This window comes from Roseovarius amoyensis (assembly GCF_003260265.1).
Classification (GTDB): Bacteria; Pseudomonadota; Alphaproteobacteria; order Rhodobacterales; family Rhodobacteraceae; genus Roseovarius; species Roseovarius amoyensis.
Window position 1 is genome coordinate 55,546 of the sequence record NZ_QITQ01000004.1, and the last position, 113,638, is coordinate 169,183.

Below are 113,638 nucleotides of genomic sequence, written 5' to 3' on the forward strand. Positions count from 1 at the left end.
TGAACAGCTTGATGTAGATGCGTTCGTTCTCGGGGCGCGGCTCGATCCCGTCGGCGCTCTGCTTGAGGTCGACGGCGTTCAGGAAATAGCCCGAAGTCAGATCGGGGCTGTAGATCTGGATCGTGCGCCACGTCTCGGGGTCTGACCAGCCCTTGTCGCTGGCGGTGAATGCCTGCCGGAAATCCAAGGCCGGCAGTTCAGCCGCCAGTTCCTGCGCCGCGCGCAGCTCTGCCGCGCCGGGGCCGTCATAACCGGCAACATCCGCACCCGCCTGCAAGTCGCGGATGAGGGCCACCTTGACCGCCTCCCACGGCTTTTCCTCGGCGACGACATCCTCGTCCTCGACGGCGGTAAAGAGGGCAAACGCGGTATAGGCCTGCGCCGTTTCGGGCAGCAACGCAGCGATGGCGCGGCCCGGAACGAAACCGATGTCGCCGTCATAGTCGTCACCGGTCACGGTGGCCATCCGCACGCGCTGGGCATTCAGCAGGGCGGTATGGCCCTCGGCGCCCTCGCCCCCGGTCATCAGGGCGTACCAGAAGGCGGCATCTTTCCACGAATTGTCCAGCTTTTCGAGCGCCTTGATCTGGTCCTTGCCGAAATCGTCTATCTGGCGGCCGCTGCCGCGGAACATCGAGGACAGGCCGACCTGTTCATAGTTCAGCCGGGTACCGAGGCGCGTGTGCCGCTTGGTTTCGGCGGCAATGAACATGTCCTTGTAAAGCGCGGCAAAAACCGCATCTCCCGGCGCCTCGCCGGTTTCGGGGTCCCAGTCGGCCAGTTGCTCGACCGTATAGGGCAGGGTGTTGGAAACGATCTGGTTTTCGACCGACCGGAAAAGCATGTCCAGAATCGGCGCGATAAAGGTGACGAGAACAAAGATCAGAAGCGGCGCGATCAGCATAAGCGCCCGCATTTTCTGGGCACGCAGCGCACGGTTCAGGCTGCGCTTCAGCGGCGTTCCGTCTGCCGCAAGAACCGGGCCGGTATCGGTAGTGTCGCTCATCTCGCCCTCGCCGGAATTCTTCTTTCGGAGGCGGGGGGCCGGGCGAACCGCCCCCCCGTATCGTCAAATGTCAGGCCTGGCGATTATTGCGCCAGCCACGCCTGGAACTTGGCGTCGATGTCGTCGCGGTAATCAGCCCAGAACTCGTAGTTATAGAGGAACGTGTTCTTGGCGTTTTCCGGATCGGTCGGCATGTGCGGGCCCATTTCGATGCCCAGTTCGGCATGCTTGCCCACCAGCGGAGCCGACGATTTGCGCGCCGGGCCGTACGAGATGTACGCGGCCTGGTCTGCCAGACGCTGGGTGTCGGTGGCGAACATGATGAAGTCGAGCGCACGGGCCAGGCGGTCTTCGGGCAGGCCGGCCGGGATGATCCAGCCGTCGAGGTCGAACACCTGGGCGTCCCACATCATGGCGACGGGCTGTTTCTGCTCTTCGATCACGCTGAAGAGACGGCCGTTATAGGTCGACCCGATGAAAACCTCGCCATCGGCCAGCAGCTGCGGCGTGTCGGCACCGGCCGACCACCAGACGACGCTGTCCTTGATGGTGGCCAGCTTGTCCAGCGCCTGCTGCTGCCCTTCCGGGGTCGCCAGCACGTCATAGACGTCTTCCTTGGCCACGCCGTCACACAGCAGCGCCCATTCCATGTTGTTGATCGGCCGCTTTTCGAGGCTGCGCTTGCCCGGATAGGTTTCCAGGTCGAACACGTCGCAGATGTCGTTCGGCGGCTCGACGCCATCGGGCACCATGTCGGTGCGATAGCCGAAGGTGGTCGAATAGACGATCTGCGGGATGTAGCAATCGCCGACCAGCAGGTCGCCGAAGTCATCCGCGGCCGAGGTGCCGTCGGGCGCCGCTGCAAGGTGCACATCGGGGTCGATTTCCATCGCCAGCCCCTCGTCGCACAGCCGCAGTGCGTCCGCGGCCACCACGTCGACCACGTCCCAGGTGACGTTGCCGGCCTCGTCCATGGCGCGCAGCTTGGCCACCGCCTCGTTCGAGCTTTCGTCCCAGACCACTTCCAGGTCCGGATGCATGGCCTTGTAGGGCTCGGAATAGGCGTTGACCTGACTTTTCTGATAGGCGCCGCCCCACGAGACCAACGTCATCGAGTTGGCCATGTCCGCGGCCGCAACTGCCCCGGCCGATACGGCCAGCGCAGAAGAAGCAAGAAGTATCTTCGTCAATCTCATGTCATTTTCCCTTTCGTTGTCCCGTTGCTTTCAAGCCGGCTTTGCGTCACGGGTAGGAACGGCAAAGCCTCGGAAAAACGCGCCCATGCGGGCACATTCCCTTGTACTCTTAGACCGCTTCCAGTGCCCGGCAATCCTCGGGCTGCCAGCCGATCTTGATCTGGGTGCCCGGCTTTAGCCGCTGCTGATCGGCGGAATTGCGTGTCTTGACGATGAAATCGTCGCGCCCCGCCACCTTGAGCCGGGTGCGGAACACGTCGCCCATATAGATGAACTCGGCCACCTCGGCATTTAGCGTGTGCGCGTTCTCGCTCAGCCGGGAAAGATCGACCTCGACCCGTTCAGGCCGGATCGAGATGGTGGTGCGTTCGCCCGGCTGGCTGACGTTCACCGGCTTGGCGTCGATCACCTCGCCATCGTCCAGCTCGACCAGCGCGACGCCGTTGCGGATTTCCTTGACCGTACCTTCGAGCGTGTTGTTCTCGCCGATGAACTGGGCGACGAAACTGTTCTGCGGGCTTTCATACAGCTCGTCGGGCGGCGCGAGTTGCTGGATGCGGCCATCGTTGAAAACCGCCACCCGGTCGGACATGGTCAGCGCCTCGGTCTGGTCGTGCGTGACATAGACCGTGGTGATACCCAAGTCATGCGCCAGCTTGGTGATTTCGAACTGCATGTGCTCGCGCAGCTGCTTGTCCAGCGCGCCCAGCGGCTCGTCCATCAGGACCAGCTCTGGTTCGAACACCAGCGCGCGGGCCAGCGCGATACGCTGCTGCTGACCACCCGACAGTTGCGCCGGACGGCGGCCGCCGAATTCGCCCATCTGCACCATGTCCAGCGCGCGGCGAACCTTTTCCTCGCGCTGGGATTTGCCGATCTTGCGCACCTCCAGCGGAAAGCTCAGGTTCTCGGCCACGGTCATGTGCGGGAACAGGGCGTAGTTCTGGAACACCATGCCGATGCCACGCTTATGCGGCGGGATGTTGTTGATCGACACCCCGTCCAGCAGGATTTTTCCGTGCGTGGCGGTCTCGAAACCGGCCAGCATCATCAGACAGGTGGTCTTGCCCGATCCCGACGGCCCCAGCATTGTCAGGAATTCGCCCTTGGGCATCGACAGGTTCAGATCCTTGACGACCAGATTTTCGCCATCATAGCTCTTTTGCACGCGCTCGAACGCTACAAACGCATCGCCACTCTGCGATTCGGACAAACAGTCTCTCCCCATTTTGGTCATGCGCGATTGGCGCGCTTTTTCCCCACACTAAACCCGTTCTAACGCCCCGATGCAACCGATTTGCGGCTCTCTTATAACAAAATGCGGCACTGCAGCACGATCGGGGCCAGCCGGCCTACCCCAGAACCGAGCCAACCGCATCGGCGGTTTTTGCCACGACTTCGTCCGCCTCCTCGCGGGTCAGGCAGAAGGGGGGCGCAAAGCCCAGGATGTCGCCCTGAGGCATCGCCCGGCCGATCACGCCGCGTTCCAGCAGCGCCGCCGCGATCCGCGGCCCCACCTTGTCGCCGGCGTCAAAATAGACCCGGTCGTCGCGGTCCTTGACGAACTCGACCGCGCACAGCATCCCCTCGCCGCGCACCTCGCCGACATTGGCATGTCCGCCCAGCGCCTGCGTCATCTGCTGGTTCAGGTAGTCGCCCACCGCCCCGGCATTGGTGATCAGATCCAGATCGTCCAGCAGGCGCAGGTTAGCCACACCGGCGGCGGCACCGATGGGGTGGGCCGAATAGGTCCAGCCGTGTCCGATGGGGCCGTTTTCGTCGGTGCCGTCTTCCAAGACCTTCCACATCCGGTCGCCTACGATAGAGCCCGACAGCGGCGCATAGGCGCTGGTCAACCCCTTGGCGATGGTGATCAGGTCGGGCCGCATCCCGTAATGATCCGACCCGAACATGGTGCCCAGCCGCCCGAAACCGGTCACCACCTCATCGGCGACCAGCAGGATGTCATGGCGATCCAGCACTTCCTGAATTGCCTGCCAATACCCTGCCGGCGGGGGCACGATGCCGCCGGTGCCAAGCACCGGCTCGCCGATGAAGGCGGCGATGGTGTCGGCACCCTCGCGCTCGATCAATTCCTCCAGCGATGCGACGCAATGGGCGACGAAATCCGCCTCGCTCTGGCTGGTGTCTTCGCGGCGATAGTAATAGGGCGCCTCGGTATGTACGACCTGCGTCAGCGGCAGGTCGAACTTGCGGTGAAACAGCTCCAGCCCGGTCAACGAGCCGGTCATCAGGCCCGAGCCGTGATAACCCCGCCAGCGGCTGATGATCTTTTTCTTTTCCGGCCGGCCAAGGATGTTGTTGTAGTACCAGATCAGCTTGATGTTGGTCTCATTCGCGTCCGAGCCACCCAGCCCGAAATAGACCTTGCTCATCCCCTTGGGCGCCCGGTCGAGGATCATCTTGGCCAGGGTGATGCTGGCCTCGGTGCCGTGACCGACATAGGCGTGGTAATAGGCCAGCTCGCGCGCTTGGGCGGCAATCGCCTCGGCGATCTCGGTGCGGCCATAGCCGGCATTCACGCAATAAAGCCCGGCGAACGCATCCAGCAGGCGGTTGCCGTCACGATCCTCGATATGGCAGCCCGACCCGCCGGTCACGATCCGGTTGGGCGTCTCGCCGCGCGCGAACTGCGCCAGATGCGTCGAGGGGTGAAAAAAGGTGTCGCGGTCCCACTGGTCCAGTTGGTCGTTTCGAAGCATTGTCTTCCCTTTCGCTCGGTCCGGAACACGGAGGTTGAAAGCTCCGCATCTATCTCATTTCCAGGTTTTCGGCCGCTCACGCCCAATCGCGGCAGACGTACTTGATCTCCATGAATTCCTCCATGCCCTTGCGGGCACCCTCGCGGCCCAGGCCCGACTGCTTGACGCCGCCAAAGGGGATCGGCGCGCCGGTAACCTTGGTGCGGTTCACCGCCACCATGCCGAACTGCAGCGCGCGGGCGACACGGTAGATGCGGCGCGGATCGTGGCTGTGCACATAGGCGACCAGCCCGTATTCGGTGGCGTTGGCGCGGTTTATCACCTCTTCTTCGGTATCAAAGGGCGTGATCGGCGCCACCGGGCCAAAGGTTTCCTCGTGCATGATCGCCGCCTCGTCGGGCACGTCCGTCAGCACCGTCGGGCGATAGAACAGCGGGCCAAGTTCAGCCGCGCGTTCACCGCCGCAGGCCAGCATCGCCCCCTTTTCCAGCGCGTCGGCGACATGGCTTTCCTGTTTTTGCACCGCCGCCTCGTTCATCAGCGGGCCGATATCGGGGTCGTCCATGCCCGGCCCCATCGTCAGCGCCTGCGTGGCGGCAACAAAGCGGTGGCAGAATTCGTCATAGATCGGGCGTTCGACATAGATGCGGTTGGCGCCCAGGCAATCCTGCCCCGAGGTCGCCCATTTCGCCGCCATCGTCTCGGCCACGGCGGTATCCAGGTCGGCCCCCTTGAACACGATCACCGGCGCGTGGCCGCCCAGCTCCATCACCAGCTTTTTCACCGTGTCCGCCGACTGGCGATAGAGCAGCCGCCCCACCTCGGTAGAGCCGGTAAAGGACAAGACCCGCACCCGGGCATCCGCCGTCCACGGCGGCACCACGGTCGAGGCGCGGCCCGTCACCACGTTGAAGACCCCCGCCGGCACCCCGGCGCGTTCGGCCAGTTCGGCCAGCGCCAGTGCCGAAAACGGGGTTTCGTGGCTGGGATGGGCCACCACCGTGCAGCCCGCCGCCATCGCGGCCGCCGCCTTGCGCGTCAGCATCGCGGCGGGAAAGTTCCAGGGCGTGATCAGCGCCGCCACGCCGACAGGTTCCAGCCACAGCTCGACCTCGGCATCAGGCAGGTGGCTTGTCACGCCTTCGATATTGGGGCGCTTGGCCTCTTCGGCGTAATATTCGACGAACCCGGCGGCGTAGTCGATCTCGCCGCGCGCCTCTGACAGGGGCTTGCCCTGTTCCAGCACCATGATGCGCGCCAGGTCGTCGCGGTGTTCCATCATCAGCTCGAACCAGCGGCGCAGGATCACTGAGCGTTCTTGCGGCAGGGTCATCGACCAGCCGGCAAAGGCCGCCTGCGCCACATCGACGGCAGCGGCAGATTCTTCTGCCGACAGGCTGGCCACATCGCCCAACCGATCACCCGTAGCGGGATCGTGCACCGCCAAGGTTTCGCCCGAGCCGGCAGCGCACCATTTGCCGCCGATATGGGAAAAACTGCGTACCAGCGCCTTGTCGGCGATTTCCTCGCACAGGGTGATGGCCTTGTCCAAGCTGCGTCTCCTCGTTTGCCCACAGGCAGACGATACTTCCGACTGCGCAGTCAGCGAGGCTTAAATATCGCGCTCGTGCAGAAGATTCTTCTGCAGGCGGCCACTGATGCCGAGTCTCCGCCCGGCCCTCTCACCCAGTTGCCGCCTCACCCGCCCAGCAGCACATCCAGCGGCGGGGCGCCGCCGCCCTTGACCGGCTTGGTCACAACATAGGTGAAATAGCGCGCCAGTCCGACCCGCGCCTCCAGCAGGGTATCGACCAGGCGCTGATAGCTGTCGATGTCACGGGTCACGATCTGCAGCAGGTAATCGAACCCCCCGCCCAGCGCCCAGCAGGCGACGATCTCATCATGGTGCTGCACGCTCGCTTCGAACAGGCGAAATGCCGCCGCAGTGTGGTCGTGCAACTCGGCGGCGACAAAGACGGTGACATGCGGCCCCAGCTTTCGCAGGGCGATGCGCGCGCCGTAGCCCTCGATGATGCCGGCCTCTTCCAGCTTGCGCAGCCGCTCCCAGCAGGGGCTGGCCGACAGGCCGACGCGTTCGGCCAGCGCGGCTTTGGTGATCCGTCCGTGGGTCGAAAGCACCCGCAGGATCTCGATGTCGCGCGCGTCAAGCTTCATGCGCTGATCACCGTCCCGGTATCACGGCCTTGCAGCAGGGCATGAACATGGCTTGCAATCGCGGTGTCCTGCGCCCCGGTTCCGGTCAGGTCGACGATGGTGATGTCCTCGGGGCTGCGCCGTCCCGGCGCGGTTCCGGTGATGACCTGCCCCAGTTCGGCCGGGATGCCGCCCTGCCAGAACCCGGCATCGATGGCGCTGCGCAGCTCGCCCATGCTCTGCACCTGGGTCGCGCGGTCGGCAACATACAGGTCCGCCCGCGCCAGCGCCTCTGGCTCCAATTCGTTCTTGCCGGGCTGGTCCGACCCCATCGCGGTGATGTGCAGCCCCAGATGCAGCCACTCGGCCCTGAGCACCGGCGCCCGCGCCGGCGTCGTCGTCACCACCAGCTGGCTTTCCGCCACCAGTTGCGCCGGGTCCGAGACGGTCTCGGCCTCCACCGGCAGCACGTTGGCCAGGTCGCGCGCGCATTCCGCCGCCCGCTGCCCGTCGCGCCCCCAGACGATCAGCCGCTTGAACGGGCGCACCAGATGCGCCGCCTGCATCTGCAGCCGCGCCTGCACCCCGGTGCCGATGACACCGGCGGTTGCGACCCTTGCAGGCGCCAGGTGCCGCGCCGCTACCGCCCCGGCGGCCGCGGTGCGGATATCGGTCAGATAGCCATTGTCCAAGAACAGAGCCATGACCTGCCCGGTTTGCGCCGAGAACAGCACCATCAGCCCGTTCAGGCTGGGCAGGCCCAGCTTGGCGTTGTCAAAAAAGCCGGGGCTGACCTTGATCGCGAACCCGTCCAGCCCGGGGATATAGGCGGTCTTGACGTCGACCTCGCCGTTGACCATCGGCAACTCCATCGACAGCACCGGCGGCATCACCACGTCGCCTTTGGCCAGCGCGACAAAGGCACCCTCGATCACGTCGATCAGCCCGATGTCGAGCGCGACCAGCCCGCGCAATTCCGCCTCGGTCAGTACCCGGATGTCATGGGCCATCGACGCATCCTCCCTGATATACACTCCCCCTGACGGTCAGATCGCCCAGCACCACGTCCTGCCCGGTTACCACGCGGGTGAACATCTCCATGTCCGGGTTGCGCCCGGTGATAATGGTCGCCGCCGGCCCGGCGGGCCGCACCCGCCCGGTCAGAACTGCCGCCAACCCCACCGCGCTGCCGCCCTCGGCCACGATCCGGTCTTCGTGATACAGCACCTGCATGGCGCGATAGATGTCTTGCTCGCCCACCAGCACGACCTCGTCCAGCAGGTCGCGGCACATGGCAAGGGTCAGCCGGTTATCCGCCCCGATGCCGCCGCCCAGGCTGTCGGCAAGGCTGGGCACCTCATCGACCGGCGCCGGGCGGCCCGCGCGCAGGCTGTCATGCATCGCCGCGCCCCGATCCATCGAAACGCCGACAACGCGGATGCCCGGCTTGATCGTCTTTGCCGCCAGCGCCACGCCCGCAGCCAGGCCCCCGCCCGAAAGCGGCACCAGCAGCATGTCCAGGTCGGGGCGGCGGGCCATGATCTCCAACCCGATGGTGCCTTGCCCCGCGATCACGCGGGCATCGTCGAAGGGGGGGATTTCCACCAGCCCCTCCTCGGCAACCAGCCGCGCTGCCTCGGCCTGCGCGTCGTCCTGGCTGCGCCCCGTGATCCGCACTTCGGCGCCCAGCGCGCGGATGCCTTCGACCTTGGCCCGGGGCACCAGCTCGGACATGCAGATCACCGCGCGCAGCCCGCGTTCGCGTGCCGCCCAGGCCACCCCGCGCCCATGATTGCCGGTCGAACAGCAGGTGACGCCGGCGACATTGCCCAGCCCCGCCACCGCGTTCAGCGCGCCCCGCAGCTTGAACGCGCCAATCGGCTGCGCGATCTCGAGCTTGAGCAGAAAGTCATGGCCCGCAACCCCGCTCATATGGGGCGACGGCACCAGCGGGGTGCCATCCGCCACCCCGCAGATCACCCGCGCAGCTGCCATGATATCGGCCAGTGTCGGCGTCACGCGTCTCTCCCTGTCACCTGCCGCGCACTCTTGCCGCGTCAGGGCCCGGCGTCAACTCTGCCGCCCTCGATCACCGAAAACGACATGGAAACAGCCGGTTTCCACCCATCAGGTCGCTGCCTTTGCCGGTAAGACTGAAAGCAACACGACGAAAGGAGCAACCAGAAATGAGCGACAAGGACCTGCCCTTTTCCCAGGCCGAATATGACCGCCGCCTTGCCCTGACCCGCGCGGCGATGGAACGTGCCGGTATCGAATTGCTGTTCGTCACCGACCCGTCGAACCAGGCCTGGCTGACCGCCTATGACGGCTGGTCCTTCTACGTTCATCAGGGGGTGCTGGTCCCGTTGGAGGGCACACCGATCTGGTGGGGCCGGCACATGGATATGATGGGCGGACGGCGCACCTGCTGGATGCCGGACGACCGCATTCTCGGCTACGCCGACAGCTACGTTCAGTCCACCACCCGCCACCCGATGCAGGACCTGGCCGCGCATATCCGCGACCTCGGGTTCGAGACCGCACGCATCGGGGTCGAGATGGAAAACTACTACTACTCGGCCAAGGCCCATGCGGTGCTGACGGCGGAACTGCCGCAGGCGCGGTTTTCCGACGCCACCGCGCTGGTCAACTGGCAGCGGCTGGTGAAATCGGACGAAGAGATCGGCTTTATCCGCAAGGCGGCGCGCCTCTCGGAAAAGGTGGTGCAGACGGCCATCGACCGCGCCGCGCCGGGCGTGCGCAAGAACGAGCTGGTCGCCGACCTCTTTCACGCCGGGCTGACCGGGGTTGACGATATCTGGGGTGACTACCCCGCCATCGTGCCGCTGACGCCCTCGGGGCTGGACGCCACCGCCGCGCACCTGACATGGAACGACCATCCGATGCGCGCGGGCGAGGCCACGTTCTTTGAACTTTCGGGATGCTATCGCCGCTATCATGCGCCGCTGTGCCGGACGGTGTTCCTGGGCACTCCGCCGGCCGAGATGCGCGAGGCTGAAAAGGCCCAGATCGAGGGGATCGAGGCCGGGCTGGAGGCCGCCCGCGCCGGCAACCGCACCTGCGACATCGCCAATGCCTTTATGGGTGTGCTGGCGAAATACGGCATCCACCGCGAGGGGCGCATGGGTTACCCCGTGGGCCTGTCCTACCCCCCCGACTGGGGCGAGCGCACCGCCTCGATCCGTGGCGAGGACGAAACCGAGCTGACGCCGGGAATGGTGTTCCACTTCATGCCGGCCCTGTGGATGGATAGCTGGGGACTGGAAACCACAGAAACCATCCTCATCCGCGAGGACGGTCCGGCCCAGCCCCTGTGCAACATGCCCCGCAAGCTGTTCGTCAAGGACTAGGTCCGCCTCCGGCGGGGGTATTTCGAACCAGAAAGAAGCCGGAAACGCGCCCCTGCTTCTTTCTGGTCTCAAATACCCGTTGCCACGCCGCCACGCGGCGTGACGATGGGGTGTTTTACCCTGCAGCCTTCATCATGCCGTCCTGTTTCAGCCGCGCGTGCGTCAGGTCCAACGCCCTGGTGGCCCGCTCGATCAGCCGGTCGATATCGTCGCGCGACATCACCAGCGGCGGCGAGATCACCATGCGGTCGCCCACCGCCCGCATCACCAGCCCAGACGCGAAACAGTGCTCGCGGCAGATCAGCCCGACGGTGCCCGCGTCAAAGGCAAAGGTGGCGCGGCTTGCCTTGTCCGGGGTCAGCACCAGCGACCCCATCATCCCGACCATCCTGGTCTCTCCCACCAGCGGGTGATCGGCCAGCGTTTCCCATTTTTGCTGCAGATAGGGGCCGGTTTCGGCCGCGACGCGGTCAACGATGCCCTCTTCATCCATGATGCGCAGGTTTTCCAGCGCTACGGCGCAGGCCACCGGGTGGCCGGAATAGGTATAGCCATGGGCGAACTCGCAGCCGGCGATCACCTCGGCCACCTCGTCGCAGACGATAGAGCCGCCGATCGGCGCATAGCCCGAGCTGAGGCCCTTGGCGATGGTCATGATATGCGGGCGGATGCCGAAGGTCTGCGAGCCGAACCAGTTGCCGGTGCGCCCAAAGCCGCATATCACCTCGTCGGCGATCAGCAGGATACCGTGCTTGTCGCAGATGCGCTGGATCTCGGGCCAATAGGTCGAGGGCGGCACGATCACGCCGCCGGCGCCCTGGATCGGCTCGCCGATGAAGGCGGCGACCCGGTGCGCGCCCAGTTCCTCGATAGCCTGTTCCAGCTCACGCGCCCGCATCAGCCCGAATTCATCGGGGCTCATGGCGCCGCCCTCAGACCACCAGTCGGGCTGGCCGATATGGTGGATGCCGGCGATGGGCATGCCGCCCTGCGCGTGCATCGCCGACATGCCGCCCAGGCTGCCGCTGCCCATGGATGAGCCATGATAGGCGTTTCGGCGCGAAATGATGATGTCGCGTTCCGGCTGGCCCTTTTGGGCCCAGTAGGTGCGCACCATGCGGATGTTGGTATCGTTGGCCTCCGATCCGGAGCTGGCAAAGAAGACGTGGTTCAGATCGTACGGCGCCAGATCGGCCAGCTTTTCGGCCAGGGCGATGGCCGGCACATGGGTCGTCTGGAAAAACGTGTTGTAATAGGGCAGTTCGGTCATCTGCCGCGCTGCCGCCTCGGCCAGTTCGTTGCGGCCATAGCCGATATTGACGCACCACAGCCCTGCCATGGCGTCGAGAAATTCGTTGCCGTCACTGTCGGTCAGGGTCACGCCGTTGGCGCGGGTGATCACGCGCGCGCCCTTCTTCGCCAGGTCCTTGTCCTCGGTAAAGGGATGCATGTGGTGTGCCGCGTCAATCGCCTGCAGTTCGGCGGTGGGCATGTGGTTTGTGATCAGCGTCATTGTGATGCATCTCCTGCTAGCGGGAATCGGTTCCGCCGGCGCCTGGCCGGGCCGCGTCTATAATATGATCAAATTATTTAACGTCAATCGAATCAGCGCAAGCTGCGCCCCCCGGTCAGGGCCATGCGCACCAGCTCCATCCCCTGCGCCACATCCTTGCGCATGGCCGCTGCGGCGCCATCGCCATCGCCGCCGGCCATCGCCGCCAGCATCGCCTTGTGATTGTCCGGCAGATTCTGCGTGCCCAGCCGCCCGAACACCACCCTCAGCGACGGCCCGAAACGCAGCCACAAACCATCTGCCAGCTCGGCCAGAATCGGCGCGTCGGCAATGTCATAGACCACCTTGTGAAAGCGATAGTTGCTTTCAAGGTAGGCGCGCAGGTCGCCGCGATCGATGGCCGCGTCCAGTTCGTCGTCGAGCGCGGTAAGTTGCTTGAGGTCCTCTGCCGTTGCATGGGCTGTCGCGCAGTGCGCCAGATGCGGCTCAACCCATTGCCTTACAAGGATCAATTCACCGATATTGTCGGCACTGAGATGCGGAACGCACACCCGGCGGTTGCCTTGAAACTCCAGCGCGCCCTCGGCGATCAGCCGGCGAATCGCCTCTCTTACCGGGGTCATTCCGGCGCCCAGCAGATCGGTCAGGCCCTGAATGGTCACCGGCTGGCCGGGCGCGAGATCGCCGAATAGTACCAGCGCACGTAACTGCCGGTAGATCAGTTCATGCGCCGGCAGCCGCACGTGCCCCTGGGGCATCGACCTGGGTTTGTCTGCAATTTTCGTCATCACCACCTACCCCATTCCCGGCGTTTCATTTGCGTTCTTGCGAGTTTAACGCCGGCGTGAGTACATTTCTACATTGCCTTGTTGCCAGGTAGAGAATTTTTTGATCAAATCCTCACCCAGTGCAAAAGAACACGATCCAACAGGAGTGTGACATGAAGCGACTGATCCTGACGACCACTGCCGCTCTGGCCCTTGGCACCGCCACCTGGGCCGACGAGGTGCGTGTCTACAACTGGTCCGACTACATCGACGAAGAGCTGCTGACCAAGTTCGAAGAGGAAACCGGCATCGACCTGATCTATGACGTCTTCGACAGCAACGAGGTGCTCGAGACCAAGATGCTGGCCGGCGGGTCGGGCTATGACGTGGTTGTGCCCTCGGGCACCTTCCTGCAGCGCCAGATCTCGGCCGGCGCGTTCCAGCGACTCGACAAGTCCAAGCTGCCGAACCTTGAAAACATGTGGGACGTGATCGAAGCCCGCACCGACCAGTACGATCCCGGCAACGAATACTCGATCAACTACATGTGGGGCACCACCGGCATCGGCGTCAACGTCGGCAAGGTAACCGAGATCCTGGGCGAGGACGCGCCGATCAACAGCCTCGAACTGGTGCTCAACCCCGAGAACATGGAAAAGCTTGCCGAATGCGGCGTGCATTTCCTCGACGCCCCGGCCGAGATGATCCCGATGGCGCTGAAATACATCGGTGAAGACCCCGACAGCCACGACCCCGACGTGATCGCCAAGACCGAAGAGGTGCTGATGGCGGTGCGCCCCTACATCCAGAAATTCCACAGTTCGGAATACATCAACGCGCTGGCCAACGGCGATATCTGCGTCGCGGTGGGCTGGTCGGGCGACATCCTGCAGGCGCGCGACCGCGCGGCCGAAGCCGACAACGGCGTCGAGATCGCCTATCACGCCGCCAAGGAAGGCGCGCAGATGTGGTTCGACCAGATGGCGATTCCTGTCGACGCGCCCAACCCCGAGGGTGCGCATGTGTTCCTGAACTTCATCATGGATGCTGAAAACGCCGCCGCCGCGTCGAACTATGTCTATTACGCCAACGGCAACGAGGCCAGCCAGCAATACCTGCTGGAGGACGTGATTGGCGATCCGGCCATCTATCCCGACTCTGAAACGCTGGAGAACCTGTTTACCACCCGGCCCTACCCGGCCAAGATTCAGCGGGTGGTCACGCGCCTCTGGACCAAGATCAAGTCAGGCACCTGACAAGCGCGACAACGGCCCGCACGCCCGGCGCGCGGGCCGTTTGAATTTCAAAGTGGGGCGTATGCGCCCGGTCCGCATGCCGCCCCGACAACAGGGGGACAGGCATGGGCCAAACCGAATTCGAGCCCTGGAACGATCCGCAGGCAAAGCCGCTCATCCAGTTTCGCGGCGTGACCAAGCGGTTCGGCGATTTCACCGCCATCGACAACCAGTCCTTCGATATCTTTGAGCAGGAGTTCTTTGCCCTGCTGGGCCCTTCGGGCTGTGGCAAGACCACGATGATGCGCATGTTGGCGGGGTTCGAGACCCCGACCGAGGGCACCATCCTGCTGGGCGGCCAGGACATCGCGCCGATCCCGCCCAACCGGCGCGCGGTGAACATGATGTTCCAGTCCTACGCGCTGTTTCCGCATCTCACCGTCTGGGAAAACATCGCCTTCGGGCTGAAACGCGACCGGCTGGACAAGGAAAGCATCAAGGCCCGCGTCGCCGAGATGCTGAAACTCACCCGGCTTGAACAGTTCGCCAGCCGCAAGCCGCACCAGATATCCGGCGGCCAGCGGCAGCGGGTGGCGCTGGCGCGCAGCCTGGCCAAGGCACCCAAGCTGCTGCTGCTGGACGAACCGCTGGGCGCGCTGGATGCCAAGCTGCGTCAGGATACGCAGTTCGAACTGATGGACATCCAGGAAAAGACCGGCACCACCTTTGTCATTGTCACCCACGACCAGGAAGAGGCGATGACCGTGGCCAGCCGCGTGGCGGTGATGGATCACGGCCGTATCGTGCAGGCCGACACACCCGCACGCATCTACGAACAGCCCAATTCGGTCTATGTGGCCGACTTCATCGGCGAGGTCACGATCATCGACGGCACCGCCACGCCTGAGGGCGACGGATACGAGATCACCCACGCCGAGGGCCTGCCACCGCTCTTTGTCAAGACCGACAAGAGCTTTGCCAGGGGACAGGCCTGCCACCTGGCAATCCGCCCCGAAAAGGTGGCAATCTCGGCGGAAAAACCCGATGGGCGGCGCAACATGCTGCGCGGGCGCATTCTGGATATCGCCTATCTCGGCAACATCTCGACCTACCTGGTCGAACTGCCGAACGGCAAGATCGTCAAGGCCCAGACCGCCAACACCCGCCGCCTGGCCAACCGTCCCTTTACGTGGGAGGACGAGGTCTGGCTCAGTTGGTCGGACACCGCCGCCGTCCTGCTGGAGGGCTGAGCGATGCGCCGCGCGATTCTCATCCTCGTTCCATATCTCTGGCTGCTGGCGCTTTTCCTGGTGCCGTTCCTGATCGTTCTCAAGATCAGCCTCAGCGACGCAGAGCTGTCCATTCCACCCTATACGCCAAAGCTCGACCTCACGGCCGGGTGGGCGGGGATCAAGGAATTCCTCGCCGGGCTCGATTTCGAGAATTTCGAGTTCCTGACCACCGATGATCTGTACTGGAAGGCATATCTGTCATCGCTGCAGATCGCCGTCATATCCACCGTGATGTCCCTGCTGGTCGGCTATCCCATCGCCTATGGCATGGCCAACGCGCCCGACCACTGGCGGCCGACCCTGATGATGCTGGTGATCCTGCCGTTCTGGACCAGTTTCCTGATCCGGGTCTATTCGTGGATGGGGATTCTGTCGACCGAGGGGTATCTTAACCAGTTGCTCATCGGTATGGGGCTGATCTCCGAGCCGCTGACGATCCTCAACACCAATACCGCTGTCTATATCGGCATCGTCTACACCTACCTGCCGTTCATGATCCTGCCGGTCTACTCGGCGCTTGAACGCATGGATGCGTCGCTGTTGGAGGCCGCCGAGGATCTGGGTTGTTCGCGCATCACGGCCTTTTGGCTGGTGACGGTGCCGCTGTCCAGGAACGGCATCATCGCCGGATGTTTCCTGGTCTTCATCCCCGCCATCGGCGAATTCGTCATTCCCTCGCTGCTGGGCGGGTCGCGCACGCTTATGATCGGCAAGGTCTTGTGGGAGGAATTCTTCAACAACCGCGACTGGCCGGTCGCCTCGACCGTGGCGGTGATCCTGCTGCTGATCCTGATCATTCCGATCATCCTGTTCCAGCGAAACGAGCAGAAACAGAGGGAGGCAGAGGGATGATCCACCTTGCACAACACGCCGCAGGCGCCGTGCCGGAACGCATGAAAGCATCTCGCGCTCAATCGGCTTTGAACCGTCCGGCCCGCTTGCGGGCCGAGCATGCGCCCACCCGGGCGGCCACATGCTCCCCAGATGCAGAGCTTCAAGTGCGGAGGCCACGCGCATGAGACGCATGACCTGGTTCAACGCCACGTCCCTGACGCTGGGCTTTGCCTTTCTCTACCTGCCGATGGTCATCCTGATCGTCTACAGCTTCAACGCGTCCAAGCTGGTCACTGTCTGGGCGGGGTTCTCGACCCGCTGGTACGCCACGCTGTTGCAGAACGAGGCGTTTCTGGATGCCGCCTGGGTCACGCTGCGGGTGGCGGTGATCAGTTCCACCATCGCCACCATCCTCGGCACGATGGCGGCCTATGTGCTGGTGCGCGCCGGCCGCTTTGCCGGGCGCACACTGTTCTCGGGCATGATCTATGCGCCGCTGGTGATGCCAGAGGTGATCACCGGCCTGTCGCTGCTTCTGCTCTTCATCGGCATCGGGCTTGACCGGGGCGTGCTGACGATCGTGCTGGCGCATACGACGTTCTCGATGTGCTATGTCTCGGTCGTGGTCTCGTCGCGGCTGGTCAGCTTTGACCGCTCGCTGGAAGAGGCCGCGCTCGATCTCGGTTGCAGCCCGGCCGAGGCGTTCCGTCTTGTCACCCTGCCGATCATCGCGCCGGCGGTGATTTCGGGCTGGCTTTTGGCGTTTACCCTGTCGCTCGACGACCTGGTGATTGCGTCGTTCACTGCAGGGCCATCCTCGACCACGCTGCCGATCAAGATCTGGTCGTCGATCCGCCTGGGGGTCAGCCCCGAGATCAACGCGCTTTCGACCATCCTGATCGGCATCGTGTCGGCCGGGGTTATCACCGCCTCGCTGATCACCAAGCGGGCATCGCTGCGCCAGCAGGCCGACGAACAGGCCGCACAGCGCACATGACCGACCTCTCCCGTATATGGGAGCCGGCGACCTATGGCCCCGGCCCCATCCGCGATTGCTGGTGGGGCCAGGACGTACCCCCCGGCGACTGGCCTGCGCTGACCGGCGAGGCACGCACCCAGGTGGCGGTGATCGGCGCGGGCTATACCGGCCTCTCTGCCGCGCTGCATCTGGCTGAGGCGGGCGCCGAGGTCACCGTGCTTGAAGCCGAGCATCCCTTTTGGGGCGCATCGGGGCGCAATGGCGGCTTTTGCTGCCTGGGTGGGGCCAAGGCCGACCACGCCACCATCGCCCGCAAGTTCGGCGAGGCCGAGGCGCGCGCCCTCGCCCGGGCCGAGCGCGCGGCGGTCGAGCTGGTCGATGCGACCATCGCCCGCCTCGGCCTCGACGTGGACCGCCATTCCGAGGGGGAAACCCGGCTTGCCCACCGCCCCCGCGACGCCGAGGCGATGCGCGCCGGCATTTCCCATATCCGCGACCTTTACGGCGTCACGCCCACATTCCTTTCCCGTGCCGACCTGCCCGGGGCCGGCATGACCGGCCCGTTTCACGGTGCGCTGACAATACCATTGGGCTTTGCTCTCAACCCGCGCAAATACGCCGCCGGGCTGGCGCGGGCCGCCAGCGATGCCGGTGCCGTCATCCACGGGCACAGCGCGGTGATACGGGTCGAGCCCGCCACCGGCGGCGGCCACGTCCTGCACACCGCGCAGGGTAAGCTGCGCGCCGATCGCCTGATCGTGGCGACCAACGGCTATAGCTCGGAAAACCTGCCGCCGTGGTTGGCCGGGCGATATCTGCCCACGCAATCCAGCGTTCTGGTCACCCGCCCGTTGAGCGATGACGAACTGGCCGCGCAGGGCTGGACCACGCACCAGATGTGCTATGATACCCGCCACCTGCTGCATTATTTCCGCCTGATGCCCGATAACCGGATGCTGTTCGGCATGCGCGGCGGGCTGGCGCACACACCCCGCGCCGAGACCGCGATCCGTGCCAAAATCCGTGCCGATTTCGACGCGATGTTCCCCGCCTGGAGTGAGGTGGCAACGCCACATTACTGGTCTGGCCTAGTTTGCCTGTCGCGTGACCTGCTGCCCTATGCCGGCCCGATCCCGGGGCTCAAGGGCGCATTCGCGGGCTTTGCCTGGCATGGCAATGGGGTGGCGATGGGCACCCATGCCGGTGCGATCCTGGCCGACCTGGCGCTGGACCGCACGCCCCAACGCCCCTGGCCCGCGCCGATGCGCCACACGCCGCGCCGCTTTCCGCTGGGACGCTTCCGGCGGTTGCTGATGCGCCCCGCCTATCTGCGCTATTGGCTGTCCGACTTCTGAGTCGATCAGCCGTGCGGCGTCTTGACCCGCCGTGTCCGACCGCGCTGCAATCCCAGCCGGTGTTCGCGCAGGATGATGACAATGCCGGCAACGATGATCACCGCCGCCCCCAACAGCATGTTCGACGTTGGCACTTCGTCAAAAACCACGTAGCCAATCACCAGCGCGAACAGCATCGAGGCGTAGTCGAACGGCGCGATCACGCTGGCATCTGCGAACCGGTAGGAAGAGGTCATCAATATCTGCCCCAACCCCCCCAGCAGCCCGGCCATGATCAGCATCACCGCCTCGCGCGGCGCCGGCACCACCCAGCCGAATGGCACCGTCAGCAACGACAACAGCGTCGCGGTCAATGAAAAATAGAACACGATGGCGCTGGTCTGTTCGGTGCGCACCATCTTGCGGATATAAATCTGCGCCAGCGCCGCACAGGTCGCCCCACCCAGCACCACCACCGCGCCCACTGCCTCGGCCGTCTGCACCGTGGGGCCATCCAGCATCGTCAGGCGCGGCAACAGCACGATCACCACCCCCACCATGCCAAGTGCCACCGCGCCCAGGCGAAAGACACCCACCTTTTCGTCCAGGAACATTGCCGCAAAGACCACCACCAGCAACGGCGCGGCATAGCCCAGCGCCGTAACCTCGGGCAGCGGCAGCAGGCCAAGCCCGGCAAAGCTCAGCCCCATCGCCGAGGTGCCGACAAAACCGCGCCAGAAGTGTCCCATGGGCGAGGTTACCTTCAACCCGGTGCGCAGGTCGCGCCGCACTGCCAGCCAGATCAGGATCACCGGAATGGCAAAGAACGAGCGAAAGAACACCGCCTCGCCGGGCGGAACGTGATCGGCCGACGCCTTGATCAGCGACGCCATCACCACGAACAACAGCACCGCGCCCAGTTTCAGCGCGATCCCCTTGAGCGGCCTGACGGCGCCGGGTTCGTCGTCTGCGTTGCCGGCTGTCAGTCCCAATCCATCACAACCTTGCCTGAATCGCCCGAAATCATCGCGGCAAAGCCCTCTTCAAAATCATCGATTGAAATCCTGTGGGTAATCACCCCGGAAATATCCAGCCCCGATTGGACCAATGCAATCATCTTGTACCAGGTTTCGTACATTTCCCGGCCATAGATGCCCTTGATATGCAGCATCTTGAAGATGACGCTGTTCCAGTCGACCGGGAATTCGGTCGGCGCGATACCCAGCAGCGCGACCTTGCCGCCATTGTTCATCCGCGCGATCATCTGCTGCATGGCGGCGCTTGCACCAGACATTTCCAGCCCAACGTCGAAACCCTCGGTCATGCCGATTTCATCCATGACGTCGCGCAGCTGCTGCTTGCTGACATCGACGACGTAGGGCACGCCCATCTTGCGCGCCAGGTCCAGCCGGTAGGGGTTGATATCGGTGATCACCACCTTGCGCGCGCCGGCCTTGGCGGCCACCAGCGCCCCCATGATGCCGATCGGCCCCGCCCCGGTAACCAGCACGTCCTCGCCCACCAGGTCAAAGCTCAGCGCGGTATGCACGGCGTTGCCGAACGGGTCGAAGATGGCGGCGACCTCGTCGGGAATGTCCTCGGGGATCGGCACGACATTGCTTTCGGGAATGCACAGGTATTCGGCAAAACTGCCGGGGCGCTGAACCCCCACGCCGCGGGTGTTACGGCACAGGTGCCCGCGCCCGGCGCGACAGTTGCGACAGGTGCCACAGACGATGTGCCCCTCGCCCGAAACCCGCTGGCCGATGCGGTACTTGGTGGCCGCCGCGCCCATGTCGGCGATCTCGCCCACGAATTCGTGCCCCACGACCATTGGCACCGGCACGGTCTTGGCGCTGAATTCGTCCCATTTCCAGATATGCACGTCGGTGCCGCAGATGGCTGACTTGCGGACCCGGATCAGAACGTCACTCGGCCCCGGTTCGGGCACTGGCACGCGCTCCATCCACAGCCCCGGCTCGGGGCGTGACTTGACCAGTGCCTTCATGTCGTTCCGCATGATGTCTACTCCCACAAATCCGTGCTGAGATATTTGAGCCCGCTGTCGCAAACCAGAAAGGCCACGACGCCGCCCTTTTCCGCACCCTGCAACAGCCGCACCGCCGCCGCCAGATTGGCGCCGGCCGAATAGCCGCCGAATATGCCCTCGGTCTTGGCCAGCAGGCGCGCATTCTCGGTCGCCTCGGCACCGGAAACAGTCACTGTTCCTGCCAGATCGGCCCCGTCGAGTTGGGGCAGGTGCGCCATCGCATAGCCCCCGCCCTGGATCGGATGCGCCGGGTTGTCGGGCTCGACCGCGTAGACCCGCACCCCGCGCGGCAGCAGGTACCGGGCCGCCCCGCCCAGCGTGCCGCCCGACCCGACAAAATCGCAAAACGCCGTCACCTGGCCGTCGCTCTGTTCCCAGATCTCGGGCGCGGTGCCGGCGGCGTGGGCATCGGCATTGCCCGGCAGCGCGAACTGGTCGGCGCGAAAGGCGCCGCGCTCGGTCGTGATCCGCTGCGCCGCCTCTTCGACCAGCGCCAGATCCTCGCCCGACACCTCGCCCCGGCGCGACCCTTTGGCCTGCGGCACCAGCACCACCTCGGCGCCCAGCGCCCGCATCATCCGCGCGCGCTCCTCGGAATTGCCCGTGCTCATCACCGCGACAAAGGGATGCCCCATCACCGCACAGACAATAGCCAGACCCGTGCCCATGTTGCCCGAGGTCAGCTCCACCACCGTCTGCCCCTCGGCCAGCGCGCCGCTGGCACGTGCCTGCTCGATGATGCTGCGCGCGGCGCGGTCCTTTTTCGAGAACCCGGGGTTGAGGTAGTCGAGCTTGGCCAAAAGCCGGCCCTCGAGTTCCAATTCGTCACTGATCCGGCCCAATTCGACCAGTGGCGTGCCGCCGATGGCCGCCACGACCGATGGCAGAACAGTCACGAAATCACGCCGAGTTCGCGCCCGACCCCCTCAAACGCGTCAATCGCACGGTCCAGCATCTCGCGCGTCAGGCCTGCGCTCATCTGCGTGCGAATGCGGTCCTGCCCCTTGGGCACCACCGGAAAGCTGAAGGCGGTGACATAGACGCCCCGTTCGCCCAGCCTCGCGGCCATTTCCTGCGCCAGTTTGGGGTCGCGCAGCATCACCGGCACGATGGCGTGTTCGCCCGGCAGCAGCTCGAACCCAAGCGCGCCCATGCGCGCCCGGAAATGCGCCGCGTTATCCCACAGCCGCGCACGCAGATCGTCGCCGCGTTCGTCGAGCAGGTCGAACACCTTCAGCGAGGCCCCGGCGATCACCGGCGCCAGCGTGTTGGAAAAGAGATAGGGCCGCGACCGCTGGCGCAACCAGTCGACCACCCGCGCCGAGGCCGCCGTATACCCGCCCGAGGCCCCGCCCAGCGCCTTGCCCAGCGTCCCGGTCAGGATGTCGACCCGCCCCATGACGCCGCAATGTTCAGGGCTGCCTCGCCCGCTGGCGCCGACAAAGCCGGTGGCGTGGCAGTCATCGACCATCACCATCGCGTCATAGCGTTCGGCCAGGTCGCAGATCTCGTCCAGCCTGGCGTAATAACCGTCCATCGAGAACACGCCGTCGGTGGCGATCAGCCGGTGCCGCGCACCGCTGGCCTCTTTCAGACAGCGTTCCAGGTCGGCCATGTCGGAATTGGCGTAACGGTACCGCTGCGCCTTGCACAGACGCACCCCGTCGATGATGCTGGCATGGTTGAGCGCATCCGAGATCACCGCGTCCTCTGGGCCAAGAATCGTCTCGAACAAGCCCGCATTGGCGTCGAACGCGGCAGCATAAAGGATAGCATCCTCCATCCCCAGGAACCCGGCGATGCGCGCCTCCAGCGCCTTGTGCTCTTCCTGCGTGCCGCAGATGAACCGCACCGACGCCATACCGAACCCGTAACGATCAAGCGCCGCATGACCCGCGGCGATCAGTTCAGGGTCGTCGGCCAGCCCGAGATAGTTGTTGGCACACAGGTTGATCATCTCGCGCCCGTCGGCAAGCGTCACCTCGCCCGCCTGCGGACTGGTGATCACCCGCTCGGACTTATACAGCCCGCTCTCTTTCAGCTCTTCCAGCCGCCCGTCGATATCGGCATCGAATCTCTGTCCTGCGCGCATACCAATGTCCCTTTGGTTCTCGTGTCCCAGTCCGAATAGCCCGTCTGTACGGGGGATGAAATCCGCAATGCGGGGCGTGCCCCTACGCGGCGATCCTCGGCCGCCCGCTGGCTTCGACGGTGATGGTGGCCTCCAGAAACACCTCGCGCGCCTCTGCCTGCGCCGTCTTGAGGTCGCGCTCGGCCCGCATGTTGATGTCCGCCGCACCCGCGCGTTCGGCATCGGCGCGCGCCTCTGCCTCCAGCGCGGCCTCAAGCGCGGTCATCGCCTCCTGCGGATCGGCAAAGTCCAGCGGCCCGGTTTCCAGATGCACACGATAACGCCCCTCGGCCGGCACGGTCACGGTGCCGCTCTTGCGGATCGTGACCCGCCCCACCACCGCGCCGATGGCATTGGCGACCCCGGCATGTTCGGGCAGGATCATTTCACATCCCAGCCGCTCGCCCACTGCCGGGTAATAGCTGGGCGCCGAGGCACCTAGCCCTACTACCGCCACGTCCAGCCCGGCATCCAGCCGCACCAGCCCGCGATACCGCCCCAGCCCCTGCTGCATCAGCGCGTGCCGCGCCAGCGCATCGGGCGACAGGCCGAAATCGGTCTCTTCCTCGGCAAAAGCAGTCTCTAACAAGGCTAACACAGTCTGATGCATCAGCTGGTCAACGATCATCCGCGCCAGCGCCTCGGGGCTCTCTGCCAGCCGCGTGCCCGCGCCGGTGCGCCGCCGGGCCATCAGCGCCAGCGCCATTTGCGCCGCCTCGCCATCCCAAGCTGTCAGCCCGCCCAGAACATGGCTGGCATCCGACGGCGTGACGCCGGCCACCTGCACCAGCCCCCGCGCCACCAGCCGTTTCAACGCGCCCGTCTCGGCCCGCGTCCTCAGCGCCCCGAACAGCGGACGCACACCGCCTTCCAGCCGTTCCAGCAGCGCGGCATCGCGCGGCTGCAACCCGCCAGTATCGCCGCCCGTATCGTCACCCGGCACCGCGCGCAGGAAACGCCCGTCGGTTTCGTGCGGGGTATCGCGGCGCAACTGTTCCTCCAGCACCCGGCGCACGCCCTCGGGGTCCTCCAGCGCGATCAGGCTGACCGGCACCACCCGGCGCGGGCCCAGCGTGACACCACCCGAAAGCCCCTCTTCGATAACCTGCACCTCGCTGTCGCCGCCCAGGCCAGAGGTGCGCATCGCCACCGCCTCGACCATGGTCCGCCAGGGGCCGACCTTGGCGCCCTCCGGGTCGATCGCGGGGCGTCCACCGCGCAAGAGCGCCACGTCGGTGGTGGTACCACCGATATCCGACACCAGCGCATCCTCGGCCCCGGTCAGCCACCGCGCCCCCACGATGCTGGCCGCCGGACCGCTAAGAATGGTCTCTATCGGCCGCTCCATCGCCTGCCCGGACGAAATCAGCGCCCCGTCGCCACGCACCACCATCAGCGGCGCCTTGACGCCCAGCGCCGTCAGCTTGCCCTCGGCCTTGGCGATCAGCCGCGCGATCATCCCGATCAGCCGCGCGTTCAGCACCGCCGTCAGCGCCCGCCGCGGCGCCCCCAGCCGCGCCGACAGGTGATGTGAACAGGACACCGGCCGCCCGGTGATGGTGCTAATCATCTCGGCCGCGGCGTTTTCATGCGCGGGGTTTCGGGTGGCAAAGCGCCCTGCCACCGCATAGGCCGAAACCCCGTGATCGGTGCGCAGCCATTGCTCCAGCGCCGCGCAGTCGAACGGCGCAGCCTCGGCCCCGGCATGGTTGTGCCCGCCCGCCAGCACCAGTTCGGGGTCGCCCGCCAGCGCCTCGCGCAGGCCGTGGCGGTCAAGCTCATCCTCGGCGAACCCGATGGCAATCAGCCCTACGCGCCCGCCCTGCCCCTCGACCAGCGCGTTGGTGGCCAGTGTCGTCGACAGCGCCGCGATCCCGATATCGCCCGGCGCCACCGCGCCCTGGGCAATCACCGCTTCGACCGCCGCGCCGATCCCCTGCGCCAGGTCGTGCCGGGTGGTCAGCGCCTTTGCGCTCGCCACCACCTCGCGCTCGTCGCGGATCAGCACCGCGTCGGTATAGGTTCCGCCAGTGTCGACGCCCAGCATCAGTGCCATTTCCGCGCTCTCCTTGTCCTGCCCCGGCCGGGATACGCCCGCTGTCAGCCCCCTGCCTGCCTGTTTGCGTCATCCTGCAGTCGATTCAGTGCCCAGGCCGCGGCATCGGCCACGGTCGGGTCGGGATCGTCCAACAGCGCCCGCGCTGCCGCCACCAGCGCCTGATCGCCGGAATTGCCGATCGCATACAGAACGTTGCGCACGAACCGGTCGCGCCCGATCCGCTTGATCGGCGAGCCGGAAAAGAACGCCCGGAACCCGGCGTCGTCGAACGCCGCCAATTCGGCCAGCCGCGGCGCCAGCAGGTCGTCGCGGGCGTGATACTTTACCTCCCGCGCGGCCTGGGCGAACTTGTTCCAGGGGCAGGCGGCCAGGCAATCGTCGCAGCCATATATACGGTTGCCCAGCAATGGGCGCAGTGCCTCATCCACCGGGCCCTTGTGCTCGATCGTCAGGTAAGAGATGCAGCGCCGCGCATCCAGTTGCCCCGGCGCCGGAAAGGCCCCAGTGGGGCAGGCATCCAGGCAGGCGCGACAAGCACCGCAATGGTCACTCTCGGGCGTGTCGGTTTCCATCTCCAGCGTGGTAAAAATCGACCCCAGAAAGAACCAGCTTCCCAGCCTTCGGCTCAGCAGGTTGGTGTGCTTGCCCTGCCAGCCCAGCCCCGCCGCCTGCCCCAGCGGTTTTTCCGGCACCGGGGCGGTATCGACAAACACCTTCACCTGCGCCGCCGGGTCGCCCCCCGCCTCGGCGATCAGCCAGCGCGCCAGCCGTTTGAGCCGCTTCTTCATCACGTCGTGATAGTCGCGACCCCTCGCATAGACCGAAATCGTCCCCCGGTCGCGCCGCGCGTGGGTCTCTGTCGGGTCATGCTCCGGCGTATAACTCTCGGCCAGCATGATCACCGAACGCGCCTCGGGCCACAGCGCCGCCGGGTTTCCGCGCCAATGCGTGCGTTCGGCCAACCATCCCATCTGCCCGTGCCGCCCCAGCGCCAGGAATTCCTCCAGCCGCTCGGGAACGTGCCCCACGTCCCGGGGCCGGCAAATGCGCGCCTCGTCAAAGCCCTCTTCGATGGCACGCGCCACCAAGCGTTGTTTCAGCTCATCCATGCTTCATCTGGCCGAAAATACCTCGGGGGAGGCGCCGCGCCAGCGGCGGCGGGGGCAGCGCCCCGGGCCGGCAGCCGAGTTCAGAAATCCAGGTCGGCATAATGCGCCGGCGGCGGAAAGCCCGACACCTGGTCGGCCAGAATGCTGCGAAAGGCCGGGCGCGACTTGATCTTGGCGTACCAGTCCTTGACCGTCTCCGACCGGTTCCAGTCCACGTCGCTGATGTAATCCAGCGAACTGAGATGCGCGGCGGCGGCGAAATCTGCCAGCGTCATCACATCACCCGCCAGCCAGCGCCGCCGGTCCAACAGCCAGGCCATGTAATCGAGGTGGAACTTGATCGCCCGCGCCCCAGCCTTGATCTTGCCGCTATCGGGAAAGCCCTGCTTCATCATCTTCTTGTTCACCCGCTCATACAGCAGGTTCGCCGTCACCTCGGAATGGAACTTGTCGTCGAACCACGCCACCAGGCGGCGCACCTCATACCGCGCATCTGCCGCGCGGGGCATCAACGGCGGTTCGGGGAACTTTTCCTCGATATATTCGCAGATCGGCGTGCTTTCGGTCAGAAACTTGTCCTCGAGCTTGAGCACGGGAACCTTGCCGGCGGGATTGCGGCGCAGGAAATCCGGCGCCTTTTCCCAATAGCGTTCCTCGACCAGTTCGCATTCGATGCGCTTTTCGGCCAGGCACAGCCGGACCTTGCGGCAGTAGGGCGAAAGCGGGACGTGATAGAGCTTGGCCATGACCCAATTCTTTCAGATGTTCCGGGGGCCACCCCTCATTGCCTTGAAAGGCGCGACAGTTCAATCCTCGAAACAGGCAGCGCGCCCGTCGCGGCGGATGGTGGCTGCCCCGTCGCGGATCATCGCCGCCCGCCGGGCCAGTCTCGGCCCGGGGCGCGCGGCCGAGCGTTCCTTGGGGTTGGGCAGCACCGCCGCCAGCCGCGCCGCCTGTTCGGCGGTCAGCGCATCGGGGGTCACGCGAAAATAGTGCCAGGCCGCCGCCTCGACCCCGAAGACACCTTCGTCAAACTCGGCCACGTTCAGATAGACCTCAAGGATGCGCCGCTTGGGCCAGACGGTTTCGACCAGCGGCGTGATCAACGCCTCCAGCGCCTTTCTGATCCAGCTGCGGCCATGCCAGAGATAGACGTTCTTGACCGTCTGCTGGGTGATGGTCGAGGCCCCGCGCCCCGCGCCCTCGGCAATCGCAGTGCGGATCGCGGCCATATCAAACCCCCAATGGGCACAGAAATTGGCATCTTCCGCCGCCACGACCGACCGCGCCATCACCGGGGCGATGCCGCTCATCGGTACCCAGACATGTTCGATACTGCCCAGACGCGATGTCTCCTGCCGCATGTAGAATGTCCGGGGCGGATTCACCACGCGATGCGCGATGATCGCAAGAACTGCCACCACGACCAGCGCCAGCACCGCCCTGCTGGACCAGCGCCAGATCCAGCGCAGCGGGTGCAACCGGCGCGGTTTGCGCGACCTGCGCCCCTTTCTTGCGGTTTTTCGCTTTGCCATGTTCTCCGCTACCGCGCGCGCGGTCCCGTTTCAATAGCGGCGGGTCCGCGCCACGGGGCGGGCTGAGAACGGTGGCTGGCGCATTTGAGCTGGTCTGGTGTCGATTCCGGCGGCTGGCCTCGCCCCGACGCCAGCAATCAGGATACCAGTCATGACCGCCGGTTACCCTGCGCTTCTTTCACCCTTACGATCTGCGCAATACGGCATAGACAATTGAACCGCCGAACGAAATGAACACAGCACCGAACACCAATGATATCAAGCTTCTAAATCGTTCAAACAGGTTGATCGCCATCCGCGTCGAAAAGAGCGTTGCGGTTATCGAGTGAAATGCCACGGCCAACAGGCCGCACAAGACCACGATGAGGCCCAAATACCAACCAGGCGCCGTAGCGGGAATGAACGCCGTCATCACCGAACCAAAGAACAGGGCTGCTTTCGGGTTAGTCATGCTTACAGTGAGCCCGGTAAAAAATGACTTCCTAAGTCGATGTACCTGCGTCGGCTTGAAGTTCAGGCCACCGCTTTGATCAATACCACCTTTCAGGGATTTCAACCCGAGCCAGATCAGGTACCCCGCACCTGCCAGCTTTAGCGTCAGGACGGCTCTTGGAAACAACTGGAAAAGGATAGCCACCCCCAGTATCGCAAATGTGGCCCAGACAAATGCGCCACAGGCCAATCCCAGACCTGTCGATATTCCATGCCTTCGCCCGTATTGCAGCGATACCGCGATAACGGCGAACATGTTCGGTCCCGGAGTAATCCATGCCAGGACGTTGACCAACACTATGTTGACGAACGAAACGACCAGATCCATCAGTTAGCCTCCGTGCTGTCGGGAGGCTACAGACAAACCGCTCCGTTTGCCAATGGCGGCGGTCATGCGCTGCCCGGCGCCGCGCAAGGCCATCTATCCGGGCGCTCCTTCTCATTGCCCGCGCGGGCTCAAGGCCGAAGGCCGCCGCGCATCGCCGACGCGCCCCCACGCGGCGGCGATGCGCGGCTTTTCCCGGTTCCAAACAGGCTCTATTCCGCCGGAATCGCCTCATCCTCGATGCCCAGCGGGTGCTCCAGCTTGTTCAGCATCTCGCGCGGGCAGATCTGCAGGAAGTTGCGCTTTTCCTGGTCCCAGTATTGCAGGATCTCCTGCGCCCGGCGGCTGCCTGTTTCGGCGGCATGACGTTCGATCAGAGATCGCAACTCTTTCAGCCAGTGGTCTTCTTGCACGGTGAAGACGACCACCGATTCCGGGTTGATCAGAGCCTGTGACACGCCCTCCGGGTCATAGAGATAGGCCATGCCCCCGGTCATGCCGGCAGCGAAGTTTGCGCCGATGGACCCCAGGATCACGGCGACACCGCCGGTCATGTATTCGCAGCCGTTCGAGCCGCACCCCTCGATCACCACCTTCGCGCCGGAATTGCGCACGGCAAAACGTTCGCCCGCGCGGCCAGCCGCGAACAGGTATCCATCGGTCGCGCCATACAGCACAGTATTACCGATGATGGTATTCTCGGCCGCCACCAGCGGGCTCATCTGCGGCGGGCGCACCACGATGGTGCCGCCGCTAAGCCCCTTGCCGACATAATCGTTGGCGTCGCCCGATACTTCGATCTTCAGCCCCGGCGCGGCAAAGGCGCCCAGGGACTGACCGGCGCTGCCGTTCAGCTTGATCGTCAGGTGATCGGGTTGCAGCGTGTTACGCATGCCGAAGTTGCGCACGATATGGCTGGAAAGCCGCGTGCCGACGGTGCGGTCGGTGTTCTGCACGGTATAGTGCAGCTGCATCTTTTCACCGTCCTGCAGGAACCGCTGCGCATCGCGCACGATCTCGGCATCCAGCGTGTCGGGCACCTCGTTGCGCGGCTTGGTCCTGTCATAGCGGATCTGCTGCGCCCCGTTCACCGTGATCAGCAGCGGGTTAAGGTCGAGATCGTCCAGATGCGCCGACCCGCGGCTGACCTGGGTCAGCAGGTCGGCCCGCCCGATCACCTCGTCCAGCGATCGCGCCCCGATAGAGGCCAGCAATTCGCGCACCTCCTTGGCGTAGAAGGTGATCAGGTTCACCACCTTGTCAGCGGTGCCGGTGAACTTGGCGCGCAGGTCCTCGTCCTGGGTACACACACCGACGGGGCAGGTGTTCGACTGGCACTGGCGCACCATGATGCAGCCCATGGAAATCAGCGCAGCGGTGCCGATGCCGTATTCCTCGGCCCCCATCATCGCCGCCATGACGATGTCGCGCCCGGTACGCAGGCCGCCATCGGTCCTGAGCGTCACGCGCTCGCGCAGCTTGTTCATCGCCAGAACCTGGTGGGCCTCGGTCAGCCCCATTTCCCACGGCAGGCCGGCATACTTGATCGAAGTTGCGGGCGAGGCCCCGGTGCCGCCATTGTGCCCCGAAATCAGGATCACGTCGGCCTTTGCCTTGGCCACACCGGCGGCGATGGTGCCAACACCCGACTGTGCCACCAGCTTGACGCAGACCTTGACGGTCGGGTTGATCTGCTTGAGGTCGTAGATCAGCTGCGCCAGGTCCTCGATCGAATAGATGTCGTGGTGCGGCGGCGGTGAAATCAGCGTCACCCCCGGCGTCGAATGCCGCAGGCGCGCGATCAGGCCGGTGACCTTCATCCCCGGCAACTGCCCGCCTTCGCCGGGCTTGGCGCCCTGGGCCACCTTGATTTCCAGCTCCTCGCACTGGTTAAGGTATTCCGCCGTCACGCCGAACCGGCCGCTCGCCACCTGCTTGATCTTGGCAGAGGGGTTGTCGCCGTTGGGTTCGGGCACGAAATGCGCCGGGTCTTCGCCGCCCTCGCCGGAATCAGAGCGCGCGCCGATCCGGTTCATCGCTACGTTCAGCGTCTTGTGCGCCTCGGGCGACAGCGCGCCCAGGCTCATGCCCGGAGTGACAAAGCGCTTGCGGATCGCGGTGACGCTTTCGACCTCTTCCAGCGGCACCGCCGTGCCCAGCGGCTTGATCGCCAGCAGGTCGCGCAGGTGGATGGGCGGGTTGGCCTGCATCGCCTGGCTGTAACGCTTCCACAGCTCGTAACTGGCCCTGTCGCAGGCGGTCTGCAGCATGTGCATGCCTTGCGCGCCCCAGGCGTGGGTTTCGCCCGACTTGCGCGCCTTGTAGAATCCTCCGATGGGCAGGATGTCCCGCCCGCCGCGAAACGCCTGGGTGTGGACCTCTTCCAGCTTGGCCTGGATGCCGCTGACACCAATGCCGGAAATCCGGCTGGTCAGACCGGGGAAATATTCGGCGCACATGGCGCGCGACAGGCCGACCGCCTCGAAATTCAGGCCGCCGCGATAGGACGAGATGACCGAGATGCCCATCTTGGACATGATCTTCAGCAGGCCCTGGTCGATTGCCTGACGGTAACGCGCGACGTTCTCTGTCTGGGTGCCGGGCAACAGGCCCCGCTCGATCCGGTCGGCGATGCTGTCCTGGGCCAGGTAGGGGTTGACCACGGTCGCACCGGCGCCGATCAGCACCGCGAAATAATGCGGGTCGATACATTCGGCCGAGCGCACGTTGAGGCTGCAGAAGGTGCGCAGCCCCATACGGGTCAGGTGCGAATGCACTGCCGAGGTGGCCAGGATCATCGGCATGCCGATACGCTCTTCGCCCAGCGCGGTGTCGCTCAGCACGATATGGCCCGAACCGGACCGCACGGCATCCTCGGCCTCGGCCCGGATACGGGCCAGTCCCTCGCGCAACGCGCCCGGACCGGGGGCAAAGGTGCAGTCGATCTCGGTCACTTCGCCTTCGAGCTCGGCCATCAGCACATCCCACTCGGCATTGGCGACGAACGGGCTTTCCAGCACGACGATTTCGGTCTGGGCGCTGGATTCGTCGAGCACGTTCTTGAGGTTGCCAAACCGGGTCTTGAGGCTCATCACCCGGTATTCGCGCAGGCTGTCGATGGGTGGGTTGGTAACCTGGCTGAAGTTCTGGCGGAAGAAGTGCGACAGCGGGCGATAGTGCTTGGACAACACCGCGCTGGGCGTGTCGTCACCCATCGAGGCGATGGTTTCCTTGCCGTCCTCGGCCATCGGCGCGAGGATCTGCTCCAGTTCTTCGATGGTATAGCCGGCAGCGGCCTGGCGGCGGCGCAGCTCGCTGCCCGAAAACAGCGCATGTTCGGGCGTGCCGGTCAGCATTTCATCCAGATCGTGAATCTTGCTGACCCATTCGCCGAATGGCTGCGCCTCGGCCAGACGGTTCTTGATCTCGGTATCGTGATAAAGCCGCCCCTCGCCTATATCGACGGCCAGCATCTGGCCCGGGCCCAGCGCGCCCTTTTCGCGCAAGTTGGATTCGTCGACGGGCACCATCCCGCTTTCCGACCCAGCGATCACCAGCCCGTCGCCGGTGACCACATAGCGCATCGGCCGCAGCCCATTCCGATCCAGCCCCGCACAGACCCAGCGGCCATCGGTCATTGCCAGCGCGGCGGGGCCGTCCCACGGCTCCATCACCGAGTTGCAATAGGAATACATGTCGCGCCAGGCCTGCGGCATTTCCTGGGCCTGCTTGGACCAGCTTTCGGGCACCAGCATTGTCTTGGCCATCGGTGCGGTCCGGCCGGCGCGCACCAATACCTCGAACACCGCGTCAAGCGCGGCGCTGTCCGACGACCCGCCCGCGATGATCGGCTTGATATCTTCGGCATGGTCGCCAAAGGACGCGCTGGCCATGCGAATCTCGTGGCTTTTCATCCAGTTGATGTTGCCCTTGAGCGTGTTGATCTCGCCATTATGAGCCAACATGCGGAACGGCTGCGCCAGCCACCACTGAGGGAAAGTGTTGGTGGAATAGCGCTGATGATAGATCGCAAAGGCCGACTTGAAACGCTCGTCCTTGAGATCGGGATAGAATTCCGCCACCTGCTCGGCCAGCATCATGCCCTTGTAGATGATGCTGCGGCAGCTCAGGCTGGCGATGTAAAGGCCGTTGATCCCGGCCGCCTGCACCGCCTTTTCGATCCGGCGGCGCACGACGTAAAGCTGACGTTCGAATTCTTCCTCGGGGATGCCGCGGGCGTTGGAAATCAGGATCTGTTCGATCTCGGGACGGGTGGCGTTGGCCTTTTCCCCCAGCACCGAGACATCCACCGGAACATGCCGCCAGCCATAGATGTAATGGCCCATGCGCAGCACCTCGGACTCGACGATGGTGCGGCAGGTTTCCTGGGCGCCGAAATCGGTGCGCGGCAGGAACACCTGCCCCACCGCCATCAGCTCGTTGGCGCGCGGCTCGTGGCCGGTGCGGCGAACCTGGTCATAAAAGAACGGCACCGGAATCTGGATGTGGATACCGGCGCCATCGCCGGTCTTGCCATCGGCATCGACGGCGCCGCGATGCCAGATCGCCTTGAGCGCGGTGATACCGGCCTCGACCACGCGGCGCGACGGTTCGCCGTCGATGGAAACCACCAGCCCCACGCCACAGGACGAATGCTCGTCCTCTTCGCGGTACATGCCGTTTTCGGCCAGCCATTTGCGGCGCGCTTCTTCGGCAACCGCCCAGTCTTGTTCCAGTTTCGTCATCGCGCCTTGCCCTTCCTGAATCCGGTGGGTCGGGGATATGCCCAATCAGTATCTGTTGTGCCCGCCACAGGCGGTGTTGTTACTCCGCCGCCACTGCCTGGCGTGCGTTGAAATCTTCCAGGATCGCCGCCGCGGTGTCGCGGCCGTCGCGGATTGCCCAGACGACCAGAGACGCGCCGCGCACGATGTCGCCCACGGCGTAGACGCCGTCCATCGCGGTGCGCCCGGTGGTGTATTCGGCCCGGATCGTGCCCCAGCGGGTGACCGCCAGATCATCCTGACCCCACAGTGTGGGCAGGTCTTCGGGCTCGAACCCCAGCGCCTTGATCACCAGCTCGGCGGGTTCATCGCGCTCGGCTCCCTCGATCGGTTCGGGGCTGCGCCGCCCGGTGGCATCCGGCGGGCCAAGGCGCATCTGCTGCACCTTGACCAAGCGCACCGGATCACCGACAAAGCCCTTGGGCGCGCTCAGCCATTCGAAAACCACGCCTTCCTCTTCGGCGTTGGTGACCTCGCGCTGGCTGCCCGGCATGTTGTCACGGTCGCGGCGGTAGAGGCACTTGACCGATACCGCCCCTTGCCGGATGGCGGTACGCACACAGTCCATCGCCGTGTCGCCGCCGCCGATCACCACAACGCGCTTACCCTCGGCGTTCAGCTCGCCGCTGTCATAGGCGGGCACATCGTCGCCAAAGCACTTGCGGTTCGACGCGGTAAGATAGTCGATGGCGCGTACCACACCGGCCGCCCCGGCGCCGGGGGCCTGCAATTCGCGGCTTTTGTAGACGCCGGTGGCAATCAGCACCGCGTCGTGGCGCGCGCACATCTCGTCAAACCCGATGTCGCGGCCGACATCGCAGTTCAGCAGAAATTCGACGCCGGCCTCTTCCAACTGGCGGTTACGACGCAGCACCACGTCCTTTTCCAGCTTGAAGCCGGGAATGCCGTAGGTCATCAGCCCGCCGGCGCGGTCGTGGCGATCATAGACCGTCACCTTTACCCCGGCACGGCGCAGCATGTCCGCCGCCGCCAGCCCGCCGGGCCCGGCACCGATGATGCCCACCGATTCCGCCCGTTCGGCCGCCGGCACGATGGGTTCGACCCAGCCTTCGTCCCAAGCGGTGTCGGTCAGGTACTTTTCGACCGCGCCGATGGTGACGGTGCCGTGGCCGGCCTGTTCGATCACGCAGTTACCCTCGCACAGGCGGTCCTGGGGGCAGATGCGGCCGCATATTTCGGGAAAGGTGTTGGTCTGCTGGCTGAGCTCATAGGCTTCGCGCACCCGCCCCTCGGCCGTCAGGCGCAGCCAGTCGGGGATGTTGTTGTGCAGGGGACAGTGGCTTTGGCAATAGGGCACGCCGCACTGGCTGCAACGCGATGCCTGCTCACGCGCCTTGTCCCGGGCGAATTCGGCATAGATTTCGTGAAAATCATGGTTGCGGGCATCGGCTGCCCGTTTTTCAGGCATGTCCCGCCCGATGGTAACGAATTTCAGCATCGGCTGCCTGGCCACGGCGAACCCTCCCGACTCTGCTAAGGCACCGGCGCTCAATACAGCAGGTCAGGATCAATGAAAAGTCATATTTACTGACCTAATATATTGTTTTCGCCCTCGACCGCTATGCCGATAGCAAAATGTTCCCTAAATTTATGTCCGGTTCGGTCCTTTTATTCGCGTTTGCCCTGAAATGGCATTGCTTTATAGCTGCCCGGGAATACAGGCAGGGCGACTTTGATGGCGTATTTCGAGATACTTGTTCTGGCTATCGTGCAGGGGATTACCGAGTTCCTGCCGATCTCCTCTTCGGCTCACCTGGCGCTGCTGCACAAGTTCAACGGGGCTGCTGCGAACGATATCGCGCTCGATGTGGCGGTGCATCTCGGCTCGATCCTGGCGGTGATTCTCTATTTTCGTGCCGACGCACAGCGTGCCTGCGCCGGGCTTGTGGCGCTGGCGCGGGGCAACCGTTCACACCCCTCCGCCGGCCTGGCCTTGCACCTGGTCATCGCGACCCTGCCCATAATCCTGGCCGGAATCGTGATCATCGCGCTGGGGGTCGAAGACGCGTTGCGCGACATACGGATCATCGGCTGGATGATGATCCTGTTCGGCATCCTGCTGTGGGTTGTCGACCGGCGCGCGGCACAGACCCTGACCGCGCCGCAATGGACCGCGCGGCAGGCGCTGGTGATGGGCCTGTGGCAGGCGGTGGCGCTGATACCGGGGGTGTCACGTTCCGGCGCCTCGATCACCGGTGCGCGCGCCTTGGGATATGAGCGGCACGACGCGACGCGGCTGTCGATGCTGATGTCGATCCCGACCACGCTGTGCACCGGCGCGGTGCTGGCGGTCGACATGACCCGGGTCGAGGCGCTGGGCCCGTTTCTGGCCGAGGCTGCCATCGCCTCGGTCTTTGCGTTTGCCGCCGCCTATCTGGCGCTGTCGCTGATGATGCGCTTTATCTCGCGCGTCAGCTTTACGCCCTATGTGATCTATCGCGTGATCCTGGGCGTGGTGCTGCTGGCGATTGCCTATGGATAGGGGCACCCGTTGCTGACAAGGGAAAGCCGGGCTGAAGCCCGGCCTACCGAAAACCTTAGCCGTGGCGCAGGTTTTCTGCCGATGCCTTGATCGCCGCGTATTGCCCGTCAGGACGGAACCGCCACAGGTAATCCGGCAGCACCGATTCGAGCGATACCGGCGTGATGCCGAGATCGGCAAAGCCCTTGGCGCCCTCGGAAACCACGTTGTCCGTGCGCAGGGTTCTGGCCTGGTCGCGGGTGATCGCCGCCGGGATCAGGCCCAGGCTGACGGTCTGCACGACCTCCATCACCCAGCCCAGGATGCCGGCGATCCAGAACGGGATGTTCATGATCAGGCGGCGGCGCTGGATCACCTGCAGCATCTGCTGCATCAGCTCGCGCAGGGTGTTCACGTCCGGCCCGCCCAGCTCATATATGCCGGGCTCGGCACTGCCATCGGCGCCCATCTGCGCGGCCGCCGCCACGTCATCGACATAGACCGGCTGAAAACGGGTCGAGGCGCCCACCAACGGCAGGATCGGCCCAAACCGCGTCATCCCGGCGAAGCGGTTGAAAAATCCGTCCTCGGGCCCGAAGATCACTGACGGGCGCAGGATCACCGCATTCGGATAGGCGGCCAGCACGGCGGCTTCGCCCTCTCCCTTGCTGCGGGCATAAAGCGACCGCGCCTGCGCATCAGCGCCGATCGCCGAGATATGCACCAGCCGTGCAACGCCTTCGTCAGCGGCGATGCGGGCGATGCGGCCCGCGCCCTCGTTCTGAATGGCGTCGAAATTGTTCTTGCCGCGCCGCGCGAAGGTGCCGACGCAGTTGATCACCGCATCCGCGCCCGTCATCACCGCGCGCACGCTGTCATCGTCGCGGATGTTGCAAAAGACCGGTTCGACCTGGCCGACGGCGCCATAGGGCCTGACGTGCATCGCCTCGTTCGGGCGGCGCACGGCCACACGCACGCGCCAGCCGGCCTTGGCCATGCGGCGGGCGATATAACGTCCGACGAACCCGGAGCCCCCGTAAATGGTGACGAGTTTCCTTGCCGGCATGTTCGTGCCTCCGTCCTCTTTCGCGTTTGTGCATCTTCCTAGCTTGCCGGGCGGGTTTCGACAAGCCGTGACCGCCTTTGTGACGGCGCGGCAAAATCGACGTTGACAGCCCCGTGGACCGCCGCTAAACGGCTGGCTCACGACACCGGCCCAGGTGGCGGAATTGGTAGACGCGCTAGCTTCAGGTGCTAGTGTCCGTACGGACGTGGAGGTTCGAGTCCTCTCCTGGGCACCATTCCCTCCACATATAGGGAATGAGAATGACGAACCACCTTTATCAGAACGATCTGCCCGACGGGCTTGACCTTGGCCCGGTCGTGGCCATCGACTGCGAAACGATGGGGCTGAACCCGCACCGCGACCGGCTGTGCGTGGTGCAACTGTCGGGCGGCGACGGCAACGCGCATATCGTCCAGATCGCCCGCGGCCAGACCCAGGCGCCCAACCTTGCCGCACTGCTGGAAAACCCCAACGTGCTGAAGCTGTTTCACTTTGGCCGTTTCGACATCGCGGCGATGTATAACGCCTTTGGCGCGCTGGCGGCGCCGGTCTATTGCACCAAGATCGCCAGCAAGATGGTGCGCACCTATACCGACCGGCACGGGCTGAAATTCCTGCTGCAGGAACTGCTGGGCGTCGACATCTCGAAACAGCAGCAATCGTCAGACTGGGGCGCGCCGGACCTGAGCATCGCACAGCTCGACTATGCCGCCTCGGACGTGCTTTACCTTCACCGGCTGCGCGAGGTGCTGAACGAGCGCCTTGCGCGCGAGGGCCGCACCGAACTGGCGCAGGCCTGTTTCGATTTCCTGCCCACGCGCGCCCGGCTCGACCTCGAAGGCTGGCCCGAAATCGACATCTTCGCCCACTGATCATGGCCTGGCGTGACAACCTTCATTCCCGGTTCGTGGCCTGGATGAAGATCCTGCTGCCGCTGGCAGCGCTGGGAATCCTGTCGACGCTCTTCATGATATCGGACAGGTTCGACCCGACAGACACCCTGCCGGTGGCCGGCATCGACCTGCAGGAACGGGCGCAGTCACTGGGCGCGACCAGGGCGACCTTTGCCGGCGTCAGCGCCGAGGGTCATGAGATATCGCTGCACACCGAACGCGCCCGCCCATCGGCTGAGAACCCCAGGCTGATCCTGGCGCGCGACGTGACGTCGCAGCTGTTGCTGAGCACCGGCGTCGAGATCGACCTTTCCTCGCTTACGGGCGAGATCGACCAGAGCGACAACAGCACCACCCTGACCGGGGATGTCAGAATCATGACCAGTTCCGGCTATGTGCTTACGTCAGAGCACCTGATCGCGCGGTTCGACAGGCTTTATGCCGAATCCCCCGGCCCGGTCGCCGGCCAGGCCCCGGCGGGCGATCTGACCGCCGGGCGGATGGTACTGGCCAACCCACCCGACAGCGATGGGCCACATTTGGTTTTCAGCAATGGCGTCAAGCTGATATACCGCCCCCAAGAGCCCGGAGAGTAAACCGACGTGTTTGACAGATTGACAGTATTCGCGGCCCTGGTCGCTCTGACCATCTCGGGTCCCGCCCTGGCGCAGGGATCGCAGATCGCCTTTGGCAACATGCAGCAGGACGGCAGCCTGCCGGTCGAGGTGACAGCCGACAACCTGGACGTCGACCAGACCGACGGCACCGCCGTCTTTACCGGCAACGTGCGCATCGGCCAGGGCGAGATGCGGCTTTCCGCACCGCGCGTCGTGGTGGTCTACAAGGATGACAAGAGCGGTATCGCCCGGCTGCGCGCCAGCGGCGGGGTGACGCTGGTCAGCGGCCCCGACGCGGCCGAGGCCGCGCGCGCCGACTACAACATCGACACCGGCATGATCGAGATGCAGGGCGACGTGCTGTTGTTGCAGGGCGCCAACGCGCTGTCGGCGGAAAGGATGACGGTCGATACCCGCGCAGGCACCGCGCGCATGTCGGGCCGGGTCAAGACCGTGATCCAGCAGGGCGAGGAGCAATGAGCGCCGCTGAATCCCGCCTGCACCTGGCACATCACAACCCTGGGCTCAGCGTGCAGTCGCTGCGCAAGAGCTACAAGAAGCGGGTGGTGATCCGCGATGTCTCGCTGGAGATGGAGCAGGGCGAGGTGGTGGCGCTGCTCGGGCCCAACGGGTCGGGCAAGACGACCACGTTCTATGCCATCGCCGGGCTGATCTATCCAGAGGGCGGACATGTTCTGATCGAGGGGCGTGACGTGACGCTGCTTCCGATGTACCGGCGCGCGCGGCTCGGCATCGGTTATCTGCCGCAGGAAATGTCGATCTTTCGCGGCCTGTCGGTCGAGGACAACATCATGGCCATCCTCGACATTTCCGAACGCGACCGCCACAAGCGCCGCGAACGGCTGGAGGAGCTGCTGTCGGAATTCTCGATCGAGCATCTGCGCCGCGTGCATGCTCTGGCCCTGTCGGGTGGCGAACGCCGGCGGGTCGAGATCGCCCGCTGCCTGGCCGCCAACCCCAAATACCTGCTGCTCGACGAACCCTTTGCCGGGGTCGACCCGATTTCGGTCGGCGATATCCGCCGCCTTGTCGCAGACCTGAGGACCCGCGGCATCGGGGTGCTGATCACCGATCACAACGTCCGCGAGACGCTGGAAATCGTCGACCGCGCCTATATCCTGCACGACGGCCAGGTGCTGATGTCGGGCAGTCCCGACGAGGTGGTCGAAAACGAAAATGTCCGCCGCGTCTACCTGGGCGACAGCTTTCGCATTTCCTGATCGAACCCCCGCGCATCCGGGCGGACAAGCACCATAGCGGATTGACAAGTGCCCGCGAAACGGCCGAGATTGAGATATGAGCTTTTGGGTTCCGACCTTTCGCTTCCGTGGCTTCGCATCATCCGTCTGGGGTGCATTATCCCTTAACATTTCAATGAGATAACAGGCCGGGCCATGTGCCGGGCCATGTCGCTCCGGAACACACGCCCCCCAACAACAACAAGGAGGCAAAATGCACTACAAAATCAGTGGAAAGCAGATCGACGTGGGTGACGCCCTGAAAACCCATGTGGAACAGGAGCTTGCCAGTGTCATTGAGAAATACGCCGATCGCCCGACGGATGCGCATGTGGTGTTTTCCAAGGAAGGGCCGGTTTTCGTGTGCGAGGCAATCGTCCACCTGTCGACCGGACTGACGGCCCAGGCCAGCGGCAGGGCGCATGAAATTTATGCCGCTTTCGACGCCTGCGGCGAGAAAATGGAAAAGCAGCTGCGCCGCTACAAGCGCCGGCTGAAGGACCATCACCGCGCTCGCGCCATACCGGTTGAACTATCAGAGGCATCCGCCTATATCCTCGCATCCGAAACGGAAGGTGAGGATTCGGAACCCGAAAGCCTGCAGCCGATTATCGTCGCCGAGATGGAAACCAGGATTCCGTCGCTTTCGGTTGGCGAGGCGGTCATGCAGATGGAGCTTGCCGGCGTTCCTGTCCTGGTCTTCAGAAATGAGGGGAAAGACGGGTTGAACGTGGTGTACCGCCGCGACGATGGCAATATCGGCTGGATCGACCCGTAACCAGTAATGTCGGAAGGTGCCGTGCAGGCACGTCCGCGGAGCAAAAATAGATGGACATTTCCATGATCCTCAAACCTGAGGCCGTCAGAGTATTGTCTGCGGTATCGAGCAAGAAGAGATTGTTCCAGGAACTGGGCACGATTGCCGAGGCCGCCTATGACGTCAGCCATACCGACGCCATCGACGCTCTGCAGGAACGCGAGAGCCTTGGCCCGACGGGCGTCGGCCATGGGGTCGCGCTGCCCCACGCCCGCCTTGACGGGCTGGACAAGGTGGTCGGCGCGATGGTGCTGCTGGAAAAACCGGTCGATTTCGACGCCGTCGACCGCCAGCCGGTCGACCTGATCTTTGCGCTGTTCGCGCCCGCCGATGCCGGGGTCGAACATCTCAAGGCGCTGGCACGGGTGTCCCGCACGCTGCGCGATACATCGCTGTGCGCCAAGCTGCGTTCCAACAGCGACCCCATGACGCTTTACACCATCCTGACAGAGGCGCAGGCGGTACAGGCGGCCTGACGCGCGTTCAGCCCCAGGGGCCGAACCCGAACAGCACGTAATCCTTGTGATAGACGCGCGCGGCGAGTTTTTCGACCTCGGCGTCATAGATGTCGGCCAGCGCAAAGGGGCTGTCGGCGGGCGCCGCCATTACGGCGGGCGCCTGCGCATACCCCGCGCCACGGGCCGGCCCCGGCAACGCGGCGGGCATCTCGTCCTCTCGTATCACCATGTCGGGCGCGGCGAACTGCGCCATACCCTGCAGCATCACGGCCTGGCTGGCCCAGTGCGGATCAACGCGGATGCCGGTTTGCCCGGCCAGGTTGGCGCGAAGGAATTCCAAAAACGCCACGAACGCCGCGCGGTGCGCATCGCGGTCGTATTCGTCACCCGGCGCACCAGCGGGAATCGGCAACTTGTGAACCTTGCGCAGCGTGTTGCGGATACGCGCAAACGCCCCCGGCCCGTCATGCAGGATACGGGCACAGAACACCGAATGGGCGCGCGCAAGCGGGTGGCGCAGCACGGTAAAGCTGCGATGCCCGACCCGCGCCTGCATCCACTGGCGCAGTTCCTTCTGGCTCATCTGGGTGGGCAGGGTGTCAGGCGCCACACCGTCGAGCGCCGCAAGCCAGGCCATGACCTCGGCCTCTGGTCCGCCGCGCACCGGCATGAACAAGAGCGGCGCATGCACCCCGGTCACAAAGCCGGGCACCGCCGCGCCGCGCCGGGGCTCGAAATTCGGGGTCCGCGACAGGTTGAAGCGGTCGAAACCAGCAAGCGCGCGCTCCATCTCGCGGAAATTGATCACCTTTTCCGACAGCGGCGACGGGTTCTGTTTCTTCAGCGATCCGTCCAGCTTTTCCAGCCGCTCGTCAGACCCCAGGAATGCCGCCAGCCCGTTCATCACCGCCACGTCCTGCAGATGCTCATAGGCCAAGTAGAACGCTGTCTGCCCCGTCATCTGCAACCGGTGCAGGATGCGTTCCTGAAACCCCTGCAGAGCGGCGACATGGGTTTCGAACTCGGCCGCGTCAAAGCGAATGCGGCTGTCTCTGCGGCGCTTGACGTTGGTCAGCTTCCATTGCCCCGTGGCCTGCGCGATCTTCCACGACACATAGCTTTCGGCGGGGTTGCGTGTCAGCACGATCTTGGCACAGCGCGGATCGTCCAGACAGACCGCCAGCGCCCGCGGGTCGTGATCGTTGAAAAAGCGAAAGCCGCCCATTCCCGGCCCGCCTTCGCGGATGGCGCGGATCAGGCGCAGGGGGTCGGCCTCGCGTTCGGGCTGGGTGATGCCCAGCAGCTCGGTCTTGTTCGGATAGCCGATGAAATGCGGGTTGAATGCCTCGCCGTGGCAGTGAAAGCCCTCAAAGGCGTTCAGGTTTGCCTCCAGAAAGTTGGAGCCGGTGCGCATGTCCGCGAACACCACGAAATAGTCAAAACGTTGCGCCATTCCGGGTTACCGAACCAGATAGGGTTTCGGTTTCGTATGCTGCGGCTCGTTCTGGTCCTGCGCCACCGGGAAATCGCCCATCAGATAGGGGTGCATGCCCTGGTTTTTGAGGTTTTGCAGGAACTGGCCAAAACCGGTCAGATCGGCCATTTTCGGCACCTCCGCCAGCCCGGTCTGATTATGCTTGCCGATCTCGTCGATGATGGTCTGCAACGGCTCCATCGGGGCCTCGATGAATTCCGCCAGCGTCCAGATACGGATGCGCGCCTTTGACCATTCCGAGCGTAGCGTATCCAGATGCTTGCGTTCGGTATGCTGCAGGAACGCGGCCTTGTTTCGGATTTCCGAAAAATTCTCGTTCGACTTGAACAGCGGGATCGCCCACGCCCCCGAGATCACCGAAATCTGGGCGTTCGGGTCCATGGCGATATTCCACTCGATGCCCTTGATATGGTCGCGCGGACCAATCTGGAAACACTGCCGTTCACCGCGCGTGTTCCAGATCAGGTTGGTCAGGAACGCCCATTTGTTGTAGTCGCGCAGCTTGGCGCTGTCGCTGAGCGCACCATTCATAACCGTCTGCCCGTCCGAAAATTCGGCCCGCTCGGGCGCGAACAGGTGGCCATGCACCCGCGCCCCGGTCATCCGCGCCAGCCAGGTTTCGAAATTCTCGAACAGGTCGCTGAACCCCTCGAACACCGAATAGGGCGCGCAGGTCAGGTTGATCTCGCGCCCTGGCGCGGGGAACCGGCTTTGCATGTACAGCCCCGGCCGCCCCCGCGTCCGCCGCTCGACCGCCTTGGAAAAGATGCGGTCGATTTTGCCGGGGTTGGGTTCGGTCCGTTTCATGGCGCCGTCCTGATCGGTCAGAAAGGCCTGATACAACCGGTCGGCAAAGGGCCAGATCTTGCGTGCGACGAAACAGTCCGAGCGCCGCAGCAACTGCAGGTGATCGTCGTAGAAAATGTGCGGCTTGCCTTGATAGTCAAACTTGGACAGGGTCAGTGACCGGCTTTCGATCCGGCGGGAATAAAGCCGCGCCAGAGTCTGGAAATAGCTTTCGTCAGGTATCCAGACACGCCGGAAATAACTGTCATACACCTTGCGGTCGGGGTCTTCGAGGATGGCCGACAGCGTCTGCCGGGTCAGGCACCACCACTGGCTGCCCATATGCGGCACGATGCCGTTGGGTATCTTGCGTTTGAATCCGATGCGGCGCTGGAATTCGACATATTTGTCGAACAGATAGCGGTTGCGCCGCCACGAAAACGGGAACCGCAGGGTAAAGCGTTCCTCGTCCAGCCCGCCGATGGTCCAGGGCACATCCGCCGTAGTGGCGGATTCGATGAAATCGGTGGTCGGGCGCTCGGCCAGGTAGTCGATAAGTTCCTGCACCGGCCTGAGCGGCAGACACGCCCCCGATGCCAGGTAGACATGACGCACATTCGGAAAATCGCGCAACATCACCTCGGACGCGGCCTGCGTTGCCGCGACAAGGCCCCAGGTGCCCCATTCGCAACGGTGGCGCCCCACGAAACGGATATCGGGCAGATCGGACAACGACCGGACAAAGGCGTTGTAGGCCTTGGTCGGCACCGCGCGGTCGACGTGAAAGACAATCGGACAGCCCGATGCCGCCCAGTGTCGCGCCACCTGTTCGGCACGGTCGAAAGCGGTATGCACCAGCATGACGATGCCGACGCCCGCGCCTTTGTCCGCCCCCTCGTTCACGCCCAGTTACCTTTCGACATCAGGCCCAGTATCTCTAGTTGACGCCAGTTTATATATTTTTCCGACCAATTGCACCAAAGCTCTGGATTATCGCGGATGTTTTCGGCGTAGGCCTTGTATTCGACACTGCCGGAATAGTGCTGCCGGCGCTCCAGTTCCTCTTGCGCCTTGGTGGTGAAGGTGTCGAGAAACTTGGTGTGCAGCAGAACCCCGCTGGCACGTTCGCCGCCCCACTGGTCGTAGGTCAGGTTGAGACCCCGTGGCAACAGCGTGTGGGCCGAACTGACATAGGCATAGCGACGGTCCCACTTGACCAGCGGTATCTTGTTGAGTGCCGGCGCCTTTTTGGGCTGGCCGGAAAAGAAGACGCGCGCGCGCGGCCCGCCCTGAATCCACAGGTTCCAGTATGACGGATTTCGCTCGATCATATAGTTGCCGGGGTCGAACCAGGCGGCAATCTCGATCGGGTCCTGCCCCTGGCTATAAGGCACCGCGTCGATCCGGCCCTTGGGGTACATGTCCAGCAGCATGGCGCCGAACGAGCGCACGCCGGAAACGTCCAGCCAGTCGGTCAGCGCCCGGATCGGCCTGGTATCGCAAAACGGATAGACGAACAGCTCGTCCGGATCGGCCACCAGCGTCCAGTGCCCATGCCCATAGCGACGCTGCAACCAGTTCAGCCAGTCGACACCGAAACGCGACCGTTTGTAACTGGCGCGCGTTGTCCACAGCGATACATCAGGCTGACCGGTCAGGAATTCGCGCCCGCCATCGTCGCTGTCGTTATCGACCATCAGGAAATGCGCCACGCCCAGCTTGCGGTAATAGTCCAGGAAATAGGGCAGGCGCACATGTTCGTTGCGAAAGGTCGAAAACAGCAGGATGTCGCCGGGCCGGATCTTTTCGGTGCGTTCGCGCACCGGGTTGAGCGCGAAATGCTTGCGGTACGCCCGGATATGGGCGCGCCTTCGGCGTAGCCGCATGATATAGGATTGCCAAACGCTCACTGTCTGTCGCCCTGCCGTTTCACCGCGCCGCCGTCGAACCCTGGGCCGTGTTGGTCAAGATTTGCCCAGTCCCGGCGGTTCGTCTGCTCATGCCGCCCGTTCCATTGCATTTTTTCGAACCTGTCCGCGTGGCTTACCATAAGCGCACAGCCGATGTTGGCAATATCGCACCTGCCCCGAACGCCAGTCATACCCAGTTGCCCCGCGACATCAGCCCCATCGCCTCAAGCTGGCGCCATCCGGTCAGACGGCTGGAACGCTCGCACCACAGGTCGGGGTTGTCAGCCAGCGCGTCGTAATAGTCGTCGTAAAGCGCGCTGTTGGCGAAATGTTCGCGCCGCGCCTTTTCCTCGGCCGACTTGGCGACGATTTCTGGCAGGAACTTGGTGTGCAGCAGGATGCCGGACGTCTCTTCACCGCCATCCTCGTCATAGACCCGGTTCAGGTGCCGGGGCAGCAACGCATGGCTGGAGTTCACATAGACATGGCGCCAGTGCCATTTCACCAGCGGCACCTTGTTCATCGTCGGCGCGCGTCGCGGGTTGGCGCCGAAGAAGCAGCGCGCGCGCACCCCGCCCTGAATCCAGAGGCTTTGCAGGTGCGGCTGCTTGCGGATGGTATAGTTGCCGCGGTCGAACCAGCATAATGTCTGCATGGGGTCATCGCCGGGCTGGTAGGTCTGCGTGCCCAGCGGTCCCTTGGGGTAGAGGTCCAGCATCAGCGTGCCGAACGATTGCCTGCCGGTCCGGTCCAGCCAGTCGGTCAGCGCCGGCAGCGGCCTTGTGTCGTGATGCGGATAGATCAGTATCTCGTCGGCATCCAGCATCAGGCACCAATGGCCATGCGCATATTGCGACTGCAGCCATGTCAGCCAGTCCAGCCCGAACCGCGACAGCCGGTAACTGTGCGGCGTCGACCACAGCGACACATCGGGTTGCGCCGCCAGGTAATCATCGGTGCCGTCATCGCTGCAATTGTCGACGAACAGGAAATGCGCCACGCCCAGCTTGCGGTGGTGTTCCAGGAAAAAGGGCAGCCGGGCGCTTTCGTTGCGCACGCTCGACACTGCCAGGATGTCATCGGGGCGGATCTGCGCGGTGCGGTCGATCACGGGGGTCAACTGGCGGCGCTTTCGCAGCGCGCGATACAGCAGGCGGCGGCGCTTCCAGCGCTGCCTGTACCTGATCGCCGCCTCTGTCCGCCAGACCATTGGACCCGTTAACCGCTCTTGTCTGCCCGAAAAAAGAGTCGGGCCTATTTTTCGTAATGTCCAGTCCGGTGCCACGCCCACGCATCTGCAATCATCTGTGGCAGGGCCGACCGTTCGGGCGACCAGCCCAGTTCGGCCGCGGCGCGCGTCGAACCGGAAACCAGCTTGGTGCAGTCCCCCGGCCGGCGCTCGCCCTCGATCACCGGTACCTCGCGGCCGGTGGCGGCGTTGGCGTGCTCGATCACGTCGCGCACCGTAAAGCCGGTGCCGGTGCCCAGGTTGAACACGCGGCTTTCGCGGCCCTGTTCCAGCCAGCGCAGCCCCAGCAAATGCGCCTCGACCAGGTCCATCACATGCACGTAGTCACGAATGCAGGTTCCGTCGGGCGTATCGTAATCGGTGCCGAATATGGTCAGCGCATCGCGACGCCCGTCGATGGCATCCAGCACCAACGGGATGAGATGCGTCTCGGGCCGGTGAAATTCGCCTACCTCGCCATCGGGGTCGGCCCCGGCGACGTTGAAATAACGGAATATGACGTGTCGCAGCCCGTGAGCAGCCTCGAAATCGCGCAACATGTCCTCGATCGCGCGCTTGGACGACGCGTAGGCGTTCACCGGGTCCAGGCGGCATTTCTCGTCCAGCACCACGTTGTCCTGTTCGCCGTAGACCGCGCAGGTCGACGAGAACACGAAATCGAGACAGCCGGCATCGACCGCCGCCTGCAACAGGGTGACGCTGCCGGCAACGTTGTTCATCCAATAGGCGCCGGGGTCGCGCATGCTTTCGCCGACCTGACTGAGCGCGGCGAAATGCATGATCGCGGCGGGCCGGTAGGCGGCAAGAACCTGGTCCAGCCGCTCTCGGTCGCGCAGGTCACCCTGCTCGAAGGGGCCGAACTTTACGGCCTGCTCCCAGCCGGTGCAAAGGTTGTCATAGGTGATCGGCGTATAGCCGGCGGTCTTTAGCAGCTTGCACGCGTGAGAGCCGATATAACCGGCGCCGCCGGTGACGAGGATATTGGTCACGGCTTTGCCCCCGCTGTCACTGCGCCGCCTTTTCGGCGTGGACAAGATCGTTCAGGAACGTCCACAGATCGTCACGCAGGTCGTCGCGCGCCAGGGCAAACGCGACGGTGGCCTGCAGGTAGCCCGATTTCGAGCCACAGTCGAAACGCTGCCCCTCGAAACGGAAACCATAGACCTCTTCGCCCGAGTCGCGGGCATCGGCGATGGCGTCGGTCAGCTGAATCTCGCCCCCCGCGCCGGTGCGTTTCTTGTTGAGCTTCTGCAGCACCTTGGGCGTCAGGATGTAACGTCCGATCACCGCCAGGTTCGAAGGCGCCTCGCCAAGGGCGGGTTTCTCGACCATGCCTTTGGTCGAGACAATGCGCCCCATGTCTTCCTTGATATCCAGGATACCGTAGGACGACGCCTTTTCCGGCGGCACCTCCATCGCGGCAACTATATTGCCTTGGGTTTCCGCGAACGCCTCGACCATCTGCGCAAGACAGGGTTTTTCCGCCGCGATGATGTCGTCGGGCAAGATCACCGCAAAGGGTTCGTTTCCGATCAGCCGCCGCGCACACCAGACCGCATGACCCAGCCCCAGCGGCCTGTGCTGACGCATATAGGCGATCTCGCCGCTGTCCATATCAGTGCTCTTGAGCAGTTCCAGCAGCTCGGTCTTGCCCTTGCGGCGCAGTTCCTGTTCCAGTTGGGGTGCGTTGTCGAAATAATCCTCCAGCGCGCCCTTGCCGCGCGAGGTGACAAAGATGAATTCCTTGATGCCGGCGGCGCGCGCCTCGTCGATGGCGTATTGCACCAGCGGACGGTCAACCAGGGTCATGATCTCCTTGGGCACCGATTTCGTCGCCGGCAGAAATCTCGTACCCAGCCCCGCAACCGGAAAGATCGCCTTGGTTACCTTGGTCCGCATCGTCTGCTCCTGATCTTGCTTTTTCCCCGACTGATACACGAGATCACCGCGGAACACACTGGCCCGTCGCCATTTCTTTGACTTTTTTGCTCAAATACACACGCAACCAGTCGGCACGCAAGGACCGCGCACAAGACCCGCCCCTGAACGCCAGCTGACCCGGTCTCAGGCCATGCCCATCTCGCGCATCATCGTCTCGATTCGCTCGACGTCGCCGGGGTTGTTCAGCTCCCAAAAGCGGCGGCCACGGGCGTCGACCTCGACGCACAGCACCGCGCGCCCGTTTTCCATGAAACGCAGCTGTTCCAGCCCTTCCAGCCCCTCAAGCGGCCCCACCGGCCAGCCCGGATAGGCCGACAGCGCATCGGGCCGGTAGGCATAAACGCCGACGTGATGAAACACCGGCGTGCGTTCATCATCGCCATAAAGGCGCCCGGTATAGGGGATCACCTCCTTCGAGAAATAGAGCGCGTGGCGGTTGAGATCGAAAACCGCCGTCGTGCCGCCGACGCAACCGGCGGCGCGATCCTCCAGGAACCCGCGATGCGCGGCACCGTCGCAGGCCAGCACCGGCGTCGCCACCCCGGCGGCGGGATCGGCGCGCAGGCCCTCGATCAGGTCTTCGACGAACCAGGGCGGCGTCAGCGGCGCGTCGCCCTGCAGATTGACCACGATGTCATGGCCGCCGCCCAGCGCGGCGTGCGCCTCGGCGCAGCGTTCGGTGCCGTTGCGGCAGTCCGACGACGTCATCACCACCTCGGCGCCGAACCCGTGCGCGGCATCGGCAATGCGCGCGTCATCGGTCGCCACCACCACCCGGTCGGCGCCATTGGCGGCGCTCGCGGCCTCCCAGCTGCGTTGGATCAGGCTCTTGCCCTCGCCGGTGGCGCCGGTCAGTTCAACCAGCGGCTTGCCCGGATAACGGGTCGAGGCATAGCGCGCGGGGATGACGACAAGGACACTCATGACGCAGGTTTCAGCTCCACGCCCGGGGCAAGGGCGATAAAGAACGGGTTGGCATACCCTTCCTTGCCATAGGCCAGCGGCGTGTGGTCGTCAAAGCGCACCACCTGCCCGCCGGCCCCAGCCAGCACCGCGTGCCCGGCGGCGGTATCCCATTCCATCGTCCGCCCCAGCCGGGGGTAAAGATCGGCCTCGCCGGTGGCGACCAGGCAGAACTTGAGCGACGATCCCGCGCTTTTCATGTCGCGTACGGCATAGCGGGCGATATAGGCATCGGTGGCCTCGTCCCGGTGCGATTTGCTGGCCACCACCATCAGCGCGTCATTGTCGGGCGCAGAGACTTGGATCGGCGTCACCTCGCCCCGGGTTTCGGCATCGAACGGCCCGGTCTCTTCGACCGTGCTGCCATCGGCCAGAGTATAGAACATCCGCTCCCGCGCCGGGGCATAGACGACGCCGCGCACCGGCGTGCCATTTTCGACCCAGGCGATGTTGACGGTGAAATCACCACGGCGGCGGATGAATTCCTTGGTCCCGTCCAGCGGATCGACGATCAGAAAGCTGTCCGCCCGTTCGCTGTGCGAGGCGGCCTGTTCCTCGGTCACCAGCGTCACACCGGGAAAGGCCGCGCGCAACCCGGCCGAGATCAGCGCGTCGGCGGCCTCGTCCGCCTCAGTCACCGGGCTTTCATCGGATTTCACTTTCACCTCGAAATCCTCTGAATTGTAGATTTCCATGATCCGGTTACCGGCTTCGATGGCCAGGCGGCGGGAAACCGTGGCGAATTCTGCGTAATCCAAGAAACTGCTCCGATATGCTTGTTGTCACGCGCCGCGATGTTGCGGGATCGCGCGCCAACCCTTATGATACGAAGCTGACGGGTCGGCAAGAAACCCGTGCGACCGTACGGGCAGGTTTCAAGGCGGCAGGGCCTCATGTTTCAATACACCAGACCGAGATCGACAATTCAGTCCGCCTTTATCATCGGCGAACTGATCTATCACACCACGGTCAGAAAGGTCCGCAACACCCACAGCAACGCCTTTATTGCGTTGCTCGTGAACATGTTGCAGGCGGTGGTGCTGGTCGCGGCCTTCTACGTTCTGTTCACGGTTCTGGGGCTGCGCGGGGCCAAGCTGCGCGGCGATTTCCTGCTTTACGTCATGTCGGGGGTGTTTCTCTACATCACCCATGTCAAGGCGGTCGGCGCGATCGCGGGGTCTGAATCGCCCGCCTCGCCGATGATGCAGCACGCGCCGATGAATACGATCGTCGCGATCGTGTCCGGCGCGCTCAGCGTGCTTTACATCCAGTCGCTGTCGCTTTTCACCATCCTCTTTATCTATCACGTCGTGTTCACGCCGTTCGAGGTGGCGCAGCCGATCCTGGCCTTTTCGATGTTCCTGCTGGCCTGGTTCACCGGCTGCGCGGTGGGGCTGGTGCTGTTGGCGGTCAAGCCGTGGTTTCCCACCTTCGTGTCGGTCTTTACTCTGGTTTATCAGCGCGCCAACATGATCGCCTCGGGCAAGATGTTCGTCGCCAACTCGCTGCCGCCGATGATGGTCAGGGTGTTTGACTGGAATCCGCTCTTTCACACCATCGACCAGGCGCGCGGCTTTGCGTTCGTCAATTATTTCCCCCGCAATTCCAGCATCGATTACCCGGTCATTATCGCCCTGGTGCTGGTCATGGTGGGGCTGATGGGCGAATTTTATACCCGGCAACACGTCTCCAGCAGCTGGGGTGCACGCCGTTGATCCGTGCCGCGCTAATCTGCCTCTTGATGCTGATGCCCGCCGTTGCGGCGGCGCAGGCGCTGCCGGCGCTCTATGATGTGACCGGCGTGGCGGTGCACGATACGTTGAACGTGCGTGCCGGGCCATCGACACGTTTCGAGGTGCTGGCCAAGCTGCCCTCAGACGCCGCCGGGATCGAAGTCGTCGATACCGATGTCAGTGGCGAATGGGGCCTGATCAATATCGGCGAAGGGTCGGGCTGGGTCGCGCTCGACTACATGGCGCGGCGGCCGGGTCAGCCAGGCGACCGCCTGCCCAATGACCTGATCTGTTCGGGAACGGAACCGTTCTGGTCCTTTCGCCTGACGCCGGACGACAAGGCAACGTTCACCCGGGACGAAACCGAAACGGCGCTGCCCAGCGTCCTGACCGTGCAATCCGAGAACCGGACCGACCGCGCCGCGCTGTTCGCAGACGGCGGCGCGGTGGTCGTCACCGCGGTACTGGGCCGGGCCCTGTGTTCGGACGGTATGAGCGACCGCGCCTACGGGCTGGGCATCGACCTGCTGGTCACCGACAAGGCCGAAGTGCGCGTCTATTCCGGTTGTTGCAGTATCGCACCCTAATCAACCACCCGCAGCGTCAGGTTGATGCGCCCGCCGCCATTCAGCAGCGTTGATGAGCCAAAACGGATACGATCGACCCCGTGATAGGCCAGCCGCGCCGCGCCCCCCATCACCACCACGTCGCCCGACCGCAGCCAGACCGACGCCGTCTTGCCCCCGCGCGTCGCACCACCCATGCGAAACAGCGCCTCGTCGCCCAGCGACAACGACACCACCGGCCAGCTGAAATCGGCCTCGTCCCGGTCCTGGTGCAGGCCCATGCGCGCGCCCTCGCCGTAATAATTGACAAGACAACAGTCGGGGTCGCGCCCCGCGCTGGCAAAGCGGCGCCAGATACCCAGCACCGAGCGCGGAATCTCGGGCCAGGGGTGCCCGTCGGGATGATGGCGTTCATAGCGATAGCCCGAGCGGTCTGAATACCAGCCATACCTGCCGGCCGACGTCATCCGCACCCGCATCGGCCGTCCATAGGGTGTCATCGGCGAAAACATCGGCGCCGCCGCCGCCACCTCGCGCAGATCGGCCACCAGCGCCCGTTGCGCGGCGCGGTCCAGCGCCTCGCGGAAGATCCTGAATCCCCTGACGATCTCGGCTGGCTGCATCATTGCGCTCCCGTTGTCGCGATTTACCGACGTATTCAATACACTTTTGCCCAACCCGCTGTCATTGCTGCGCTTGCAGGGCGCAGGTGGCCTGCCTATATACGCCGGGAACCGCAGAGCGGATCCAGTCCGCTTTGCCCCGGTATCGGGGCCGGATGCCGAAATGGGTCCGGCTTTCGTGAAAATCGCCTTAAGAAGAAGGGATCAAATATTATGGCCAAAGTGATCGGTATCGACCTCGGCACCACCAACAGCTGTGTTGCCATCATGGACGGGGCCCAGGCCCGCGTGATCGAAAACGCCGAAGGGGCGCGCACGACCCCCTCGATCGTCGCATTTGCAGAAGATGAACGCCTTGTCGGGCAGCCGGCCAAGCGCCAGGCGGTCACCAACCCCGAAAACACCATTTTCGGCGTCAAGCGCCTGGTCGGCCGTCGCCTGACCGATGCAGAGGTCGAAAAAGACCGCAAGCTTGTGCCATTCAGCATCGTCGATGGCGGCAATGGCGACGCCTGGGTCGAGGCCCGCGGCGAGAAATACTCCCCCAGCCAGATTTCGGCCTTCATCCTCGGCAAGATGAAGGAAACCGCAGAAAGCTATTTGGGCGAAGAGGTCAAACAGGCCGTCATCACCGTTCCCGCCTATTTCAACGACGCCCAGCGGCAGGCCACCAAGGACGCCGGCAAGATCGCCGGTCTCGAGGTGCTGCGCATCATCAACGAACCGACCGCCGCGGCACTGGCCTATGGGCTGGACAAGGAAAACACCCACACCATCGCCGTCTACGACCTCGGCGGCGGCACCTTCGACGTGACCATCCTTGAAATCGACGACGGCCTGTTCGAGGTCAAGTCGACCAACGGCGACACCTTTCTTGGCGGCGAAGACTTTGACATGCGCATCGTCAACTACCTCGCCAACGAGTTCAAGAAAGAGCACGGCGTCGACCTGACCCAGGACAAGATGGCGCTGCAGCGCCTCAAGGAAGCCGCCGAGAAGGCCAAGATCGAGCTGTCCAGCACCTCGCAAACCGAGATCAACCAGCCCTTCATCTCGATGAGCTCGAACGGCCAGCCGCTGCACATGGTGGTCAAGCTGACCCGCGCCAAGCTGGAAAGCCTGGTGGGCGACCTGATCCAGGCCTCGCTCAAGCCGTGCAAGGCCGCGCTCAAGGATGCCGGGCTGAATGCCAGCGACATCGACGAGGTGGTTCTGGTCGGCGGCATGACCCGTATGCCCAAGGTGATCGAGGAAGTGACCAAGTTTTTCGGGAAAGAGCCCCACAAGGGGGTCAACCCCGACGAGGTGGTCGCAATGGGCGCCGCCATCCAGGCCGGCGTGCTGCAGGGCGACGTCAAGGACGTGGTTCTGCTGGACGTGACGCCGCTCAGCCTGGGCATCGAGACGCTCGGTGGGGTCTTTACCCGCCTGATCGACCGCAACACCACGATCCCGACCAATAAATCGCAGATCTTCTCGACCGCCGAGGACAACCAGTCGGCTGTGACGATCCGCGTCTTCCAGGGCGAGCGCGAAATGGCCGCGGACAACAAGATGCTGGGCCAGTTCAACCTCGAGAACATCCCGCCGGCACCTCGCGGCATGCCGCAGATCGAGGTGACCTTCGACATCGACGCCAACGGCATCGTTTCCGTGTCGGCCCGCGACAAGGGCACCGGCAAGGAGCAGAAGATCACCATCCAGGCATCCGGCGGCCTGTCTGACGAGGACATTGATCGCATGGTCAAGGAGGCCGAGGCCAACGCCGAGAGCGACAAGGAGCGGCGTGAACTGGTCGAGGCCCGCAACCAGGCCGAAAGCCTCATCCATTCGACCGAAAAGTCGATGGAGGAACACAGCGACAAGGTCGACCCGACCACCATCGAGGCGATCGAACTGGCCGTGGCCGCGCTCAAGGACGACCTCGAAAAGGACGATGCAACCGCCGACAAGATCCGTGCGGGCATCCAGAACGTGACCGAGGCCGCGATGAAGCTGGGCGAGGCCATCTACAAGGCCAGCCAGGACGAGGGCGACGAAGGTGAGCCCAAGGCCACCGATGCCGGCCCCGGCGAAGACGACATCGTTGATGCCGACTTCGAGGATCTCGACGACGACAAGCGCGCCTGAACGGCGCGGCGGTCGGCGGGGGCCATCGGCCCCCGTCTGACTCTGCCAAAGGAGATCCGAAATGGCCAAGCGTGACTATTACGAGGTACTCGGTCTTTCCAGGGGCGCGTCGGCCGAAGAGATCAAGAAGGCCTATCGCAAGAAGGCCAAGGAACTTCACCCCGACCGCAACAAGGACAATCCCGACTCCGAAAGCGAATTCAAGGAGGCGGGAGAGGCCTACGACGTACTGAAAGACCCCGAAAAGAAAGCTGCCTATGACCGCTTTGGGCATGCGGCATTCGAGGGGGGCATGGGCGGCCCGCGCCCCGGTGGCGGCGGCATGGGCGGCGGCGGACAGGGCGATTTCGCCAGCGCCTTTTCCGACGTCTTCGACGACCTGTTCGGCGATTTCATGGGCGGCGGGCGCGGCAGCAGCCGCCAGCGCGCGGCGCGCGGGTCGGACCTGCGCTATAATCTGCGGATAACCCTGGAAGAGGCCTATGCCGGGCTTCAGAAAAGCATCAGCGTGCCCAGCTCGGTGATGTGCGACGCCTGCAATGGCTCTGGCGCCGAGGGCGGCGCCGAACCCACCCCCTGTCCGACCTGTTCGGGCATGGGCAAGGTGCGCGCGCAGCAGGGTTTCTTTACTGTCGAACGCACCTGCCCCACCTGTTCGGGGCTGGGCCAGATCATCAAGAACCCCTGCAAGGTTTGCCACGGCGCCGGGCGGATCGAAAAGGACCGCACCCTTAGCGTCAACATCCCGGCAGGGGTCGAGACCGGCACCCGCATCCGCCTGGCCGGCGAGGGCGAGGCCGGCATGCGCGGCGGACCAGCGGGCGACCTCTATATCTTTATCGAGGTCGCGCCGCACGATCTGTTCCAGCGCGAGGATCGCAACCTTTTCTGCCGGGTGCCGGTGTCGATGACCACGGCGGCACTGGGCGGCGACATCGAGGTGCCCACCATCGACGGCGGCCGCAGCCGGGTGAAGATCCCCGAGGGGTCGCAATCCGGCCGGCAGATGCGTCTGCGCGGCAAGGGCATGCCGGGCCTGCGCGGCGGGCCCAATGGCGACATGTTCATCGAGCTTGCGGTTGAAACCCCGGTGAACCTGACCGCACGGCAAAAGGAACTGCTGCGTGAATTCGACGGGCTGAGCGAGAACAACAACCCCGAAAGCCGCAGCTTTCTGTCCTCAGTCAAGAATTTCTGGGACAGCATGAAAAGCTGACAGGGCACGGTGCGGTTAACCAATCGCTAACCAAGGATGCGTCATGCTGGCGACATGACGCATCCGACCGGCCTTTCCGACAGGGCGCTGCCGCTTTTCGACAGCGATGAATGCCACCCAGCGAACGGGGCGGCATCCGCGCCTGCACAGCCCTCTTATATCCGCGATCACCGCAAACGGCTGCGCGACCGCTTTCTGGCCGGTGGCGCCGACGCCCTGCCCGATTACGAGATGCTGGAACTGGTGTTGTTCCGCGCCATTCCCCGCCGCGACGTCAAACCGCTGGCGCACGCGCTGCTGGATTCGTTCGGCGATTTCAGCGGCGTGCTGTCCGCCCCCGCGCACCGCCTGTCGGCGATCGACGGGGTGGGCGAGGCGGTGATCTGCGAATTGAAGGTGGTCGAGGCAGCGGCGCACCGCCTGTCACAGGCCCGCATCCGCCGGCGACATGTGCTGTCATCCTGGGACGCGCTGCTGGATTACTGCCGCACCACCATGGCCCACCGCGCGACTGAACAGTTCCGCGTCTTTTTTCTTGACCGCAAGAACACGCTCATCGCCGACGAACAGCAGGCGCAGGGCACGGTCGATCATGTCCCGGTCTACCCACGCGAGATCGTCAAGCGGGCACTGCTGCTGGACGCCAGCGCACTGATCCTGGTGCACAACCACCCCTCGGGCGACCCGACCCCGTCACAGGCCGACATCGCCATGACGGCACAGGTCGCCTCGGCGGCCGAGGCACTGAGCATCGTGCTGCATGATCACGTCATCATCGGCCGCTCGCGAGAGCTCAGCTTTCGCGCCGAGGGGCTGCTGTAGGCCCCGCGCTACTGCACCCAGACTTCGACCCGTCGGTTGATCTGGCGGCCCCAGGCGCTGTTGTCGCAGGCCATCGGCATCGCCTCGCCGAATGCCACCGCCTCCAACGCGATGCGTGACAGGTTCGCCGTCTCGGCGGCCTCGATCACCGCGTCGCGCACGGCCTCGGCGCGTCGCCTGGAAATCTGCAGGTTTGCCCCGGCAGACCCCCGGCTGTCGCTGAAGCCCACGAAAACCAGCCGCCGCGCATCGTAGATACCGGTTTCCAGCGCCCGCGCCAGTTGCCGCACGTTCGAGCGCGACTGCGCATCGAGCCGCACCGAACCGGCCTCGAACCGGAAACTGGTGGTCAGCCGGCTGAGCGGGGTCAGAAACGTCGTCATCTCCTGCAACGTTTCCAACCCGGTTTCCTCGCCCGCCCCGGCGATGGCATTGGCCAGCCGGTCGCCCTGCGCGGCCAGCGGTATCTCTTCGGGCGCCTGGTCGACAAAACCGGCCCGGCGGATGACAAGCTGCGCGGCGGGTTCGTCGAGATAGGACAGGAATTCCCGCACCAGCTTGGGAAAGCGGCGCGCCGGCAGGTACAGGAACATCGGCGCGGTCAGGGGGTAATCCTCGGTCTTGACCGCCTGCCGCGTGGCCCGCAGGGCGAAACCGCATTCGCCCCTGATCGCCGCCTCGCGCGCATCGCCCACCTCGGCCCGGCTGGTTACGCCCAGCGCAAAGGGGTCGGCCGCCACTGCCTGCGCCAGCCCCGGCCCGGCCGGATGGTGCGTGACAGTCTCGGCAAGAACGGCTTGGGCGGGTTTCAATATCCGGTCTTCGGTCGCCTGGCCCAGACCGGTGCCGGCGGCATGCACATGCACCGCGACCGGCGCATCCGGCCCGCCCAGCGCCTGCCAGTTCACGATCTCGCCGGTCAGGACGCCGGCCAGCTCGTTCATCGACAGCGACTGCACCGGGTTCGACGGCGCCACGACCGGCACCAGCGCATCCAGCGAGATGACCCGGACGGCCCCGCGCGCGGTGAAATCGCCCAGCCCCGCCGCGGCGGCGCGCTCGGCCTCTTTCGGGCGAACCTCGCGCAGCGACAGGGCGATGTCGGCCATGTCGGCCAGAAGATCGGCAAAACCTTCGTCGGAATTGTTCAGCCGAATGATGAACTCACCCAGGATCCGACCCGTTTCCCGGTCAATGATCGCATGGACGGTTTCGGCATCGGACAAATCCCTGCGTTCGACCCGGTGGCCGTTGCGGACCGCGAACGCCTCGATCAGGGCCGGCATCAGCACCCGGCCCACCCCCGGCGCGCCCGACAGGGTGATGCGGGCAATGAAATCCTCCAGATCGGGGCAGCCGGGCCCATCGCACAGCACGCCCGACCCGTCGACCGTCAGTTCGCCATAGACCGTGTCGACGCGATAGAACTCGCCGTCAAAGCCCAGCAGGTTGCCGGAAATCTCGACATTGCCGTCGCGCGACGTCAGGATCACGTCCTGCGCCGCCGCGGAGATCGCACCAAAAAGGAAAAAAAGTGCGGCGAAGGTCGCCGCACGAATGATCGCCATGAAATCCCCCTCGGCGCAACACGTCAGTTGCGGGCGATATTCAGGTCATCGAACAGGTTTTTCAACACCAGATAATCGCCCACGGTGTCACAGCCCGGCATTGCCAGAGTTACTTCGCGCAGCTGCATGCGTGAAATACCGTGTTTTTGCAACGCCTGCGCCTCGACATCCTTGCCGCAGTTGCTGTCCATCACCTCGATTTCCAGCGACAGGCGAACATCCCCGTCGACCAGCGCCGTGCCAGAGGGGAAGGTATATACCTCGGCCAGCATCGGCTCGAATACATCTGGGGCGCCCAGCCGGGTGACAAACCCGCCTTCGCCGCGCGCCGCATCGGCCATGCCGCGGTCGGCACCGGCCCAGATGTGGCCATCATCGTCATAATCCGCGCCATATTCCAGCGCGTGAATCTGCAGCCCCTCGGCACCGCGCCACTGCACGACGGCACGGTCGTAATATTCCAGCGTCTCGACATCGGCCTGCGCAACCGCGCTGGCGCCCGACGCGAAGGTGGCGATAAAGACCGCCTTTTCGCTCAGCGCCGGCACGGTGATCTCGGCCTTGCCCGCATCGTCGGTGGCGTCGGCGAACATCATGCCGTTGTGGTGCAGCGAGAAGCGCTCGTTCATCAGGCAAGGCGCAGAAATCGACAGACGCACCATCGCCGCGGCGACGGGCTGGGCGGTAAACGCGATTTCGCAGCCAAAGGCGGGGGCGGGCTCTTCCTGCGGCAGGGGGGCGTCAAGGGCGGTATCCTGCACATCGGCCAACGATGCCAGCGTTACCGGCTCGTCCGGCAACAGCTCGGGCTGCGGCGCCGTTTCGGGCGGAATCGGCGGCTCTGCCATCACTGCTGCGTCGGATATCACGGCCATGCCGGCGTCATCCGCCTGCGCCGGTTCCGTCAGCACGCCCGACGGCACCGCCTCGGTCACCGCGCTGACCGAGGCAACCTGCACCCCGGGGTCCGTGGCGCCCTGGCCGGGATCCTTGACATAGGTCTGCATGACGAAACCCACCCCGAACGCACAACCTAGCGTTCCCAGGATGGTTACAAGTCGTTTGACGCTGAACATCGCGCTCTCCCACTCCTCTTGACCCAGTTGGCAGGTCTAGAACGGGAAAATGGCTGCGATGGGGCGGTCAGGTGATCTGATTTTGCTGTTGATGTGGCGGCCGGTTCAGGCGAACCGGCCGTGACAATGCTTGAATTTCTTGCCCGAACCGCAGGGGCAGGGCTGGTTGCGGCCGGGATTGCCCCAGGTTGAGGGGTCGTTTTCATCGAACCCTTCGGCGGTGGATGCCTCCTGCACGATCTGGCCGGTCTTTTCCAGCTCGGTCGCCGCCGCCATCGTCGCGCGCTGACGTTCGATTTCCTGCAGCATTGCCTGCTGCTCATCCTCGGTCATCGGGCGGATCTGGGCCAGCCGCTTGGTGACGTCATGGCGCAGGCTGTCCAGCATGGTCTCGAACAGGTGGAACGCCTCGTTCTTGTACTCGTTCAGCGGATCGCGCTGCGCGTAACCGCGGAAACCGACGACGCTGCGCAGGTGTTCCAGCCGCAGCAGGTGTTCGCGCCACTTGCTGTCGATGGTCTGCAGCAGGATCTGCTTTTCGATCGAGCGCATGCTCTCGGCGCCGAACTGGGCGGTCTTTTTCGCCATCATCTCGTCGGCGGCCTTTTCCAGCCGCTCGGTGATCTGTTCGTCGTCGACGCCCTCTTCCTGGGCCCAGTCCCTGACCGGCAGATCAAGGCCAAGCTGTTCGCGCACCTCGGCGTCCAGCCCCTCCATGTCCCACTGGTCGGCATAGGTCTTGGGCGGCATGAACCGGTCGACCAGATCGTCGATCACCTCGCCGCGCATGTCGTGGATGATCTCGCTCAGGTCGTCGGCCTTCATGATGTCGAGACGCTGCTTGAATATCACCTTGCGCTGCTCGTTCATCACGTCGTCGAATTTCAACAACTGCTTGCGGATGTCAAAGTTGCGGCCCTCGACCTTGGCCTGCGCGCGCTCCAGGCTCTTGTTCACCCAGGGGTGGATGATCGCCTCGCCATCCTTCATGCCGAGGCCCGACAGCACCTTTTCCAGTCGTTCAGAGCCGAAAATGCGCATCAGGTCATCCTCGAGGCTGAGGAAAAAGGCCGACCGCCCCGGGTCGCCCTGACGGCCCGACCGGCCGCGCAGCTGGTTGTCGATGCGCCGGCTTTCGTGGCGTTCGGTGGCCAGAACGAACAGGCCGCCCGCCTCTTTCACCGCCTGTTCGTCGGCGGCGTGGTCGGCCTCTATCCGCTTGCGAATTTCCTCGGGGTCGGCGTCGGGTTCGGCCGCGATCGCCTTCATGATCTTGAAATCGACGTTGCCGCCCAGCTTGATGTCGGTGCCGCGCCCGGCCATGTTGGTGGCGATGGTCACCGCGCCCAGCTTGCCCGCATCGGCGACAATCTCGGCCTCTCGTTCGTGCTGGCGCGCGTTCAGGACGTTGTGCTGCACGCCCGCCTTTGTCAGCAGCTCGCTCAGGATTTCGGATTTCTCGATCGAGGTCGTACCGACCAGAACCGGCTGCTTTTTCTCGTGCGCCTTCTTGATCGCCTCGATGATGGCCTCGAACTTGTCCTTCTGGCTGCGATAGACGGCGTCGTCCTGGTCGATCCGGGCGATGGGCAGGTTGGTGGGCACCTCGACCACGCCCAGGCCATAGATCTCGGCAAATTCCTCGGCCTCGGTGGCGGCGGTGCCGGTCATGCCCGCCAGTTTTTCGTAAAGCCGGAAATAGTTCTGGAACGTCACCTGCGCCAACGTCACGTTTTCGGGCTGAATCTCGCAGCCTTCCTTGGCCTCGATGGCCTGGTGCAGCCCTTCGGACAGGCGCCGCCCCGCCATCATCCGGCCGGTGAATTCGTCGATCAGCATCACCTGGTTGTCGCGCACGATATAGTCGCGGTCCTTGAGGAACAGCTTGTGCGCGCGCAAGCCCTGGTTGACGTGGTGAACGATTGTGGTGCTTTCGGGCTCATAAAGCGACTGGCCCTCGGGCAGGATACCCGCCTCGGTCAGCGCACCTTCGAGGAACTCGTTACCCTCGTCTGTCAGGGTGACGTTCTTGGTCTTTTCGTCGAGCGTAAAATGCTCTTCCGTCAGCATCGGGATCAGCTTGTCGATGGCGACATACAGATCGCTGCGGTCCTGCGCCGGACCCGAGATGATCAGCGGCGTGCGCGCCTCGTCGATCAGGATCGAATCGACCTCGTCCACGATGGCGAAATGGTGGCCGCGCTGGTTCATCTCGGCCAGCGACGATTTCATGTTGTCGCGCAGATAATCGAAACCCAGCTCGTTATTGGTGGCATAGGTCACATCGGCGGCATAGGCGGCCTTCTTTTCCGCCTCGGGCTGTTGCGGATAGATCACCGAGGTGGTCAGACCCAGCGCGCCGTAAACCTTGCCCATCCATTCCGAGTCGCGCTTGGCCAGGTAGTCGTTGACCGTGACGATATGCACGCCCTTGCCAGTCAGCGCATTCAGATAGGCAGGAAAGGTGGCGACCAGGGTCTTGCCCTCGCCGGTCTTCATCTCGGCGATGTTGCCCTGGTGCAGGAATATCCCGCCCATCAGCTGCACGTCAAAGGCCCGCAGGCCCAGCGCCCGGCGCGCCGCCTCGCGGCAGTTGGCGAATGCCTCGGGCAGCAGGCTGTCCAGGCTTTCGCCATTGGCGATCCGCTGTTTGAAACTCTCGGTCTTTTCAATCAGGCCCGCATCGTCCAGGGCCTCGAATTCGGGCTCCAGCGCGTTGATCTTTTCGATCAGCGGGCGCGTCGCCTTGACCTTGCGGTCATTGTGAGTTCCGAAAATCTTTCGGGCGACGGTCTTGATACCCAGCATGTTCTGTCCGTTCCGGTCATTGGTAGGGACATGAGAGGCAATCGCTTGCCCCGGCCCCGGCACACCCCTAGAACGGGGCCAGAAGGGCGGTCCTGCCACCTTGCCAAGGCGATGTAAGGGGCCGTTGTTAGAGTGTCAACGTTAACAGGCCGCCGCAGCCATGCGCCGGCCAGCAAAGGACCGATTATGCCGATGCCCCTCCGTTCCCTGATTGCCGGCGCGCTGGCCGCAGCACTGATGGTCGTCCCCGCCGCACAGGCGCAGGACGCACCCGATCCGGCCACCGTACTGGCCACCGTCAACGACACCGAGATCACGCTCGGCCATGTCATCGCATTGCGCGCCGAATTACCGCCGCAATATGACCAGTTCCCGGCCGAGATGCTGTTTCAGGGCATCCTCGACCAGCTTATTCAGCAGACCCTGCTGATGCAGTCCTTCGAAGGCGATCCGTCGCGCCAGGCCGAGATCCTGCTGGAAAACGAACGCCGCGCCGTCATCGCCGGCGAGGTGATCGCAGAACTGGTTGGCCAGGGCATCGACGAAGCGGCGCTGCAGGCCGCCTATGACGAACAATACCCGGCCAACACGGACGAGCTGGAATACCACGCCGCACACATCCTGGTCGAAACCGAGGAAGAGGCTCAGGCGCTGATCGCCGAGTTGGCCGATGGCGCCGACTTCGCGGAACTGGCGCGCGAGAATTCCACCGGCCCCTCGGCCACCGTTGGCGGCGACCTGGGCTGGTTCGGTGAAGGCGACATGGTTTCCGAATTCTTTGACGCCGCTTCCGCGCTGGAGCCGGGCGAGGTGTCCGCCCCGCTTGAGACCCAGTTCGGCTGGCATGTCGTCAAGCTGGAGGAAACCCGCAAACGCGAACGCCCCGATCTGGAAACCGTGCGCGCCGAGCTGGAGGAACAGCTGCACACGCTCGCCCTGACCGCCCGTCTGGAAGAGCTGACCGAGGCCGCCACGATCGAGCGTGCCGACCCTGCCAGCATCGACCCCGAAGCAATCAACGATCGCAGCATCCTGGAAGACTGACGATGGCCAGCATTACCAAGCGTTCCCCCCTCGCTCCCGAGGGGTTCCCGGCCCTGCCTGAAATCGGCGGGGTCAGTTTCGCCACTGCTGAGACGGGGGTGCGCTATTCCGGGCGCGACGACGTGATGCTGGCACAACTGGCCCCCGGCACCGCCATTGCCGGGGTCTTTACCCGGTCGGCCACACGGTCATCGGCGGTGCTGGATTGCCAGAAAAAGATCGGCTTTCATTCCAAGGCCAGCGCCGCGATTATCGTCAATTCCGGCAATGCCAACACCTTTACCGGCCAGCACGGCGAAGAGGCGCTGCGCGCGGTCACGTCAGAGGTGGCGAAAACCCTGGACGTGCCCGAGGCGCGGGTCTTTTCATCCTCTACCGGCGTTATCGGTGAAAAGCTGCCGCACGAGCGCATCACCGCAAAGCTGGCGGAACTGCGTGACAAGCTGTCGCCCGGCGGCATCGAACAGGCGGCGCGCGCGATCATGACCACCGACACCTTTCCCAAAGGCGCCGGTACTACGGTCGAGATCGACGGTCAGCCGGTGCGCATTGCCGGCATCGCCAAGGGGTCGGGCATGATCGCGCCGGACATGGCGACGATGCTGGTCTACATCTTTACCGATGCCGCCATCGAGCGCCCGATCCTGCAATCGCTGGTCTCGGCGCTGAACCAGACCACGTTCAACTGCATCACCGTCGACAGCGATACCTCGACCTCTGACACGCTGCTGGTTGCGGCGACCGGCGCGTCAGGCATCCGCGTGACTGAACACAGCATGGCCTTCATGGAGGGGCTGCGCCGGGTGATGCTGGACCTGGCACAACAGGTCGTGCGCGATGGCGAGGGCGCGACGAAGTTCGTCACCGTCTCGGTCACCGGCGCATCCAGCGACGCCGACGCGCGCACCCACGCGATGGCCATCGCCAATTCACCGCTGGTCAAGACCGCCATCGCCGGCGAAGACCCGAACTGGGGCCGCATCGTCATGGCTGTGGGCAAGTCCGGCGCGCCCGCCGACCGCGATACGCTGGCGATCTGGTTCGGCGACATCCCGGTGGCCACCAACGGCTGGGTCAGTCCCGACTACCGCGAGGCAGACGCCGCGCAATACATGAAGAACCCCGAGATCACGATCCATGTCGATCTGGGTCTTGGCGGCGGCTGCGCGATGGTCTGGACCTGCGATCTGACTCACGGCTACATCGATATCAACGCCGACTACCGGTCATGACGCGGCAGCAATCGCAGGGAAAGTGTGCACCGGTTTTCAGCCCGGGATTGCGCCCATGAAAATCGTGCTGGTCTCGGCCGTTGCGCTGATCGACATCGACGGCCGCGTCTTGCTGGGTCAGCGCCCCGAGGGCAAGTCGATGGCCGGCCTGTGGGAATTTCCCGGCGGCAAGGTCGAACCCGGCGAAACGCCCGAGGCAGCGCTGATCCGCGAACTGCACGAAGAGCTGGGTATCGACACCTGGGCAAGCTGCCTGGCGCCGCTGACCTTTGCCAGCCATGCCTATGACGATTTCCACCTGCTGATGCCGCTCTTTGCCTGCCGCAAGTGGCAGGGCACGCCGCAATCGCGCGAGGGACAGGCGTTGAAATGGGTGCGTCCGAACCAGTTGCGCGACTATCCGATGCCACCCGCCGACATTCCGCTGATCCCGATCTTGCGTGATTGGCTCTGATCTCGCGCTGGCATTAGTCAAATTTTAGTCAATTCAACCGAATCATGGTATGGGTTTCAACCGGGGGATGACTGAAATGCTGCACACCATCATGATTGGCACTTGCGTATTCGTTCAGGGGGTCTTTGCCGGCACCCTGCCGAACGGGCTTCACCGGGTCAGGGTCGGCGACAAGACCTATTCGGGCCGGCCGGTCAGCCGCGCTGCCTGAAACGAAAAAGGCGGGCACCTGCGGCCCGCCTTTTCCGATTATCCCGGTCCGCGCTACTGTAATTCGCGCTCGACCTCTTCGCGTTCGAAGATTTCGATGACGTCGCCTTGGCGGATGTCCTCGTAGTTCTCGAACGCCATGCCGCATTCCTGGCCCGACTGGACCTCTGCGACCTCATCCTTGAAGCGCTTGAGCGTCTTGAGCGTGCCCTCGTGGATCACCACGTCGTCACGCAGCAGGCGCACACCGGCCGAACGCCGCGCCACGCCCTCGGTGACCAGGCAGCCCGCCACCTTGCCGACGCCCGAAACCTTGAAGACTTCCCTGATCTCGGCATAGCCGATGAAGTTCTCGCGGATTTCCGAGCCCAGCAGGCCGCTTGCCGCCGCCTTCACATCGTCGACCAGGTCGTAGATCACGCTGTAATAGCGGATTTCCACGCCCTTCTGGTTCGCGCTGGCGCGCGCCGGCGCGTTGGCACGGACGTTGAAGCCGAACACCGGCGCGCCCGATGCCTCGGCCAAGCCGATATCGGATTCGGTGATCGCACCGACGCCCGAATGCAGCACGCGCACGCGTACCTCTTCGTTGCCGACCTTCTCCATCGCCTGGATGATCGCCTCGGCAGACCCCTGAACGTCGGCCTTGACCAGAATCGGCAGTTCCTTGACGTTCTCGTTTTCCTTGGCCTGCGCCAAAAGCTGTTCCAACGAGGTGGCGGCACCGGCAGCGGCGCGCTTTTCCTTGGCCGCGTTGTGACGGTATTCGGCGATCTCACGGGCCTGCGCCTCGGTCTCGACCACGTTCAGAACATCGCCTGCCTCGGGTGTGCCGTTAAGGCCCAGCACCTCGACCGGCACTGACGGCCCGGCCTCCTTGACCCGGTCGCCGCGGTCGTTGATCAGCGCGCGGACCTTGCCGAACTGTTCGCCCACGACAAAGATATCGCCCTGCCGCAGCGTGCCGCGCTGCACCAGCACGGTGGCCACGGGGCCGCGCCCGACATCCAGCTGCGCCTCGATCACCGCGCCTTCGGCCGGACGGTCAGGATTGGCCTTGAGTTCCAGTATCTCGGCTTGCAGCGCAATCGATTCGAGCAACTCATCCAGTCCCTGCCGGGTGGTCGCCGATACCTCGACATCCTGCACCTCGCCCGACATCGCCTCGACCACGACCTCGTGCTGCAGCAACTCGGCACGCACCTTGTCGGGGTTGGCCTCCGGCTTGTCGCACTTGTTGATCGCCACGATCATCGGCACCTTGGCGGCCTTGGCGTGGTTGATTGCCTCGATGGTCTGCGGCATCACCGAATCGTCGGCGGCCACAACCAGCACGACAATATCGGTGACTTGCGCACCGCGCGCCCGCATCGAGGTAAAGGCCGCGTGGCCCGGTGTGTCGAGGAAGGTCAAAAGCGCACCGCTGTCGGTTTGCACCTGGTAGGCGCCGATATGCTGGGTGATGCCGCCGGCCTCGCCCTCGACCACCGTGGCATTGCGGATCGCGTCCAGCAAAGAGGTCTTGCCGTGGTCGACATGCCCCATGACGGTGATGACCGGCGGACGCGGACGCATATCTTCGTCCTTGTCCTCGATCTGGTCGATGACATCCTCAACATCGGAATCGGACACCCGCGTCACGCGGTGGCCGAATTCCTCGATGATCAGTTCGGCGGTGTCGGCGTCGATGACCTGGTTCTGGGTGGCCATGATGCCGCTCTGCATCAGCGCCTTGACCACGTCCGCCACGCGTTCGGCCATACGCACGGCCAGTTCGCCCACGGTAATCGCCTCGGGCAGGCGCACGTCGCGCACGATCTTTTCGCGCGCCTCGTGCCCGCCCAGCGCCTTTTGACGTGCGCGTTCCTGCTTGCGCTTCATCGCGGCGAGCGAACGCTGACGTCCACCCTCGCCACCCGAAAGCGCCTGATTCAGTGTCAGCTTGCCCGACCGGCGGCCATCGTCGCGGCCCTTGGCGCGGCTGCGGCTCTTTTGATCGCGCTCGGGCGTCTCTCCACGCCGCGGCGGCTGTTTCGTCGGGGTCGGACGGGCCGCCGGGGCGGCCTCCGGGGCCGGCGCGGCGGCAAGATTGACAGCCTCTTCGGTCGCCTTGCGCTGGCGCTCTTCCTCATCGGCCTTGGCGCGCAGACGCTCCTCGGCCTCGCGCTGCTCGCGCTCCTTGGCCTCGGCCTCCTGGCGGCGGCGCTGTCTTTCCTCTTCGCGGGCCTGCTCTTCGGCCTCGCGGCGGGCGGTCTCTTCGGCCTCGCGCAGCTTGGCCGCCTGCAGCGCCTTCATCCGGCGCTCCATCTCGGCATCGGAAATCCCGGCGGGGCGATTGGCGCCCCCGGACGAGGTCTGACCACCCCCCTTTGCAGGGTCGCGCTGCGCAGTGCCCAGCTTGGGCTTGACGATGCGCTTGCGCTTGGTCTCCACCACGACGTTCTTGGTGCGCCCATGACTGAAGCTTTGCTTCACGTTCCCCGACCGGGGACCGCCGCCACGCACACCCAGAGTTTTCTTGCCGTCGTTGTCGCTCATCTGGTCTTCTTTCCTTTTCGGCGTTCGAAATCGCCGTCCGAGACGCGCAGGCCCTTGAGCCTTGCCGCATCCTCTACAACACGTTGCACCAAACCTCCATCCCCCAAGGCGGCATGGATGGTGCTTTGCCGGCCAAAGGCGCGGCCCAACTCGTCGGCCGTCAGCCAGCCGATGAAGCTGCCGTCGCCAGGGGTGCTGAGCTTGGACTTGCCCCGCTCCGACCCGTCGCTGGCCTGTATCAGTACGCTGGCGTTGCCTCGCGCCAGCCAGTCCTTGACCTTTTCATAGCCCGTAACCGCCTGTCCGCCCCTGCGCGCCAGACTGATGAGGCTGACAACCCGGTCGGCCAGCATGGCCTCGAGCCGTTCCGTCAGCCCTTCGGGTACCTGCACCGTCTGTTTCGCGGCGCGGGCGAAAAGGTTCTTTGCAACCGCCCGGTCAAGCGCATCGCGCCGGGACAAGACCCAGATACCCCGGCCCGGCAGCTTGCCGGCGATGTCCGGCACCACCTGGCCATCCGGGCCGACAACAAAGCGCAACAACTCGGCAACCGGGCGCACCTCGCCCGTGGCGATGCATTTACGCTCCGGACCCTGACTGTGGTCCCTGGGGTGCCCTCCGCGACCCATTCGGTTCCTAGCGCGAGGCCCGAAGGATCAGGCCTCGCCCTCCTCTGCGGCGGGTTCGGGCGTTTCCTCGGCGTCGGCGACCATGTCCTCGGGGTCGACCCAGCCCAGCATCACCCGGGCGGTCATCACCATGTTCTGCGCCTCTTCCAGGGAAACGTCGAAGGGTTCCAGAACGCCATCGTCCTTGACCCGCTCGCCATCGACCGTGGTCCAGCCGCCGGCCAGTTCCCAGTCGGCGCAAGTGGCGAAGTCTTCCAGTGTCTTGACCCCATCCTCGGCCAGCGCCTTTACCATTTGGGGTGTCAGCCCCTCAAAATCAATGAGGCTCTGCTCGGCACCCAATGCGCGGGCTTCTTCCAGCGCGGCTTGCGCCTGCGCTTCCAGAACGTCGCGCGCCCGTGCCTGCAGTTCCTTGGCGGTGTCGTCGTCGATGCCGTCGATGCTCAGCAGTTCGTCCTGTTCGACATAGGCCACCTCTTCGAGGTTGGTAAAGCCTTCCGACACCAGAAGCTGAGCAAAGAATTCGTCCAGGTCGAGGGTGCTCATGAACAGGTTGGTGCGTTCCTCGAACTCCTTCTGACGGCGTTCGCTGTCCTCGGCCTCGGTTATGATGTCGATGTCGAGCCCGGTCAGCTGGCTCGCCAGTCGCACGTTCTGGCCGCGCCGGCCGATGGCCAGGCTCAGCTGTTCCTCGGGCACGACCACCTCGATGCGCTCGGCAACCTCGTCCAGCACCACCTTGCTGACCTCGGCCGGCTGCAGCGCGTTGACCAGGAAGGTCGGCTGATCTTCGTTCCAGGGGATGATGTCGATCTTTTCGCCCTGCAGTTCGTTCACCACCGCCTGCACACGGCTGCCGCGCATACCGACGCAGGCGCCGACCGGGTCAATCGAGTTGTCAAAACTGATCACCGCGATCTTGGCGCGGCTGCCGGGGTCGCGCGCGACCGCCTTTATCTCGATGATGCCGTCATAGATTTCCGGCACTTCCATCTTGAACAGCTCGGCCATGAATTCCGGCGCCGTGCGGCTGAGAAAGATCTGCGGCCCGCGGGTTTCGCGGCGCACGTCCTTGATATAGGCGCGGATGCGGTCGCCGGGGCGATAGCTTTCGCGACCGATCTTGTCGTTGCGGCGCAGGATCGCCTCGCCACGGCCGACATCGACGATGATGTTGCCGTATTCCTCGCGCTTGACGGTGCCGTTGATGATGGTTCCGGCGCGGTCCTTGAATTCCTCGTACTGGCGGTCGCGTTCGGCCTCGCGCACCTTTTGCAGGATCACCTGCTTGGCGCTTTGCGCGGCGATACGGCCCAGCTCTACCGGTGGCACCTCGTCGATGATCTCATCGCCCTCGGCCGGGGGCGTCTGCTGATCGACCCCTTCCATCAGCGCCTGGTCGTTTTGGGTCGGCTTGCGCAGCAGGAACCGGCGGATGCGGCGGGTTTCGGGCTTGGTGTCCTGGTCGTCGTCCTCGGGGGTGATCGGCGCGACTCCCGACACCACCATGACATCCGGGCGGGCATGTTTGACGATTTGCGCCGCCTCGTCGGCGGGGATCTGCGACTGGAGGCTTTCGATCTCGTCCTCGTCGGTGATGGTGCGCACGCGGGTAAAGGTGGCGCGGCCCGTCTTGCGGTCGATCGTGACGCGGATATCCATCTCGGCGCCGTAACGGCTCTTGGCCGCGCGGGCGAGGCTTTCTTCCATCGCTTCGACGACCAGTACCGGGTCGATCATCTTTTCGCGCGCCACCGCCTCGGCGGTTTGAAGCAGTTCAAGCTGGTTGGCAGAGGTAATCGCCATGTCTCAGTCCTCCTCAGACCCTTCGGTCTCGATCTTGTCAAAATCGTCTTCGTTCAGGCTGCCGGCATCCTTGCGCGCCTTCAGCATGTCGCGGATCAGGTCGTCGGTCAGCACCAGCTTTGCATCGCTCAGCCAGTCGAATTTCAGCCCCACCGTCACGGTCTCGGCGCCGCTCTCGATGTTGATCAGCACCTCGTCGCCCTCGACACCGGCCAGAACACCCTTGAACCGCTTGCGTCCGTCAATCAGCTCGTCGGTTTCAAGCTTGGCCTCGTAGCCCTCGAACGCGGCGAAGTCCTTCAGCCGGGTCAGCGGGCGGTCGATACCGGGGCTCGAAACCTCCAGCGTATAGGCGTCTTCCAGCGGGTCCTCGACATCCAGCACCGCGCTGACGGCGTTGGAAATCTGGGCGCAGTCGTCCACCTCGATGCCGCCGCCGGGGCGTTCGGCCATGATCTGCAACGTCTCGTGCTTGCCGCCCATCAGACGCACGCGCACCAGCTCGAACCCCATCCCCTCGATCACCGGGGTGATGATCTCGGCCATGCGGCGGTCGATCGCGGTCTTGGCTATCAGTTCGTTGGTCACGGGGTTACTTTCGAACGCGTGTATCCGGGCACAAAAAAACGGGCGCGCGGCCCGTCAGAACTTTCCGGTGGAGCCTGCCGGTGTGGACCCGGGGGCGCCGCTGTTGAGAGCGATATACGCGCGATGGTCCGGGTTCGCAAGGGGCTTGGCGGCGTTACCTGTCAGATGACAGTGCTGTCGCCCCCCAGCGGCGGTTGCACGTGGGTGAAATTGCCCGGCACGCTTGCGGCCCGGGCATGCGCCCGCCCACCCGGGCGTTCGCATGCCATCTGTCGCAAGCAGCCCCAACTCCCAACGATAGGGACAGGATGGCAAAAACCCGCTCAATCCCCCCGCGCCAGCGCATCCATCACCCGCACCAGTTCGGCGCTGATGCCGGGCTCTGACAGCGCGTGACCGGCCAGCGGGATGATCCGCAAATCGGCCACCGGCCAGGCGCGGGCGATCCGGTGCGCCGAATCAGGCGGGCAGATCATGTCATAGCGCCCCTGAACGATGGTGCCGGGAATGTGGACGATACGGTCCATCTGGTCCAGAATCTGCCCGTCGCGGTCCAGAAATCCGCCATGGGTGAAATAGTGATTCTCTAACCGGGCAAAGGCGCGGGCGTAATCGGGGGGGCTTTCGCCGCCCGTTCCGGCCGAATTCACCGTCGCCAGCGCGTTTTCCCAGGCCGACCAGGCGCGGGCATAGCGCGCCTCTTCGGCCAGGTCGCCCGAAAACAGCCGCCGGTGATAGGCCGCGATCATGTCGTCGCGCTCGTCCTCGGGGATCAGCTGCTGAAACGCCTCCCATGTTTCGGGCCAGAATCGCCCCGCGCCGCCGCCATAGAACCAGTCCAGTTCAGCCTGCGTCATGGTGAACACGCCGCGCAGCACCAGGTGGATGGCGCGTTCGGGGTGGGCCTGGGCATAGATCAGCCCCAGCGTCGCCCCCCAGCTGCCGCCGAAAACAATCCAGCGGTCGATGCCGAAACGGCGGCGGATATGTTCGATATCGGCCACCAGATGCCAAGTGGTGTTGGCTTCGACGCTGGCATGGGGTTTCGACCGGCCGCAACCGCGCTGATCGAACATGACGATGCGATAAATGCGCGGGTCGAAATAGCGCCGCATCGCCGGACTGCAGCCACCACCGGGGCCGCCATGCAGCACCACAACCGGCAGTCCCTTGGGGTTGCCGGACTGCTCGACATAGATCTGGTGCCCGTCGCCCACATCCATCATCACCCGCTCGAATGGCTCGACCGGGGGATAGAGATACTGGACTGCGCTCTTTTGGCCTGCGTATTTGTCCATGACCGTCCTATATAGAGAGGCCGGACCAAAAGATCACATGGAGAGCAGAATGCAAGCGGCTCGGAGCACGATTGACCAGGCGGAAGTAGCCAAGTTCGAGGCGATGGCCGCCGAATGGTGGGACCCGAACGGCAAATTCAAGCCGCTGCACATGCTCAACCCCTGCCGGCTGGACTATATCACCACCCAGATCGCCGCCGAATTCGACCGCGATCTTTCCGCGAACACCCCCTTCAAGGGGCTGCGCATCCTCGATATCGGCTGCGGTGGCGGGCTATTGGCCGAACCAATGGCGCGGCTTGGGGCCACGGTGGTGGGCGCCGACGCGGCCGAGCGCAACATCCCCGTGGCGCAACTGCACGCCGAACAATCGGGTCTGAACATCGACTATCGCCACACCACGGCAGAGGCGCTGGCCGAGGCGGACGAGAAATTCGACGCCGTCCTCAACATGGAGGTGGTCGAACACGTCCCCGACCCGCTGGATTTCCTGCGCGCGTGTCAGGGGTTGGTGCGCCCCGGCGGGCTGCATATCTGCTCGACCCTCAACCGCAACGCCAAAAGCTTTGCCGCCGCGATCATCGGCGCGGAATACATCATGCGCTGGCTGCCCAAGGGCACGCATGAATGGTCGAAATTCATCACCCCGGACGAACTCTTTGCCCTGCTTGAACAGGCGGGGTTTCAGCCGGTGGATCGCAAGGGATTCGTTTTCAACCCACTGGGCTGGTCATGGTCGCTGTCCGACCGCGACCTCAGCGTGAACTACGTCACCACCAGCATCGCGCCCAAATAAGGGCGCGGCCCGTCCGCCTCAATCATCCGGCTCCAGCTTGGAGCGCAGCTCGCGCAGCACCGGCAGGGTAGCGCGCACCCGCGCCTCGCCCAGCTCATCGACAAGCTCCGAGATCACGGGCGTGATCGCCGAAAGCGCCGCATCGCGCGCCTGCCTGCCCGCCGGGCTGATCGTCACCATCTTGCGGCGGGCATCGTCCCAGTCCGGGCGGATATGCACATAGCCCGCCCATTCCAGCTTTTGCAGCGTGTTGGTCATTGCCCCGCGGGTGACGTGAAACGACTTGGCCAGTTGTGCCGGGCTGCGTTCGCCGCCCGTACGGGCCAGGTAGTTGAGCACCGAAAAATGCGAAATCTCCATGCCCTTGGGCAGCACCCGCCCCAGCCGGTTGCGGAACAATTGCTCGTTGGTCAGGATTTCGCTGAAGAGCGTCACCGCCAGGGGATTACCAGGTTTTTCGCTCATTTCGGATCATCGGCCTGCCTGTCATGCCGCAGCGACGGAATGCGGCGTCTCGCTTCTGTCACGGCTTGGGTGTCGAGATCAACGCATATCACGCCCGGCGCCTTGCCCGCATCGGCCAGGATTTCCCCCCACGGGCCGATGGCCATTGCATGGCCGTGGGTCTGCCGCACCCTGCCGCGGGTGGCCTTGTGGGTGCCAGTCTGCGCCGGGGCCAGGATATAGCTGCCGGTTTCGATGGCGCGGGCACGCAGCAGCGTTTCCCAATGCGCCGCGCCCGTCACCGGCGAAAACGCCGAAGGGACGGTCAGTATCTGCGCCCCCGCCTGCGCCAGTTGCCGGTAGAGCGCCGGAAAGCGGATGTCGTAACAGACGCTCAGCCCGATGGTGCCGAACGGCGTCGGCGCCAAAACCGCGCGTTCACCGGGGCGGTAGCCGTCTGATTCGCGATAGGTCTCGGTTTCCGAAACCGCCACGTCGAACATGTGGATCTTGTCGTATTGCGCCGCGATGCTGCCATCGGGCGCGATCAGGAACGACCGGTTGGCAAAACGCCCGCGCGCGTCGTCGGTCTTCAGCGCGAGCGACCCGATCAGGCACCACACCCCGGCCGTGCGCGACCGCTGGCGCAGGGCCGCCAGCACCGGGTCATCCTCCTGCCGGCAAAGAACCTCCTGCTGCCTGGTGCGGCTGGCGGAGATGCAGTTCGTCACCTCGGGTGTCAGAACGAAGCCCGCACCCATGTCCAGCGCTCGGTCGAACAGATCCGAGACAACCGACAGGTTGTCTTCCGGCGTATCGCTGCCGGTCATCTGGATCAGTGCCGCCCTCATGCCGCCAGCAGCGGGTCCAGCCTGCCGGCACGTTCCAGCGCATACAGCTCGTCACAACCGCCGACATGGGTATCGCCGATAAAGATCTGCGGCACCGTGCGCCCGCCATTCGCGCGCTTGATCATCTCGGCCTTGCGGCCCGGATCGGTCAGCACGTTGATTTCGGCATAGCTCACGCTCTTCTGGTCAAGCAGCCGCTTGGCGGCGTGGCAAAAGCCGCAAAGCGGCGAGGTATAGATTTCCACGGGTTTCATTTCAGCCTCGAATGTCGTTGTCGGCGTCAATCTAGGCATCCCTGACCACGCGCGCCAGTGCCAGAACGCGCACATCCCGCGCACCACCGTCCAGACAGGCCAGCGCCGATGCCGCCAGCGTCGCGCCCGAGGTCATTACATCATCGACCAACAGCACCGTTCGGCCCTGCATTTTCCCCGCCCGCGCCGGGTTGACCCTGATCACGCCCGCCAACGTCGTGAACCGGGTTTCAACCCCCATCCCGTCCAGCGGCGGGGTGCGGGCGGTGCGGCGCAACAGGTCGGGGCAATCGGGCAGATCAAGGTGCCGCGCCAGCGCCCGGCCAAGCAATGCAGACTGGTTGAACCGGCGGCGCAACATGCGTGTCCAGTGCAGGGGAACCGGCGCTATCAGCATGTCATCCGTCAGCATCGGCTGCGCCGCACGTGCCAGCCACAGCGTCGCCGGGCGCACGACATCCTGCCGGTCACCATGCTTCAGCGCCAGCACCAGCCGGCGCGCATTGTCGCGGTACAGCAGCGCCGCGCGCCCCATGCTCCACGGTCGGGCGGTGACAAGGCAGTCGTCGCATATCACCTTTTCGTCATCATCCTCGCCGGGCAGCGGGGTGCCGCAAGTGTCGCACACCAGACCGGCGGCAAAGGGCGTGTCGCGCCAGCACGGCCCGCACAGCCCGAAATCGCTGTCGACCAGCGTGCCACACAAAATGCAGCGCGGCGGATAGACCAGCCGCAAGGCGGTTTGCAAAGCGGCTAGCGCCATCCTAGTTTCCCCGACATGACAAGGCCCCTCACCGACCGCGCGGCATTGATCCGCAACCGCCGCCGCGCCGCCCGCGCGCCTGTCGATTTCCTGCACGAGGTCGCGCGCGCGGAAATCGAGGATCGCCTGTCAATGGTTAACAAATCCTTTCGCACCCCCGCCGTGGTGAGCGGTTTTCCGGGCCCGTGGCAAGGCCTGCTGCCCGACACCAAAATGGTCAGCGACGACGAAACCCTGCCGCTGGAAGAGGCGGTGCATGACCTCGTCGTGCACGCCATGAGCCTGCACTGGGCCAATGACCCGGTCGGCCAGCTGATCCAGTCGCGCCGGGCGCTGCGCCCCGACGGCCTTTTCATGGCGGTTTTTGCCGGCGGCCAGACCCTGCACGAGCTGCGCGCGTCGCTGGCCCAGGCCGAATCGGACCTCTATGGCGGGCTGTCGCCACGGGTTGCGCCGATGGGCGAGGTACGCACGCTTGGCGCGCTGTTGCAGCGCGCGGGTTTCGCGCTACCGGTGGCCGATACGATCCCGCTGACCGTCAGCTATGCTTCGCCGCTCGACCTGATGCGCGAACTGCGCGCCATGGGCGAGGGCAATGCCCTGGACGCACGCCGCCGCCAGCCCACCCGCCGGGCGCTGATCGCGCGCGCCTGCGAGATCTACGAACAGACCTTCGGCGCCGATGGCCGTATCCCCGCCACGTTCGAGTTGATCGTGCTGACAGGCTGGGCCCCCGACCCCTGCCAGCCAAAACCGCTGCGCCCGGGCTCTGCCAGGGCGCGGCTGGCCGATGCGCTGGGCGCCAGGGAAACCCCGCTCAATGATTGACGGGCGGGCGCAACCGTTTATGTCCACAACGGACCGCACGCGATGAAAGAGCCGCCCATGTCCGACGCCTCTGCCCAGCCAGCCCACGCCCCGGCCGATCACCCGAATGTCGCCTCGGGCAAGACCGGCGTTCTGCTGGCCAATCTCGGCACCCCCGATCATTACAGCTATTGGCCCATGCGCCGGTATCTGAGCGAATTCCTGTCAGACCGCCGGGTGATCGACTATTCGCCGTGGAAATGGCAGCCGCTTTTGCAGCTGATCATCCTGTCGAAACGCCCCTTCACCAGCGGTGCCGCCTACCGTTCCATCTGGAACGAGGAACAGGGCGAAAGCCCGCTGATGACGATCACCCGGGCGCAGACCGAAAAACTGGGCCGCGCCCTGCATGACCGCTATGGCGATCAGGTGATGGTCGATTTCTGCATGCGCTACGGCAACCCTTCGACCCAATCCAAGGTACGCGCCATGGCGCAGGCCGGATGTCGGCGGATCCTGTTCTTTCCGCTTTACCCGCACTACGCAGGCGCGACATCCGCCACCGCCAACGACCAGTTCTTTCGCGCCTTGATGCAGGAAACCTGGCAACCAACGGCCCGCGTGGTCGACCCCTATTTCGAGCAACCGCATTATATCGAGGCGCTGGCCCAGTCGGTCGAACGCGCCTATGCGCAGGCAGAAAAGCGGCCCGAGATCCTGGTCGTCTCCTACCACGGGATGCCGAAACGCTATCTGATGCAGGGCGACCCCTATCACTGCCAATGTCAGAAAACGACGCGCCTGCTGCGCGAACGGCTGGGCTGGGACGAAACCGAGATCACCACCACGTTCCAGTCTGTTTTCGGCCCCGAGGAATGGCTGCGCCCCTACACGGTGCAAGAGGTGGCCCGCCTCGCCCGCGAAGAGGGCAGGAAACGCATCGCGGTGATTGCCCCGGCCTTTTCCGCCGACTGCATCGAGACCCTGGAAGAGATCAACGAGGAAATCCGCGAAAGCTTTGAATCCGCCGGCGGCGAGGCGTTCACCTATATTCCCTGTCTGAACGACGACGACGCCCATATCGCCGCGCTGACAGAGGTGGTCACAGACAACCTGAAGGGCTGGCTGGATTGACCTGCAGTGCCGGCTTCGCCGGCATTTGGGTATTTATGACCAGAAAGAAGCTGCTGGGTGCGCTTTCCCCACAGCTTCTTTCTGGTGGCAAATACCCCGGGGGTCTGGGGGCTGGCCCCCAACCCATTGCGATCCGCTAGACCAGCAAGACCTGCGTGCCGACCTTGGCCAGCTTGAACAGTTCCTGGATGTGTTCGTTGTATAGACCGATACAGCCGTTCGACGACCGGCGGCCGATCTTGCGCGTGTCGTGGGTGCCGTGGATGCGGTAATAGGTCCAGCTGAGATACAGCGCATGCGTGCCCAGCGGGTTGTCCGGCCCGGGACCGACGTAATGCGGCCAGTCCGGGTTGCGCTCCAGCATCGAGGGGGTCGGGCGCCATTCCGGGCCGACCACCTTTTGCACCACGCTGGTGCGACCGCGGCGGGTCAGTTCCTCGGTCATCGGCACCGAGGTGGGGTAAAGCTTGTAGATGCTTTCATCTTCGGACCAGTAATGCAGCGCCCGTGAATTGGTATCGACCAGGATCGCGCCATTGCGCAGGTTCGAGAAATAGGGCTGCCACTGCAGCGCGCGGAAGCTCGAGATATTGTGACGAACAGATTCCGTCACATCCTGTTCCATCTCGATCGTGGTGGCGCTGTTCACGTCCTGGGCCAGTGCCGGCGCGCCGATCGCGGCGGCGGTACCGGCCAGAAAGGCGCGTCTGCTCCACTTGTCTGGAATAGCCTTTGTCATCCTTGCTCTCCGTGATTGCAGACTTCGTTAAAGACATTTGTGCCCGGGAATATATGGCGGGAATGCCGCAGTCGCAAATCAAACAACTGTCACCTGGCAAACCGGCGCGCAAGCTTATTTGATCAACCCGCCCACAAGCGTTAAGGGATGTGGATAAATCCGAAACCTCAGGGAAATCCATGGCGCGTCTTCTTGCTCTTCTCCTTCCTGCCCTGCTGATTCTATCCGCCTGCGCCGGTACGATGGCCGGCCCCAGGATCGGCCCGGACGGAAAACCGATGCCCAGCATCTATCGCATCCGTCCCGGTGAAACGTCGAAGCTGCAGTACCGGATGCTTGATTCGGTCAACTCGCTGCGCCAGGCCTCGGGCGCGCAGCCGCTGACGCTTGATTCGCGCCTGACCGCGGCGGCGGCAACGCATTCGCGCGACATGTCGCTGCAAAACCGGCCGTGGCATTTCGGGTCGGACGGGTCATCGCCGCTCGATCGGGTGCGGCGCGTGGGCTATGATGGCCAGCTGATGGGTGAAAACATCTCCGAGACTTTCGAGACCGAGCTTGAAACGCTGGCGGCCTGGATGGAAGACGAACACACCCGCACCGTGATCCTGGACCCGCAGGCAACCGAGATGGGGTTCGCTTGGCTGCAAGAGGACAACGGCAAGATCTGGTGGACGCTGGTCACCGGGCGCAGCGCCAGTGCAGGGGCCGGCCCGACCTCCTGACGATACGGCGCGGTTCTCAGGGCGTCCTTAGGGCGTCAGAATGATCGGCGTGCCGTCGTCGACCATGGCAAAGACCCACTGCATGTGCCGATTCTTGAGTGAAATACAGCCCTCGGTCCAGTCGGTACGCCGGTCCCGCGGGTTCGCGTTGGGCCGGCCGTGGATAAAGATGTCGCCGCCCGGGCTTTTGCCGGCGGTACGCGCCAGCGTGACGTCGCGTTCGTTGGGATAGGAAATCCCCAATGATAGGTGAAAGGCGCTGTTGGGGTTGCGCCGGTTGATATGATAGGCACCCTCGGGCGTCTTGCCGTCCCCCTCGAACCGCTTGTGCCCGTTCGGCGCGAATCCCAGCTCGACCGGATATGACCGCAGCACCCGGTCATGGTGCATCAGGTACAGCTTGCGATCATCCTTTTCCACGATGACGCGCGTGACCTCGGGACCGTCATAGGTCTTGAACTTGGACGAACACGCGCCCAGCACTGCGACGGACAGGACCACCGCTGCGAATTTCAACGCCTGCATGGCTCTCTTCCGCCATTGTTGCTCACTCGCGTCCAGCATAGCCGGTTTCGGCGGTTTTAGGAATCCCGCAAATTGTGGCGGCAAAACTATCCCGCAACCTGGTCGGCGCCCAGGAACCCGCCGGACTGGCGCGCCCAGAACCGGGCATATAGCCCGCCGCGCGCAAGCAGGTCGGCGTGGCTGCCCTCTTCGGCGATGCGGCCATCCTCCAGCACCACGATGCGGTCCATCTGCGCGATGGTCGACAGCCGGTGCGCAATGGCGATCACGGTCTTGCCCTCCATCATGCCGTACAGCGTTTCCTGGATCACCGCCTCGACCTCGCTGTCGAGCGCGCTGGTCGCCTCGTCGAGGATGAGGATGGGCGCGTTCTTGAGGATGACGCGCGCCAGCATAATGCGCTGACGTTGCCCGCCGGACAGCTGCACGCCCCGTTCACCCACATGCGCATCATAGCCGCGCCGGCCCTGCGGGTCTTGCAAATCGAGGATGAAATCATGCGCCGCCGCCTTTTTCGCCGCCACCACCACCTCTGCCTCGGTGGCGTCGGGGCGACCGTAAAGGATGTTCTCACGCACCGAACGGTGCAACAATGCGCTGTCCTGCTGGACCATGCCGATGCGGGCGCGCAGGCTGTCCTGCGTCACGCGGGCGATGTCCTGCCCGTCGATCTCGATACGCCCGTTTTCGACGTCGTAGAACCGCAAGAGCAGCTTGACCAGCGTCGACTTGCCCGCCCCCGAACGCCCGACGATACCAACCCGTTCGCCGGGCGCCAGCTTCAGCGTGACCCGGTCCAGCCCGCCGGCGCCGCGCCCGTAATGGTGCGATACGCCGTGCATCTCGATCCGGCCATCGCCGGGCTTCAGCGGGCGGGCATCGGGCGCGTCCACCAGGCCGATGGGCTGGGCTATTGTCTCCATCCCCTCGGCCACGACGCCAAGCTGACGGAAAAAGCTGGTCAGCGCCCACATTATCCAGCCGGTCATGGCGTTGAGCCGCAGCGTCAGCGCCGTCGCCGCCACAACCACGCCCACCGATGCCGAACCCTGCACCCACAGCGCCAGCGCCCAGCCGACGACGCCCACGATCAGCAAACCGTTGAGGAAAACCAGCACCACATCCATGATGGTAAAGATGCGCATCTCGGCGCGAAAGGTGCGGCGGGTGTTCTCGATCGCCTCGCGGGCAAGTTCCAGTTCGCGCTGGTGATGGGCGAACAGCTTGACCGAATGGATGTTGGTATAGGCGTCGACCACCCGCCCCGTCACCTGCGACCGCGCGTCCGACGCCGCCTTTGATGCCGGGCCCACGCGGTGCACTGTCCAGCGCACCAGCCCGGCGTAAAGCACCAGCCAGATCAGCAGCGGCAGCGCCAGCCTTGGGTCGGCCTCCGACAGCATCACCGCCGCGCCGACGACATAGGCCAGTGCGAATGTCAGCGCGTCAAAGACCTGAAACACTGCCTCGCCCGCCGCCGGGGGCGTCTGCATGATGCGGTTGGCGATGCGGCCTGCGAAATCGTTCTCAAACCACCCGACCGGCTGACGCAAGACATGCCGATGCGAACGCCAGCGGATCAGCGTGCCGAAATTGGGCAGGATGGCGTTGTTCAGCAGCAACACATCAAGCGCCTGGATGACCGGCCGCAGGAACAGGATAAAGGCGGCAACGGCGATCAGTTCCGGCCCGTAATCACGCCAGACCGTCGCCGGGTCACCCGACAGCCGGTCGACCAGCCGGCCCATGTAATAGATCAGCCACAGCTCGATCACCGCCACCACGACCGACATTACCCCGGCCAGCGCAAAAACCTTGCGAAAGGGCTGCATGTAGGCGCGCAGAAACGGCCACAGCCGCCGGGGCGGCGTGTCGGTCTCGGCATAGTCGACATAGGGGTCGACCAGATTTTCGAAGAACCTGAACATCGGGGCCGTCCTGTCGGGCTTGTCGCGCGTCCGGCTCAGCCTAGCCACCCCTCACGCGTGGGGCAAAGGCTATTGCAACAGCTCGTCGCGGCCCAGCGCAAAGCGCGAGGCGATCCATTGCCGTTCCAGCTCGTCCAGCCTGCGGCCCAGCGCTGGGCCCTGCCATTCCGGCATCAGGTCGGCCGCCATGACCGGAAACCGCGCCCCCGCGCCCAGCGCCAGATCATCCAGCGCGGCCTGCACAACCGGCTGCCCCGCCAGCGCCGCGCGCAACAGCACGATGTCGCGCCCGGCCTCGGCCCCGTCGCGGTACCCCAGTTCCGCCGCTGGCGCGGCAGAGGCCATGCCATCGCCCAGCCGCGTCAGCCTGCGGGCCTGTGCCTTGCTCAGGCGCAACCGCTCTGCCGCCCCTTCGCCGCCCAGCGCCGCCAGACGGCGGATCGGGTCGGGCGCGGCACCAATGCTGTCTTCCAGATGAACCAGCGGCGCCAGCAGCCGGTCGTCGGCCCCGGGCAGAACCCGGCCCAACACACCGCTGGCGCGCATGGCTGCCACCGCCGGCGCCGGGTCTGGCGCGGACAGCAGTTTCAGCATCTCCGCACCCAGCCGTTCCCTCGACAGGTTCTCGACCCCGTCGGCCAGTTCGGCACAAGCAGCCAGCCCGTCAGGGTCCAGCCCGCCCTGCCCGTACCAGGCATGAAAGCGGAAAAACCGCAGGATGCGCAGGTAATCCTCGCGGATGCGGTCGTGCGGGTTCTCGATAAAGCGCACGCGCCGCGCGCGCAGATCGTCCAGCCCGCCCAGCGGGTCGATTACCCTGCCGTCAGGACGGGCATAAAGCGCATTCATGGTGAAATCGCGTCGCCGGGCATCCTCGGTCACGTCCAGCGAATAGGCGACAGTGGCGTGGCGACCGAATGTTTCGACATCCTTGCGGAAGGTCGTGACCTCGTGCGGCAGCCCGCCCGACACCACCGTGATTGTGCCGTGATCGATGCCTGTCGGCACCGGCTTTAACCCGGCCTTTTCAGCCAGTTCGACCACGGTTTCGGGCAGCGCGTCGGTGGCGATGTCGATATCGGCCACCTCCACCCCCAGCAGCGCGTTGCGCACGCAGCCGCCGACGAACAGCGCCTGGTGGCCCGCCTCCGTCAGCATCCGGCAAACCGCCTGCGTCGCCGTGCGGTCCAGCCACTTCCCCGAAACCTTCATCCCTCATCCACCGCATCCGCCATCGCCCGCAGGATACGCGCGGTCGCCCCCCAGATGTAATAGGGGCCGACAGGAACGGTATAGTAATGCCGCCACACCCCCCGCCAAAGCCGTGCCTGGACAGAAAAGTTGCGCCGGTCCAGCACATGCGCCAGCGGCACGTCAAAGACCTCTGCGACCTCACCGGGCTCGGGGTTCGGAGTGAACCGCGCCCGCACCAGCCCGATCACCGGGGTAATGTGAAAAGACGTCACCGTTTCATGGGCGGGCAGGCGGCCCAGCACCTCGACATTGGCGGGGTCGAGGCCGATTTCCTCTTGCGCCTCGCGCAGGGCGGCGGCAGTGGCGTCGGCATCATCCGGGTCCTGCTTGCCGCCGGGAAAGGCGATCTGCCCCGGATGATGCTTGAGCGCCGATGACCGCTTGGTCAGGAAAAGCCGTGCTTCGCCGCGCTCGACGAGCACCGGCACCAGCACCCCGGCCGGGCGCAGGCGCCGCCCCTCGGGCAAGGGGGTGCCGAGGTTCAGGTCATAGTCCGACGACGGCCCATGCGCCCGGGCCACCGCCCTGCGCAGCTTGTCTGCCGGATCATTCATCCTCGCCGGCCTCACCCCCGGGTGACACCTGCGCGGCAAAACCCAGCGTCGCGGGATCAAGCACGTAATGCGTACCGCAGAACTGGCAATCGGCGGTGACGGTGCCCTGATCGGTGGTCATTTTCTCGATGTCGCGGGCCGAATAGATCGACAGGCTCTGGCGCACGCGGGCCTCGGAACAGGTGCAGCCGAATCGCACCGGCTGAAAATCAAAGGCGCGCGGCACCTCCTGGTGAAAGAGCCGCACCAGCAGGTCGGTGGGCGCCACCGAAGGGCCGATCAGCTCCAGCGCCTCGACAGTGTCGAGCAGCATGTTGACCCGGTTCCAGTTTTCTTCGCCATCCTCGTCGACCACGTCCGCCGCCGACAGCAACCCGCCCTCGCCGGAGCCGCCTTCGCCGAGGAACCCGGGCGAGGCCTTGGGCATGTGCTGCACCATGATGCCGCCCGCGCGCCAACGTTCCTGCTGGCCCGCCTCGGTCGACCTGCCAAAGCTCAGGGCAAAGCGCGTCGGCAATTGTTCGGACTGGGCGAAATACGCCTCGGCGCAGGTGCTCAGCGATCCGCCGGTCAGCGGCGTGATGCCCTGGTAGGGGTCCGATCCGGGCCCCTGGTCGATCAGCACCGCGAAATAGCCATCGCCCAGCTGGTCAAAGGGCGCGCCATCGCCCAGCCGCGCGCCGTCAAAGCCGGCATAAGCGCGCATGCGGGCGGGCTCGCCGGGGGCGGTCGGGGCGAAATAGTCGGTGGCGATCATCCGCACCGGGCCTTTGGTCTGCACCTGCAACGACAGCTTCCAGCGCAGCTTGACGGTCTGCCCGATCAGCGCGGTCAGCAGCGCCATCTCGGCCACCAGCGCCTCGACCGCCGGGGGGTAATCGTGCTGCTTGAGGATACCGTCCAGCACACCGTCGAGCCGCGCCACCCGCCCGCGCGTATCACTGGCGTCCAGCTGGAACGGCAAGATCGTGTCGTCCCATGCGATTTTCTCTGCAAGTGTCATGGAGTTTTCCCAAGCGCCGCGATCTGGCATACCGGGTGTCTATATAAGCAAAGCAACAGCCGATCCAAGAGAGGCCCGATGATCCCCCGTTTAGGAGAGCCGCCCCGCCGGAGCATCCGTTACGGTCTGCGCATGGGCGCTTATGCGATCCTGCCGCGCAACGGCAGGCTGCTGCTGACGCTGCAGGACGAGTCGCCGCCGGAACTGCAATTGCCCGGCGGCGGAATAGATCCGGGCGAATCACCCCTTCAGGCACTGCACCGCGAGGTGTACGAGGAAACCGGCTGGATCATCGCCGCGCCCCGGCGATTGGGCGCCTTTCGTCGCTTTGCCTATATGCCGGAATACGACAAATGGGCCGAAAAGCTGTGCGTGATCTATACCGCCAGGCCGGTGCGGCCGCTGGGCCCGCCGGCAGAGGCCGGGCATACCGCGCTATGGATGCCGCCAGAAGAAGCGGCGCGCGTTCTGGGCAACCCCGGCGACCGGCATTTTGTGCGCACCTATGTCATGCGCCGCCACCCCTGAACTCCAGCAGCACGGCGGATATGTCGTCATCGAATCGCTGCCCGTCGGCGTAGTCGGTCAATTGCCAGATCAGCCCGTCCAGACAGGCCGGCCCCTCGATCTCGGCCAGCCGCATCATCATCCGGGCCAGCCCCCGGTCGCCCAGCAAGGTGCCGTTGGAATCGGCGCATTCGGTGATCCCGTCGGAATGGATCAGCAGCCGGTCACCGGGGGAAAGGCGGACAAATGCAGGCTCATAGCTGGCCCGTCTCAACAGCCCCACCGGCATCCCGCCCTCGCCCACCATATCGATCATGCCGCTGGCGCGCTGCACCAGCGGGCAGGGATGGCCGGCCTGAACAAAGGACATCTCGCCGCTCTGCAGATCGACATGGGCCAGGAACAGCGTGAAATAATGCTCGGTCTCGATCTCGCCCAGGATCAGCTCATTCAGGGTGGCGGCGGTTTCGGCGGGGCAGCGTGGGAAAAATTCGCCGCCTTCCCGCGCGACGATAGCGACGTTCTGTTCGGGCGCGGCGGCCGACAGATAGCCCGCCAGTCGCGCCGTCATCAGCGCCGAGCTGATGCCGTGGCCCGACACGTCGATGGCATAGAGCCCCACATGGGTGCTGCCGATGGGAAACATCCCCACCAGGTCGCCGCCGACATGACCGCAGGAATGCAACAACAGCGACACCTCGAAGGCGCCGAAATCGCGGTGGCGTTCGCTGACCAGCGATTGCTGCAGCTTGCGCGCCTCGATCAGATCGCCGTCGATCGAATCGTATATGCGCTGCAGCTCGTCCAGGGTGGCCCCGATCAGGCGGTTCTTTTCGGTCAGCTCGCGTTCCATCCGCAGCACCCGTTCGGCCGCGGTGATGCGCGCGCGCAGTTCGGTACCGTTCACGGGCTTGGTCAGGAAATCATCGGCGCCGGCATCGAAACCGCGTGCGATGTCCTCTTTCTCGCCCTTGGCGGTCAGCAGGATGAAATAACCATAGCTGTCGCGCGGCATGCTGCGAAACTCGCGGCAGAATTCCAACCCGCTCATCCCCGGCATCATCCAGTCGCTGAAAACCAGGTCGGGCGGGTCGTCGCGGCAGACGCACAGCGCGTCGTGGCCCGATGCTGCCTCTCGCACAACATATCCGGCGCGCCGCAGCATCCGCGACAGCGTCAGCCGCAGGGACGGGCTGTCATCGACCACAAGCACGCTGCGCACGGCTTGCATGGCGCTGTCGGCGGCCGGTTCGATTACCCCTTGTTGTTCCAAATTTCACGCCCATTCCCGAATTCCGGGCACCTTGCGACGGCAAATGTTAACGGCGCGTGAAACGGCGATATTGACGATAATCCGCGCAATTGTCGCAACCCGCGGTTAATACCCGCATGGCAGAATCCATGCCGGGCAACTCGCGGATTATGCATCATGATCGACTGGAACCGTGTCAGCAAACTGCGCGACGAAATCGGCACAGAAGACTTTGCCGAGGTCGCTGTCGTTTTCCTTGAGGAAAACGATACGGGCGTGGCCGCCCTGCCAGGGGTGCCGCACACCGGGCTTTCGCAGCATCTTCATGCGCTCAAGGGCAGTGCGCTGAACCTGGGCTTTGCCGATTTCGCAACGCTATGCCAGGCGGGCGAGGTGGCCGCCGCCGCCGGCGCAGCGGTCGACCGCGACAGTATCGTCGCCTCTTACGCGGAATCGAAAACACAGTTCCTGGCGGCGTTGCCCCGTCTTTGCCCGGGCTGAACAGCACCGCAGCGCCATTCCACACCCCGCCATCGCTTGCCCAAGGTGACAAAAGCGGCTAAGCGCGGCGCGTCTGTCCGTGCAAGGGGAAAACGATGTCCGCGCCTAAGAAAGTCGTGCTGGCCTATTCCGGGGGGCTTGATACCTCGATCATCCTGAAATGGCTGCAAACCGAATATGGTTGCGAGGTAGTGACCTTTACCGCCGATCTTGGCCAGGGCGAAGAGCTGGAGCCGGCGCGCCACAAGGCCGAGCTGCTGGGGATCACGCCCGAGAACATCTATATCGAGGACATCCGCGAGGAATTCGTCCGCGACTTCGTTTTCCCGATGTTCCGCGCCAACGCCGTCTACGAGGGGCTGTACCTGCTGGGCACCTCCATCGCACGCCCGCTGATTTCCAAGCGGCTGGTCGAGATCGCCGAGGAAACCGGAGCCGATGCCGTGGCCCACGGCGCCACCGGCAAGGGCAATGACCAGGTCCGGTTCGAACTGGCGGCCTATGCGCTCAACCCCGATATCAAGGTCATCGCGCCGTGGCGGGAATGGGACCTGACCAGCCGGACCAAGCTGTTGGGCTTTGCCGAGGAACACCAGATTCCCATCGCCAAGGACAAGCGTGGCGAGGCGCCGTTTTCGGTCGACGCAAACCTGCTGCACACCTCGTCCGAGGGCAAGGTGCTGGAAGACCCCGCCGAAATGGCGCCCGATTACGTCTATCAGCGCACGGTTCACCCCGAGGACGCCCCCAACACGCCGGAATACATCGAGGTCGGCTTTGAACGCGGCGACGCTGTCAGCATCAATGGCGAGGCGCTGTCGCCCGCCACACTGCTGACCCGCCTCAACGAGCTGGGCGGCAAGCACGGGATCGGCCGCCTGGACCTGGTCGAGGGGCGCTTTGTCGGCATGAAATCGCGCGGCATTTATGAGACGCCGGGTGGCACCATTCTGTTGATGGCCCATCGCGGGATCGAGCAGATCACGCTCGACCGTGGCGCGGCGCATCTCAAGGACGAACTGATGCCGCGCTATGCCGAGCTGGTCTATAATGGCTTCTGGTACAGCCCCGAGCGCGAGATGCTGCAGGCGGCGATCGACCACAGCCAGGCCCATGTCACCGGCACGGTGCGGCTCAAGCTCTACAAGGGGTCGGTCAACGTGGTCGGCCGCTGGTCGGATCACAGCCTTTATTCCGAGGCGCATGTGACGTTCGAGGATGACGCCGGCGCCTATGACCAGAAAGACGCCGCCGGGTTCATCCAGCTCAACGCTCTGCGGCTGAAGCTCTTGGCCGCGCGGAATCGGCGGTTGAAGGGCTAAGGTAAAACACCGCCGGATCGCATATGATCCGGCGGTGTTTTCATCGCCACGGCCCGCACGCGTTGCCAGCTAACATCGCCGCATCCCACAGCAGGGATGGCGCGATGCAAACGGGAGGAGATGCCGCAATGGAACAGGAATTCTGGCACCAACGCTGGCAAGACGGGCGCGTCGGCTTTCACGAGGGGCGGGTGAACCCGATGCTGGCCAAATATCTGGACCAGCTGGAACCGGCACCCGGCGCGCGCATCTTTCTGCCCCTTTGCGGCAAGACCGTCGATCTGGGCTGGCTGCGCGATCAGGGATATCGCCCCGTCGGGGCCGAGCTGAGCGGCATCGCCATCGGCGAGCTGTTCGCAGAGCTTGACCTTACGCCAGAGGTGACGCCCGCTGGCCCGCTCAAACGCCATGCCGCCGATGGGATCGAGGTGTTCGAGGGCGATATTTTCGACCTGACCGCCCAGGTTCTTGGCCCGGTCGACGCGGTTTTCGACCGCGCCGCCCTGATCGCCCTGCCCGAGGCGATGCGCGGCGACTATGCCGCCCATGTGACCGCCATAACCGGGCGCGCGCCGCAACTGATGGTGACGTTCGACTATGATCAGACTGCTATGGCCGGCCCGCCCTTTTCGGTGACGGGGGCCGAGGTCGCGGCACTCTACGGGGCCGATTACACCATCGAACGGCTTGACGCGCGCGAAGTGCCCGGCGGGCTGAAGGGTTTCTGCCCGGCGCAGGCGGAAACCTGGCTGATGACGGCGCGTGCCTGACTGGGGTCAGCCCGGCCCTAGCCCACCTTGCAGGCGGCCAGCACCGCCATGTTCAGGATGTCGTTCGCGGTCGAGTTGGTGGAACAGATCTGGATCGAGTGGTCGATGCCCGCCAGGATCGGGCCGATTATCGTCGCACCCGCCATTTCCTGCATCAGCTTGGTCGAGATCGACGCCGAGTGCCGCGCCGGCACCACCAGGATGTTGGCGGGTCCGGTCAGCCGCTGGAACGGGTAATGTGCCTGTGCCGCCGGGTTGAGCGCCACATCGACGGTCATTTCGCCCTCGAATTCGAAATCCAGGCCCCGCTTTTCCAGCACCAGCGGCGCGCGGTGCATCTTTTCCGCCCGTTCCGAGCGCGGATGCCCGAAGGTCGAGAACGACACGAACGCCACCCTTGGTTCCAGCCCCAGTTCACGCGCGACCTCGGCCGAACGCTCGGCGATATCAGCGAGATCTTCCTCGTCAGGCCATTCATGCACCAGGGTATCGCTGACCAGCACGATCCGCCCCTTGTGCAACAGCGCTGTCACCCCGACCGCGCCATGTTCGGCATCGGCGTCGAAAACATGGCTGATGCGGTCGAGCACATGCGCCGATTTGCGCGTCGCGCCCGTCACCAGCCCGTCACCATGCCCGTGCGCCAGCATCAGCGCCGAAAACACGTGCCTGTCGCGCGCCGCCAGGCGGTGCACGTCCTGCTGGTCGAACCCGAGCCGCTGCAGCCGCGAATAAAGCATCGCCTTGTAGGCCTCCAGGTGGGGGGTCTTGGCGGCATTGGTGACTTCGATCTCGGACACCGCATCGCCCAGTCCCGCGCCCTCCAGCTTGGCCTTCACGTCATCGTCGCGGCCCACCACGATGGCCTTGCCAAAGCCCGCGCGCTGATACTGCACCGCCGCGCGCAGCACGCGGGGGTCGTCGCCCTCGGCAAAGATCATGCGTGCCTGCGCGGCGCGGGCGCGGACGTTGATCGACCGCATGATCGAGGCGGTCGGATCGAGCCGCGATTTCAGCGCCTGCTCATAGGCGTCCATGTCCACGATCGGGCGTCGTGCAGCACCGGTGTCCATGCAGGCGCGGGCCACCGCCGGCGGGATGGTATGGATAAGCCGCGGGTCGAACGGCGTCGGAAGGATATAGTCGCGCCCGAAACTGAGCTTGAGACCATATGCCACGGCGACCTCATCAGGAACATCGGCGCGCGCCAGCTTGGCCAGGGCCTCGGCACAGGCGATCTTCATCTCGTCGTTGATGGCGCGGGCGTGGCAATCCAGCGCCCCGCGAAAGAGATAGGGAAACCCCAGAACGTTGTTGACCTGGTTGGGGTAATCCGACCGCCCGGTGGCCACGATGGCGTCGGGGCGCACGGCGTGCGCCTCTTCGGGCGTGATTTCCGGGTCGGGGTTGGCCATGGCGAATATCACCGGGTCCGGGGCCATCGCCGCCACCATTTTTGTGGTCACCGCGCCCTTGGCGGACACGCCCAGGAAAACATCCGCGCCTTCCATCGCCTCTTCCAGCGTGCGCAGCCTGGTCTTGACCGCATGGGCGGATTTCCATTGGTTCATGCCCTCGGTGCGACCTTGATAGATCACGCCCTTGGTGTCGCAGACGATGCAGTTTTCGTGCCGCGCGCCCATCCGCTTGAGCAGTTCGATACAGGCGATCCCGGCAGCGCCGGCACCATTCAGCACGATTTTCACATCCTCGATCTTCTTGCCCGAAAGGTGCAGCGCGTTGATCAGCCCCGCCGCACAGATCACCGCCGTACCGTGCTGGTCGTCATGAAAGACCGGGATGTCCATCTGTTCCTTGAGCGTCTGCTCGATGATGAAACATTCCGGCGCCTTGATATCCTCAAGGTTGATACCGCCAAAGGTCGGACCCATCAGGCGCACCGCATCGATGATCTGTTGCGGGTCTTCGGTGTCCAGTTCGATGTCGATCGCGTTGACATCGGCAAAGCGCTTGAACAGAACCGCCTTGCCCTCCATCACCGGCTTGGAGCCAAGCGCGCCAAGGTTGCCCAGGCCCAGCACCGCCGTCCCGTTCGAAATCACCGCCACCAGGTTGCCCTTGTTGGTATAGTCATAGACGGTTTCGGGGTTTTCGGCGATCGCCTCGCACGGTACGGCCACCCCCGGCGAATAGGCGAGGCTTAGGTCGCGCTGCGTGGTCATCGGCACGGTCGCGGTGATCTCGAACTTGCCTGGCGTCGGTTCGAGATGATAGGCCAGCGCCTCTGCTGCGGTATATCTGGGTCGGGACATGGCGGGGTGCGGTTCCTTGTGATTGAATTCGATGCATACCGGGGCTTTACCGTTTGCTCAACAGCCGCGAGAAACGGGTTTCGCCCGCCAGCCCCGCTTTGTAAGCTGCGCCGGGACTGAACCAGGGGGACAAGGTGACGTCGCAAAAGCCGGCCATAACGCCGATGATGGCGCAGTATCTTGAGATCAAGAGCCAGCATCCGGATGCGATGTTGTTCTATCGGATGGGCGATTTCTACGAGCTTTTCTTCGACGATGCGGTGGCCGCCGCGGCGGCGCTGGATATCGCGTTGACGAAACGCGGCAAGCACCTGGGCGAGGATATCCCGATGTGCGGCGTGCCGGTTCACGCGGCCGAGGGGTATTTGCTGACGCTGATCCGCAAGGGCTTTCGCGTTGCCGTGGCCGAGCAGATGGAAGACCCCGCCGAGGCAAAGAAGCGCGGCAGCAAATCCGTGGTCCGGCGCGACGTGGTGCGGCTGGTCACCCCCGGCACCCTGACCGAGGACAGCCTGCTGGATGCGCGCCGTCACAATTTCCTGGCCGGTTTCGCCCGCGTACGCGACGAGGTGGCGCTGGCCTGGGTCGATATCTCGACCGGCAGCTTTCACGTCATGCCGCTGGCCGCTGACCGGCTGGCGCCGGAGCTGGCGCGGCTGGCGCCCAGCGAGCTGATCCTGCCCGAGACGGAAGAGGGCGATCTGGCCGAAATCGTCTCTGACATGGGGATTTCAGCCACTCCGCTCGCACGCTCGGCCTTTGACAGCGGCGGCGCCGAAGAACGGCTTTGCGCCCTGTTCAAGGTCAGAACGCTGGAGGCCTTCGGCGGTTTCGGGCGCGCCGAGGTGTCGGCGATGGGCGCCATCGTCGAATATCTGGAAATCACGCAGCGGGGCCGGCTGCCGCTGTTGCGCCGCCCGGTGCGCGAGGCGCAGACCCAACTGATGCAGATCGACGCCGCCACGCGGCGCAACCTGGAGCTGACGCGCGCCCTGTCGGGCGGGCGCGAGGGCTCGCTCCTCTCGGCCATCGACCGCACGGTGACAGCCGGCGGCGGGCGGTTGTTGGAGCGGCGTCTTTCGTCACCCTCGTGCGAGGTGGACGTGCTGCACCGGCGGCAGGCGGCGGTGGCGTTCGCGGTCGAAAAGCCCCGCTTTCGTGACGATTTGCGCGCCGCGCTGCGCCATGTCCCCGACATGGACCGCGCGCTGTCGCGCCTCGGGATTGACCGTGGCGGGCCGCGCGACCTGGCCGCCATTCGCAACGCGCTGGAACAGGCGGCGGCCATTGCCGGGATGCTGGCCGATCACGACCTGCCCGATGAACTGGCCCACGCCGCAGGTCAGCTGACGGGCTTTGACGACCTGCAAACGCTGCTCGACCAGGCGCTGGTGGCCGAACCGCCGCTTTTGGCGCGTGATGGCGGGTTCATCGCCCCCGGCTATGATGCCGACCTCGACGACGCGCGCCGCCTGCGCGACGAAGGGCGCGGCGTGATCGCCGGCATGCAGGCCGGCTATGCCGAACAGACGGGGATCAAGAGCCTCAAGATCAAGCACAACAACGTGCTGGGCTATTTCGTCGAGGTGACGGCGACCCACGCCGAAAAGATGCTGGCGCCGCCCCTGACCGACACCTTCCGCCACCGCCAGACCACGGCCAACCAGGTGCGCTTTACCACCGCCGAGCTGAGCGAGCTGGAAAGCCGCATCCTGAATGCGGGCGGGCGCGCGCTGGATATCGAAAAGCGACTCTATGACAGCCTGAAAGGCGCGGTTCTGGATCACGCGCCAGCGCTGTCACGAACCGCCGCGGCGCTGGCCGAGCTTGACCTTGCGACCGCACTGGCAGACCTGGCCACCGCGGGTGACTGGTGCCGCCCGCAACTGGACGACAGCCGCATGCTGGTGATCGAGGGCGGCCGCCACCCGGTGGTGGAACGCGCCCTGCGCATCGAGGGTGGCACGCCTTTCGTGGCCAATGACTGCACCCTCGGGGATGACAGCGACATATGGCTGCTGACCGGGCCCAACATGGCTGGGAAATCCACCTTTCTGCGGCAGAACGCGCTGATTGCCGTGCTGGCGCAGATGGGCGGCTATGTGCCCGCGCGGCGCGCCCATATCGGCGTTGTCAGCCAGCTTTTCAGCCGCGTGGGCGCGTCTGACGATCTGGCGCGGGGGCGTTCGACCTTTATGGTCGAGATGGTGGAGACCGCCGCCATCCTCAACCAGGCCGATTCCCGCGCGCTGGTCATCCTGGACGAGATCGGGCGCGGCACGGCCACCTATGACGGGTTGTCCATCGCCTGGGCGACGCTGGAACACCTGCACGAGGTCAACCGCTGTCGCGCCCTCTTTGCCACTCACTACCACGAATTGACGGCGCTGGCCGACCGGCTGGAGCGGGCCGACAACGCCACCGTCACCGTAAAGGAACATGACGGCGAGGTGATTTTCCTGCACGAGGTCCGCCGCGGCGCCGCCGACCGCAGCTATGGCGTGCAGGTCGCGCGGCTGGCCGGTCTGCCGGCGGCGGTGGTGGAGCGGGCGCGCGTGGTGCTGGACGCGCTGGAGCGGGGCGAACGCGAAGGCGGCGGCCGCCGCGACGCAGTCATCGACGAATTGCCGCTGTTCGCGGCCCGACCTGCGGCAGCACCGGCGCCCGAGCCGGTGGCCTCGGAGGTCGAGACACGCCTGGCCGAAATCCTGCCGGACGAGCTGACCCCGCGAGAGGCGCTGGACCTGATTTACAAGTTGAAAGCGTTGGCCAAGGGCTGATCAATCAGCCCCTGCCCCATTATTCCCGGTTCGACGACACGCCCACCCGCGCCGGCCGCAGGATGCGGTCGTGCAGCATGAAGCCCTGGGCCGAAACCTGAATGATCTCGCCCTGTTTCGTGCCCGGCAGCGGGGCCTCGAACATCGCTTCGTGGTACTGCGGGTCGAACTTGTCGCCCACCTGCGGGTCGATCACGCGGATGCCGTGCTTGTCGAACACGTTGACCAGTTCACGCAACGTCAGTTCCACGCCTTCGATCAGCGGACCGGCAAGCTCTTTCTGTTCATCGGTTACGGTTTCAACCGCTCGCTTGAGGTTGTCGAACACCGGCAGCACGTCGCGCGCCAGCTTGGATCCGCCGTAATTTTCGGCCTCGACACGGTCCTTTTGCGCGCGCTTGCGGGCATTTTCGGCATCGGCCAGTGCACGCATGAACTTGTCCTGGAACGCATCGCGTTCGGCGCGCAGCGCTTCGATCTCGGCCTGCGGATCGGGCAGATCCATATCGGTCGTGGCCTTGTCCGTGCTGTCCTGTTCGACAATATCCTCTGCGATGTTGTCCTGCTTTGGCTCTGCCATCTCTTACCTCTAGCTTCGATCCGCAATCAGCTTGCCGACGATTTGCGCCGTGTAGTCGACGATCGGCACGATGCGGCCATAGTTGAGTCGGGTGGGTCCGATCACGCCCACTGCACCAATGATCTTTCGATCCGCGTTCATATAGGGAGAGACCACCAGAGAGGAACCCGAAAGTGAGAAAAGTTTGTTCTCGGAGCCGATGAAAATGCGCACGCCGGCGCCCTCCTCGGCCAGTTCCAGGAATTCGGCGATGTCACGCTTGCGTTCCAGATCGTCAAAGAGCGATTTGATACGCTCCAGCTCCTCTTCCTCGGCGTCCGAGCTGAGCAGATTCGACCGCCCCCGCACGATCAGCCGCTCGAAATGATCGGTATCGTCGTCCCATACCGCCAGGCCGCTCTTGACCAATTGTCGGGCCAGCTTGTCGATTTCCTGCCGGCGCGTTTCGATCTCGCGCGCGATGACTGACTGCAGTTCCGACAGGGTCTTGCCCTCGATCAGCGCGTTGAGGAAATTCGCCGCCTCGCGCATCGAGCTGGGCGTTTGCCCCGGCGGCGGGCTGAAGATGCGGTTCTCGACGTGCCCGTCGGCAAAGACCAACACCACCAGCGCGCGGTCATGCGACAGGCTGACGAATTCGATATGCTTGATCGGCGCCTCATGCTTGGGCGTCAGCACCAGTGACGCGCCGTGCGTCACCCCCGACAGCGCTGCGCCGATCCGGTCGAGCGTGGCGCCGACATCGGCGGAATTGCTGGCCAGCGTCGCGTCGATCTTTTCACGGTCATCCAGTTCAAGGTCTCTGACCTCCAGCAGGCTATCGACGAACATCCGCAGCCCTTCCTGCGTGGGCACGCGGCCCGCCGATACATGCGGGCTGTCGAGCAGCCCGAGATATTCGAGATCCTGCATGACGTTGCGAATCGTCGCCGCGCTGACCTTTTCGGTCATTTCGCGGGTCAGCGTGCGCGATCCGACCGGATCGCCCGTGGCCAGATAGCTTTCGACCACCCGGCGAAACACCTCGCGCGAGCGTTCGTTCATCTGTTCAAGGGTCTTGCCGGCGTCGTTCATGACGGGTTCATGCTGATCATGTGATGCGCCATTAAAGACGGTGCTGTGAAAAGGTCAATCGGGGTTGCGCTCTCTGTTTGCGGCCATGTATCCCGTTTGCACATAAAAGCGGGGAAACAAGATGCGGCCTTCGGGTAGAGACTTAAGTGAGATGCGGCCGGTTTCAATCGAAACCGGGGTCACAAAACACGCAGAGGGGTCCTGTCTGATCCGTATCGGCGACACCCATGTCATGTGCACCGCCACGATCGAGGATCGCGTGCCGCCCTTTATCAAGGGCAGCGGGCTGGGCTGGGTGACGGCGGAATACGGCATGCTGCCGCGCTCGACCACCAGCCGCATGCGGCGCGAGGCCGCGGTCGGCAAGCAGGGCGGCCGCACGGTGGAGATCCAGCGCCTGATCGGGCGCAGCCTGCGCGCCGGGATAGACCGCGTGGCGCTGGGCGAACGCCAGATCACCGTCGACTGCGACGTGCTGCAGGCCGATGGCGGCACACGCTGCGCCTCGATCACCGGCGGTTGGGTGGCGCTGCGCCTGGCGGTGAACAAGCTGCTGAAAACCGGCGATGTCATCACCGACCCGATGCCCGACCCGGTCGCGGCGGTCAGCTGCGGCATCTATGCCGGGCAGCCGTTGCTGGATCTCGACTATCCCGAGGACAGCGAGGCAGGCGTTGACGGCAATTTCGTGATGACGGCCAAGGGCCAGCTTATCGAGGTGCAGATGAGCGCCGAGGGCGCAACATTTTCCCGCGCCCAGATGGACCAGCTGATCGACCTGGCCGAAAGCGGCGTGCGCGAACTGGCGACGATCCAGATGGCGGCCGCGAATGCGTAAGTTTACCGGCGATACACTGCTGGTGGCGACCCACAACGCCGGCAAGCTGGACGAAATCGCCAGTCTGCTGAAACCCTACGGCGTGCAGGTCGTCGGCGCCGCCGAAAGGGGCCTGCCCGAACCTGATGAGACCGAAACCACCTTTGTCGGCAATGCCCGGATCAAGGCCCACGCCGCCGCCCGCGTCGCCGGCCTGCCGGCGCTGGCGGATGACAGCGGCATCGAGATCGAGGCGCTGGGCGGTGCACCCGGTGTCTATACGGCCAACTGGGCCGAAACAGAGACCGGCCGCGATTTCCACATGGCGATGCAGCGCGCCCATGACGAACTGGTCGCCAGCGGCGCACCCCAGCCGTGGAAAGCGCGGTTTTGCTGCACCCTGGTGATGGCCTGGCCCGATGATCATGACGAGGTATTCGCCGGCACCATCGAGGGCCAGATCATCTGGCCGATGCGCGGGGCCGAAGGGCACGGATACGACCCGGTCTTTCAGCCCGACGGTCATGACATGACCTTTGCCGAGATGAACGCGGACCAGAAAAACCGCATCAGCCACCGTGCTGATGCGTTTGCCAAGCTGGTCAAGGGCTGTTTTGACTGACGACTGGCAACAGGGGGGCTTTGGCCTTTACATCCACTGGCCCTTCTGCGCCGCCAAATGCCCCTATTGCGATTTCAACAGCCATGTTTCCCGCCAGATCGACCATGATCGCTGGAACAGGGCCTATATTTCGGAAATCGACCGCGTCGCCGCGCTGCTGCCTAGGCGGGTCTTGAACACCGTCTATTTCGGCGGCGGCACACCCAGCCTGATGCCGCCCGATATGGTCGCCGACATGCTGGAGCGCATCCGGCAACGCTGGCCAACCGCGAATGACCTTGAGGTCACGCTGGAGGCCAATCCCGGCTCGGTCGAGGCGGGACGCTTTGCCGGCTACGCCGCTGCTGGCGTTTCGCGCGTCTCAATCGGCGTGCAGGCGTTGAATGATGCCGATCTGGCGCGTCTGGGCCGCATTCACAGCGTGGCAGAAGCAAGACAAGCAATTGATATTGCACATGAATTCTTTGATCGTGTCAGTTTCGACCTGATCTATGCCCGTCAGGACCAGACCCTTGCGGACTGGCGGCAAGAGCTGACCGAGGCGCTGACGCTGGCGGCGGATCACCTGTCGCTCTACCAGCTGACTATCGAACCCGGCACCGCCTTTGGCGACCGTTATGCGCGCGGCAGGTTGTCCGGCCTGCCCGACGACGACCGCGCAAGCGCCATGTTCGACCTCACGCAGGAGCTTTGCGAACAGGCGGGGATGCCAGCCTATGAAGTCTCTAATCATGCCAGAACAGGCTCTGAATCCCGTCACAACCTGATCTATTGGCGCTACGGCGACTATGCCGGGATCGGCCCCGGCGCCCATGGCCGGATCACCCTGAACGGCCAGCGTCATGCGACCGAAACGCACCGTATGCCCGACGCATGGCTGGCGGCGGCCGAGATCGGCAACGGCGACAGCGCCAGCCCTATCCCGCGGCGGGATCAGGGCGATGAATACCTCATGATGGGGTTGCGGATTGCCGAAGGGATTGATCTGGCACGCTACAAAGCTATCTCAGGGGCGGCCCTGCCCAAACGGGCCGTGCTGGAGCTTGAGGATATCGGCATGATCACACGCGAATCCGGACGCCTGCGCGCCACACCCCGGGGTCGGCTGGTGCTGAACGCCGTCATCCGGGCCCTGCTGGCGGACTGAGCGATGCAACTGGCGTGGTTTTCCCTGGGAATGCTCAGCCTCGGTGTGGGGCTGGTCGGTATTGTGCTGCCGCTGGTGCCGACAACGCCCCTGCTTTTGCTGGCGGCGTTCTGCTTTTCCCGCTCATCCGAGCGGCTCTATAACTGGCTCTTGAGCCATCGCAGCTTTGGCCCGGTGATCGACGACTGGCGCTCGCGCGGCGCCGTCAATCCGCAGGCCAAGCGGATGGCGACGGTGGCCATTCTCGCGGTGCTCGGCCTGTCAATGGCATTCGGGGTCGGTGCGCTGATCCTGGCAATACAGGCCGTCACGCTGGGCTGTGTCTTGCTCTTTATCTGGACCCGGCCGAGCTATTGAGGCTGAGGATGCGACACAGTTCGTCCAGCTGTTCCAGCGTGTCATAGGCGATCACGACCTTGCCGTTTTCCCGCCCCGACTGATGATCAATCGCCACCTTCATGCCCAGGCTGGCAGAAAGATCGCCCTCAAGCGTGCGGGTGTCGGCGTCTTTCTCGGCTGCCGGCCGGGGTTTTGAAGGTTTCGCAGCGTCCTTGTTCTCGGCCGCCTTGACCAGCTTTTCGGTTTCCCGCACCGAAAGCCCCTTCTTGATCACCTCGCGCGCCAGCGCGACCGGATCTTCGGCGGTGATCAGCGCGCGGGCATGGCCCGACGACAGCTTGCCCTCGCGCAGCCAGGCTTGAACATCCTCGGGCAGGCTAAGCAGCCGCACCGTGTTGGCGATGTGGCTGCGGCTTTTGCCCAAGGCCTTGGCTAGCATATCTTGTGTATGGCCAAACTTCTGCATCAACTGGTTGTAGCCGGCGGCCTCTTCCACCGGGTTCAGGTCAGCCCGCTGAACATTTTCGATGATTGCGACTTCCAGCACTTCGGTATCGTCGAAATCGCGCACCAGCACCGGGATATGGTGCAGCCGTGCCATCTGTGCGGCGCGCCAGCGGCGTTCGCCGGCGACGATTTCAAATTGTCCCTCATCCCTGGGGCTTGGCCGCACGATCAGTGGCTGAATGATGCCCTTTTCGCGAATCGAGGACGCCAGATCTTCCAGCGCAGCGGTGTCAAAGGTACGGCGCGGCTGATCTGGGTTGGGAACGATCCGTTCGACCGGCACGGTGCGGTCAGGCTGGCGCGGTGCGTTTTCATCTTGCTCCGATGCGTCGGTCACATCCGCCATCAGCGCCGACAGGCCCCGGCCCAACCCACGTTTCGGTTTCTTGCTTGTCATTCTGCCCGTCCTTTTCAAGCCGCAACGCGGGTATGGTTGCGCACCAATTCCGCAGCCAGGCTTCGATATGCCTGCGCGCCCTTGGAATTGCTGTCATAGCGCAGCACCGGCATCGAAAATGACGGCGCCTCGCTCAGCCGGACATTCCGGGGCACAAGGGTCTTGAACACCAGCTCGCCCAGGTTTTCCCGCGCATCCTGTTCGACCTGCGACGACAGGTTGTTGCGCGCGTCGTACATTGTCAGCACCACGCCCTCAATCCTCAGGTTGGGATTGGCCGATTGCCGCACCTCGCGGATGGTCAGCATCAGCTGCGACAGCCCCTCGAGCGCAAAGAATTCCGATTGCAGCGGCACCAGCACCGAATGCGCCGCCACCATCGCGTTGACGGTCAGCAGGTTCAGCGACGGCGGGCAGTCGATCAGGATATATTCAAAGCCGAACGCATCCATCGCCGGTTGCCGCAGCGCGTCATGCAACAGAAAGCTGCGCTTTTCGTTGGAAATCAACTCCATGTCGGCCGAGCTGAGGTCGACCGTCGCCGGGATGACCGACAGGTTTTCCTCGCTGGTCGGTTGGATCACATCACCAAGGGGGATTTCCTCGAGCAGCAGATCGTAGGTGGTGTATTCCCGCGCCTCGGGCATGATGCCAAGGCCGGTCGAGGCATTGCCTTGCGGGTCGAGATCGACGATCAGCACCTTGTGGCCAGCCTCTGCCAACGCAGCACCAAGGTTGATGGTCGTGGTCGTCTTGCCCACACCCCCCTTTTGGTTGGCGACGGCGATGATCCTGGGCTGTCTGGGCCGGGTTGGGTCAGACACGGGCAACTCCTGTAATATGCAGAAGAACGGGGCCGTCTTCGGTTTTACTTTTAGCAACCCGGTGCGAAAATTTCCACGCCTTGCGTGCGGCGGACAGCTCTTTTTCCCAGGTTGCGCCCTTGGGAAAGATGGCAACGCCGTTCGGGGCAAGATGGCGTTCGGCAAAACCCAGCAATGTCGGCAGATCCGCCAATGCACGGGCCGACAGAACATCCGCCATCAGGGGCGGCGTGGTTTCGATCCGGTCGGTGATGACAGTCGCGGGCGCCCCGGTTTCGCGGATCACCGTGTTCAGGAACGCGCCCTTACGCACATCGCTTTCAACCAGCGTCACACGCCGGGGTGAGCCGGTTTCCATCGCCATGATGGCGATCACCAGACCGGGAAAGCCGCCGCCCGCACCCAGATCGGCCCAATGGCCCACCGGATGCGGCACGAGGTCGTATAATTGCGTGGAATCGGCAAAATGGCGCGTCCAGAGGTTGGGCAGCGTGGCTTTCGATACCAGGTTGATGCGTGGATTCCATTTGCGCAGCAGCGCGGCATAGATTTCCAGCCGCTCGGATGTTTCACGTGAAACATCCAGACCCTGCCCCGTCATGCGCGCCTTACCCGCCTGGATTGCCGCAGCCGGATCAGGATCAGAGTCAGCGCCGCCGGCGTCATCCCGTCGATGCGGCCCGCCTGCGCAAGGTTCGTCGGTCGCGCCGCCGTTAGCTTGGCTTTCAGCTCATGCGACAGGCCGTCAAGCGCGCCGAAATCGAAATCAGCGGGGATTTCCTGTGCCTCGTCACGCTTTAGCATCTCGGCATCGCGGTTCTGACGCTCGATATAATTCGCATACAGCGCGTCACGTTCCACCTGCGCACGGGTCTCAGCGTCAAAGTCCGCAAGGCCCGGGTCAAGCGCCTCAAGCGTCGCAAAAGTTATGTCGGGAAAGGACAGCAGCTGAAATCCCGTGCGGCGGGCGCCATCCTGATTGACCGACAGACCGACGTCCCTGAGCTGCCTTGGCGTATAGCTTTGTTCCTCCAGCCGGGTGCGGGCGGCCTGCAACCTCTCGATCTTGTCGCCGAATGCCGCCTTGCGCTGTTCACCCACGCAGCCAAGCTTGACCCCTATCGGGGTCAACCGCTGGTCGGCATTGTCTGCGCGCAGCGACAGCCGGAACTCGGCGCGCGAGGTGAACATTCGGTACGGTTCACTGACGCCCCGGGTAATCAGGTCATCAATCATCACCCCGATATAGCTGTTTGCCCGGCTAAAGATCACAGCCTCGCGCCCCTGAACCACCAGCGCCGCGTTCAGCCCGGCGACCAATCCCTGCGCCGCGGCCTCTTCATAGCCGGTCGTGCCGTTGATCTGCCCGGCCAGGTACAGCCCCGGCACCGACTTGACCGCCAGCGTCGCATCCAGCGCGCGGGGGTCGACATAGTCGTATTCGATGGCATAGCCCGGCTGCAAAATGCGTGTGTTTTCAAGGCCCCTGACCGAACGCACATAATCCTCCTGCACGTCCACCGGCAGCGACGTCGAGATCCCGTTGGGATAAATCACGTTGTCCGACAGGCTCTCTGGTTCCAGGAAAATCTGGTGAGAGGCCTTGTCGGCAAAGCGGACGATCTTGTCCTCGATCGAGGGGCAATAACGCGGGCCGATCCCGTCGATATGGCCGCCATACATCGCGGACCGGCCCAGGTTGGCGCGGATAATCTCGTGCGTTTTTTCGTTTGTGTGGGTGATCCCGCAGGCCACCTGTCGCGCCGCCGGCGCATCCGACAGGAACGAAAACAGCACAGGGTCATCATCGCCCGGCTGTGATTCGAGGATATCCCAATCAATCGTCGCGCCATCCAGCCGCGGCGGCGTGCCGGTCTTGAGCCGCCCCAGCGGCAGGTCGAATGAATCGATCCGCTCGGCCAGCTTTACCGAAGGCCGGTCGCCCATACGCCCGCCCGGTCGGGACACGTCACCGATATGAATCACGCCACGCAGAAAGGTGCCGGTCGTCAGCACCACCGCACCAGCGCTGACTTCGCTGCCATCGGCCAGCACCACGCCGCCGACACGGTCGCCTTCCATCAGGAAATCAGCGGCCTCGCCCTCGATGACATCCAGTCCGTGTTGCGCGGCGATCTCGGCCTGCATCGCCTCGCGGTAAAGCTCGCGATCCGCTTGCGCCCGCGGGCCCTGCACCGCTGGGCCCTTGCGACGATTAAGCAGCCGAAACTGGATGCCGGCGCGGTCGGCCACCCGGCCCATGACGCCGTCGAGCGCGTCGATCTCGCGTACAAGGTGCCCCTTGCCTAGCCCGCCGATGGCCGGATTGCACGACATCACCCCCAGGTCGCGGCGCGACAGCGTCACCAGAGCGGTGCGCGCGCCCATCCGCGCCGCCGCGTGGGCCGCGTCGGCACCGGCATGACCGCCGCCAATGACGATGACGTCAAAATGTTTCACGTGAAACATCCCTCATTTACCCAGACAAAAGCTGGCAAAGATTTCGTCCAGTACATTCTCGACATCTACGCGTCCTACCAGAGAATCAAGGGCCCGCACAGCGCTGCGCAGCTCTTCGGCGGCAATTTCGGCCGCTTCCTCGCCACGGGGCAACAAGACCTCGACTGCCTCCAGCCCGGTAAGGCCGCGCGCCATCGCATCCCGGTGGCGTTCGCGCGTTGCCACACCACCGCCAGAGGTCCGCGCCGACAGCGTTTGACCTATCCGATCAACCAGCGCCGCAACGCCCTGTCCGGTCTTGCCTGAGATACCATTTTCCGCATCCGGGTACAGATCGGCCTTGGAAACAAGCACGATATCATCCGCCCGCGGCACCATCTGCGGCGCCTCATCCGGCGAGATCAGGAACACCCGCAGATCTGCCGCCTCGGCCCGCTGACGCGCGCGGTCGACGCCGATCGCCTCTACCGCATCCCGCGTATCCCGCAACCCGGCGGTGTCGAGCAATGTCACCGGCAATCCGCACAGGTCCATCCTTACCTCGATCACGTCACGCGTTGTCCCGGCATGTTCCGAGGTGATCGCCGCCTCGCGTCCTGCCAACGCGTTGAGCAGGGTTGATTTCCCCGCATTTGGCGCGCCGACAATGGCCACCTCGAACCCTTCGCGGATACGTTCGGCCATGCCGACACCGGCGATCTCCTGGCGCAGTCCGGCCATGACCGAGGACACCAGCGCGCCGACCTCAGGCCCGACATCCACCGGCACATCCTCGTCCGAAAAATCAATCGTTGCCTCCAGCAGCGCCGCCGCGTGGACCAGTTCGTGCCGCCAGCCTTCGGCCTTGCGCCCCAGATCGCCGGCAAGAACCCGCATCGCCTGGCGTCGCTGTGCCTCTGTCTCGGCATCTATGAGGTCGGCAAGCCCCTCGACCTGGGCCAGGTCGAGCTGCCCATTTTCCAGCGCCCGCCGGGTGAATTCGCCCGGTTCCGCTGGTCGCAGCCCGTCCATGCGGGATAGTTCCGCCTGCACCGCCGAAACGACTGCGATACTGCCATGTGCCTGAAATTCCACAGATTTTTCACCGGTAAAGCTGTGTCCTGCGGCAAAGGTCAGCACCAGGGCGCTGTCGATGCGCTGTCCGTCCGCACCGCGCAGCACGCGCACCGATGCCTGTCGGATCGGCGGCACGTCGCCGCATAATGTCTGCACGGCATCATGCGCCCGCGGCCCCGACACGCGGATCACCGCGACGCCGGATTTTCCCGGCGCCGTTGAAACTGCAAAAACCGTATCCATCCGCGTGTCGGCCAAAGGCCCCCGGTCAGGTGTTCATGGAGTCGAAGAAATCCGAATTGGTTTTGGTCTGCTTGAGCTTGCCAAGCAGAAACTCGATAGCGTCGGTCGTACCCATCGGGTTGAGGATGCGCCGCAGAACAAAGGTCTTTTGCAGGTCGCCCTTGTCGATCAGCAGGTCCTCTTTCCGGGTGCCGGATTTCAGGATGTCGATGGCCGGGAAGACCCGCTTGTCCGCAACCTTGCGGTCAAGCACCAGTTCCGAGTTACCGGTGCCCTTGAATTCTTCAAAGATCACCTCGTCCATGCGGCTGCCGGTTTCGATCAACGCGGTCGATATGATGGTCAGCGACCCGCCCTCTTCGATATTCCGCGCGGCGCCAAAGAACCGTTTCGGCCGTTGCAGCGCGTTGGCATCGACACCGCCGGTCAGAACCTTGCCCGAAGACGGAACCACGGTGTTGTAGGCGCGCCCGAGACGCGTAATCGAATCGAGCAGGATCACAACGTCGCGCTTGTGTTCGACCAGGCGCTTGGCCTTTTCGATCACCATTTCGGCCACCGCAACGTGCCGCGATGCCGGCTCGTCGAAAGTCGAGCTGATCACCTCACCCTTGACCGAGCGCTGCATGTCGGTGACTTCCTCGGGGCGTTCGTCGATCAGCAGCACGATCAGGTAACATTCCGGGTGGTTGTGCTCGATGCTGGCGGCGATGTTTTGCAGGACCACAGTCTTACCGGTCCGCGGCGGCGCCACGATCAGCGAACGCTGCCCCTTGCCGATAGGCGCAACCAGGTCGATCACACGCGCGGTCTTGTCCTTGATGGTCGGGTCCTCGATTTCCATCTTGAACCGCTCATCGGGATAAAGCGGCGTCAGGTTGTCAAAGGCGATCTTGTGGCGGGCGCGCTCGGGGTCTTCGAAATTGATCGACGAGACGTTGACCAGCGCGAAATACCGTTCGTTTTCATCCGGGGCGCGAATCTCGCCCTCTACCGTGTCGCCCGTCCGCAGTGAATACTGGCGAATGGTTTCGGGCGAAACATAGATGTCATCGGGGCCCGGCAGATAATTCGCCTCGGGCGAGCGCAGGAAACCGAACCCGTCCTGCAGCACCTCCAGAACGCCGTCGCCATAGACAGTCCAGCCCTCGTCCGCGCGTTCACGCAGGATCTGGAACATCATCTCGCCCTTGCGCATGGTCGAGGCGTTCTCGATCTCCAGCTCTTCGGCCATGGACAACAGGTCCTTGGCGGATTTCGCCTGCAGATCGGACAGATTCAAACGGTCTTGGGACATGAGGATACACCTGTAGGTTCAGCGCATCGCGCATGAAAACCATTGGAAATTAGGAAAACAAGCCGCCCGGACGGGAGCCAACCCGGCAGATAGTCAGATTCATTGCAAATGTCAATGTTGCTTAGAATCGAACCACCACCGCGAGGACGATGATCACCATCAGAACGGTCGGCACCTCGTTCATCATCCGGTACTGCCGCCCGGTCAGGCGGTTGTTACCCGCAGCAAAATCCTGGCGCCGACGACCAAGCCATACGTGAAACCCTGTCATTGCCAGGATACCCGCACCCTTGACCCAGGGCCAGACCGACCCCCAATCGACAATGCCGGGTATCAGCACAAGGCACAGCCCGAAAAGCCAGGTTGCGATCATCGCCGGCGTCATGATGACCCGATAAAGCTTTTCCTCCATCATCTCGAAAACCGTGTCGCGGCCATCCGCGCGTTCGACATGATAGACGAACAGCCGGGGCAGATAGAATATCCCGGCCATCCATGAAATCACGGCCATGATGTGCAAGGCCTTGATCCAGGGATATGCGATCGCAAGGAGATCACCCATCTTTGCCCTCCATCGGTTCCTGCCTTCCTTATAATAAAAAGAAAGAGAATAAAGGATGATGTCTTAGTAGGCAGCGCCCAAGCTGTGGATTATCAGTTTATCAGCAGAATGATCCCCGTTGAAAAGCCCTGTTGATAACCCAGGGATTAGTTTGACGAACCTAACGAAAATGAAATTTATATATTATATTTCAGTATGTTAATGGGTCCTAACGGCTTCCAGGACCAGTGGATGATTTCGGGGGAAAGCACGGGATTGGCAGGGTTTTCCACCGCGTGACGTTATCATTGCCCCCATGCTGAAAAGTCCCGTGAGCCTAAGCATGACTCGCCCGGTTACCGGCAAAACCAATCCGGCATGGCATTTCGCGCACTCTGTCCCTACAAATCCGCTGAGAAACCCCCGGAGTTCTGCACATGCCGCCAAAACTCGTCCTCGCCTCCGGTTCGGAAATTCGCCAGACGCTGTTGCGCAATGCCGGTGTCGTCTTTGAAGCCCGGCCTTCGCGCGTGGACGAGGTGCTGATGCGCGCCTCGATGCAGGCCGAAGGCGCCCCGCCCCGCGATATCGCCGACAAGCTGGCCGAGATGAAGGCGCTGCGCGCCCCGACAACGTCGGAGACAGAACTGGTTCTCGGCTGTGACCAGGTGCTTGCCTACAAGGGCAACATCTTGGGAAAACCGGAAACGCCGGAACAAGCGCGCGAACAGCTATGCATGTTGCGCAACGACACCCATGAGTTGATCTCGGCCGCGGTGATCTGCCAGGACAGAAAACCGGTCTGGCGCCACGCCGCCACGGCCCGGCTGAGGATGCGGGATTTCTCAGACGCCTACCTGAAGGCGTATCTTGAACGCAACTGGCACAGCGTCCGCCACTCTGTCGGTGGATACAAGCTTGAAGAAGAGGGCGTGAGATTGTTTTCTGCCGTGCAAGGGGACTATTTCTGTGTCCTCGGTTTGCCGCTTTTGGAATTGTTGGCCTATCTCGGCCAATGCGGGGTGATAGAGACATGAAGACCACATCCATTCCCCTTGCCGCGGTGATTGGATCGCCCGTTGCGCATTCCAAGTCGCCGCAGCTGCACACCCATTGGCTGAAGGTCAACGGCCTGGCCGGGTATTATATTCCGATGGACGTTCGCAGCGAAGATCTGGAACAGGTGCTGCGCACCTTGCCAAAGGCCGGATTTATCGGGGTCAACGTCACGATCCCGCACAAGGAAAAGGTGCTCGAGATCGCCGATCAGATCACCGACAGGGCGACACTGATCGGGGCCGCGAACACCCTGATCCTGCGGCCGGATGGAAAGATTCACGCTGATAATACAGACGGTTACGGGTTCATCAACAACATCCGGCAGGCCGAACCCGACTGGGACCCCAAGGCAGGCCCTGCCGCGATTCTGGGCGCCGGGGGTGCGGCACGGGCAGTGGTATCGGCGCTGTTGGATGCCGGGGTGCCGGAAATCCTGATTTCGAACCGAACCAAGGTGCGGGCCGAGGCGCTGCGCGCCGATTTCGGCAAGCGTTTGCAGGTGGTTGACTGGGTGCAGGCCGGCAACATGCTGGAAGAGGCAACAACCGTGGTCAATACCACTTCGCTGGGAATGATCGGCAAGCCGTCGCTGCGCGTGCCGCTTGATGGGCTCAGGCCGGGCACGCTGGTCAACGATCTGGTTTATACCCCGCTCAAGACCCAATTCCTGGCCGAGGCAGAGGAAATGGGATGCCGAACCGTCGATGGGCTGGGAATGCTGCTGCACCAGGCGGTGCCGGCGTTCGAGCGCTGGTTCGGCGTGCGTCCGACGGTGGACAGCGCGACAAGGGCGGCGGCGCTCAGATGACGTTTCAACTGGGGCTGACCGGATCAATCGGAATGGGCAAGTCCACCACCGCGCGGCTGTTTGCCGAGGCGGGCTGCGCCGTGTGGGATGCCGACGCTGCGGTTCACCGCCTTTACGCCAAAGGTGGCGCTGCGGTCGGGCCAATTGGCCAGGCCTTTCCCGACGCGATAGAGGACGGCGCCGTATCACGCCAGCGGCTGAAAGAGATCATCACCCGCGACCCGAAGGCGCTGAAACAGATCGAAGTCATCGCGCATCCGCTGGTGGCGCAAGACCGTGCCGAGTTTTTGCGACAGACGCAGGCGGATATTGCCGTGCTCGACATCCCGCTGCTGTTCGAGACCGGCGGCGAACGGGAAATGGACGCCGTCGCCTGTGTCAGCATCGACCCCGAGACCCAGCGCCGCCGCGTGCTGGAACGCGGCACCATGACCGAAGAGCAGTTCGAGACTATCCTTGCCAAACAGATGCCCGATGCTGAAAAACGCGCACGCGCCGATTTCGTCATCATTACCGATACGGCCGAACACGCGCGCGCCCAGGTTCAGGACGTGATCCGAGAAATCCGCGAAAGGCTCCGACATGCGTGAGATCGTGCTCGATACCGAAACCACCGGCCTGAGCCCGAAAGAGGGCCACCGCATCGTCGAGATCGGCGCCGTCGAGCTGATGAACCACATGCCCACGGGCAAGACCTATCACCAGTATATCAACCCACAGCGCGACATGCCGGCAGAGGCCTTTGCCGTGCACGGTCTGGGCGAGGACTTTCTGCGTGACAAGCCGGTATTCGCCCATATTGCCGAGGCGTTCATCGACTTCGCGGGCGATGCCCGGCTGGTGATTCACAACGCCAGTTTCGACATGGCCTTCATCAATGCCGAGCTGGGTTGGATACAGCGCCCTATAATCCCGCTGGACCGCGCCATCGACACGCTGGAAATCGCGCGGCGCAAGTTTCCCGGCTCACCCGCGTCGCTGGATGCGTTGTGCCGGCGGTTCGGGATCGACAACTCTTCGCGCACGCTGCACGGTGCGTTGCTCGACTCCGAGATTCTGGCCGAGGTGTATCTGGAGCTTATCGGCGGTCGTCAGCCCGATTTTGGCCTTGCGCCCGTACAGGGCCACTCGGGCCGGGGCGCGTCCGGTGCCGAGACCGACTGGCGCCCGGGCCCGCGCCCGCAGCCCATGCCGCCGCGCCTGAGCGCTGAAGAGGCCGAGGCCCACGCCGCCTTTGTCAAGGCGATGGGCGACGGCGCACTTTGGAACAAGCTGTCCTGAATGCCGGCGCTCAGGCGTCCGCCTTTGGCGCCTCGCCGGTCTTGGCCTGAAGATCGGCAAGCTGCTGGCGATACAGTTGAACCCAGTCGATGTTTTCCAGGTTCAGCGGCGGGAAACCACCGTCACGGGTGACGTCGCTGACGATCCGGCGCATGAACGGAAACAGCAACCGCGGGCATTCGATCATCAGGAAGGGATGCAGCTGTTCCGCTGGCACCCCCTCGATATGAAAGACACCGGCATATTCCATTTCCATCAGGAAGAGCTGCTGGTCGGTTCCCTTGTTCTTGGACCCGATCTGAAGCTTGGTGACGACCTCGTATTGACCTTCGACAGACCGTTTGCGGGCATCCAGCGAAACACCAACGGTCATTTCCGGCGTGACTTCGCCACCGGTCCCCTTTTGTGCAAGCACATTTTCAAAAGACAGGTCCCGCACGAACTGGGTCAGGACGCTCATCTTGACCTTCTGCTGCCCCTCCTGCGACGTAGCGTCGCCATTTGTCTGTTCGATCATTTTCGGTCTCCAAAGCCGTCAAATTCTGGGCGGAGCCTTAGCAGCATGACAGGCGGGTCTCAATGCCTCGTCCAGCCGGAAGGGCCGGACGTGGTTGAGGGATCAACCTCTTCATACTCGCCCTCGATGATGTCGGGGCCGCCACCAGTGGGCCGCCGGGGGTCATTGGTGCCGAATTCGAACCGCTCCACCCGTACCCGCCGGCGCATCCATGCGAATGCCGCCCGCCGCACCGGCGGCATAAGCAGGGCGAAACCGATCGAGTCGGTGAAAAACCCCGGCGTCAGCAGCAACGCACCCGAAATCAGGATCATCGCGGCATGCGCCAGTGGTTCGGCCGGGTCTTCGAGTCGCGAAAAAGAGGAGCGGAGCTGCCCCAATGCCAGCGCGCCCTGGCTGCGCACCAGCCATGTGCCCAGCACCGCGGTCAGCACAACGATACCCAGCGTCGGCCACAGCCCGATGGCCCCGCCGACCTGAATGAACAGGCCGATTTCGATCAGCGGAACGGCAAGAAAGGCCAGCAGCAGCCACATATTCGGAACCTCGCGTACAGACCTGCCGCGCAAGGTGGACTTGACGGCATCGCTCACCTACATAAGAGCGTGACACACGGGTTACCATGCCCGGTCCGCAAAGAGGTGCTCATGAATTCCCCGTTACTGCAGCTTTTGGTGCTGGCAGGCATTGCCGTATTTCTGATCCTGCGCCTGAAAAGCGTACTGGGTACCCGCGATGGATTCGAGGGGCCGCCGCGCAGCGGCCTGCCCGAAACAACCAAGCCCGATCCCAAGCGGGAATTCGAGGTAATCGAGGGCGGCCCCGACCCCGACATCACCGACCATGTGCCGGAGAATTCCGACGCCGCAGCCGCGTTGGCACAGATGAAACGCATCGAGCCCGACTTTTCGGTGACCGAATTCCTGCAGGGCGCGCGCGGCGCTTATGAATGGATTTTGATGGCGTTCGAGCGCGGCAATCTGGACGAAGTCACACCGTTCCTGTCGGAAGACGTCTACGAGGCCTTTGCCCAGGTGGTCGATGCGCGGCAGGAACAGGGGCTGTCGGTCGAGGCGGAATTCATCGGCGTGCGCAGCATAACGATGGCGGACGCAAGTTTCGACGACGCCACTGGGGCCGCGCAACTGACGGTCAAATACGTGGGCGAGCTGATCTCGGTCGTGCGCGACGCCAACGGCGAAATCGTCGAGGGTCAGCCGGGCCAGCCGAAACGTCAAAAGGACAGCTGGACGTTTGAACGGGTCATGGGGTCGGACGATCCCAACTGGCGGCTCGTCGCGACGGGCGAATGATCCGGCGCCTCGGCGCGGCGGCATGTGTGTGGCTGCTGGCTGCGGCCACTTCGCCGGCCGAGGATGTCACCCAGACGGTACTGGACTTCGACGATCTGCGTGGCTGGCAGCTGGACAACCACCAGCAGGCGCTGGATGCTTTTCTGGTGACATGTCCCGACCTGCGCGATCCTGACTGGCGGTCGCTTTGCGCGCTGGCGCAGCAGAAACCCGACGCGCGGACGTTTTTCGAACTGTTCTTTCGTCCGGTGCTGATCGAGGATGGAAAGTCCGCGCTCTTCACCGGCTATTTTGAGCCAGAGCTGGACGGCGCGCGCCGTCCCGGCGGGCGGTTCCGCTATCCCGTCTACCGCGAGCCACGGATTGCCAAGGTGTCAAACCCCTGGCTGACCCGGCGCGAGATCGAAACCGGCGACGCCATGCGTGGCAAGGGGCTGGAAATCGCCTGGGTTGACGACCCGGTCGAACTGTTCTTTCTGCAGATCCAGGGATCAGGCCGCATCCGGCTGACCGACGGCAGTATCATCCGGGTGGGCTATGGCGGCTCTAACGGCCATCCTTACCGCTCCATCGGGGTAGAACTGGTGCGGCGCGGCATCTATGCCCCGCACCAGGTTTCGGCCCAGGTGATCAAGAACTGGGTCCGTCGCCACCCCAAAAAGGGGCGCGAACTGCTGTTTCACAACCCTTCCTACGTCTTTTTCCGTGTGGTTGACACCATCTCGCCAGAGGCCGGGCCGCTGGGCGCGATGAACCGCTCGGTCACGTCCAAGCGCACGGTCGCGGTCGATCCGGCATTCACGCCGCTGGGCGCCCCGGTCTGGGTCGAGAAAGAGGGCGAACACCCCTTCAACCGCTTGATGGTGGCGCAGGATACCGGATCGGCCATCAAGGGGGCGCAGCGCGCCGATATCTTTTTCGGCACCGGTGACGAGGCCGGCCGCGCGGCGGGCCGTCTGCGCGATCCGGGCCGGATGGTGGTGCTGCTGCCCATTCAGCGCGCCTTTGCCACCGCCACGGAGCCGTTTCAATGAGCCGCCGCCGCCTGCACCCTGACGAGGTTGCGCTGTGGCGGCGGGTGGCCGAAACGGCCGAGCCCCTGCAACCGCGCCGCAACGCCCCGATCGAAAAGCCTGCAAAAGGCATGAACGGCAACAAGCCCGCCCCGCGCCCCGCGCCCGAACCCGCCCCCCTGCCGGAAGGGTTCGAGATCGGCCGCAACGCCCGGCCCGGCGGCGTGCGCCACGACCTGCTGCCGGGGATCACCGAACGCGGCGCCGCAGCGCCCCTGCAGATGGATCAAAAGGCGCATGCCCGGCTGAAACGCGGCAAGCTGAAACCCGAGGCCCGCATCGACCTGCACGGCATGACGCTGGATCAGGCGCGCCCGGCGCTGATCGGCTTTATCCTTGAAAGCCACGCGCGCGAACGCCGGCTGGTTCTGGTCATCACCGGCAAGGGCAAGCACCGCGATGATACCGGCCCGATCCCGATGCGGCCCGGGGCGCTGCGCCATCATGTGCCGATGTGGCTGCAAGCGGCGCCCGCGTCGCAGGCCGTGTTGCAGGTGGTGCAGGCGCATGTGCGCCACGGCGGCGAGGGCGCGTATTACGTCTATCTACGCCGCCGGCGCTAGCAGAGTCCGCGCGCGGGTGACGCCTATGGCCATCATCACGGTGGCAAAAACAAAATAGCCCGCCACGATCAGGTATTGCGTCTCGATCCCCAGCCCGAGGTCGATCGCAAACCCGGTCAGCCCCGGCCCGATGGCCGACCCCAGCACCATGATCGCCGCCGCCATCGCCTTGATCGACCCAAGGTTGCCGGTGCCATAGAACTCGGCCCAGAAAGCATTGGGCAACGTGGTGTTGAACCCGGTTGTCAGCCCCAGGAAAACGAACCCCGTCAGCAGGGTCCACGGCCCCGGTGCAACCGCGAACAGGGCAAAGGCCACCACCATCGGGAGCTGGGAAAAGGGGATCAGCCGTGGCGTTCCGATCTTGTCCAGCGCCCAGCCCGACAGCATCATCGCGCCGATGCCGACCGCAGTATAAAGCGGAAACATCGCCACCAGTTCGAAATGGGCCAGGCCCTTGACCTCGGCAAAGTGGACCTGGTGAAAGAAAAACGCGGTGTTGAATGCGGATGGCCCCAGCAGCGCGGGTGCCATGAACCAGAACAGGAAATGGTGAAGCGTTTCGCGCCGGGTCCAGTGCCGCCCGAGCATCCCGAGTGAGCGGTCGGATTGCGCCCAGGACTGCGGCGTGCGTTCATGACGCAAGAGCAACGCCAAAAGCGGGATACCGCACAGCGCCACCAGCGCCGCCACGATCCACAACAGCCGCCAGTCCCACACCGTCATCAGCGACACGAACAAGAGCGGCAGCAACGCCTCACCCCCGGCAAAGCCCAGTGTCGCGATCGACAGCGCCTTGCCGCGCGAGGCGATGAACCAGCGCGCCATCGCCACCACCGCGATATGGCTGGTCATGCCCTGCCCGGAAAACCGCAGCGCAAAAATGACAAGGAACAGCCCCCACCAAACCGGGTTGAGCGCCATCGCCAGGCAAGCCATCGCCGTCAGCACCAGTATCACCGGCGCCAGCACACGCACGCGAAACCTGTCCGTCAGCCCGCCCGCCCAGACCATCGCCAGTGCCGAAACGAAGGTGCCGACCGTATAGATACCGCCCCATTGCCCGTGGCTGAGCCCGAAATCGGCACGGATATGGCCGGCGAAGATCGAAATGAAAAAGGTCTGCCCAAAGCTGGACAGGAAGGTCAACAGAACCCCGGCTGTCAGCCACGGGGCATTTTCGCGAAGGAAGGCAGGCACCGGCATTCGCAATCTGTTGCTCGAAACCGGCAGGAAGGGAAGGGGGTTTTGGATGAGCAGGAAAAGGGAAGGCGGCAAAATTTCCCTCCCTTAACTTTCGTCGGTTTGAAGTGTTGCAATTTGGACTCTTGCCTCGAATCAAACAATCTAGTTGACTCACCGAGTCTAGAAAGAGCTTGGCTCTTACGGGGAGGATGCAGTTATGCGCCTCCCCGTTTTTCTTAGGTATGCATAAGCGCAATATTTTGGTGTTGGCGGGACGCAGACACCACCATCTGGTGCGTCAGATTGACTCATCGGCTGCAATTGTGTATTTCCGGACTCGCTCAGGTTGATCTGAGCCCGGAGCCAAGCTCTTTCTAGACAATCGTGCTCCGCTCCGGTCCCTAAATCGACAAAAAGGAGCTCCAGAGATGGCGCACAAAATCGACTGTATCGAAAAAGAGGATCGCTATGATCCGACCGAGGCTATCACGCATGTTGGTGGTCTAAATCACAACGGCACACGTTGGCGGATTACTCAGAAAGAGGCTATCCGGCGTATCGAAAGTGGTGAGAACCAGTTCTACGTAGAAAACGGCGGTCGTCGCACGGATGTTATTGTTGCAGTGAGCCGGTTCGGAAACAAATACATCAAGACCAAAGCAGATGACTACGAGCCCAATAACCTCCTCAGTCTCCGCACTTGCGCACTTGTCGTATAGCTAAATATTGTGCGGGCTGCTTTCCGTTTAGAGTGGCCCGCTACAAAACATACCGTGACAGGTCGGTCGATTTCATCAACTCGCCCAGGTTCTTTTCGACAAAGGCAGCATCGACCACCACCGTTTCGCCTGATCGGTCGGGCGCGGTATAGCTGAGCTCTTCGAACACCCGCTCCATCACGGTGTAAAGCCGCCTTGCGCCGATGTTCTCGACCGTCTGGTTGACCTCGGCGGCGATGCGGGCCAACGCGGCGATGCCGTCGTCGGTAAAGCTGACTGTCACCTCTTCGGTGCCCAGCAGCGCGGTGTACTGGCGCGTCAGGGCATTGTCGGTTTCGGTCAGGATGCGCACGAAATCGGCCTCGGTCAGGGCGCGCAGCTCGACCCGGATCGGCAGCCGCCCCTGCAATTCGGGCAACAGGTCGGATGGCTTGGCGATGTGAAACGCGCCCGAGGCGATGAACAGGATATGATCGGTTCGCACGGGGCCGTGCTTGGTGCTGACGGTGGTGCCCTCGATCAGCGGCAGCAGGTCACGCTGCACGCCCTCGCGGCTGACATCGGCGCCGCGGGTTTCGGCACGGGCGCAGACCTTGTCGATCTCGTCCAGAAAGACGATGCCGTTTTCGGCCACCGCGCTCAGGGCGGCGCGGTTGACGGCCTCGTCATCCAGCAGCTTGTCGGCCTCTTCGCTGGTCAGGATTTCATAGCTGTCGGCCACGCGCATCCGCTTGCGGGTGGTGCGCCCGCCGAATGCCTTGCCCAGCAGATCGCCGATGTTCATCATGCCCATCTGGCTGCCCGGCTGGCCGGGAATGTCCATCATCCCCATCGGGCTGGCGGTGTCGGCGACATCCAGCTCGATGAT

The 113,638-nt window shown here is 64.1% G+C and carries 107 protein-coding genes and 1 tRNA gene (2 of these 108 running past the window's edge); 44 read left to right on the forward strand and 64 right to left on the reverse strand.

Going from position 1 to position 113,638, the window contains the following annotated elements; all coding sequences use genetic code 11:
• The 8 genes from DL899_RS05490 to eutB all read right to left on the reverse strand — a co-directional run.
• Positions 1–1,006: the 5' portion of an ABC transporter permease gene (locus tag DL899_RS05490; RefSeq protein ID WP_111732981.1), read on the reverse strand. 662 nt of this gene lie to the left of the window's left edge; only the first 1,006 of its 1,668 coding nucleotides appear in the window; its start codon is at positions 1,004–1,006; the stop codon falls past the left edge of the window.
• Positions 1,007–1,089: 83 nt separating this feature from the next.
• Positions 1,090–2,202 carry an extracellular solute-binding protein gene (locus DL899_RS05495; protein ID WP_111732982.1) on the reverse strand — a complete coding sequence of 371 codons (1,113 nt, stop codon included), beginning with the start codon at positions 2,200–2,202 and terminating at the stop codon, positions 1,090–1,092.
• Between the two features lie 109 nt (positions 2,203–2,311).
• On the reverse strand, positions 2,312–3,430 hold the full coding sequence (locus tag DL899_RS05500; RefSeq protein WP_111733111.1) for an ABC transporter ATP-binding protein: 1,119 nt from the start codon (positions 3,428–3,430) through the stop codon (positions 2,312–2,314).
• Positions 3,431–3,554: 124 nt separating this feature from the next.
• Positions 3,555–4,925: an aspartate aminotransferase family protein gene (locus DL899_RS05505; protein WP_111732983.1), complete on the reverse strand. Its 1,371-nt coding sequence runs from the start codon at positions 4,923–4,925 to the stop codon at positions 3,555–3,557.
• A 76-nt stretch (positions 4,926–5,001) separates the two neighbouring features.
• Positions 5,002–6,477, reverse strand: coding sequence for an NAD-dependent succinate-semialdehyde dehydrogenase (locus DL899_RS05510; RefSeq protein WP_111732984.1), 1,476 nt, complete (start codon positions 6,475–6,477; stop codon positions 5,002–5,004).
• A gap of 146 nt (positions 6,478–6,623) precedes the next feature.
• On the reverse strand, positions 6,624–7,100 hold the full coding sequence (locus DL899_RS05515; protein WP_111732985.1) for an Lrp/AsnC family transcriptional regulator: 477 nt from the start codon (positions 7,098–7,100) through the stop codon (positions 6,624–6,626).
• Positions 7,097–8,089, reverse strand: a complete 993-nt coding sequence (locus DL899_RS05520; RefSeq protein WP_111732986.1) for a cyclodeaminase — start codon at positions 8,087–8,089, stop codon at positions 7,097–7,099. Before DL899_RS05520 ends, DL899_RS05515 begins: the two co-directional genes overlap by 4 nt.
• Complete coding sequence (gene eutB / locus DL899_RS05525; RefSeq protein WP_111732987.1) at positions 8,079–9,098, reverse strand: hydroxyectoine utilization dehydratase EutB; 1,020 nt, start codon at positions 9,096–9,098, stop codon at positions 8,079–8,081. Before eutB ends, DL899_RS05520 begins: the two co-directional genes overlap by 11 nt.
• A 167-nt stretch (positions 9,099–9,265) precedes the next feature.
• Here eutB and DL899_RS05530 point away from each other — a divergent pair, with 167 nt between their 5' ends.
• Positions 9,266–10,450, forward strand: coding sequence for a M24 family metallopeptidase (locus DL899_RS05530; protein WP_111732988.1), 1,185 nt, complete (start codon positions 9,266–9,268; stop codon positions 10,448–10,450).
• Positions 10,451–10,565: 115 nt separating this feature from the next.
• On the opposite strand, the gene DL899_RS05535 is transcribed toward DL899_RS05530, so the two are convergent.
• Both DL899_RS05535 and DL899_RS05540 read right to left on the reverse strand, forming a co-directional pair.
• Positions 10,566–11,963, reverse strand: coding sequence for an aspartate aminotransferase family protein (locus DL899_RS05535; protein WP_111732989.1), 1,398 nt, complete (start codon positions 11,961–11,963; stop codon positions 10,566–10,568).
• Positions 11,964–12,055: 92 nt separating this feature from the next.
• Entirely contained in the window at positions 12,056–12,751 is a 696-nt protein-coding gene (locus DL899_RS05540) for a GntR family transcriptional regulator (protein WP_111732990.1), read from the reverse strand.
• A gap of 152 nt (positions 12,752–12,903) precedes the next feature.
• Between DL899_RS05540 and DL899_RS05545 the strand changes: the two genes are divergently transcribed.
• The 5 genes from DL899_RS05545 to DL899_RS05565 all read left to right on the forward strand — a co-directional run bounded on the left by DL899_RS05545 (position 12,904) and on the right by DL899_RS05565 (position 18,425).
• Positions 12,904–13,986 carry a polyamine ABC transporter substrate-binding protein gene (locus DL899_RS05545; RefSeq protein WP_111733112.1) on the forward strand — a complete coding sequence of 361 codons (1,083 nt, stop codon included), beginning with the start codon at positions 12,904–12,906 and terminating at the stop codon, positions 13,984–13,986.
• A 104-nt stretch (positions 13,987–14,090) separates the two neighbouring features.
• On the forward strand, positions 14,091–15,215 hold the full coding sequence (locus DL899_RS05550) for an ABC transporter ATP-binding protein (RefSeq protein ID WP_111732991.1): 1,125 nt from the start codon (positions 14,091–14,093) through the stop codon (positions 15,213–15,215).
• Between the two features lie 3 nt (positions 15,216–15,218).
• Positions 15,219–16,109 (forward strand): ABC transporter permease subunit, encoded by an 891-nt coding sequence (locus tag DL899_RS05555; protein WP_111732992.1) that lies wholly within the window; start codon positions 15,219–15,221, stop codon positions 16,107–16,109.
• Between the two features lie 163 nt (positions 16,110–16,272).
• Complete coding sequence (locus tag DL899_RS05560) at positions 16,273–17,088, forward strand: ABC transporter permease (protein WP_111732993.1); 816 nt, start codon at positions 16,273–16,275, stop codon at positions 17,086–17,088.
• Positions 17,085–18,425: an NAD(P)/FAD-dependent oxidoreductase gene (locus tag DL899_RS05565; protein WP_111732994.1), complete on the forward strand. Its 1,341-nt coding sequence runs from the start codon at positions 17,085–17,087 to the stop codon at positions 18,423–18,425. Before DL899_RS05560 ends, DL899_RS05565 begins: the two co-directional genes overlap by 4 nt.
• Before the next feature lie 5 nt (positions 18,426–18,430).
• Here the strand turns inward: DL899_RS05565 and DL899_RS05570 are convergent, their stop codons facing one another.
• The 11 genes from DL899_RS05570 to DL899_RS05620 form a co-directional block, all read right to left on the reverse strand.
• Positions 18,431–19,390 carry a DMT family transporter gene (locus DL899_RS05570; protein WP_275426786.1) on the reverse strand — a complete coding sequence of 320 codons (960 nt, stop codon included), beginning with the start codon at positions 19,388–19,390 and terminating at the stop codon, positions 18,431–18,433.
• Complete coding sequence (tdh, locus tag DL899_RS05575) at positions 19,387–20,412, reverse strand: L-threonine 3-dehydrogenase (RefSeq protein ID WP_204355261.1); 1,026 nt, start codon at positions 20,410–20,412, stop codon at positions 19,387–19,389. Before tdh ends, DL899_RS05570 begins: the two co-directional genes overlap by 4 nt.
• 17 nt (positions 20,413–20,429) lie before the next feature.
• Positions 20,430–21,350, reverse strand: coding sequence for a PLP-dependent cysteine synthase family protein (locus DL899_RS05580; RefSeq protein WP_111732996.1), 921 nt, complete (start codon positions 21,348–21,350; stop codon positions 20,430–20,432).
• On the reverse strand, positions 21,347–22,546 hold the full coding sequence (locus DL899_RS05585; RefSeq protein ID WP_111732997.1) for a glycine C-acetyltransferase: 1,200 nt from the start codon (positions 22,544–22,546) through the stop codon (positions 21,347–21,349). The genes DL899_RS05580 and DL899_RS05585 overlap by 4 nt, the downstream gene beginning before the upstream one ends.
• An 82-nt stretch (positions 22,547–22,628) precedes the next feature.
• On the reverse strand, positions 22,629–24,641 hold the full coding sequence (locus DL899_RS05590; protein WP_111732998.1) for a hydantoinase/oxoprolinase family protein: 2,013 nt from the start codon (positions 24,639–24,641) through the stop codon (positions 22,629–22,631).
• A gap of 44 nt (positions 24,642–24,685) precedes the next feature.
• Positions 24,686–25,753, reverse strand: a complete 1,068-nt coding sequence (gene queG / locus DL899_RS05595) for a tRNA epoxyqueuosine(34) reductase QueG (protein WP_111732999.1) — start codon at positions 25,751–25,753, stop codon at positions 24,686–24,688.
• An 80-nt stretch (positions 25,754–25,833) separates the two neighbouring features.
• The gene (gene fzlA / locus DL899_RS05600) at positions 25,834–26,499 is read right to left on the reverse strand and encodes an FtsZ-binding protein FzlA (RefSeq protein ID WP_111733000.1); all 666 of its coding nucleotides are present in this window, start codon (positions 26,497–26,499) and stop codon (positions 25,834–25,836) included.
• A gap of 60 nt (positions 26,500–26,559) precedes the next feature.
• Positions 26,560–27,288: a monofunctional biosynthetic peptidoglycan transglycosylase gene (gene mtgA / locus DL899_RS05605; RefSeq protein ID WP_111733001.1), complete on the reverse strand. Its 729-nt coding sequence runs from the start codon at positions 27,286–27,288 to the stop codon at positions 26,560–26,562.
• Between the two features lie 184 nt (positions 27,289–27,472).
• The gene (locus tag DL899_RS05610; RefSeq protein WP_111733002.1) at positions 27,473–28,108 is read right to left on the reverse strand and encodes a LysE family translocator; all 636 of its coding nucleotides are present in this window, start codon (positions 28,106–28,108) and stop codon (positions 27,473–27,475) included.
• A 209-nt stretch (positions 28,109–28,317) separates the two neighbouring features.
• Positions 28,318–32,850, reverse strand: coding sequence for a glutamate synthase large subunit (gene gltB / locus DL899_RS05615; protein WP_111733003.1), 4,533 nt, complete (start codon positions 32,848–32,850; stop codon positions 28,318–28,320).
• A gap of 79 nt (positions 32,851–32,929) precedes the next feature.
• Positions 32,930–34,363 (reverse strand): NAD(P)-dependent oxidoreductase, encoded by a 1,434-nt coding sequence (locus DL899_RS05620; RefSeq protein ID WP_204355256.1) that lies wholly within the window; start codon positions 34,361–34,363, stop codon positions 32,930–32,932.
• Between the two features lie 222 nt (positions 34,364–34,585).
• Here DL899_RS05620 and DL899_RS05625 point away from each other — a divergent pair, with 222 nt between their 5' ends.
• The gene (locus DL899_RS05625) at positions 34,586–35,392 is read left to right on the forward strand and encodes an undecaprenyl-diphosphate phosphatase (RefSeq protein ID WP_111733005.1); all 807 of its coding nucleotides are present in this window, start codon (positions 34,586–34,588) and stop codon (positions 35,390–35,392) included.
• A 55-nt stretch (positions 35,393–35,447) separates the two neighbouring features.
• Here DL899_RS05625 and DL899_RS05630 read toward each other — a convergent pair whose 3' ends face one another.
• On the reverse strand, positions 35,448–36,437 hold the full coding sequence (locus tag DL899_RS05630; protein WP_111733006.1) for a complex I NDUFA9 subunit family protein: 990 nt from the start codon (positions 36,435–36,437) through the stop codon (positions 35,448–35,450).
• A gap of 148 nt (positions 36,438–36,585) precedes the next feature.
• On the opposite strand from DL899_RS05630, the gene DL899_RS05635 reads away from it, so the two are divergent.
• The 7 genes from DL899_RS05635 (at position 36,586) to DL899_RS05665 (ending at position 40,499) form a co-directional block, all read left to right on the forward strand.
• Positions 36,586–36,672, forward strand: a tRNA-Leu gene (locus DL899_RS05635).
• A gap of 25 nt (positions 36,673–36,697) precedes the next feature.
• On the forward strand, positions 36,698–37,309 hold the full coding sequence (locus DL899_RS05640; RefSeq protein ID WP_111733007.1) for a ribonuclease D: 612 nt from the start codon (positions 36,698–36,700) through the stop codon (positions 37,307–37,309).
• 2 nt (positions 37,310–37,311) lie between these two features.
• Positions 37,312–37,926 (forward strand): LPS export ABC transporter periplasmic protein LptC, encoded by a 615-nt coding sequence (lptC, locus tag DL899_RS05645; protein ID WP_111733008.1) that lies wholly within the window; start codon positions 37,312–37,314, stop codon positions 37,924–37,926.
• Positions 37,927–37,932: 6 nt separating this feature from the next.
• The gene (locus tag DL899_RS05650) at positions 37,933–38,427 is read left to right on the forward strand and encodes an LptA/OstA family protein (RefSeq protein WP_239494621.1); all 495 of its coding nucleotides are present in this window, start codon (positions 37,933–37,935) and stop codon (positions 38,425–38,427) included.
• Complete coding sequence (lptB, locus tag DL899_RS05655) at positions 38,424–39,188, forward strand: LPS export ABC transporter ATP-binding protein (RefSeq protein WP_111733009.1); 765 nt, start codon at positions 38,424–38,426, stop codon at positions 39,186–39,188. Before DL899_RS05650 ends, lptB begins: the two co-directional genes overlap by 4 nt.
• Positions 39,189–39,420: 232 nt before the next feature.
• Positions 39,421–39,984 (forward strand): ribosome hibernation-promoting factor, HPF/YfiA family, encoded by a 564-nt coding sequence (gene hpf, locus DL899_RS05660; RefSeq protein ID WP_111733010.1) that lies wholly within the window; start codon positions 39,421–39,423, stop codon positions 39,982–39,984.
• 50 nt (positions 39,985–40,034) lie between these two features.
• A complete protein-coding gene (locus DL899_RS05665; RefSeq protein WP_111733011.1) occupies positions 40,035–40,499 on the forward strand; it encodes a PTS sugar transporter subunit IIA in 465 nt (154 codons plus the stop codon).
• Positions 40,500–40,506: 7 nt separating this feature from the next.
• On the opposite strand, the gene DL899_RS05670 is transcribed toward DL899_RS05665, so the two are convergent.
• The 8 genes from DL899_RS05670 to cysQ form a co-directional block, all read right to left on the reverse strand.
• Positions 40,507–41,934 (reverse strand): nodulation protein NodH, encoded by a 1,428-nt coding sequence (locus tag DL899_RS05670; protein WP_111733012.1) that lies wholly within the window; start codon positions 41,932–41,934, stop codon positions 40,507–40,509.
• A gap of 6 nt (positions 41,935–41,940) precedes the next feature.
• Positions 41,941–43,623, reverse strand: coding sequence for a DUF5927 domain-containing protein (locus tag DL899_RS05675; protein WP_111733115.1), 1,683 nt, complete (start codon positions 43,621–43,623; stop codon positions 41,941–41,943).
• Between the two features lie 38 nt (positions 43,624–43,661).
• Positions 43,662–44,648 (reverse strand): glycosyltransferase family 2 protein, encoded by a 987-nt coding sequence (locus DL899_RS05680; protein ID WP_111733013.1) that lies wholly within the window; start codon positions 44,646–44,648, stop codon positions 43,662–43,664.
• Positions 44,649–44,859: 211 nt separating this feature from the next.
• Complete coding sequence (locus DL899_RS05690; RefSeq protein ID WP_111733015.1) at positions 44,860–45,882, reverse strand: glycosyltransferase family 2 protein; 1,023 nt, start codon at positions 45,880–45,882, stop codon at positions 44,860–44,862.
• A 44-nt stretch (positions 45,883–45,926) separates the two neighbouring features.
• Positions 45,927–46,910 (reverse strand): UDP-glucose 4-epimerase GalE, encoded by a 984-nt coding sequence (gene galE / locus DL899_RS05695; protein WP_111733116.1) that lies wholly within the window; start codon positions 46,908–46,910, stop codon positions 45,927–45,929.
• Positions 46,911–46,926: 16 nt separating this feature from the next.
• Positions 46,927–47,820: a UTP--glucose-1-phosphate uridylyltransferase GalU gene (galU, locus tag DL899_RS05700; RefSeq protein ID WP_111733117.1), complete on the reverse strand. Its 894-nt coding sequence runs from the start codon at positions 47,818–47,820 to the stop codon at positions 46,927–46,929.
• Positions 47,821–47,985: 165 nt separating this feature from the next.
• Positions 47,986–48,786 (reverse strand): 3-deoxy-manno-octulosonate cytidylyltransferase, encoded by an 801-nt coding sequence (locus DL899_RS05705; RefSeq protein WP_111733016.1) that lies wholly within the window; start codon positions 48,784–48,786, stop codon positions 47,986–47,988.
• Positions 48,783–49,583, reverse strand: coding sequence for a 3'(2'),5'-bisphosphate nucleotidase CysQ (gene cysQ / locus DL899_RS05710; RefSeq protein WP_111733017.1), 801 nt, complete (start codon positions 49,581–49,583; stop codon positions 48,783–48,785). The genes DL899_RS05705 and cysQ overlap by 4 nt, the downstream gene beginning before the upstream one ends.
• Positions 49,584–49,718: 135 nt before the next feature.
• Between cysQ and DL899_RS05715 the strand changes: the two genes are divergently transcribed.
• Both DL899_RS05715 and DL899_RS05720 read left to right on the forward strand, forming a co-directional pair.
• Positions 49,719–50,540 (forward strand): ABC transporter permease, encoded by an 822-nt coding sequence (locus DL899_RS05715; protein WP_111733018.1) that lies wholly within the window; start codon positions 49,719–49,721, stop codon positions 50,538–50,540.
• A complete protein-coding gene (locus tag DL899_RS05720) occupies positions 50,537–51,145 on the forward strand; it encodes an SH3 domain-containing protein (protein ID WP_162685512.1) in 609 nt (202 codons plus the stop codon). The genes DL899_RS05715 and DL899_RS05720 overlap by 4 nt, the downstream gene beginning before the upstream one ends.
• Here the strand turns inward: DL899_RS05720 and DL899_RS05725 are convergent.
• Positions 51,142–51,750 carry an alpha-ketoglutarate-dependent dioxygenase AlkB family protein gene (locus DL899_RS05725; RefSeq protein WP_111733020.1) on the reverse strand — a complete coding sequence of 203 codons (609 nt, stop codon included), beginning with the start codon at positions 51,748–51,750 and terminating at the stop codon, positions 51,142–51,144. The genes DL899_RS05720 and DL899_RS05725 overlap by 4 nt on opposite strands.
• A 210-nt stretch (positions 51,751–51,960) precedes the next feature.
• Here DL899_RS05725 and dnaK point away from each other — a divergent pair, with 210 nt between their 5' ends.
• The 3 genes from dnaK (at position 51,961) to radC (ending at position 55,915) form a co-directional block, all read left to right on the forward strand.
• Positions 51,961–53,877, forward strand: a complete 1,917-nt coding sequence (gene dnaK, locus DL899_RS05730; RefSeq protein WP_111733021.1) for a molecular chaperone DnaK — start codon at positions 51,961–51,963, stop codon at positions 53,875–53,877.
• Positions 53,878–53,938: 61 nt separating this feature from the next.
• Positions 53,939–55,093, forward strand: coding sequence for a molecular chaperone DnaJ (gene dnaJ / locus DL899_RS05735; RefSeq protein ID WP_111733022.1), 1,155 nt, complete (start codon positions 53,939–53,941; stop codon positions 55,091–55,093).
• A gap of 54 nt (positions 55,094–55,147) precedes the next feature.
• Entirely contained in the window at positions 55,148–55,915 is a 768-nt protein-coding gene (radC, locus tag DL899_RS05740) for a RadC family protein (RefSeq protein WP_111733023.1), read from the forward strand.
• An 8-nt stretch (positions 55,916–55,923) separates the two neighbouring features.
• Here radC and DL899_RS05745 read toward each other — a convergent pair whose 3' ends face one another.
• From DL899_RS05745 to secA, 3 genes are all read right to left on the reverse strand, one after another.
• The gene (locus tag DL899_RS05745) at positions 55,924–57,483 is read right to left on the reverse strand and encodes a phosphate ABC transporter substrate-binding/OmpA family protein (RefSeq protein ID WP_111733024.1); all 1,560 of its coding nucleotides are present in this window, start codon (positions 57,481–57,483) and stop codon (positions 55,924–55,926) included.
• A gap of 23 nt (positions 57,484–57,506) precedes the next feature.
• Positions 57,507–58,559, reverse strand: a complete 1,053-nt coding sequence (locus DL899_RS05750) for a hypothetical protein (RefSeq protein ID WP_162685513.1) — start codon at positions 58,557–58,559, stop codon at positions 57,507–57,509.
• Positions 58,560–58,664: 105 nt separating this feature from the next.
• On the reverse strand, positions 58,665–61,367 hold the full coding sequence (gene secA / locus DL899_RS05755; protein ID WP_111733026.1) for a preprotein translocase subunit SecA: 2,703 nt from the start codon (positions 61,365–61,367) through the stop codon (positions 58,665–58,667).
• Between the two features lie 192 nt (positions 61,368–61,559).
• Here secA and DL899_RS05760 point away from each other — a divergent pair, with 192 nt between their 5' ends.
• The 4 genes from DL899_RS05760 to DL899_RS20070 all read left to right on the forward strand — a co-directional run bounded on the left by DL899_RS05760 (position 61,560) and on the right by DL899_RS20070 (position 64,308).
• Positions 61,560–62,411 carry a peptidylprolyl isomerase gene (locus DL899_RS05760; RefSeq protein ID WP_111733027.1) on the forward strand — a complete coding sequence of 284 codons (852 nt, stop codon included), beginning with the start codon at positions 61,560–61,562 and terminating at the stop codon, positions 62,409–62,411.
• A 2-nt stretch (positions 62,412–62,413) separates the two neighbouring features.
• Complete coding sequence (argJ, locus tag DL899_RS05765; RefSeq protein WP_111733028.1) at positions 62,414–63,643, forward strand: bifunctional glutamate N-acetyltransferase/amino-acid acetyltransferase ArgJ; 1,230 nt, start codon at positions 62,414–62,416, stop codon at positions 63,641–63,643.
• A gap of 55 nt (positions 63,644–63,698) precedes the next feature.
• Positions 63,699–64,097: an 8-oxo-dGTP diphosphatase MutT gene (gene mutT / locus DL899_RS05770; protein WP_111733029.1), complete on the forward strand. Its 399-nt coding sequence runs from the start codon at positions 63,699–63,701 to the stop codon at positions 64,095–64,097.
• A 76-nt stretch (positions 64,098–64,173) separates the two neighbouring features.
• Positions 64,174–64,308, forward strand: a complete 135-nt coding sequence (locus tag DL899_RS20070) for a hypothetical protein (RefSeq protein ID WP_275426784.1) — start codon at positions 64,174–64,176, stop codon at positions 64,306–64,308.
• 53 nt (positions 64,309–64,361) lie between these two features.
• Here DL899_RS20070 and infB read toward each other — a convergent pair whose 3' ends face one another.
• From infB to pip, 5 genes are all read right to left on the reverse strand, one after another.
• A complete protein-coding gene (infB, locus tag DL899_RS05775) occupies positions 64,362–66,845 on the reverse strand; it encodes a translation initiation factor IF-2 (protein WP_111733030.1) in 2,484 nt (827 codons plus the stop codon).
• Positions 66,842–67,474, reverse strand: coding sequence for an RNA-binding protein (locus DL899_RS05780; RefSeq protein ID WP_111733031.1), 633 nt, complete (start codon positions 67,472–67,474; stop codon positions 66,842–66,844). The genes infB and DL899_RS05780 overlap by 4 nt, the downstream gene beginning before the upstream one ends.
• A 27-nt stretch (positions 67,475–67,501) precedes the next feature.
• Positions 67,502–69,280 (reverse strand): transcription termination factor NusA, encoded by a 1,779-nt coding sequence (gene nusA / locus DL899_RS05785; protein WP_111733032.1) that lies wholly within the window; start codon positions 69,278–69,280, stop codon positions 67,502–67,504.
• 3 nt (positions 69,281–69,283) lie between these two features.
• Positions 69,284–69,868, reverse strand: a complete 585-nt coding sequence (gene rimP / locus DL899_RS05790) for a ribosome maturation factor RimP (protein ID WP_111733033.1) — start codon at positions 69,866–69,868, stop codon at positions 69,284–69,286.
• A 323-nt stretch (positions 69,869–70,191) separates the two neighbouring features.
• Positions 70,192–71,166 carry a prolyl aminopeptidase gene (gene pip / locus DL899_RS05795; protein ID WP_111733034.1) on the reverse strand — a complete coding sequence of 325 codons (975 nt, stop codon included), beginning with the start codon at positions 71,164–71,166 and terminating at the stop codon, positions 70,192–70,194.
• 49 nt (positions 71,167–71,215) lie between these two features.
• Here pip and ubiG point away from each other — a divergent pair, with 49 nt between their 5' ends.
• Entirely contained in the window at positions 71,216–71,962 is a 747-nt protein-coding gene (gene ubiG / locus DL899_RS05800) for a bifunctional 2-polyprenyl-6-hydroxyphenol methylase/3-demethylubiquinol 3-O-methyltransferase UbiG (RefSeq protein WP_111733118.1), read from the forward strand.
• Positions 71,963–71,980: 18 nt separating this feature from the next.
• Here the strand turns inward: ubiG and DL899_RS05805 are convergent, their stop codons facing one another.
• Genes DL899_RS05805 through DL899_RS05820 form a run of 4 tightly spaced genes read right to left on the reverse strand, consistent with a single transcriptional unit; the run spans position 71,981 to position 74,274 of the window.
• A complete protein-coding gene (locus DL899_RS05805) occupies positions 71,981–72,427 on the reverse strand; it encodes a MarR family winged helix-turn-helix transcriptional regulator (RefSeq protein WP_111733035.1) in 447 nt (148 codons plus the stop codon).
• Positions 72,424–73,257, reverse strand: coding sequence for a carbon-nitrogen hydrolase family protein (locus tag DL899_RS05810; protein ID WP_111733036.1), 834 nt, complete (start codon positions 73,255–73,257; stop codon positions 72,424–72,426). The genes DL899_RS05805 and DL899_RS05810 overlap by 4 nt, the downstream gene beginning before the upstream one ends.
• Complete coding sequence (gene grxC / locus DL899_RS05815) at positions 73,254–73,511, reverse strand: glutaredoxin 3 (protein ID WP_111733037.1); 258 nt, start codon at positions 73,509–73,511, stop codon at positions 73,254–73,256. Before grxC ends, DL899_RS05810 begins: the two co-directional genes overlap by 4 nt.
• Positions 73,512–73,542: 31 nt before the next feature.
• On the reverse strand, positions 73,543–74,274 hold the full coding sequence (locus DL899_RS05820; RefSeq protein ID WP_111733038.1) for a ComF family protein: 732 nt from the start codon (positions 74,272–74,274) through the stop codon (positions 73,543–73,545).
• Between the two features lie 15 nt (positions 74,275–74,289).
• Here DL899_RS05820 and DL899_RS05825 point away from each other — a divergent pair, with 15 nt between their 5' ends.
• Together DL899_RS05825 and hemH are read left to right on the forward strand one after the other, a co-directional pair.
• Positions 74,290–75,102 carry a class I SAM-dependent methyltransferase gene (locus tag DL899_RS05825; protein WP_111733039.1) on the forward strand — a complete coding sequence of 271 codons (813 nt, stop codon included), beginning with the start codon at positions 74,290–74,292 and terminating at the stop codon, positions 75,100–75,102.
• A 57-nt stretch (positions 75,103–75,159) separates the two neighbouring features.
• On the forward strand, positions 75,160–76,215 hold the full coding sequence (hemH, locus tag DL899_RS05830; RefSeq protein WP_111733119.1) for a ferrochelatase: 1,056 nt from the start codon (positions 75,160–75,162) through the stop codon (positions 76,213–76,215).
• 136 nt (positions 76,216–76,351) lie between these two features.
• On the opposite strand, the gene DL899_RS05835 is transcribed toward hemH, so the two are convergent.
• Positions 76,352–76,954 (reverse strand): L,D-transpeptidase, encoded by a 603-nt coding sequence (locus tag DL899_RS05835; RefSeq protein WP_111733040.1) that lies wholly within the window; start codon positions 76,952–76,954, stop codon positions 76,352–76,354.
• A 179-nt stretch (positions 76,955–77,133) separates the two neighbouring features.
• Between DL899_RS05835 and dalA the strand changes: the two genes are divergently transcribed.
• Entirely contained in the window at positions 77,134–77,679 is a 546-nt protein-coding gene (gene dalA / locus DL899_RS05840) for a divisome-associated lipoprotein DalA (protein ID WP_111733041.1), read from the forward strand.
• Positions 77,680–77,706: 27 nt separating this feature from the next.
• Here the strand turns inward: dalA and DL899_RS05845 are convergent, their stop codons facing one another.
• The 5 genes from DL899_RS05845 to hslO all read right to left on the reverse strand — a co-directional run bounded on the left by DL899_RS05845 (position 77,707) and on the right by hslO (position 82,943).
• The gene (locus tag DL899_RS05845; RefSeq protein ID WP_204355258.1) at positions 77,707–78,204 is read right to left on the reverse strand and encodes a L,D-transpeptidase family protein; all 498 of its coding nucleotides are present in this window, start codon (positions 78,202–78,204) and stop codon (positions 77,707–77,709) included.
• Positions 78,205–78,290: 86 nt separating this feature from the next.
• Positions 78,291–80,132, reverse strand: coding sequence for an ABC transporter ATP-binding protein (locus DL899_RS05850; protein WP_111733042.1), 1,842 nt, complete (start codon positions 80,130–80,132; stop codon positions 78,291–78,293).
• A 69-nt stretch (positions 80,133–80,201) separates the two neighbouring features.
• The gene (locus tag DL899_RS05855) at positions 80,202–81,344 is read right to left on the reverse strand and encodes a CCA tRNA nucleotidyltransferase (protein WP_111733043.1); all 1,143 of its coding nucleotides are present in this window, start codon (positions 81,342–81,344) and stop codon (positions 80,202–80,204) included.
• Complete coding sequence (locus tag DL899_RS05860; RefSeq protein WP_111733044.1) at positions 81,341–81,940, reverse strand: CoA pyrophosphatase; 600 nt, start codon at positions 81,938–81,940, stop codon at positions 81,341–81,343. The genes DL899_RS05855 and DL899_RS05860 overlap by 4 nt, the downstream gene beginning before the upstream one ends.
• Entirely contained in the window at positions 81,933–82,943 is a 1,011-nt protein-coding gene (hslO, locus tag DL899_RS05865; protein ID WP_111733045.1) for an Hsp33 family molecular chaperone HslO, read from the reverse strand. The genes DL899_RS05860 and hslO overlap by 8 nt, the downstream gene beginning before the upstream one ends.
• Positions 82,944–83,021: 78 nt before the next feature.
• Here hslO and DL899_RS05870 point away from each other — a divergent pair, with 78 nt between their 5' ends.
• The gene (locus DL899_RS05870; RefSeq protein WP_111733046.1) at positions 83,022–83,471 is read left to right on the forward strand and encodes an NUDIX domain-containing protein; all 450 of its coding nucleotides are present in this window, start codon (positions 83,022–83,024) and stop codon (positions 83,469–83,471) included.
• Here the strand turns inward: DL899_RS05870 and DL899_RS05875 are convergent.
• On the reverse strand, positions 83,452–84,723 hold the full coding sequence (locus tag DL899_RS05875) for a PP2C family protein-serine/threonine phosphatase (protein WP_338049646.1): 1,272 nt from the start codon (positions 84,721–84,723) through the stop codon (positions 83,452–83,454). The genes DL899_RS05870 and DL899_RS05875 overlap by 20 nt on opposite strands.
• Positions 84,724–84,879: 156 nt before the next feature.
• Here DL899_RS05875 and DL899_RS05880 point away from each other — a divergent pair, with 156 nt between their 5' ends.
• From DL899_RS05880 to tmpT, 3 genes are all read left to right on the forward strand, one after another.
• On the forward strand, positions 84,880–85,203 hold the full coding sequence (locus tag DL899_RS05880) for an Hpt domain-containing protein (protein WP_111733047.1): 324 nt from the start codon (positions 84,880–84,882) through the stop codon (positions 85,201–85,203).
• A 95-nt stretch (positions 85,204–85,298) separates the two neighbouring features.
• Positions 85,299–86,525 carry an argininosuccinate synthase gene (locus DL899_RS05885; protein WP_111733048.1) on the forward strand — a complete coding sequence of 409 codons (1,227 nt, stop codon included), beginning with the start codon at positions 85,299–85,301 and terminating at the stop codon, positions 86,523–86,525.
• 128 nt (positions 86,526–86,653) lie between these two features.
• On the forward strand, positions 86,654–87,295 hold the full coding sequence (gene tmpT, locus DL899_RS05890; protein ID WP_111733049.1) for a thiopurine S-methyltransferase: 642 nt from the start codon (positions 86,654–86,656) through the stop codon (positions 87,293–87,295).
• A gap of 17 nt (positions 87,296–87,312) precedes the next feature.
• On the opposite strand, the gene DL899_RS05895 is transcribed toward tmpT, so the two are convergent.
• A complete protein-coding gene (locus tag DL899_RS05895; RefSeq protein WP_111733050.1) occupies positions 87,313–89,568 on the reverse strand; it encodes an NADP-dependent malic enzyme in 2,256 nt (751 codons plus the stop codon).
• A gap of 164 nt (positions 89,569–89,732) precedes the next feature.
• Between DL899_RS05895 and mutS the strand changes: the two genes are divergently transcribed.
• Positions 89,733–92,348 carry a DNA mismatch repair protein MutS gene (gene mutS, locus DL899_RS05900; protein ID WP_111733051.1) on the forward strand — a complete coding sequence of 872 codons (2,616 nt, stop codon included), beginning with the start codon at positions 89,733–89,735 and terminating at the stop codon, positions 92,346–92,348.
• Positions 92,349–92,367: 19 nt separating this feature from the next.
• On the opposite strand, the gene DL899_RS05905 is transcribed toward mutS, so the two are convergent.
• Both DL899_RS05905 and hrcA read right to left on the reverse strand, forming a co-directional pair.
• Positions 92,368–92,928, reverse strand: a complete 561-nt coding sequence (locus tag DL899_RS05905) for a nucleotide exchange factor GrpE (protein WP_111733052.1) — start codon at positions 92,926–92,928, stop codon at positions 92,368–92,370.
• 9 nt (positions 92,929–92,937) lie between these two features.
• On the reverse strand, positions 92,938–94,002 hold the full coding sequence (gene hrcA, locus DL899_RS05910; protein ID WP_111733053.1) for a heat-inducible transcriptional repressor HrcA: 1,065 nt from the start codon (positions 94,000–94,002) through the stop codon (positions 92,938–92,940).
• A 121-nt stretch (positions 94,003–94,123) separates the two neighbouring features.
• Between hrcA and rph the strand changes: the two genes are divergently transcribed.
• From rph to DL899_RS05930, 4 genes are read left to right on the forward strand one after another with little or no spacing between them, the layout of a single operon-like run.
• Positions 94,124–94,840, forward strand: coding sequence for a ribonuclease PH (gene rph / locus DL899_RS05915; RefSeq protein ID WP_111733054.1), 717 nt, complete (start codon positions 94,124–94,126; stop codon positions 94,838–94,840).
• Positions 94,833–95,441, forward strand: coding sequence for an RdgB/HAM1 family non-canonical purine NTP pyrophosphatase (gene rdgB / locus DL899_RS05920; protein WP_111733055.1), 609 nt, complete (start codon positions 94,833–94,835; stop codon positions 95,439–95,441). The genes rph and rdgB overlap by 8 nt, the downstream gene beginning before the upstream one ends.
• Positions 95,404–96,588, forward strand: coding sequence for a radical SAM family heme chaperone HemW (hemW, locus tag DL899_RS05925; protein WP_111733122.1), 1,185 nt, complete (start codon positions 95,404–95,406; stop codon positions 96,586–96,588). The genes rdgB and hemW overlap by 38 nt, the downstream gene beginning before the upstream one ends.
• A 3-nt stretch (positions 96,589–96,591) precedes the next feature.
• Complete coding sequence (locus DL899_RS05930; RefSeq protein WP_111733056.1) at positions 96,592–96,945, forward strand: YbaN family protein; 354 nt, start codon at positions 96,592–96,594, stop codon at positions 96,943–96,945.
• On the opposite strand, the gene DL899_RS05935 is transcribed toward DL899_RS05930, so the two are convergent.
• The 7 genes from DL899_RS05935 to hemJ form a co-directional block, all read right to left on the reverse strand.
• Entirely contained in the window at positions 96,920–97,831 is a 912-nt protein-coding gene (locus DL899_RS05935; RefSeq protein ID WP_111733057.1) for a ParB/RepB/Spo0J family partition protein, read from the reverse strand. The genes DL899_RS05930 and DL899_RS05935 overlap by 26 nt on opposite strands.
• A gap of 14 nt (positions 97,832–97,845) precedes the next feature.
• Positions 97,846–98,655: a ParA family protein gene (locus DL899_RS05940; protein WP_111733123.1), complete on the reverse strand. Its 810-nt coding sequence runs from the start codon at positions 98,653–98,655 to the stop codon at positions 97,846–97,848.
• Positions 98,648–99,256, reverse strand: coding sequence for a 16S rRNA (guanine(527)-N(7))-methyltransferase RsmG (rsmG, locus tag DL899_RS05945; protein WP_111733058.1), 609 nt, complete (start codon positions 99,254–99,256; stop codon positions 98,648–98,650). Before rsmG ends, DL899_RS05940 begins: the two co-directional genes overlap by 8 nt.
• Positions 99,253–101,124, reverse strand: a complete 1,872-nt coding sequence (gene mnmG / locus DL899_RS05950) for a tRNA uridine-5-carboxymethylaminomethyl(34) synthesis enzyme MnmG (RefSeq protein ID WP_111733059.1) — start codon at positions 101,122–101,124, stop codon at positions 99,253–99,255. The genes rsmG and mnmG overlap by 4 nt, the downstream gene beginning before the upstream one ends.
• A 3-nt stretch (positions 101,125–101,127) precedes the next feature.
• Positions 101,128–102,414, reverse strand: coding sequence for a tRNA uridine-5-carboxymethylaminomethyl(34) synthesis GTPase MnmE (gene mnmE / locus DL899_RS05955; protein ID WP_111733124.1), 1,287 nt, complete (start codon positions 102,412–102,414; stop codon positions 101,128–101,130).
• Positions 102,415–102,439: 25 nt separating this feature from the next.
• Positions 102,440–103,711 (reverse strand): transcription termination factor Rho, encoded by a 1,272-nt coding sequence (gene rho, locus DL899_RS05960; protein ID WP_111733060.1) that lies wholly within the window; start codon positions 103,709–103,711, stop codon positions 102,440–102,442.
• 121 nt (positions 103,712–103,832) lie between these two features.
• Entirely contained in the window at positions 103,833–104,273 is a 441-nt protein-coding gene (gene hemJ / locus DL899_RS05965; protein WP_111733061.1) for a protoporphyrinogen oxidase HemJ, read from the reverse strand.
• 416 nt (positions 104,274–104,689) lie between these two features.
• Here hemJ and DL899_RS05970 point away from each other — a divergent pair, with 416 nt between their 5' ends.
• The 4 genes from DL899_RS05970 to dnaQ are packed head-to-tail and all read left to right on the forward strand — an operon-like array spanning position 104,690 to position 107,400.
• Complete coding sequence (locus tag DL899_RS05970; protein ID WP_111733062.1) at positions 104,690–105,289, forward strand: Maf family protein; 600 nt, start codon at positions 104,690–104,692, stop codon at positions 105,287–105,289.
• Entirely contained in the window at positions 105,286–106,119 is an 834-nt protein-coding gene (locus DL899_RS05975) for a shikimate dehydrogenase (RefSeq protein WP_111733063.1), read from the forward strand. Before DL899_RS05970 ends, DL899_RS05975 begins: the two co-directional genes overlap by 4 nt.
• Positions 106,116–106,709: a dephospho-CoA kinase gene (gene coaE, locus DL899_RS05980; protein ID WP_111733064.1), complete on the forward strand. Its 594-nt coding sequence runs from the start codon at positions 106,116–106,118 to the stop codon at positions 106,707–106,709. Before DL899_RS05975 ends, coaE begins: the two co-directional genes overlap by 4 nt.
• Positions 106,702–107,400 carry a DNA polymerase III subunit epsilon gene (dnaQ, locus tag DL899_RS05985; RefSeq protein ID WP_111733065.1) on the forward strand — a complete coding sequence of 233 codons (699 nt, stop codon included), beginning with the start codon at positions 106,702–106,704 and terminating at the stop codon, positions 107,398–107,400. The genes coaE and dnaQ overlap by 8 nt, the downstream gene beginning before the upstream one ends.
• A gap of 10 nt (positions 107,401–107,410) precedes the next feature.
• Here the strand turns inward: dnaQ and secB are convergent, their stop codons facing one another.
• Both secB and DL899_RS05995 read right to left on the reverse strand, forming a co-directional pair.
• Positions 107,411–107,917 (reverse strand): protein-export chaperone SecB, encoded by a 507-nt coding sequence (gene secB / locus DL899_RS05990; protein ID WP_111733066.1) that lies wholly within the window; start codon positions 107,915–107,917, stop codon positions 107,411–107,413.
• 59 nt (positions 107,918–107,976) lie between these two features.
• Positions 107,977–108,453, reverse strand: coding sequence for an FxsA family protein (locus tag DL899_RS05995; protein ID WP_111733067.1), 477 nt, complete (start codon positions 108,451–108,453; stop codon positions 107,977–107,979).
• Positions 108,454–108,564: 111 nt separating this feature from the next.
• Here DL899_RS05995 and DL899_RS06000 point away from each other — a divergent pair, with 111 nt between their 5' ends.
• From DL899_RS06000 to DL899_RS06010, 3 genes are read left to right on the forward strand one after another with little or no spacing between them, the layout of a single operon-like run.
• Positions 108,565–109,230, forward strand: coding sequence for a Tim44/TimA family putative adaptor protein (locus DL899_RS06000; RefSeq protein WP_111733068.1), 666 nt, complete (start codon positions 108,565–108,567; stop codon positions 109,228–109,230).
• Complete coding sequence (gene mltA, locus DL899_RS06005; protein ID WP_111733069.1) at positions 109,227–110,264, forward strand: murein transglycosylase A; 1,038 nt, start codon at positions 109,227–109,229, stop codon at positions 110,262–110,264. The genes DL899_RS06000 and mltA overlap by 4 nt, the downstream gene beginning before the upstream one ends.
• On the forward strand, positions 110,261–110,866 hold the full coding sequence (locus DL899_RS06010; RefSeq protein ID WP_111733070.1) for a Smr/MutS family protein: 606 nt from the start codon (positions 110,261–110,263) through the stop codon (positions 110,864–110,866). The genes mltA and DL899_RS06010 overlap by 4 nt, the downstream gene beginning before the upstream one ends.
• Here the strand turns inward: DL899_RS06010 and DL899_RS06015 are convergent.
• Positions 110,849–112,072 (reverse strand): MFS transporter, encoded by a 1,224-nt coding sequence (locus DL899_RS06015; protein ID WP_111733071.1) that lies wholly within the window; start codon positions 112,070–112,072, stop codon positions 110,849–110,851. The two genes, DL899_RS06010 and DL899_RS06015, sit on opposite strands and share 18 nt — an antisense overlap.
• Before the next feature lie 407 nt (positions 112,073–112,479).
• Here DL899_RS06015 and DL899_RS06020 point away from each other — a divergent pair, with 407 nt between their 5' ends.
• The gene (locus tag DL899_RS06020; RefSeq protein WP_111733072.1) at positions 112,480–112,770 is read left to right on the forward strand and encodes a DUF3892 domain-containing protein; all 291 of its coding nucleotides are present in this window, start codon (positions 112,480–112,482) and stop codon (positions 112,768–112,770) included.
• A 40-nt stretch (positions 112,771–112,810) separates the two neighbouring features.
• Here DL899_RS06020 and hslU read toward each other — a convergent pair whose 3' ends face one another.
• Positions 112,811–113,638, reverse strand: partial view of an ATP-dependent protease ATPase subunit HslU gene (gene hslU / locus DL899_RS06025; RefSeq protein ID WP_111733073.1) — the 3' portion only. It continues 480 nt past the right edge of the window; only the last 828 of its 1,308 coding nucleotides appear in the window; the start codon falls outside the window, past its right edge; it ends in the stop codon at positions 112,811–112,813.

Excerpts from the sequence above, each read along its gene's own strand:
- DL899_RS05495 (WP_111732982.1), bottom strand. The coding sequence starts at position 2,202 with ATGAGATTGACGAAGATACTTCTTGCTTCTTCTGCGCTGGCCGTATCG.
- DL899_RS05500 (WP_111733111.1), bottom strand. The coding sequence starts at position 3,430 with ATGGGGAGAGACTGTTTGTCCGAATCGCAGAGTGGCGATGCGTTTGTA.
- DL899_RS05505 (WP_111732983.1), bottom strand. The coding sequence starts at position 4,925 with ATGCTTCGAAACGACCAACTGGACCAGTGGGACCGCGACACCTTTTTT.
- DL899_RS05515 (WP_111732985.1), bottom strand. The coding sequence starts at position 7,100 with ATGAAGCTTGACGCGCGCGACATCGAGATCCTGCGGGTGCTTTCGACC.
- DL899_RS05520 (WP_111732986.1), bottom strand. The coding sequence starts at position 8,089 with ATGGCCCATGACATCCGGGTACTGACCGAGGCGGAATTGCGCGGGCTG.
- DL899_RS05530 (WP_111732988.1), top strand. The coding sequence starts at position 9,266 with ATGAGCGACAAGGACCTGCCCTTTTCCCAGGCCGAATATGACCGCCGC.
- DL899_RS05535 (WP_111732989.1), bottom strand. The coding sequence starts at position 11,963 with ATGACGCTGATCACAAACCACATGCCCACCGCCGAACTGCAGGCGATT.
- DL899_RS05540 (WP_111732990.1), bottom strand. The coding sequence starts at position 12,751 with ATGACGAAAATTGCAGACAAACCCAGGTCGATGCCCCAGGGGCACGTG.
- DL899_RS05545 (WP_111733112.1), top strand. The coding sequence starts at position 12,904 with ATGAAGCGACTGATCCTGACGACCACTGCCGCTCTGGCCCTTGGCACC.
- DL899_RS05550 (WP_111732991.1), top strand. The coding sequence starts at position 14,091 with ATGGGCCAAACCGAATTCGAGCCCTGGAACGATCCGCAGGCAAAGCCG.
- DL899_RS05555 (WP_111732992.1), top strand. The coding sequence starts at position 15,219 with ATGCGCCGCGCGATTCTCATCCTCGTTCCATATCTCTGGCTGCTGGCG.
- DL899_RS05560 (WP_111732993.1), top strand. The coding sequence starts at position 16,273 with ATGAGACGCATGACCTGGTTCAACGCCACGTCCCTGACGCTGGGCTTT.
- DL899_RS05565 (WP_111732994.1), top strand. The coding sequence starts at position 17,085 with ATGACCGACCTCTCCCGTATATGGGAGCCGGCGACCTATGGCCCCGGC.
- tdh (WP_204355261.1), bottom strand. The coding sequence starts at position 20,412 with ATGAAGGCACTGGTCAAGTCACGCCCCGAGCCGGGGCTGTGGATGGAG.
- DL899_RS05585 (WP_111732997.1), bottom strand. The coding sequence starts at position 22,546 with ATGCGCGCAGGACAGAGATTCGATGCCGATATCGACGGGCGGCTGGAA.
- DL899_RS05590 (WP_111732998.1), bottom strand. The coding sequence starts at position 24,641 with ATGGCACTGATGCTGGGCGTCGACACTGGCGGAACCTATACCGACGCG.
- queG (WP_111732999.1), bottom strand. The coding sequence starts at position 25,753 with ATGGATGAGCTGAAACAACGCTTGGTGGCGCGTGCCATCGAAGAGGGC.
- fzlA (WP_111733000.1), bottom strand. The coding sequence starts at position 26,499 with ATGGCCAAGCTCTATCACGTCCCGCTTTCGCCCTACTGCCGCAAGGTC.
- mtgA (WP_111733001.1), bottom strand. The coding sequence starts at position 27,288 with ATGGCAAAGCGAAAAACCGCAAGAAAGGGGCGCAGGTCGCGCAAACCG.
- DL899_RS05610 (WP_111733002.1), bottom strand. The coding sequence starts at position 28,108 with ATGGATCTGGTCGTTTCGTTCGTCAACATAGTGTTGGTCAACGTCCTG.
- gltB (WP_111733003.1), bottom strand. The coding sequence starts at position 32,850 with ATGACGAAACTGGAACAAGACTGGGCGGTTGCCGAAGAAGCGCGCCGC.
- DL899_RS05625 (WP_111733005.1), top strand. The coding sequence starts at position 34,586 with ATGGCGTATTTCGAGATACTTGTTCTGGCTATCGTGCAGGGGATTACC.
- DL899_RS05630 (WP_111733006.1), bottom strand. The coding sequence starts at position 36,437 with ATGCCGGCAAGGAAACTCGTCACCATTTACGGGGGCTCCGGGTTCGTC.
- DL899_RS05640 (WP_111733007.1), top strand. The coding sequence starts at position 36,698 with ATGACGAACCACCTTTATCAGAACGATCTGCCCGACGGGCTTGACCTT.
- lptC (WP_111733008.1), top strand. The coding sequence starts at position 37,312 with ATGGCCTGGCGTGACAACCTTCATTCCCGGTTCGTGGCCTGGATGAAG.
- lptB (WP_111733009.1), top strand. The coding sequence starts at position 38,424 with ATGAGCGCCGCTGAATCCCGCCTGCACCTGGCACATCACAACCCTGGG.
- hpf (WP_111733010.1), top strand. The coding sequence starts at position 39,421 with ATGCACTACAAAATCAGTGGAAAGCAGATCGACGTGGGTGACGCCCTG.
- DL899_RS05665 (WP_111733011.1), top strand. The coding sequence starts at position 40,035 with ATGGACATTTCCATGATCCTCAAACCTGAGGCCGTCAGAGTATTGTCT.
- DL899_RS05670 (WP_111733012.1), bottom strand. The coding sequence starts at position 41,934 with ATGGCGCAACGTTTTGACTATTTCGTGGTGTTCGCGGACATGCGCACC.
- DL899_RS05675 (WP_111733115.1), bottom strand. The coding sequence starts at position 43,623 with ATGCTGGTGCATACCGCTTTCGACCGTGCCGAACAGGTGGCGCGACAC.
- DL899_RS05680 (WP_111733013.1), bottom strand. The coding sequence starts at position 44,648 with ATGCGGCTACGCCGAAGGCGCGCCCATATCCGGGCGTACCGCAAGCAT.
- DL899_RS05690 (WP_111733015.1), bottom strand. The coding sequence starts at position 45,882 with ATGGTCTGGCGGACAGAGGCGGCGATCAGGTACAGGCAGCGCTGGAAG.
- galU (WP_111733117.1), bottom strand. The coding sequence starts at position 47,820 with ATGCGGACCAAGGTAACCAAGGCGATCTTTCCGGTTGCGGGGCTGGGT.
- DL899_RS05705 (WP_111733016.1), bottom strand. The coding sequence starts at position 48,786 with ATGAGTGTCCTTGTCGTCATCCCCGCGCGCTATGCCTCGACCCGTTAT.
- DL899_RS05715 (WP_111733018.1), top strand. The coding sequence starts at position 49,719 with ATGTTTCAATACACCAGACCGAGATCGACAATTCAGTCCGCCTTTATC.
- DL899_RS05725 (WP_111733020.1), bottom strand. The coding sequence starts at position 51,750 with ATGATGCAGCCAGCCGAGATCGTCAGGGGATTCAGGATCTTCCGCGAG.
- dnaK (WP_111733021.1), top strand. The coding sequence starts at position 51,961 with ATGGCCAAAGTGATCGGTATCGACCTCGGCACCACCAACAGCTGTGTT.
- dnaJ (WP_111733022.1), top strand. The coding sequence starts at position 53,939 with ATGGCCAAGCGTGACTATTACGAGGTACTCGGTCTTTCCAGGGGCGCG.
- radC (WP_111733023.1), top strand. The coding sequence starts at position 55,148 with ATGACGCATCCGACCGGCCTTTCCGACAGGGCGCTGCCGCTTTTCGAC.
- DL899_RS05745 (WP_111733024.1), bottom strand. The coding sequence starts at position 57,483 with ATGGCGATCATTCGTGCGGCGACCTTCGCCGCACTTTTTTTCCTTTTT.
- DL899_RS05750 (WP_162685513.1), bottom strand. The coding sequence starts at position 58,559 with ATGTTCAGCGTCAAACGACTTGTAACCATCCTGGGAACGCTAGGTTGT.
- secA (WP_111733026.1), bottom strand. The coding sequence starts at position 61,367 with ATGCTGGGTATCAAGACCGTCGCCCGAAAGATTTTCGGAACTCACAAT.
- DL899_RS05760 (WP_111733027.1), top strand. The coding sequence starts at position 61,560 with ATGCCCCTCCGTTCCCTGATTGCCGGCGCGCTGGCCGCAGCACTGATG.
- argJ (WP_111733028.1), top strand. The coding sequence starts at position 62,414 with ATGGCCAGCATTACCAAGCGTTCCCCCCTCGCTCCCGAGGGGTTCCCG.
- mutT (WP_111733029.1), top strand. The coding sequence starts at position 63,699 with ATGAAAATCGTGCTGGTCTCGGCCGTTGCGCTGATCGACATCGACGGC.
- DL899_RS20070 (WP_275426784.1), top strand. The coding sequence starts at position 64,174 with ATGCTGCACACCATCATGATTGGCACTTGCGTATTCGTTCAGGGGGTC.
- infB (WP_111733030.1), bottom strand. The coding sequence starts at position 66,845 with ATGAGCGACAACGACGGCAAGAAAACTCTGGGTGTGCGTGGCGGCGGT.
- DL899_RS05780 (WP_111733031.1), bottom strand. The coding sequence starts at position 67,474 with ATGGGTCGCGGAGGGCACCCCAGGGACCACAGTCAGGGTCCGGAGCGT.
- nusA (WP_111733032.1), bottom strand. The coding sequence starts at position 69,280 with ATGGCGATTACCTCTGCCAACCAGCTTGAACTGCTTCAAACCGCCGAG.
- pip (WP_111733034.1), bottom strand. The coding sequence starts at position 71,166 with ATGGACAAATACGCAGGCCAAAAGAGCGCAGTCCAGTATCTCTATCCC.
- ubiG (WP_111733118.1), top strand. The coding sequence starts at position 71,216 with ATGCAAGCGGCTCGGAGCACGATTGACCAGGCGGAAGTAGCCAAGTTC.
- DL899_RS05805 (WP_111733035.1), bottom strand. The coding sequence starts at position 72,427 with ATGAGCGAAAAACCTGGTAATCCCCTGGCGGTGACGCTCTTCAGCGAA.
- DL899_RS05810 (WP_111733036.1), bottom strand. The coding sequence starts at position 73,257 with ATGAGGGCGGCACTGATCCAGATGACCGGCAGCGATACGCCGGAAGAC.
- grxC (WP_111733037.1), bottom strand. The coding sequence starts at position 73,511 with ATGAAACCCGTGGAAATCTATACCTCGCCGCTTTGCGGCTTTTGCCAC.
- DL899_RS05820 (WP_111733038.1), bottom strand. The coding sequence starts at position 74,274 with ATGGCGCTAGCCGCTTTGCAAACCGCCTTGCGGCTGGTCTATCCGCCG.
- DL899_RS05825 (WP_111733039.1), top strand. The coding sequence starts at position 74,290 with ATGACAAGGCCCCTCACCGACCGCGCGGCATTGATCCGCAACCGCCGC.
- hemH (WP_111733119.1), top strand. The coding sequence starts at position 75,160 with ATGTCCGACGCCTCTGCCCAGCCAGCCCACGCCCCGGCCGATCACCCG.
- DL899_RS05835 (WP_111733040.1), bottom strand. The coding sequence starts at position 76,954 with ATGACAAAGGCTATTCCAGACAAGTGGAGCAGACGCGCCTTTCTGGCC.
- dalA (WP_111733041.1), top strand. The coding sequence starts at position 77,134 with ATGGCGCGTCTTCTTGCTCTTCTCCTTCCTGCCCTGCTGATTCTATCC.
- DL899_RS05845 (WP_204355258.1), bottom strand. The coding sequence starts at position 78,204 with ATGCAGGCGTTGAAATTCGCAGCGGTGGTCCTGTCCGTCGCAGTGCTG.
- DL899_RS05850 (WP_111733042.1), bottom strand. The coding sequence starts at position 80,132 with ATGTTCAGGTTCTTCGAAAATCTGGTCGACCCCTATGTCGACTATGCC.
- DL899_RS05855 (WP_111733043.1), bottom strand. The coding sequence starts at position 81,344 with ATGAAGGTTTCGGGGAAGTGGCTGGACCGCACGGCGACGCAGGCGGTT.
- DL899_RS05860 (WP_111733044.1), bottom strand. The coding sequence starts at position 81,940 with ATGAATGATCCGGCAGACAAGCTGCGCAGGGCGGTGGCCCGGGCGCAT.
- hslO (WP_111733045.1), bottom strand. The coding sequence starts at position 82,943 with ATGACACTTGCAGAGAAAATCGCATGGGACGACACGATCTTGCCGTTC.
- DL899_RS05870 (WP_111733046.1), top strand. The coding sequence starts at position 83,022 with ATGATCCCCCGTTTAGGAGAGCCGCCCCGCCGGAGCATCCGTTACGGT.
- DL899_RS05880 (WP_111733047.1), top strand. The coding sequence starts at position 84,880 with ATGATCGACTGGAACCGTGTCAGCAAACTGCGCGACGAAATCGGCACA.
- DL899_RS05885 (WP_111733048.1), top strand. The coding sequence starts at position 85,299 with ATGTCCGCGCCTAAGAAAGTCGTGCTGGCCTATTCCGGGGGGCTTGAT.
- tmpT (WP_111733049.1), top strand. The coding sequence starts at position 86,654 with ATGGAACAGGAATTCTGGCACCAACGCTGGCAAGACGGGCGCGTCGGC.
- DL899_RS05895 (WP_111733050.1), bottom strand. The coding sequence starts at position 89,568 with ATGTCCCGACCCAGATATACCGCAGCAGAGGCGCTGGCCTATCATCTC.
- mutS (WP_111733051.1), top strand. The coding sequence starts at position 89,733 with ATGATGGCGCAGTATCTTGAGATCAAGAGCCAGCATCCGGATGCGATG.
- DL899_RS05905 (WP_111733052.1), bottom strand. The coding sequence starts at position 92,928 with ATGGCAGAGCCAAAGCAGGACAACATCGCAGAGGATATTGTCGAACAG.
- hrcA (WP_111733053.1), bottom strand. The coding sequence starts at position 94,002 with ATGAACGACGCCGGCAAGACCCTTGAACAGATGAACGAACGCTCGCGC.
- rph (WP_111733054.1), top strand. The coding sequence starts at position 94,124 with ATGCGGCCTTCGGGTAGAGACTTAAGTGAGATGCGGCCGGTTTCAATC.
- rdgB (WP_111733055.1), top strand. The coding sequence starts at position 94,833 with ATGCGTAAGTTTACCGGCGATACACTGCTGGTGGCGACCCACAACGCC.
- hemW (WP_111733122.1), top strand. The coding sequence starts at position 95,404 with ATGCGTTTGCCAAGCTGGTCAAGGGCTGTTTTGACTGACGACTGGCAA.
- DL899_RS05930 (WP_111733056.1), top strand. The coding sequence starts at position 96,592 with ATGCAACTGGCGTGGTTTTCCCTGGGAATGCTCAGCCTCGGTGTGGGG.
- DL899_RS05935 (WP_111733057.1), bottom strand. The coding sequence starts at position 97,831 with ATGACAAGCAAGAAACCGAAACGTGGGTTGGGCCGGGGCCTGTCGGCG.
- rsmG (WP_111733058.1), bottom strand. The coding sequence starts at position 99,256 with ATGACGGGGCAGGGTCTGGATGTTTCACGTGAAACATCCGAGCGGCTG.
- mnmG (WP_111733059.1), bottom strand. The coding sequence starts at position 101,124 with ATGTTTCACGTGAAACATTTTGACGTCATCGTCATTGGCGGCGGTCAT.
- mnmE (WP_111733124.1), bottom strand. The coding sequence starts at position 102,414 with ATGGATACGGTTTTTGCAGTTTCAACGGCGCCGGGAAAATCCGGCGTC.
- rho (WP_111733060.1), bottom strand. The coding sequence starts at position 103,711 with ATGTCCCAAGACCGTTTGAATCTGTCCGATCTGCAGGCGAAATCCGCC.
- hemJ (WP_111733061.1), bottom strand. The coding sequence starts at position 104,273 with ATGGGTGATCTCCTTGCGATCGCATATCCCTGGATCAAGGCCTTGCAC.
- DL899_RS05970 (WP_111733062.1), top strand. The coding sequence starts at position 104,690 with ATGCCGCCAAAACTCGTCCTCGCCTCCGGTTCGGAAATTCGCCAGACG.
- DL899_RS05975 (WP_111733063.1), top strand. The coding sequence starts at position 105,286 with ATGAAGACCACATCCATTCCCCTTGCCGCGGTGATTGGATCGCCCGTT.
- coaE (WP_111733064.1), top strand. The coding sequence starts at position 106,116 with ATGACGTTTCAACTGGGGCTGACCGGATCAATCGGAATGGGCAAGTCC.
- dnaQ (WP_111733065.1), top strand. The coding sequence starts at position 106,702 with ATGCGTGAGATCGTGCTCGATACCGAAACCACCGGCCTGAGCCCGAAA.
- secB (WP_111733066.1), bottom strand. The coding sequence starts at position 107,917 with ATGATCGAACAGACAAATGGCGACGCTACGTCGCAGGAGGGGCAGCAG.
- DL899_RS05995 (WP_111733067.1), bottom strand. The coding sequence starts at position 108,453 with ATGTGGCTGCTGCTGGCCTTTCTTGCCGTTCCGCTGATCGAAATCGGC.
- DL899_RS06000 (WP_111733068.1), top strand. The coding sequence starts at position 108,565 with ATGAATTCCCCGTTACTGCAGCTTTTGGTGCTGGCAGGCATTGCCGTA.
- mltA (WP_111733069.1), top strand. The coding sequence starts at position 109,227 with ATGATCCGGCGCCTCGGCGCGGCGGCATGTGTGTGGCTGCTGGCTGCG.
- DL899_RS06010 (WP_111733070.1), top strand. The coding sequence starts at position 110,261 with ATGAGCCGCCGCCGCCTGCACCCTGACGAGGTTGCGCTGTGGCGGCGG.
- DL899_RS06015 (WP_111733071.1), bottom strand. The coding sequence starts at position 112,072 with ATGCCGGTGCCTGCCTTCCTTCGCGAAAATGCCCCGTGGCTGACAGCC.
- DL899_RS06020 (WP_111733072.1), top strand. The coding sequence starts at position 112,480 with ATGGCGCACAAAATCGACTGTATCGAAAAAGAGGATCGCTATGATCCG.